We start from the raw sequence: 114,579 nt of genomic DNA on the forward strand, positions 1-114,579 counted from the left end.
GCGCTTGCTGTAGCCGTGCACGTCGGCGACCCGGACCCGGATCGCGCTGATCGGGGCGCTGAGCTGCGGGCTGGTGCCGCCTTTCAGCAGCTTCGGCACGCTGGCCAGGTTGGTCAGCAGCAGCGGCGGGGCGGAGAGATAGCCGGCCGGGTTGCCGCTCGGCTCCAACGGCTGCCCACCAAGGGCGGTACGGCTTCGGTCGTCGGCGCCCTCCGCCATCGGCGGCTCGTACGTCTCCAGCGGCACCTTGCCCAGATCACTGAACCCGGCCAGCTTCTGCGGGTCGAACGCGCCTACCGCCCGCCAGAATCGAAACGGTGTCAGGGCTCCGCCCTTCGCCAGCGAGAGCACGCGCAGCGAACGGCTCGGCGTGTCGCCGGACAGCCAGGGCAGGGGGAGTGGATTGAAATCCATCTCGTCCCCGTACACCTTCGGATCGATCGGCGGCAGGGCGCGGGCCTGGAGAGCGCCGTCGGGCCGGCGATCGTATTCCACCGCGCCGGCCTGCAGCACCGACTGGACCTGGCCGAAGCAGCAACCGGTCTCCGAGATCCCCTCGGCCAGCTGGGCCTCGAAGCCGTCGGTCAGCTCGGACCGGCTGGATCCCACCCGCACCCCCGTGGCCTGCCTCAGGGTCTGCTCGAGATCCTCGGCGGGGATCCCGGCGGCCCGCAGCCCGGGCAGGCGGGTCATGGTGGTCCGGAGCGCCCCGTCGAGGAACGGACGGCTGGTGGTCAGCACCGGGAGGGTCCGGTTGAGCGCCGTGCCTCGGGTGATCTCGGTGATCGTGTCGTCGGGCCGGAGCGCCCGCCCCTGCACCACCGCGCCGGTCAGCCCGACCAGGCGTTCCTCGGCGGCCGGGTCGATCGCCGCCAGCAGGAACGGCACGATCACCTGATGGGTGAGCACCAACCGGTCGGCGCTGGTCGTGAACCCTTCGCCGTCGGCGAGCACGCCGCTGCGAGCCTCGAACCGCCCGTCGGGCAGCAGCCGGACCGTGTCGACCTGCCACCTGTCCCGCTCGTTGAAGGACACGTTGTGGTTGGTCAGCTCGCCGAATTCTGGATCGCAGACCGGTGCCGTCCGGCCGTCCGGCAGCACCTCCCGCGGGACGAACCCGCAGATGCCCGACCACGGGTAGGAGCGGCCGTCGGAGTATTCGAGCGGCTGGTCGGGGTCGGGGATGACGTCCAGCCGCGGATAGATCACCGGCCGTTTCGTGACGTACACGTAACGGGGCTTGCCGGTGGCGGTGGAGAGCTCACGTTCGGCGACGAAGGTCGGGTCCACCCGGATCACCTGCCGCTCCAGCGACCGGTCGATCGCGTCGGTCGCGTCGAACCGGACGGGCACCGGGGTGGTCGAGTAGCCGAGCATCGCGATCGGGGCTGCCACGTCGACCCCGGTCACCGCCCTGACCTGCTCGTACTGCGCGGTGGTGATGCCGCCGAAGAGGCCGGAGAGGTAGTTGGGCCGGACCAGCCCGCGCTCGGCCTCCAGCGGGGTGCGCGTCCCCTTGGGACGGACCAGGATGTCGTACGCCGCGCGGGTGTCGCGCTCGACGGCACCAGTGACCTCGAGGCGGGAAGTGGTGGTGGCGCCGGTCAGGACGACGAATCCGGTGGTCGCCACCAGGACGCCGGCCAGCAGCGCCACCGACCGACCCGCACGGCCACGAAGCTGTCGCCAGATGAAAGCCAGCATTCGCGCCTCCCCGTGTGCTGCTGCCCACTCTGCGCGATACATTGTCACAATACAAGACCCGTTTCGGGCATGATTCTCCCCGCGTGAGGCGCTGATCGGAGGTGGACGGTGGCGATCCAGCACGCGGTCCTGGCCCTGCTCGCCGGTGGCCGCAGCTACGGCTACGAGCTGAAGGGCGCCTTCGAGGAGGCCGTCGGACCGCAGTGGGGCCCGCTCAACATCGGGCACCTCTACCAGATCCTGGAGCGGCTCTCCCGAGACGAGCTGGTGGTGGCGGAACGGCAGGCCCAGCCGGTCAAGCCCGACCGGGTGGTTTACGAGATCACCGCGGCCGGGCGGGCGGAGCTGGACCGCTGGCTCGCCGAGCCCAGCCCACGCAGCGGCGGGTTCCGGGACGACTTCTTCCTCAAGGTCACCGCGGCTGCGCGCTCCGGCTCGGCGGCGACCGTCCGGACGGTGCTCGGCAACCAGCGCGGCCACCTGCTGCGCGAGCTGCGCAATCTCGACGGGCTGCGACGGAAGGCCGCCGATCCGGTGGTCGGCCTGCTGCTCGCCGCGGCGGCCCGGCACGTCGAGGCCGACCTCGCGTTCGTCGACGACGCCGAGGCGGTGCTGCTCGCCGACGGTGGCGCCGGCCTCGGCGCGCTCGCGGCGGGCGCGCCGGGGACCGCCGCGTCGGCGGACCGCCCCGGGCCGGCGCGCGCCGCCGGCTGACCACCGCTCGCGGTGCCGGCTCGGCGGGTCAGGCTGTCGCCACCACCCGGCGCAGGAAGCGGTCGGCCAGGTCGACGACCTGGTCGCCGTCCAACTCCAGCCCCGGGGCCGCCACCGTCACCTCGGCCAGCGCCACGCCGGGCACCTCGGTGTCCCGCCAGCCGCCGACGAACCACGCCTTCTCCTCCTCGGCGAGGGCGAGGTTGGCGGCGTTGAGAGCGCCCGCCGAGTGCGGCAGCCAGAGCCGGAACTGATGGGTGTGCGGCGGCGCCGGGTACACCCGCGCGCCGGGCAGGGTGGCCAGGGCCGCGGCCACCAGTTGCGCGTGTGCCACGTAGCCGGCCAGGCGGGGCAGCTCGTGGCTCAGGCCGGCGAGCGCGGCCAGGGCGGCCGGCCACTGCTGGAACAGGTTCCCGCCGTAGCGGTGCCGCCAGGCGCGGGCGTAGCGGACCAGCTCCGCGTCGCCGGCCAGCGCCGCCCCGGAGTGGCCGCCGAGGGACTTGTAGAAGGAGACGTACGCGCTGTCGGCCAGCGCGGCGATCTCGGCCGGCGAATGCCCCAGGTGGACGGTCGACTCCCAGAGCCGGGCGCCGTCCAGGTGCACCCGGCTGCCCCGCTCCCGAGCCGCCCCGACTGTCGCGACCAGCTCGTCCCAGGTCGGCAGGACGAACCCGGCGTCCCGCAGCGGCAGCTCCAGGAGCAGGGTGCCGATCGGCTCGTCGAGCCCGGCGACCTCCTCCGCCGTCGGGTTGCGCGGCGCGTCGGTGGTCCGCACCGCCCGCAGGCCGCCGAGCAGGGCGTACGCGTCCCGCTCGTGCATCAGCGGGTGGCTGAGCGGGTGCAGGCCGACCCCGTCCCGCCCGGTCAGCTCGGCGCCGTACCGCATGGCGACCTGCTGGGCCATGGTGCCGGTGGGAAAGAAGACGGCGGCCTCGGTGCCGAGCAGCGCGGCGACCCGGCCCTCCAGTTCCTCGACCGTACCGCCCTCGCCGTAGAAGTCGGGCAGCAGGTCGTCGGTCGCGGCGGCCCGGATCGCCGCCAGCTGCTCGGCCACCGACGCCGGCCGGGCACCGGAGAGCACGGTGTCGCAGCCGCGCTGCGCGGTGACCCGACGGAGGCGGTCGGCGTACGGCTCGGTCATCCATCCTCCTTGAGCCGGCGCAGCCGGGCCACCGCCTCGGTAAGCACCTCGGGTCGCTTGCAGAACGCGAACCGGACCAGCCGCCGCCCCGCCTCCGCGTCGTCATAGAAGACCTGGGTCGGCACGGCCACCACGCCGCAACGCTCCGGCAGTGACCGGCAGAACTCCACCCCGTCCCGGCCGCCGAGCGGGGTGACGTCGGCGGTGACGAAGTACGTGCCTTCCGGGGCGAGCACGTCGAACCCCGCCTCGGCGAGCCCGACGACGAGCTGGTCCCGCCGCCGCTGCATGTCGGCCCGGAACTCGGCGAAGTACGCGTCCGGCAGGGCGAGCGCCACCGCGACGGCCGGTTGCAGCGGCCCGGCGTTGACGAAGGTGAGGAACTGCTTGACCCGCAGCACGGCGGAGACCAGCGGTGCGGGTCCGCTCACCCAGCCGACCTTCCAACCCGTGCAGGAGAAGGTCTTGCCGGCCGAGGAGATCCGCAACGTCCGCTCCCGCATGCCGGGGAGCGTCGCCAGCGGCACGTGCGCAGCGGCGGCGTCGGTGAACACCAGGTGCTCGTACACCTCGTCGGTGACCGCGTACGCGTCGTGCTCCCGGCACAGCTCGGAGACCAGGGCCAGCTCGTCGGCGGTGAAGACCTTGCCGGTCGGGTTGTGCGGAGAGTTCAGCAGCACCAGCCGGGTACGCGGCCCGAACGCGGCGCGCAGCTCGGCCGGGTCGACCGCGTACCGGCCGTCGGCGCCGGGACGTAGCGTGACGGGGCGGCGGACCGCGCCCGCCATGGCGATCGAGGCGGCGTACGAGTCGTAGTACGGCTCGAAGCAGACCACCTCGTCACCCGGCTCGCAGAGGGCGAGGATGCTGGCGGCGATCGCCTCGGTGGCGCCCGCGGTCACCACGATCTCGCCGTCCGGGTCGTACTCGAGGCCCCAGAACCGGCGCTGGTGGGCCGCGACGGCCGCGCGCAGCGCGGGGATCCCCGGGCCCGGCGGGTACTGGTTGTGCCCGGAGCGCAGCGCCTCGGCGGCCGCGGCGAGCATCTCCGGCGGTCCGTCGGTGTCGGGGAAGCCCTGGCCGAGGTTGACCGCCCCGGTGCGCACGGCCAGCGCGGACATCTCGGCGAAGATGGTGGTGCCGAACGGCCGCATCCGGGCCACCAGCGGATCGGTCGTCGTCACGCGGGCCAGCCTACGGCCCGCACGGAAGCGGCAAGACACCCAGCCGCCGCTCCTCTCAGGCGTCGGTGGGGCCTCCGCCGGCTGGCGGCTCGGGGGAGGGCGTTGCGTCGGGCATCAGTGGCAACTAACAGCTCGGTCCGTAGTCGTTTGTCTCCTGGACGAGGATCTTCCCGTCGACAATGATCCGGCAGGTGATCAGGCTGTCGTCCGGATAGACGGAGTGACGGGTCAACAAGATCAACCGGTCCGTCTCCTCAACGGTGAACTTCAGCTGCCAGGGGAGCTTCACCTGCTCCACCTGGATGAAGTCGCCGTTGGCGTCGTAGTACGTCACGTCCGCCGGGGTGGTGCCGGTCACCTCGTACACCACCTTGTGCCTTCCAGGCCCTTTCGAAGGGGTCGCGGCGGGACTCCGGGTGGGCTCGGCGGTGATCAGACCATTGTCGGCGGTGTCGTTATCGTCCGGTTCGTCGTACGGCTCGCTGGTCTCCGTCGGGTACCCGTAGCCCGGTTCGTCGTACGGCTCGCTGGTCACCACCGGGTCCCCGGAGAAGGCGGCGGGGAGCACGCTCAGGCCGACGCAGCCGCAGAAGGCGAGCACCAGGACTGCGGCCACGCCTACCACGACCGCCGGGATCCAGCCGCTGCTCGTCCGCGGCGGCGTCGACCCGGGGTACGCGTACGGCGGCGGGTAACCGGCCGGAGGCCAGGCCGGCGCGGGGTGCCCGGGCCAGGAGTGCCCGGGTGGCGGGTTGGCGCCCGGGGCCGGCACAACCGGGGGCGGGTCGCCGAACGGTGCTGCCGGGGGTGGCCCACCGAACGGCCCCGCCGGGGGCGGCCCACCGAGCGGTCCCGCAGGCCCGGCCGGGGAGGGGTGCCCGGCCGAGGCGGTGCCGGGCTCGACGGTGCTGCTCGGCCCGGTGGTGGTCTCGGGCTGTCCGGTGGTGGTGCCCGGCCCGCCGCTGGCACCCGGCACGTCGGCGGGCGTCCAGGGCGTCGGCGGCGCCCAGGGCGCCGGGGTGGCCAGCGGATCCGGTGGCATCCAGGGGGCGGACGTCGGGCCGGCCGGCGGCGCGGTGGGGTCGGTCGGGCTCCCGCCGGCCGGAGGATCGGGGATGGGCGTCGGCTCGGACATCAGCTCAGCTCGCAGGGGACGGGCGGCCACGACCGCGGGAGGGGCATGCCCGGGGTGGGGCGGCCACCGGACCAGGGCCCTCAATGTAAGGGACGGTGGCTCGGGCCCCGGTAGCGCTCCGGCCAGCCGGAGGTCACCCTGGGTGGTTTATTCGATCCGCGCCCTCTGTCCACCCGTTCGCTCAAATTCAGTGATCGTTTACCCGGCTTCCGAGCACACATCGTGAGCGAAACTGGGTTAGGCTGCGGACCATGTGCGGAATCGTGGGTTACGCCGGCGCGCGCCCGGCCCTTGGCATCGTGCTCGACGGACTGCGGCGGCTGGAGTACCGCGGCTACGACTCGGCCGGCGTGGCCATCGTCTGCGACGACGAGCTGCTGACCGAGAAGAAGGCCGGCAAGTTGGCCAATCTGGAGAAGGTCCTCGCCGAGCGGGCCGCCAGCGACCCGGAGTCCTGCGCCGCCAGCCCGATCGGCATCGGCGACGGCACCACCGGCATCGGCCACACCCGGTGGGCCACCCACGGTGGGCCGACCGACCGCAACGCCCATCCGCACCTGTCCCCCGACGGCCGGGTCGCGGTGATCCACAACGGCATCATCGAGAACTTCGCCCGGCTCCGGGCCGAGCTGGAGGACGACGGCGTCGAGTTCGCCAGCGACACCGACACGGAGTGCGCCGCGCACCTGCTCGCCCGGGCGATGGCCGGCCTGCGCGCGGCCGGCGAGGTCGACAGCCCGCAGCTGCTCGCCTCCGCGATGCGGTTGGTCTGCCAGCGGCTGGAGGGCGCCTTCACGCTGCTCGCCGTCGACGCCGGGATCCCTGGCGCGGTGGTCGGTGCCCGGCGCAACTCGCCCCTGGTGGTTGGCCGCGGGGACGGGGAGAACTACCTGGCCAGCGACGTCGCCGCCTTCATCGAACACACCCGCGACGCGGTCGAGCTGGGCCAGGACCAGATCGTCCTGATCACCCCGGACAACATCGAGATCACCGACTTCGCCGGCCAGCCCGCCACCGGCAAGGACTTCCACATCGACTGGGACTCCTCCGCCGCCGAGAAGGGCGGCTACGACTGGTTCATGCTCAAGGAGATCGAGGAGCAGCCGCAGGCCATCGCCGACACGCTGCTCGGCCGGCTCACCGAGACCGGTGAGATCGCCCTCGACGAGGTCCGCCTCAGCGAGCAGGACCTGCGCGACGTGGACAAGATCTTCATCGTCGCCTGCGGCACGGCGTACCACTCCGGCCTGGTCGCCAAATACGCCATCGAGCACTGGACCCGGATCCCCTGCGAGGTGGAGCTGGCCAGCGAGTTCCGCTATCGCGACCCGGTGCTGGACCGCTCCACGCTGATCGTGGTGATCTCGCAGTCCGGCGAGACCATGGACACCCTGATGGCCCTGCGCCATGCCAAGGAGCAGAAGGCGCGGGTGCTGGCCATCTGCAACACCAACGGCTCCACCATCCCGCGCGAGTCCGACGCCGTCCTCTACACCCACGGCGGCCCGGAGATCGCGGTCGCCTCGACCAAGGCGTTCCTCACCCAGCTCGTCGCCTGCTATCTGATCGGCCTGCACCTGGCTCAGGTGCGGGGAATCAAGTTCGCCGACGAGGTGGGTGCGGTCGTCGCCCAGCTGCAGGAGATGCCGGGCAAGCTGCGCGAGCTGCTCGACCGGATCGAGCCGGTCCGCGAGCTCGCCCGCGAGCTGAAGTCCGAGCCGACGGTGCTCTTCATCGGCCGGCACGTGGGCTACCCGGTGGCGCTGGAGGGCGCGCTGAAGCTCAAGGAGCTGGCGTACATGCACGCCGAGGGCTTCGCCGCCGGCGAGCTGAAGCACGGCCCGATCGCGCTGATCGACGAGGGCACCCCGGTGATCTGCATCGTGCCGTCGCCGATCGGCCGGGGCATGCTGCACGACAAGGTCGTCTCCAACATCCAGGAGGTACGGGCCCGGGGCGCCCGGACCATCGTGATCGCCGAGGAGGGCGACGAGGCCGTCGTCCGCTACGCCGACCACCTGATCTACGTGCCGCGTACGCCCACGCTGCTGGCTCCGCTGGTGACCACGGTGCCGCTGCAGGTGTTCGCCGCCGAGATCGCCGCCGCCCGCGGACACGATGTCGACCAGCCGCGCAACCTGGCCAAGTCGGTCACCGTCGAGTAGTCGATCTCGTCGTGGCCCCTCCGCCCCGCGGTGGAGGGGCCTCGACGGGGTCCGGGATCATCGACCCAGCACGATCCGGGCCATGCCGTCGAGTGCCGGATTGCCGGGTTCCCAGTAGCCGGTGTGGCCGTACCGGCCGCTGGGAAAGCGCCGGCCACCGAAGCCAGGGTCGCTCGGGTCCCGCCCGAACCACAGCTCGTGGTCGCGGCCGTCGAGCAGCGCCGCCGAGCCGAGTGGCGCCCCGGCCAGCACCGCCCGGCGAGCCAGCTCCTCCGGCGGCCGCGCCAGCCGGATCACGTCGTCCGGCGCGGTGCTGGCCCAGACCTGCCCCGGCGGAACGCCCAGCTCGCCCGCGTGCCGCACCCCCACGCCAGGGGAGCCGACGAAGACCAGCGCGTCGGCGCTCAGCCCGTGGTCGCGGGCGGCGGTGCCGACCACCACCGAGCCGTAGCTGTGGCCGAGCACGGTATGCCGGGCCGGCGGGCCCTCGTGCGAGGCGCGCAGCCCCTCCTGGAACCGGTGCAGCGCCGGCCCGGCATCCTCGGCCTGGCGGGCGCGGGCCGCCTCGGGCAGGAAGTCGGGCGCGTCGTAGTCCAGCCAGAGCACCGCTGCCGTCTCCTCGCCCGGACCGAGCGCCGCGCAGCGGTCCAGCACCCGGGCGGCCCGGCCCAGCTCGCCGGGAGCGTCGGCGAGGTCGGCGGTCATCCCCGGGACGTACGTCAGCACCGCCCCGGCCCGGTCCGGGTTGCCCAGCGCCACCACGGCGCGCCCGTCCCCGGCGGGATCGAGCCCGAGCAGGTACGCCCGGGGCGCCCCCGGCGCGGCCAGCCGCCCGCCCAGCGCGTCGAGGCCGCGCAGGGCCGCGTCGACGCGGGCCAGCCGGGCCAGCCGGGCAAGCTCGGCCGGCCCCGGGGGCAGCGGCCCCAGCAACCGCCGGCGCCGGGCGGCCAACTCCTCGCGTTGGCCGGCGAGCAGCAGCCGGTTGGCCTGGTCCCGGGCCGTCACCGGCACCCCGTCGAGGCAGCCGATCCGGGCCGGCTCGTGCCCGACCAGCCAGCGGCGCTCGGCGGGAGTGAGCCCGGCCCACCAGCGGCTGACCTCGGCCGGGCCGGCACCGGACGACGGCCGCCAGGCGGGTGGGACGCTCACCCAGCCGGTGACCGCCGCCGTCGTCAACCCGCCTAACCGGGCCGCGGCCTCCCGGTCCGCCGTGCCGGCCAGCTCCAGCGCGCCGCGTATCTCGGCCGCCACCTGGGTCAGGCCCGGTCCGAGCCGCTCGGTGGGGCGGGGGCGGGCCGGGTCGGGCCGCACCGCCCCCGCCCGGTCCACCAGCAGGCCGCCCGCGTCGGCGTGCGCCACCGCGGCGGCGAGCCGGGCCTTCGCCGCGCCCAGCCGGGTGGCGAACTCGGCGAGCACCTGGTCGACCTCGATCAGCGCGGGCAGCACGTCGGTCAGCGCGCCGCGGAGCGCGCCGACCCGTTCCCGGGCTGCAGCGGCGGCTGCACCGGACCAGCCGGGGCGCAGGGTGTCGACCCGGGTGTCCAGCCCGTCGGCCCGTCGCTGGACCGGGCCGGTGAGCCCGCGCCAGGCCGCGCCGGCCGCGAGCCAGGCACCCGGATCCGCACCCCAGAGCTGGCCGTAGCCGGCGGGCGGGGCCGCGGTGGGTCCGGCCGTCGTGCCGGCCGCACCCCGCCCGGCGCGGTCACTCACCGGGGCACCCCGGCCAGCCGTCGGGCGGCCCGCTCGTCCACCGCCTCGTAGCCTTCGGCGGCGGCACGGACCGCCTCGCCGGTGGCCGCCACCTGGGCGGCGAGCGCCCCGCACCAGCGGTGCGCCGCCGCCTCCAGCTCGGCGAGCGCCACCCCCGCCCGCCAGCCGTCGACCGGCGCGACCAGCCCTGGCGTGCCGGCCAGCGACCGGACCAGCCGGTACGCGTCGTCGCCCAGCTCCCGGGCGACCCCGCGCAGCAGCTCCGGCTCGACGGTGAACGGCTCCTCGGTCATCGGTGACTCCCCGGGCGGAACAGGCCGCGGACGGGTGACGCCGGCGGCGGACGGGCACCCGCCCCGACAGGCGGGCAGATCGGGCAACGGGGACGCTAGGTGGTCGGAGACCGCCGGCACCGGCCCTGTGGACAACCGGCGGTGGTCGTACCAGCGGGCTCTCCACAGGCGTTGTCCACCGCGCGCCCGGCGGTTAATCTGCGGCCGCGACCGCCGGTAGGGTGAGGTCCGTGATCGTGGCAGTCGGCATCGACGTCGTGCTGGTGGACCGGTTCGCCCGGGCCCTGGCGCGGACGCCGCTGCTCGCCGACCGCCTCTTCACCGAGGCCGAGCGCTGCACCCGCTCCGGCAACCCACGCGCGCCCGAGTCCCTGGCCGCCCGCTTCGCGGCCAAGGAGGCGGTGGCCAAGGCGCTCGGCGCGCCGGCCGGGCTGAGCTGGCACGACTGCGAGGTCGTGCCGGATCCGGACGGCCGGCCCTGGCTGACCGTCTCCGGCACGGTGGCCGACGCCGCAGCCGAACGCGGGATCAACCGCTGGCATTTGTCGCTGTCGCACGACGGCGGCATCGCCTCGGCGATGGTGGTCGCAGAACGGTGAGCTGACCGGGCGGGCCGCCCGGCGACGAACGGACGGGGTGGCATGAGACCGGTGTGGCGGGTCGCGGACGTACGCGCGGCGGAGGCGGGCCTGATGGCGACCCTCCCGCCGGGGACGCTGATGCAGCGGGCCGCCGCCGGCCTGGCCCGCCGCTGTGCGTTGCTGCTCGCCGAGCGGGGCGGCCTCTACGGCGCCCGGGTGCTGCTGCTGATCGGCTCCGGGGACAACGGCGGCGACACCCTGTACGCGGGCGCGCGGCTGGCCCGCCGCGGTGCGGCGGTGTCCGCCCTGCTGCTCACCCCCGGCCGGGCGCACGCCGAGGGGCTGGCCGCACTGCGGGCCGCCGGCGGGCGGCTGGTGGACCGGCCCCCGGCCCTGGTGGACCTGGTGCTCGACGGCATCGTCGGGATCGGCGGCACCGGTGGGCTGCGGGAGACCGCCGAGCAGCTCGCCGCGAGCCTGGCGGAGCGCTGCGGGCGGGACGGTGACCGCGCGACCGTGGTGGCGGTGGACGTGCCGAGCGGCGTCGCGGTGGACACCGGGCACGTACCACTCACCGCCGCCGGCCGCCCCTGTGCCGTGCGCGCCGACGTGACGGTCGCCTTCGGCGCCCTGAAGCCGGCCCTGGTGGTCGGCCCGGCCGCCGCGCTCGCCGGGCACGTGGAGCTGGTCGACATCGGGCTGGAGCCGTGGCTGCGCGGCACCCCCGGGTTGCGGGTCATCGAGTGGTCGGACGTCGTCGACTGGTGGCCCCGGCTCGGCCCGTCCTCGGAGAAGTACAGCCGCGGTGTGGTCGGGGTGGCCACCGGATCGGCCGCGTACCCGGGCGCGGGCGTGCTCTCGGTCGGCGGCGCGCTGGCCGGCCCGACCGGCATGGTCCGGTACGCGGGCGGCGCCCGCGCGGAGGTGCTGCACCAGCACCCGTCGGTGATCGCCACCGGCCGGGTCGCCGACGCCGGCCGGGTGCAGGCCTGGGTCTGCGGCTCGGGGCTGGGCACCGGCGAGGAGGCCGCCACCGAGCTGCGCGCGGTGCTCGCCGCGCCGGTGCCGGCGGTGCTCGACGCCGACGCGCTCACCCTGCTGGTCGACGGCGCGATGGCGGACCTGCTGCGGGGCCGGGACGCGCCGATCGTGGTGACCCCGCACGACCGGGAGTACGCCCGCCTCTGCGGGGAGACCCCGGGCGCGGACCGGGTGGCGGCCGCGCTGCGGCTGGCCGCCTGGATGAACGCGGTGGTGCTGCTCAAGGGGGACCGCACGATCATCGGCACCCCGAACGGCCGGGCGTACGTCAACCCGACCGGCACCCCGGTGCTGGCCACCGGGGGCACCGGCGACGTGCTGGCCGGGCTGCTCGGCTCGCTGCTCGCCGCCGGGCTGCCGGCCGAGCGGGCGGCCGCCGCGGCGGCGTACCTGCACGGGCTGGCCGGCCGCGAGGCGGCGGGTGGCGGCCCGGTGACCGCGCCCGACGTGGCGGCCGCGCTCCGCCCGGTGATCGCCCGCCTGGGCTGACTGCGGCGAGGTCGAGCCGTCAAGCCCGCCGCGGCTACTCCCGGCCGGGGAGATCACCGGCGGAAGTAGGCTTGGGGGCATGTGGCAGTCGGAGGTGCGCGTCAACCTGGACGCGATCCGGGACAACGTGGCTCAACTCAAGTCGGGCACCAGCGCCGAGCTGATGGCGGTGGTGAAGGCCGACGGATACGGCCACGGCATGGTCCCGGCCGCCCGCGCCGCGCTCGACGCCGGCGCGGACTGGCTCGGGGTCTGCACCCTCGACGAGGCGCTCGCCCTGCGCCAGGCGGGGATCACGGTGCCCGTGTTGGCCTGGCTGCTCGCCCCGGGGCTGCCGCTGCACGACGGCGTCGCGGTCGGCGTCGACCTGGGCTGTGCCAGCCTCACCCAGCTCGACGAGATGATCGAGGCGAGCCGCCGGGCGGACCGCCCGGCCCGGGTGCACCTGAAGATCGACACCGGCCTCTCGCGCGGCGGGGCGACCGTCGCCGACTGGCCCGCCCTGCTGGAGGCCGCCGCGAAGGCCCAGGTCGACGGCCTGATCGAGGTGGTCGGGGTGTGGAGCCATTTCGCGTACGCCGACTCGCCCGGCCACCCCACCATCGATCGGCAGCTCGCCGTCTTCCACGAGGGGCTGGCCATGGTCGAGAAGGCGGGGCTGCGCCCCCGCTACCGGCATCTGGCCAACTCGGCCGCCACGTTGACCCGCCCGGACGCCCACTTCGACCTGGTCCGTCCCGGCCTGGCGATCTACGGCCTCTCCCCGCTGGCCGGCGAGCAGTTCGGCCTGCGCCCGGCGATGACCGCCCGGGCCCGGGTGATGCTGACCAAGCGGGTCCCGGCCGGCACCGGCGTCTCCTACGGCCACACCTACCTCACCGAGCGGGAGGCCAACCTGGCCGTCGTCCCGCTCGGGTACGCCGACGGGGTGCCCCGGCACGCCTCGAGCGTCGGCCCGGTGCAGCTGGGCGGCAAGCGGCGGATCATCGCCGGCCGGGTCTGCATGGACCAGTTCGTGCTGGACTGCGGCGACGACGAGGTGGCGGCCGGGGACGTGGCGACGCTCTTCGGCAGCGGCGCGGAGGGCGAGCCCACCGCCGACGACTGGGCCGAGGCGGTCGGCACGATCAACTACGAGATCGTGACCCGGTTCGGCGGGGTCCGGGTGCCCCGCGTGTACGACGGTGAGCGGCCGTGAGTGGGCCGCGAACCGGGGTAGTGCCGTGAGCGCGAGGAGTGAGCCGGGTTTGCGAGCCCCGCAGTCGCGAGCAAAGGTAGTGCCGTGAGCCGGCGCTTCCGCGTTCCCCGGCCGCGTACCGCCGCCGGACGGGTCGCCGGAGTGCTCGGCGCCGCCGTCGGCGTCGCCGCGGCAGGGCTCGCCGCGGGCGTGGTGAGCGAGCGGGTCCTGATCCGCCGCCTCAAGGTCGACCCCGCCGACCGGTACGCCGACGAGCTCTTCGGTCAGCAGCGGTACGACGAGGCGTACCGGCTGGAGATGCCGGACGGCACCGACATCCACGTGGAGGTGGTCGAGCCGACCCGGCCGGTCGCCGGGCACCCGACCGTGGTGCTGGTGCACGGCTTCTGCCTGGACATGGGGACCTTCCACTTCCAGCGCGAGATGCTCGCCGCCCGGGGCGACTACCGGGTCGTCGCGTACGACCAGCCCGGGCACGGCCGCTCCGGGAGGCTGGAGACCGGCGAGTACGACCTGGCCACGCTGGGCCGGACCCTGCGCCGGGTGCTCGACGAGGTGGCGCCGGAGGGGCCGCTGGTGCTGGTCGGGCACTCGATGGGCGGTATGACGATCATGGCGCTGGCCGAGCTCTACCCGGAGCTGTTCGGCGAACGGGTGGTCGGCACGGTGCTGATGGCCACCTCGGGCGGCCTGCTCGCCGAGACCAAGCTGGTGGCGCCCGCGCTGCTCGGCCGGGTCGGCGCGCCGGTGCTCTACATGATGAGCAACGCCGCCCGGTACGGCGGCACAGTGATCGACAAGGCGCGCAAGTCCACCTCCAACGTCGCCTGGCTGCTGACCCGCCGGTACGGCTTCGGCACCGCGAAGCCCAGCCCGGCCCTGGTGTCGTACGTCGAGACGATGAACTCGCGGACCTCCGCCGACACGGTCACCCGCTACCTGCGCACGCTGGCCACCCACTCCCGGTTCCCGGCGCTGGCCGCGCTGGCCGGCACGCCGGTGCTGGTGATCGTGGGGGACAAGGACATGCTCACTCCGGTGACCCACTCCGAGGAGATCGTCCGCCGGCTTCCGCACGCCGAGTTCGTGAAGATCCACGACAGCGGGCACGTGGTGATGCTGGAGCACGCCGACGAAGTGAACGCGGCGCTGGAAGGCTTTCTTGAGGAACTCTGATCCTGGAGGCGCGTTGACCGTCGTGGTGGAGCTGAAGACGGTCGACGACACCCGCGAGTTCGGCCGCCGGCTGGCCCGGGTGCTGCACGCCGGTGACCTGCTGCTGCTCAGCGGCCCGCTGGGCGCCGGGAAGACCGCGCTGACCCAGGGCATCGGCGCCGGCCTCGGGGTACGCGGTGACATCACCTCGCCGACCTTCGTGATCGCCCGCGTGCACCGGCCGGACCCGGCGCGGGGCGGGCGGGTCACCCTGGTGCACGCCGACGCGTACCGGCTGGGGGACGCGGCCGACCCGCGTGCCGAGATCGACGACCTGGACCTGGACGCCTCGGTGGACGAGGCGGTGACCGTGGTCGAGTGGGGCGAGGGGATGGTCGAGCAGTTGGTCGACGCCCACCTGCGGGTCCGGATCGACCGGCGGGAGGACGACACCCGGGTGGTCGCGCTGGAGCCGATCGGCGGCGACTGGGCGGAGCGGCTGGCCGCCCTCGACTGACGGCTGTCGTACCCAGTGCCTACAGTGCCCCGGACCGATCAGACCCGCGAAAGGTTGCCGATGCCCGACGACGCCCCCACCCTCGACCTGCTGGCGCTGCTTCCCGACGCGTGGCGGACGGTGCTCACCCCGCACCTCGACCCGGCCCGCACCGCAGCACTCACCGAGTTCGTCGCCCGGGAGTACTCGAGCCGGACCGTCTTCCCGCCGGTCGAGGACCTGTTCTCCGCGTACCGGCTGTGCGGGCCGGCGGAGTGCCGGGTGCTGATTCTCGGGCAGGACCCGTACCACAAGGTGGGGCAGGCGCACGGGCTGAGTTTCAGCGTGCGCGAGGGGGTGACGGTCCCGCCGTCGCTGCGCAACGTCTTCAAGGAGTTGGGCGAGGACCTGGGGGTGCCGAAGCCGCGCAGCGGCAACCTGACCGGCTGGGCAACGCAGGGCGTGCTGCTGCTCAACTCGGTGCTCACCGTCCGGCAGGCCACCCCTGGCTCGCACGCGAAACAGGGGTGGGAGGAGTTCACCGACGCCACCATCCGCGCCCTGGACGCCCTCGACCAGCGGGTGGTCTTCCTGCTCTGGGGCGGGTACGCCCGCAAGAAGGCCGCCCTGGTCACCAATCCGCAGCACGTCGTGCTGGAGGCGGGCCACCCGAGCCCGATGAACCCGCACGGCTTCCTGGGCAGCCGCCCGTTCAGCGCGGCGAACAAGGCCCTGGTCGACGCCGGCCTGCCCACCATCGACTGGGAGCGCTCAGCCGGCTGACCCGGTCCTCGCCCCGCTCGATGCGAGCGACCCCGCCCTGGCTGAGCCCGGCCAGGTCGGCCAGCGCCAGCTGGGTCAGTTGTCGGCGCTCCCGCTCGTGCCGGACGGCGGTGGCGATCTGGCGGGCCAGGCGGCTCTCGGACATCAATGGATGATGACGAAGAGTCTTGAGCGATATGCCTCTCAGTCATATCTATGCCGCAGAGGCAAATCGCTCCCGGGTGATGTGCTTCCCGGCTGGCGTCACCGTCGGTAGCGAGGCGTCCCTGGGCACGGGAGGTGGCCCGGCCCGAATCGGCGGCGCGGGGCGGCGGCGGTGGGCTTCCGCCCGCCGTCCGACCCGGACAGGCCGTGACCGGCCGTGATCGGAGGGCGGCTAGGCTGGCATACCGTGCTCGTACTCGTGGTGGACTCCTCGACGCCCGCGGTGACCGCGGCCCTGATCGAGGTCTCGGCGGACGGTGTCGTGGCCCGCGCGCAGCGGTGCACGGTCGACGCCCGGGCGCACGGGGAGCTGCTCGCCCCGCAGGTCGACGCGGTGCTGGCCGACGCCGACGCCCGCCCCGGCGACCTGGCCGCGATCGTCGCGGGGCTCGGCCCGGGGCCGTTCACCGGGCTGCGGGTCGGCCTGGTGACCGCCGCCACGATGGGGCAGGTGCTGGCCATCCCCACGTACGGTGTCTGCTCGCTGGACGGCATCGGCCACCCGGTGGCCGCCGGCGAGCCGGTGCTGGTCGCCAGTGACGCGCGGCGCCGCGAGGTCTACTGGGCGGTCTACGACGGCGCCGGCCAGCGGATCGCCGGGCCGAACGTGGACAGCCCCGCGGTCGCCGCCGAGCGGGCCCGGGGCCTGGCCGTCACCGTCGCGGTCGGCGACGGTGCCCACCGGTACGCGGACGTCCTCGGCCTGCCGCTGCGGGCCGAGCCGCGCTACCCGGACGCGACCGCGCTGGCCCGTCTCGCCGCCGAGCGGATCCGCGCGGGCGCTCCGGGCGAGTCGCTCACCCCGCTCTACCTGCGTCGTCCGGACGCCGTCGCGGCAACCGGCCACAAGCCGGTCCTGCCGTGACCGGGGTACGGCTGGGCCGCTTCCGCTGGTGGCACATCGATCAGGTGCTGCCGATCGAGGCGGACCTCTTCGGCGTCGAGCAGTGGTCCCCGGCGATGTTCTGGAACGAGTTGGCCAACCGGCACTTCTACCTGGTCGCGACCGACGACCGCGACACAGTGCTCGGTTACGCCGGGCTGATGGTGGCGCCGCCCGACGAGGCCTGGGTGCAGAACATCGCGGTACGCCGGGACGCACAGCGCCGGGGGGTCGGCCGGGCGCTGCTGGAGGCGCTGCTCGCCGAGGCGGCCCGGCGCGGCACCCGCAGCACGCTGCTGGAGGTCGCGGCGGACAACGCCGCGGCGCAGCGGCTCTACGCGACGTACGGCTTCGAGCCGATCGGCGTGCGGCGCGGCTACTACCAACCGAGCAACACCGACGCGCTGGTCATGCAGCGCAACGAGGACTGACGAGCATGGCTGACGAACCACTGATCCTCGGCATCGAGACCTCCTGCGACGAGACCGGGGTCGGCATCGTCCGCGGGCACACCCTGCTCGCCGACGCGCTGGCTTCGAGCGTCGAGGAGCACGCCCGGTTCGGCGGCGTCGTGCCCGAGGTGGCCAGCCGCGCCCACCTGGAGGCCATCGTGCCGACCATGGACCGGGCGCTGAAGCAGGCGGGGGTGACGCTCGCGGACATCGACGCGATCGCGGTCACCTCCGGGCCCGGCCTGGCCGGCGCGCTGCTCGTCGGGGTCGCCGCAGCCAAGGGGTACGCCGTCGCCGCCGAGAAGCCGGTGTACGGGGTGAACCACCTCGCCGCGCACGTCGCCGTGGACACCCTGGAGCACGGTCCGCTGCCCGAGCCGGCGATCGCCCTGCTGGTCTCCGGCGGGCACTCGTCGCTGCTGCGCGTCGACGACCTGGCCCGGGGCGTCACCCCGCTCGGCGCCACCATCGACGACGCGGCCGGCGAGGCGTTCGACAAGGTGGCCCGCCTGCTCGGGCTGCCGTTCCCGGGTGGCCCGTGGATCGATCGGGAGGCGCGGGCCGGCGACCCGGAGGCGATCGCCTTCCCGCGCGGGCTGACCGCCGCCAAGGACCTGGTCGCCCACCGTTACGACTTCTCCTTCTCCGGTCTGAAGACCGCGGTGGCCCGCTGGGTGGAGGCCCGGCAGCGGGCCGGCGAGCCGGTCCCGGTGGCCGACGTGGCCGCGTCCTTCCAGGAGGCGGTCTGCGACGTACTGGTCGGCAAGGCCCTTGACGCCTGCCGGAGCAGCGGGATCGACACGCTGGTGATCGGCGGTGGGGTGGCGGCCAACTCGCGACTGCGGGCGATGGCCGAGCACCGGGCGGCCAAGCACCACATCCGGGTCCGTACGCCCCGCCCGAACCTGTGCACCGACAACGGCGCGATGGTGGCCGCGTTGGGCTCGCACCTGGTCGCCTCGGGCGTCGCGCCGAGCCGCCTCGACCTGCCCGCCGACTCGGCGATGCCGCTGACCGTGGTCAGCGTCTGACCGGGAGGGACCGACGTGATCGTCCGGATGTGGGAGGCGAAGGCCGAGACGTACGGTTTCGCCGACCTGATCACCTGGGTGTGCGAGACCGCGCTGCCCGACTTCGAGCACGACCCGCTGCACCTGTCCAGCGAGGTGTTCTCGTCCACCGACCACCGGCTGGTGGTGATCTCGAAGTGGCGGAGCAACCCGCGTGCCCTGCCGGATCCACCGCCGACGCTGGTCGCCCGTCCACCGCACTCCTGGGACTTCACCCAGGTCGACCGCTGACCCGGCACTGTCGGCGACCGGCGGGAATTGGTTGGCGGGGCCCGGTGCGGAGCACCTAGCGTCGGGGCGTCATGCGTTTCTCACCGGCCGGTGATCCCGGCACCCCCGACGCCCGGTCCGCCACCCGTTACCTGCTCTGGCTGGCCGGGCGACACCCGCTGATCTTCGGCGCCGGCCTCGCGCTCGGCGTCGTCTGGATGGTGACGCAGGCGCTGATGCCGGCCGTCGTCGGGCAGGCCGTCGACGCCGGCCTGGCCCACCGCGACCCGGACGCCCTGCTGCGCTGGGGGCTCGTGCTGCTCGGGCTGGGCGTTCTCCAGGCCACCGCCGGCATCCTCCGGCACCGCTTCGCGGTGCACAACTGGCTCGGCGCCGCGTACCGGACCGTGCAGGTCGCGGTGGACGCCACCAACCGGCTCGGCGCCGCACTGCCCCGCCGGGTCGCCGCGGGCGAGGTGGTCAGCATCGGTACGGCCGACATCGAGCACATCGGCGGTGCCATCGACATCACCGCCCGGGGCACCGGCTCGGTCGTGGCGATCGTCACCGTGGCGACGATCCTGCTCACCGCGTCCCTGCCGCTCGGGCTGGTCGTGGTGCTCGGCGTGCCGCTGCTGATGGGGCTGGTGGCGTTGCTGATCCGGCCGCTGCACCGGCAGCAGGCGGCGTACCGGGACTCGACCGGCCGGCTCACCGCGCGCGCTGCCGACATCGTCTCCGGGCTACGGGTGCTGCGCGGCGTGGGCGGGGAACCAGTGCTGGGCGCCCGCTACCGGGAGCAGTCCCAGGCGCTGCGCGCCGACGGCCTGCGGGTGGCCCGGGTGGAGTCGCTTCTCCAGGCGGCGCAGATCCTGCTGCCCGGCGTCTTCCTGGTGCTGGTGACCTGGCTGGGGGCCCGGTTCGCGCTGGCCGGCGAGATCAGCGCCGGTCAGCTCGTCGCGTTCTACGGCTACACCGCCTTCCTGGTCAGCCCGCTGCGCACCCTCACCGAGGCGGCCGACAAGCTGACCCGGGGGCACGTCGCCGCCCGCCGGGTGGTCCGGCTGCTCCGCCTCGCCCCGGAGTTCACCGACCCGGCCCGCCCGGTGCCGCTGCCCGACGGGCAGGGGAAGCTGGTGGACGTCCGGTCGGGGTTGGTGCTGCGGCCGGGCCAGCTGACCGCGCTGGCGGCCACCGACCCCGAGGACGCGGCCGAGATCGCCGACCGGCTCGGCCGCTACGTCGATGGGGACGTGACGCTGCACGACGTACCGCTGCGCGACGTGGCACTGGCGACGGTGCGCGAGCGGATCCTGGTGGTCGACAACGACGCACAACTCTTCAGCGGCCCGCTGCGGACGGAACTGGACCCGCACGACCGGGGCGACCGGGCGGCGGTCGAGGCGGCGCTGGTCGCGGCCGGCGCGACCGACATCGTCGAGGCGCTGCCCGACGGGCTGGACAGCCGGGTGGCCGAACGCGGCCGGGAGTACTCCGGCGGGCAGCGGCAGCGGCTCCGGCTGGCGCGGGCGCTGGTCGCCGACCCGGAGACGCTGATCCTGGTCGAGCCGACCAGCGCGGTGGACGCGCACACCGAGGCGCGGATCGCCGACCGGCTGGGTGCCGCGCGGGCCGGCCGGACCACGCTCGTCTGCACCACCAGTCCGCTGGTGCTCGGCCGCGCCGAGCACGTGGTGTTCGTGGAGGACGGCAAGGTGGTCGCGGAGGGCCGCCACGAGGAACTGCTCGCCGCCGAGCCGCGCTATGCGGCCACGGTGAGCCGAGAGGAGGACCGGTGAGCGCCGCCGCCCTGCCCGTCGCCGACGCCGGCCAGGTCCGCCGGTACGCCCGCGCCCTGGTCCGCCGGCATCCGCGCGGGCTGGCCGCCGTGCTCGGCCTGCACGCGCTCGCCGCGGCCGCGGGCCTGGTCGCGCCCCGGCTCCTCGGCGACCTGGTGGAGGGGATCTCGCGGGGCGTCGGCAGCGTCACCGTCGACCGGATCGCGCTGGCCATCGCCGGTTTCGTGGTCGCCCAGTCGGTGCTGGTCCGCCTCGCCCACCTGGCCTCGGCCCGGCTCGGCGAGCGGGTCCTCGCCGAGCTGCGCGAGGAGTTCGTCGAGCGGGTGCTCGCCCTGCCGCTGGCCACGGTGGAGCGCGCCGGCACCGGCGACCTGCTCACCCGCACCTCCCGGGACGTCGCCGCGCTGTCCCGGACGGTGCGGTTCGCCGTGCCGGAGACGCTGATCTCGGCGGTCACCGTGCTGCTGATCCTCGGCGCGTTGCTGCTGACCGGCCCGCTGCTGGTGCTGCCCGCGCTGCTCGCGGTCCCGGTGCTGGTCGCCGGCACCCGCTGGTACCTGCGCCGGGCGCCGGAGGGCTACCTGCGGGAGAACGCCGCGTACTCGGACATCACCGATGGCATCAGCGAGGTGGTGGAGGGGTCCCGGACCACGGAGGCGTTGCGCCAGCAGGCCCGCCGCCGGGCCCGCACCGACGCCGACATCCGCCGGTCGTACGCGGCCGAGCGGTACACCCTGTACCTGCGTACGGTCTTCTGGCCGGTGGCCGAGTTCGGGTACGTCGTACCGGTGGTGGCCACCCTGCTCATCGGTGGCTGGTTCCACCTCAAGGGCTGGGCCAGCCTCGGGCAGGTCACCGCCGCCACCCTCTACGCCCAGCAGCTGGTGGACCCGGTCGACCGGCTGCTCGCCTGGCTGGACGAGCTTCAGGTGGGCGGCGCCTCGCTGGCCCGGCTGCTCGGGGTGGCGGCCGAGCCCGCCGCCGATCCGGCCGACGCTCCGGCGGCACCCGCCGATCGGGGGCCGGTGCGGGGTGCCGGCCGGCTGGCCGCAAACGACGTCCGGTACGCGTACCGGACGGGGCATGACGTGCTGCACGGCGTGACGCTGGTGCCCCGGCCGGGCGAGAAGCTGGCCATGGTGGGTCCGTCCGGCGCGGGAAAGTCGACGCTGGGGCGGCTGCTGGCCGGGGTGCACCCGCCCCGCACCGGCTCGGTCACCGTGGACGGCCGTCCGCTCACCGGGCTGCCCCTGGCCGAGCTGCGGAGCCACGTGGCGCTGGTCAGCCAGGAGCACCACGTCTTCATCGGCACCCTGGCCGAGAACGTGGCGATGGTCCGGCCCGACGCGGAACCGGCCCAGGTACGCGCCGCGCTGGCCGCCGTCGACGCGTTGAGCTGGGCGGAGGCGCTGCCGGACGGGCTGGACACCCAGGTCGGGGCGGGCGCGCACCCGCTCTCGCCCGCCCAGGCGCAGCAGCTCGCGCTGGCCCGACTGGTGCTCGCCGACCCGCACACGCTGGTGCTGGACGAGGCCACCTCGCTGATCGACCCACGCGCCGCCCGGGCGCTGGAACGCTCCCTGGCCGCCGTGCTGGCCGGCCGGACGGTCGTCGCGATCGCGCACCGCCTCTTCTCCGCGCACGACGCCGACCGGGTGGCGGTGGTGGAGGACGGCCGGATCACCGAGCTGGGCCCGCACGACGAACTGGTCGCCGCCGACGGCTCGTACGCCGCCCTCTGGCGCTCCTGGCACGGCTGAGAAGGTCAGCCGACGTCGAGCGGGTCGGCGAGGAGGCGCTCGAAGGCCAGCTCGGCGGCCCCGATCAGTGCCGCGTCCTCGCCCAGCGTCGGGGTGCGCAGCCGCACGTGTTCCAGGCAGGCGGGCAACCCGTTGCAGTTGAGCCGGCTGCGGACCTGGGCGGCGGCGGCCAGGTAGAGGTCGCGCATGGTGCCGCCGAAGATGACCATCTCCGGGTTGAAGATGTTGACCAGGTTGGCCACGCCGAAGCCGAGCCAGTCACCGGCCTGCCGGACGGCGGCCTGGGCGCGGGCGTCACCCCGGTTGGCCGCGTCGTAGACGGCCAGCAGCGCGTCCGGACCCCGGGCGTCGGAGCGACCGGCGGCGCGGAGGAGGCCGTGCTCGCCGATCTCGGTCTCCCAGCAGCCCCGGCGGCCGCACTCGCAGCGGGCCCCGTCGCGGACCACCACCATGTGGCCGACCTCGCCGCTGTAGCCGCCGTGCCCGGTGAGCCGCCGGCCGCCGGCGATGATGCCGGCCCCGACACCGACGTCCCCGTACAGGTAGATGACGTTGTCGCAGCCGGCCGCGACGCCCCGGGCGTGCTCGGCGAAGGCGGCCACGTCCGCCACGTTGCCGACGGTGATCGGCACGTCGGTGCCCAGTTCGGCGGCGAGCGCCGCGCCGATCGGCTCGTCCACCCAGCCGGTGGTCGGGCTCAGCCGGACCAGGCCGTCCTCGCGGCGGACCATGCCGCAGACCGCGACCCCGGCACCGACGCAGATGGCGTCGGGCGGCACCGACTGGTGCATCTCCTTGACCGCGCCGGCCAGCAGCGGCGCGGCCTCCCCGGCGACCAGGTTCCGCGGCCGGTCCATCTCCCGGCGGTCGAGCACCGCACCGCCGAGCCCGACCCGGGCGGCCCGCAGCCGGTCCACCTCCACGCTGTACGCGTACGCGTAGATCCGGGCCGACTCGGGCCGGACGACCAGCGACGGTCGTCCGGCCCGACCGGTCTCCTTCGGCGTCCCCTCGCTGACCAGACCGGCGCCGGCCAGGTCGGCGGTCAGCGCGCCGATGGTGCTGCGGTTCAGCCCGAGGGCGGTGGTCAGCTCGGCGCGGCTGGTGGCGCCGTGCACGTGCACGTAACGCAGCAACGCACCCAGGTTCTGCCGTCGGATCTCGTCCTGGCTCGGTCCTGTGCGCATTGCCACTGCCATCTCCGTAAGCGGTTCAGCGGGTGCCGGTGGCGGCGGCCCGCCGCCGGGTCAGCGCGTCGATGGTGGCGGCCCCGAGCAGGACGATGCCGGTGACCACGTATTTGACGCCCGAGCTGTATCCCATCAGGCCCATCCCGTTGGCAATGACGGCGATCACCGCGCCGCCGAACACCGCGTCGAGTACCCGGCCCTTGCCGCCGAAGAGACTGGTGCCGCCGATGACGGCCGCCCCGACGGCGTAGAGCAGGACGCTGCTGCCACCGGTGTTGGGGTCGACCGAGTTGGCCCGGCTGGCCGCCACGATGCCGCCGACGGCCGCCATGCCGGAACAGATCACGAAGACCGAGATCCGGATCCGGTCGACGTTGATGCCGGCGCGGCGGGCCGCCTCCCGGTTGCCGCCGACGGCGTAGACGTGCCGGCCGTAGGTGGTGCGCTGGAGCACGAAGGTCCAGACGATCAGCAGTACCGCGATGATCGGCACCACGATCGGCATGCCCTTGAGCGAGGTGATCAGGACGTTGCGGCTGCGCTCCAGGTTGAGGATGAAGACCGCTATGCCGAGGACGAGAGCCAGCGTGCCGACCCGGGCGAAGACCACGGCGATCGGGTCGGTCAGCAGGCCGCGGGCGGAGCGCTGGCGGTGCCGGAGCAGCTGGGCCGCCGCGTAGCCGGCGACGCCGAGGGCGGCGAGCAGCCAGCCGACCGCCGGGGGGAGGTTCCGGTTGGCGATGGCCAGCAGCACGTCGTCCCGCACCGAGATGTTCGCGCCCTCCTTCATGAGCATCAGCGCGATGCCCTGGAAGGCGAGGAAGCCGGCGAGGGTCACCACGAAGGAGGGGATGCCGACCTTCGCCACCAGGAAGCCGAGGACCGTGCCGATGACCACGCCGGCGGCGACGGCGGCGAGCACCGCGAGCCACCAGGGGTAGCCGAACGTGGTCACCACGTTGGCCAGGACGGCGGCGCAGACCCCGCTGGCGTAGCCGGCGGAGAGGTCGATCTCGCCGAGCAGCAGGACGAAGACCAGCCCCATCGCGATCAGGATGATCGCCGCGCCCTGGGTGAACAGGTTGGCGAAGTTGCCGGCGGTGAGGAACGACGGCCGCGCGATCGAGAAGATGGCGGCGAGCACGACGAGCATGCCGACGGCGGGGAGCGCGCCGATGTCGCCACCGAGTACCCGGCGCCAGTAGTTGTGGAGGTGGCTGCCGACGGTGGGGGCCGGCGCGACGGCGGCCGGCCCTTCGTTCTTGACGGCGGTGCTGGTCATCGGACGGCTCCTGGGGTGGTGTCGGCGGGCTCGGCGCCGTTGCCGTTGCTGCCCGGGGCCGAATCGGCGGGGAGGCCGAGGCTGCCGGAGCGGCCGGCGGTGATCAGCTCGACCACCTGCGAGTGGGTGATGTCGGTGGTCTTCACCTGGGCGACCATCTGGCCGAGGTAGAGCGCGGCGATCCGGTCGGAGACGGCGAAGACGTCGTTCATGTTGTGCGAGATGAGTACCACCGCCAGGCCGTTGTCGGCCAGCCGGCGGACCAGCTCGAGCACCTGGGCCGTCTGCGCGACGCCGAGCGCGGCGGTCGGCTCGTCCAGGATGACCAGTTTGCTGTTCCAGAGCACCGCCTTGGCGATCGCCACGGTCTGGCGCTGACCGCCGGAGAGGCTGGAGACGTGCTGGCGCAGCGACCTCACGGTACGGACGCTGAGCCCGGCCAGGGTCTCCGCGGCCATCTGCTCCATGGTCGGCTCGTCGAGCACGATGCCGCTGCGCCTCTCCCGACCGAGGAACATGTTCTGCACGATGTCGAGGTTGTCGCAGAGCGCGAGGTCCTGGTAGACGACCTCGATGCCGAGCGCGGCGGCGTCCCGGGGGCCGTTGACGCTCACCGGCCGGCCGTCGAAGAGGAACTCGCCGGCATCCGTGGGGTAGATGCCGCTGATGCACTTGACCAGGGTCGACTTGCCGGCACCGTTGTCGCCGACCAGCGCGGTCACCTCACCGGCGTGGGCGGCGAAGGCGACATCGCGCAGCACCTGGACGGGACCGAAGCTCTTGTCGATCCCGCGTAGCTCCAGCAGAGGGGTTGCGGACACGGGGTTCTCCTTTGGGCGGAGGAGGGGAGGTCTCGGATCCCGTCCGGCGTGAACGCCGCCCGGCACGGGTGTCCCGTGCCGGGCGGCGCCGCCTGAAGCGGGGTAAGGAAGGTCAGCTGATGCCGGCGTCGCTGCAGAGCTTGGCGTACGCCCCGGCGCAGAGTTCCTCCTTGGTCACGTAGCCGTCGTCCACGACGTCCTTGACGTTGTCCTTGTAGATCGCCTTCGGGGTCAGCAGCACAGCCGGCACGTCCCGGCCACCCTCCGGGTCCTTGACGGTCTGGCCGGTGTCCTTCTTCTCGCCCTTGGCGAGCCCGATGGCCAGCGCGGAAGCGGCGTCGGCCTCCTGCTTGATCGCCTTGTAGACGGTCATGCACTGGTCGCCGGCGAGGATGTTCTGCAGCCCCTGGGCGGTGGCGTCCTGGCCGGTCACCGGGACTTTGCCGTTGAGCTTGTTCTTCTTCAGCACCGAGATGGCCGCGTTGCCGAGGCCGTCGTTGGCGGCGAGCACCCCGTCGATCTTGCCGCCGGCCTTGGTGAGCTGCTGCTCGAAGATCGTGGCGGCCTGGGCGTTGTCCCACTCCGGCACCGAGTCGTCGGCGGCCTGGGTGTACTCCTTCGAGTCGAACTTCGGCTTGAGCACCGAGTCGTACCCGTTCTTGAACAGCGTGGCGTTGTTGTCGGTCGGCGAGCCGTTGAGGTAGGCGATCGCCGGGTTCTTGGCGCCCTTGTCGGTCAGGCACTTGACGAGGCCCTCGCCCTGGAGCTTGCCGACCGCCTCGTTGTCGAAGCTGACGTAGTACTGCGCCGAGCCACCCAGGGTGAGCCGGTCGTAGTCGATGGTGGCGACACCCTGGGACTTGGCCTTGTCCAGCACGGCCTTGCCGGTGCCGGAGTCCAGGTTGACGATCATCAGGACGGTCACGCCGTTGGTGATCATCTGGTCGGCGATGGTCTGGAAGGCGGTCTTGTCGTTCTGGGCGTTCTGGATGTCGTACTCGACGCCGGCGGCCTTGAACGCCTCCTCCAGGTACTTGCGGTCCGCGGTCTCCCAGCGGGCGGAGGACTTGCTGTCCGGGAGGATCACGCCGATCTTCGACTTCTTGTCGGACGAGCCACCGGCCTGGTTGGAGCCGCCGTTGTCGCCACAGGCGGTCATGCTGCCGGCGGCCAGCAGGCCGACGGCGGCGAAGGTGAGGAAGCCCTTGCGCATGTGCACGGGTCCTTTCCGGGGTGGGGGAGTTCTGGTCGGTGTTTGTTGTGTCCGGCAACGTATTTCGTGCCGGAATGGGTGCGCAAGGCTGCCGAGGTCGGAAGTTTGTTGGCGGCGGTAACAATTCAGCAACGCCACTGTCACCCGGTCGGCGCCCTGCTGAGAGCGCTCCCCCGGGTGACCTCGGGAAACGCTGTCGATCGTCCCTGCCGGACGGTCAGCCGGCGGCGATCGGCGCGGTGACGGCGTCGGTCAGCGCGACCAGATCCGCCGGGGAGAGTTGCAGTTGCAGGCCCCGGCGACCCGCCGAGACGTAGACGGTCGGGTGGTCCAGCGCGGACGAGTCGACCACTGTGGGCAGCCGCCTGCGTTGGCCGAGGGGGCTGATTCCACCCCGGACGTAGCCGGTGGCCCGCTCGGCGACCGCCCGATCCGCCATGGTCGCCCGCTTGCCGCCGGCCGCCGCGGCGAGGGCCTTGAGGTCCAACTCCCCGGTCACCGGTACCACGGCCACGGTGAGCCCGCCGTCGACCTCGGTGACCAGCGACTTGAACACCCGCTCCGGCGGCACCCCGAGGGCTGCCGCGACCAGCGCGCCGTAGTTCGGCGCGTCCGGGGAGACGTCGTACGGGTGGGTGCTGTGCGTGATCTTCCGCTTCGCCAGCAGCGCCGTCGCCGGAGTGCCCTGTCCCGCCATGCCCGACAAGCTATCCCCGCCCCGGTCGGCAGGCGAGTCGAAATCCGTGCTCAGGCCGTTACCGGCCGGCAGATCAGCACGGTGGGCGCGCCGGCCACCCGGGTCAGCACCAGGCTGGCCGCCGTGTCGCCGGCCAGCTTCAGGTCCCGGCGCAGTTTCTCCGGCTCCAGCGCCGAGCCGCGCTTGAGGATCTCCACCCGGCCGACCCGCCGTTCCCGCAGCAGGGCGCGCAGCCGCTTCAGCGAGAACGGCAGCACGTCGGTGATCTCCAGGCAGCGGGCGTACGGCGGGCGGGTCGGGGTGTCCGAGTAGAGGTAGGCGATGGTCGGGTCGGCCAGGGTGGCGTCCAACTCGGCAGCCAGCTCGGCGAGCAGGTGCGCGCGGACCACCGCCGGGTCCGGGTCGTACAGGAACCGCCGTACCGGTCCGACCGGGGCGTCGGTGTCGCCGGCGCCGGTGAGCTGATGACAGGGGATCCCCGCTCCACCGGAGGCGCCGGTAAGGGCCCCTTGCTTCTCGCGCAGCAGGGTGGCTCGGCGAGGGATCTCGGCCAGTGCGCCGCACCAGAGCGCGGCCTCGACCAGGTCGCCGTCCACGCTGACCCACTCCGCCTCGGCACCCGCCGGGATCAGCGCGTGGTCCAGGCCGGGGGCCACCTTGACGACGGTGCGCGGCACCCGCTCGGCCAACCCGGTGACGAAGTCCCACGGGGGCGAGTAGGCGTTCGGGTCGAAGATCCGACGGCCGGTGCCGGCCGCCCGGCGTGCCGGGTCGCAGAAGACCGCCTCGACCCGGGTGACGTCGAACGCCGTCGCGTCCCCGCACTCCACGGTGAACAGTTCGGCCAGCCCGGCCGCCTCGGCGTTCGCGGCCGCCATCGCGGCGGTCACCGGGTCGGCCTCCACGCCGTGGACCCGGATGCCGGCGCGGGCGGCGGCGAGCGCGTCGGCGCCCAGGCCGCAGCCCAGGTCGGCGAGGGTGCGCACGCCGGCGGCGCGCAGCCGCGCGGCCCGCCGGTCGGCGACCACCCGGCGGGTGGCCTGCTCCAGCCCGGCGCGGGTGAGGAACATCGCACCGACCTCCGGCCCGAACTTGCCGCCCGCCCGGCGACGCAGCTCGGCCTGGGTGAGGGCGGCGGCGGCCAGCCCGGCCGAGAATCCCGCCGAGCGGAGCCGGGCCGCCGCGGCCAGCGGATCGCCGCCGGCGACCTCGGTGGCCGCCGCGAGCGCGTCCGTCCCCTCGGGGGTACGCAGAGCGGCGAGCTGGTCCAGATCCACCCGGCCATTGTCCCGGCAATGCGCGACGCGCCGGGCTGCGGGTTGGCACTCTCCTTGACGGAGTGCTAGCCGAGGAATAATCTGCGGTTAGCACTCTCGCCATGAGGGTGCCAACGCCCGGGCCCTGGTGCCCGGGAGTTGAACGCCAGGCGGACCGGCACCCGCGACGACGGCCCCGCCCGGTGGCATGTGGCAGATTGACGCCGGTCGGCTCGCCGTCCGGTAACGACACCAAGTACCCCAGGAGGGTATGCCCGTGACTACCGCGACCAAGGTTGCGATCAAGCCGCTCGAGGACCGGATCGTGGTCCAGGCGAACGAGGCTGAGACCACCACGGCGTCGGGCATCGTGATCCCCGACACCGCCAAGGAGAAGCCGCAGGAGGGCACTGTCCTCGCTGTCGGCCCGGGCCGGATCGACGACAAGGGCAACCGCGTGCCGATCGACGTGAAGGTCGGCGACACCGTCCTCTACTCGAAGTACGGCGGCACCGAGGTCAAGTACGCCGGCGAGGAGTACCTGGTGCTCTCCGCCCGCGACGTCCTCGCGGTCATCGAGAAGTAAGCAACCGATCAGTGTCGTTGCCCCGGTCCGGCTCGCCGGGCCGGGGCAACGTCGCTTCGAAGGGATACTGATGGCGAAGATCCTGAGCTTCTCGGACGACGCCCGACACCTGCTTGAGCACGGTGTCAACGCCCTCGCCGACGCGGTCAAGGTCACTCTCGGCCCGCGCGGGCGCAACGTCGTCCTGGACAAGAAATTCGGTGCGCCCACGATCACCAACGATGGCGTGACCATCGCCAAGGAGATCGAGCTCACCAACCCGTACGAGAACCTCGGCGCGCAGCTGGTCAAGGAGGTGGCGACCAAGACCAACGACGTCGCCGGCGACGGGACCACCACCGCGACCGTGCTGGCCCAGGCGATGGTCCGCGAGGGCCTGCGCAACGTGGCCGCCGGGGCCAACCCGACCGGCCTCAAGCGGGGCATCGACGCGGCGGCCGGCAAGGTCTCCGAGGCGCTGCTCGACCGGGCGGTCGAGGTTTCCGGCAGGGAGTCGATCGCGCACGTCGCGACGATCTCCGCGCAGGACGCCACGATCGGCGACCTGATCGCCGAGGCGATGGAGAAGGTCGGCCGCGACGGTGTCATCACCGTCGAGGAGGGCTCCGCGCTCATCACCGAGCTGGAGGTGACCGAGGGCCTGCAGTTCGACAAGGGCTTCATCTCGCCGAACTTCGTCACCGACGTGGAGGGGCAGGAGTCGGTCCTGGAGGACCCGTACATCCTGATCACCACGCAGAAGATCTCGGCCATCGAGGAGCTGCTGCCGCTGCTGGAGAAGGTCCTCCAGAACAACAAGCCGCTGCTGATCGTCGCCGAGGACGTCGAGGGCCAGGCGCTGTCCACGCTGGTGGTCAACGCGATCCGCAAGACCCTCAAGGTCTGCGCGGTCAAGGCCCCCGGCTTCGGTGACCGCCGCAAGGCGATGCTCCAGGACATGGCGATCCTCACCGGTGCCGAGCTGGTCGCCCCAGAGCTGGGCTACAAGCTCGACCAGGTCGGCCTGGAGGTGCTCGGCACCGCCCGCCGGGTGGTGGTCGACAAGGAGACCACCACCGTCGTCGACGGTGGCGGCCAGGCCGCCGAGGTCGCCGACCGGGTCGCCCAGATCCGCAAGGAGATCGAGGCCTCGGACTCCGAGTGGGACCGGGAGAAGCTGGCCGAGCGGCTGGCGAAGCTCTCCGGCGGCATCGCCGTGATCAAGGCGGGCGCGGCCACCGAGGTCGAGATGAAGGAGCGCAAGCACCGCATCGAGGACGCCATCGCCGCGACCAAGGCCGCGGTCGAGGAGGGCACGGTCCCGGGTGGCGGCGCCGCCCTGGCCCAGATCCTGCCGGTGCTCGATGACGACCTGGGCTTCACCGGCGACGAGAAGGTCGGCGTCTCGATCGTGCGCAAGTCGCTGGTCGAGCCGCTGCGCTGGATCGCCCAGAACGCCGGCCACGACGGCTACGTGGTGGTGCAGAAGGTCGCCGGCCAGGAGTGGGGCCACGGCCTCGACGCCGCGGTCGGCCAGTACGTCGATCTGGTCAAGTCCGGCATCATCGACCCGGTGAAGGTGACCCGCAACGCGGTCACCAACGCCGCCTCGATCGCCGGCCTGCTGCTCACCACCGAGAGCCTGGTGGTGGAGAAGCCGGAGAAGGCCGAGCCGGCCGCCGCCGGCGGGCACGGCCACGGTCACGGCCACCAGCACGGCCCGGGCTTCTGATCCCACGCCGTACGGCCTGAGTCAGGGCACACCGCGTCGGCGGTGTGCCCTGACCCGTATCTGCTTACGGAACGCTGACGTGGGTGGCCGCCGATCGGTCTGACCGAGAACACTGGTCGGCGTGCGCAGCATCTCGCGCGGGTCCGCCGCGCTGGCCGGGGTCACCGCCGCCGCCGTGGCGATCGGCGCGGCTGAACCGGTTGCCGTCCTCACCGGTCCCCGTTCGGCGCCGCTGATCGCCGTCGGCGGGCTCGTCGTCGACCTGGTGCCCGAGCCGCTCAAGCAGTTCGCCATCGCGCTCTTCGGCACGTACGACAAGGTCGCCCTGCTGGTCGGGACGGCGGTGCTGCTGGCCGCGTTCGCCGCGATGCTCGGCGTGCTGGCGGTCCGGCGGCTCTGGATCGGCCTGGCCGGCATCGCCGCGTTCGCCGCCCTCGGGGTGGGCGCCGCGCTGACCCGGGCCGGCGCGGACGCCGTCGACGCGCTGCCCTCGCTGGTCGGGGCCGGGCTGGCGGCGCTGGCGCTCTGGCTGCTGCTGGCCGGCCCGCTGTCCCCGGACCTCTGGGCCTGGACCCCGCCGTCCGCCGACCGGCCCGCTCCTGCTCCCGCCGCCCCGGCGACCCCGCCGGCCGGTGGTGGCCGGAACGGCCCGACGGCCGGTGGCGGTGGGGTGGCGACGGCCGACGGCGACGGGATCCCGGCACGCGCCCGGCAGGGGGCGCGGTCCGTGGCGGAGGTCGACCCGGACGGCCGCCGGCGGTTCCTGCGCGGCGTGGGCGCGCTGGCCGGCGCGGCGGCCGTGGCCGGGCTCGGCGGCCACTGGCTGGCCGGGCGGCGGAGCGTGTCGGTGGCCCGGCGGGCGGTCGTCCTACCCACCCCGTCCGCCGCCGCCCCGGCGGTGCCGGCCGGGGCGGATCTGTCGCTGGCCCAGCTCGCCCCCTACGTCACCCCGACGAGCGGCTTCTACCGGATCGACACGGCCCTGGTGGTGCCGCAGGTGGACCCGGCGACCTGGCGGCTGCGCATCCACGGCCGGGTCCGGAACCCGATCGAGCTGAGCTTCGCCGACCTGCTCGCCCGGCCGATGGTCGAGCGGTACGTGACCCTGGCCTGCGTCTCCAACGAGGTGGGCGGGGATCTGATCGGCAACGCGCGCTGGCTGGGCGTACCGATCGGGGAGCTGCTGGACGAGGCCGACCCGGAGGAGGGCGCGGACCAGGTGGTCGGGCGCTCGGTCGACGGCTGGACCTGCGGCACCCCGACGGCGGTGCTGCGGGACGGGCGGGACGCGTTGCTCGCGGTCGGGATGAACGGCGAGCCGCTGCCGGTCGAGCACGGCTTCCCGGTGCGCATGGTCGTCCCCGGGCTCTACGGCTACGTCTCGGCGTGCAAGTGGGTGACCGAGCTGGAGCTGACCAGCTTCGCCGACTTCGACGCGTACTGGGTGCCGCGCGGATGGGCGGCGCAGGGGCCGGTCAGGACGCAGTCCCGGATCGACACGCCCCGCCCGCGCAACCGGCTCACCGCCGGCCCGGTCATGGTCGCCGGGGTGGCCTGGGCGCAGCACCGGGGCATCCGCGAGGTCGAGGTACGCGTCGACGGTGGCCCGTGGCGGGCGGCGACGCTCGCGCCGACGGTCTCGGTGGACACCTGGGTGCAGTGGTCATGGCGCTGGGACGCCACCCCGGGTGAGCACACCCTCCAGGTGCGGGCCACCGACGCCGACGGCGTGACGCAGCCGGAGGAGCGCCGGCCGGTCGCGCCGGACGGTGCCACCGGCTGGCACACGGTACGGGTCACCGTCGGCTGATTCCGGCCGGGCACGCCGCGACGCCGCGCCCCGGGTTCGGGACGCGGCGCCGGGATGGTCGGTGGCGGCCGGTCAGGCGATCTTGCGCTGCGCCGGCACGGTGGACTTGTGCGGCCGGCCGAGCCGGGCCTCCAGCCGGGCCACGTCGACCCGGGCCTGCCGGCGGTCGGCCAGATCCTCCCAGCCGAGGGCGAGCAGCCGGAGCCGTTCCGACTCGCTGAACCCGCCCCAGACGCCGTACGGCTCGCGGACCGACAGGGCGTGCGCGGCGCACTCGGCCCGTACCGGGCAGGTCCGGCAGACAGCCTTGGCGCCGGACTCGCGGCGCAGGCGCGACGAGCCGCGCTCACCGTCCGGGTGGAAGAACTGCGCACTGTCCCGCCCCCGGCAGGCACCGAGCCGCTGCCAGTCCCAGAGGTCGACGATGGGTCCAGGCAGTCTACGTACGTTCGACATCAGCACCCCTCCTTCCGCGCGGCACCGCGGAGAAGCCTTCGTAGCCAGCTACCGGGCGGCGGTCCGCGGGGGACACCGATTCCGGCGTGACCCCTCGATACCCGGGCGTTCCCGCGCTCACACATCTGTGATCGAAAACCTCGGACAACTGGCGGCATATGCCCCATCTGCCGGAAAAGTTCGGATGATTGCCCGGAACCTCCACCCCGGCCGACCCCGCCGTGGTCTGCTCTGAGTCGGAGAGGAGACCACTGTGCGTAGCGTTCTAGTGTGCGTCCGGACACCACTCGCGGCCCAGCACCTGACCTCCGCGGCGGCGCGGCTCGGGCTGGCCGGCGCCGTCCGGACGGCAGTCTCCGATCCCGAGGTGATGCTGCGGCTCGCCGAGCGCCCGGTCGACGTGGTGCTCGCCGACACCGCCCTCACCCGGCCGGACAGCGCGGGCTTCGTCCGCCGGGTGCTCGCCCGCGCGCCCCAGGCCGCGGTGCTGCTGCTCGGCGCGGAGGAGTCGGAGGCGGCGGCGGCCACCATCAGCGCCGGCGCGCGGGGGCTCATCCAGGGCGCCGACCACGATCTGACCAGCGCGGTGGCCAAGGCTCTGCTGCTGCTCGCCGCCCCGGGGCGGCCGGCCCGGCACCGGGTGACCGACCCGGCCCGGGACGCCGCCGCGGTCGGTGGATCGGCCCGTTCGGCCGCGCCGGGGCGTACCCCGGCCGGGCCGGCGCCGGCCTGGTCGGCGGGCCCGCCGGAGGGTGCGCCCACGGTGGTCCCCGCGCAGCGCGGCGACGACCCGGCCGAACCGGCGGCCGGCGGCGAGCCGGAGCCGACCCCGGCGGGTGGCCCGCAACGCACCGGTGGCCGCAACGGGATCGGGCTGACCGAGCGGGAACTCCAGGTGCTGCTCGGCATGGCCGAGGGAAAGAGCAACGCGGAGATCGGGCGGGAGCTGTTCGTCTCCGAGGACACCGTCAAGACGCACGCCCGCCGACTCTTCCGCAAGCTGGGCGCCCGCGACCGGGCGCACGCCGTGGCGGCGGGCTTCCGCGCCGGCCTGGTCGCCTGAACCGGGCTGGCCCCGCCGGCCGTCCGCCCGAACCGGTCACTCCTCGGTGGGGGCGTCGTCCTCGGTGCCCTCGGTCAGGGTGTCGTGCACGCCGTCCGCGTATCCCCGGGCGTAGTCCCAGCTGACGTAGTGGTCCGGGTCGGGGTCGTACGCCGGCTCGTGCACACGCGGGCGGCCGGAGCTGAGCAGGTGGCGCAGGTTACCCCGGAGCAGGTCCCAGTCGAAGTAGTGCGGCTCGCGGCAGTCCTCGCACTCGATGACCAGCCCGCGCACGCCGATCGGCTGGAGCAGGGCCTGGTAGATCTCCAGGTCGGCGAGGTCCTCCAGGACGTCCTGCCGCTCGACCTCGGTCAGCGGGTCGAGCGGGTCGTCCTCGCGCGGGTCGTGCAGGCCGGCAGCCGGATCGGCCGGGTCGCCGTTGAACGGGTCGATGGGCTCGTCGTGCACCCCCTCACCGTAGACCCCGGCACACCGGAAAGTCCGCCCCTGGGGACACCCTGTGGCGCCGCCTACCCGGGCCCGGCGCTGCCAGGGTCGGCGCAGCGTAGTGGGTACGATGAAGCCACGCGCCGTCACTCCGGCGCTCGCCGGTGCCCCCGCGCGCCGCCTCGCTGAAGCCCGTCCGACCAGCTCAGGGGAGCAATCGTGGAGAATTCGCCCAGCACCGACCTTCCCGCCGGCGTCGACGGTGGCGAGCTGGCCGGTCACCTGCCCGAGCTGCCGGCCGGCTCGGCGCGGGTGGTGCCGCTCGGGCTGACCTTCGACGACGTGCTGCTCCAGCCGGGCGAGTCGGACGTCGTCCCCAGCCGGGTCAGCACCCGCACCAGGCTCACCCGCACCGTCGAGCTCAACATCCCGCTCCTCTCCAGCGCGATGGACACCGTCACCGAGGCGCGGATGGCGATCGCCATGGCCCGCCAGGGTGGCATCGGCGTGCTGCACCGCAACCTCTCGGTGGAGGACCAGGCGCTCCAGGTCGACCTGGTGAAGCGCTCCGAGTCCGGCATGATCACCAACCCGGTCACCGCCAGCCCGGACGACACCCTCCGCGAGGTCGACGAGCTCTGCGGCCGGTACCGGATCTCCGGCGTGCCGGTGGTCGACGGCCAGGGCCAGCTCGTCGGCATCGTCACCAACCGCGACATGCGCTTCGTCTCCGACCCGGCCACCCCGGTCCGCGACATCATGACCCGGACCCCGCTGATCACCGCCCCGGTGGGGGTGAGCAAGGACGACGCGCTCGACCTGCTGCGCCGGCACAAGGTGGAGAAGCTGCCGATCGTCGACGACTCGGGCAAGCTGCGCGGCCTGATCACGGTCAAGGACTTCACCAAGAGCGAGCAGTACCCGAACGCCACCAAGGACCCCGCCGGCCGGCTCCGGGTTGCCGCCGCGATCGGCGTGGGCGAGGACGCGTACAAGCGGGCCCGCACCCTGGTCGACGCCGGGGTGGACGTGCTGATTGTGGACACCGCGCACGGTCACCAACGGGCCGTGCTGGAGATGGTCGCCCGGCTCAAGAGGGACGTCGCCATCGACATCGTCGGCGGCAACGTCGCCACGTACGCCGGCGCGAAGGCGCTGGTCGACGCGGGCGCCGACGGCGTCAAGGTGGGCGTCGGCCCCGGCGCCATCTGCACCACGCGGATCGTGGCCGGGGTGGGCGTACCGCAGATCACGGCGATCATGGAGGCGGCGCGGGCGGCCCGGCCCGCCGGCGTGCCGGTCATCGGCGACGGCGGCATCCAGTACTCCGGCGACATCGCCAAGGCCCTGGTGGCCGGCGCGGACACCGTGATGCTCGGCGGCCTGCTGGCTGGCTGCGAGGAGAGCCCGGGCGAGCTGATCTTCATCAACGGCAAGCAGTACAAGGCCTACCGGGGGATGGGCTCGCTCGGCGCGATGCAGTCCCGCGGCCAGGCCAAGTCGTACTCCAAGGACCGCTACTTCCAGCAGGACGTGACCAGCGACGAGAAGCTGGTCCCGGAGGGCGTCGAGGGCCAGGTGCCCTACCGGGGCCCGCTGGCCCAGGTCGCCCACCAGCTCGTCGGCGGGCTGCGGCTGGCGATGGGGTACTCCGGCGCCGAGAGCATCCCCGAGCTGCACCGGCGCGGCCAGCTCATCCGGATCACCGCGGCCGGGCTCAAGGAGAGCCACCCGCACGACATCCAGATGACGGTCGAGGCGCCCAACTACCACACCCGCTGACCTTCACCCCCAAACCACCTGGAGTCCCCATGCGTGACGTGGTCGAGATCGGGCTGGGCAAGACCGCGCAGCGCGGCTACCACCTGGACGACATCGCCATCGTGCCGAGCCGCCGTACCCGGGACGTCGACGACGTCTCCACGGCGTGGCAGCTCGATGCGTACCAGTTCGGCATCCCCTGCGTCGGGCACCCGTCCGACGCGACGATGAGCCCCTCCTCGGCGGTGCGGCTCGGCCAGCTCGGTGGCCTCGGCGTGCTCAACGTCGAGGGCCTCTGGACCCGGTACGAGAACCCGACCAAGGTGTTGGAGGAGTTGGCCGGCCTGGACGAGGAGGCTCGGGCCACCAGGCGCCTCCAGGAGGTCTACGCGGAGCCGATCCGACCCGACCTGATCGCCGAGCGGGTCCGCGAGCTGCGGGCCGGCGGTGGCACGGTGGCCGTCCGGGTCTCCCCGCAGCACACCCTCGCCCTCGCTCCGGTGATCCTGGACGCCGGGGTGGACATCCTGGTCATCCAAGGCACTATCGTCTCCGCCGAGCACGTCTCCACCACCGACGAGCCGCTGAACCTCAAGGAGTTCATCGCCGACCTCGACCTGCCGGTCGTCGTCGGCGGCTGCACCGACTACAAGACCGCGTTGCACCTGATGCGCACCGGCGCGGCCGGCGTGATCGTCGGCGTCGGCGGCGACGGCTGGTCGACCACCGAGTCGGTGCTCGGCATCCGGGTGCCGATGGCCACCGCCATCGCCGACGCCGCCGCGGCCCGCCGTGACTACCTGGACGAGACCGGCGGCCGGTACGTGCACCTGATCGCCGACGGAGACATCCAGACCTCCGGTGACATCGCCAAGGCGCTCGGCTGTGGTGCCGACGCGGTGATGATCGGCGAGCCGCTCTCGCTCTGCGAGGAGGCTCCGGCCGGCGGTGCCTGGTGGCACTCGGCGGCCAGCCACCCGTCCCTGCCCCGGGGCGCGTTCGAGACGGCCGGCGAGCCGCTCGGCTCGATGGAGAAGCTGCTCTTCGGCCCGGCCGACGAGCCGGACGGCCAGCTCAACCTCTTCGGCGGCCTGCGCCGGGCGATGGCCAAGTGCGGCTACCGCGATCTCAAGGAGTTCCAGAAGGTCGGCCTGGTGCTCGACCGCTGAGCCGACGCGACCGACGGCCGGCGCGGGTGCGGATTCCGATCCCACCCGCGCCGGCCCGCGTCTAGGCTCGGCGAGTGACGCGCGGCCGCCGGTGGTACGCGGCGGCGCTGGCCGTCGCGCTGCTGGTCACGGGGTGCACTGACGACGACGGGCGGTTCCGGGCCGGGGCGGCCGATGTCGGTGACCCGTACGTGCCGGGGGCCGGCAACGGCGGCTACGACGTCGCCCACTACGCGCTGAAGGTCCGCTACGACCCCACCAGCGACCAGCTCAGCGGCGAGGCCACCGTCACCGCCACCGCCACCAGCGGGCTGTCCCGGTTCCACCTCGACCTGGCCGGCCTCACCGTCGACCGGGTACGCGTCGACGGCGCTCCGGCGAAATACCGGCGCGACGGCAACGAACTGGTGGTCACCCCGGCGCACGGCCTGCCGGCGGGAAAGCGGTTCACCGTCGAGGTGGCGTACGGCGGGGTGCCGCGGCCGCTGCCCGGCGGCGAGCTCGGCGACGGTGGCTTCCAGGCCACCGGAGACGGGGCGATCGCGCTCGGCCAGCCCGAGTCGGCGAGCACCTGGTTCCCGGTCAACGACCACCCCTCCGACAAGGCCACCTACGACGTCGAGATCACCGTGCCCGAGGGGCTCGCCGCGCTCGGCAACGGGGTGCCGAAGGGACAGGACAGCCAGGGTGGCTGGACCACCTGGCGCTGGGCGGAGGGGTCGCCGATGGCCAGCTACCTGACCACGCTGGTGATCGGGAACTACCGGGTCTCGACCGGCACGCACGCCGGGAAGCCCCTGGTCACCGCGGTCGCCGCCGAGCTGCCGGCGGACGGGCCGGCAGCCGCCTCGCTGGCGCGGACCGGCGAGATCGCCGATTTCCTGGCCGGCCACTTCGGGCCGTACCCGTTCGACGCGTACGGCGGGATCGCGGTCGCCGACCAGCGCATCCGGTACGCGTTGGAGACCCAGACGCGGCCGGTCTACGGGCCGGGCTTCTTCGCCGGCAACCGGCCGAACACGGAGGTGGTCGCGCACGAGCTGGCCCACCAGTGGTTCGGCGACAGCGTGTCGCTGGCCCGGTGGAGCGACATCTGGCTCAACGAGGGCTTCGCCACGTACGCGGAATGGCTCTGGAATGAGCACGACGGTGGCCGGAGCGTGGCGCGGGCCTTCGCCGACCGGTACGCGGTGATCGACTGGACGAAGCCGACGGTGGACCCCGGCCGGGCGGCGATGTTCGGCGACGCGGTCTACCAGCGCGGCGCGCTCGCCGTGCACGCGCTGCGCCGCGCGGTCGGCGACGAGACCTTCTTCCGCATCCTGCGCGGCTGGCTGGCCGAGCGGCGGGACGGCACCGCCACCACCGCGGACTTCGTCGGGTACGCCGAGCGGGTCGCCGGTCGGCCGCTGCGCCCGCTGTTCGACGCCTGGCTGGTCGGCGCCACCGCGCCCGCCCTGCCGTGACCCGGACGCCCGCCATGACGCGGATGTGATCGTCGATAGGTAGGCTCCGCGGGCGGAGCGGCCGGCCGGGGCCGCGACGGTCGTGCCCGAGGAGGGGTCGAGGCGATGACGCTGACGCGGCGGGGCGGACGACGACGGCTGGGGCTGCTGCTCTCCGGCACACTGCTGCTGGCCGGCTGCGGAGCGGCGGGCGCGGAGCGGACCGCGACGGCGACGGCGCAGCCCACGCCGAGCGCCGCGCGGAGCTTCGGGCCCGGCGCGGCCGGGGCCGGCGATCCCTACTTCCCGAGTTACGGCAACGGCGGCTACGACGTCGCCCACTACACCGTCAAGGTCCGCTACGACCCGGCCACGGACCGGCTCACCGGGACCACCACGCTGCGGGCCACCGCCACCATGGATCTCTCCGCGTTCAACCTGGACCTGGCCGGGCTGACGGTGCGCTCGGTGACCGTGAACGGGGCCCGGGCCACCCACGCTCGCGTCGACGACGAGCTGGTCGTCACCCCGGCCACCGGCCTCACCGCCGGCAACGGCTTCGTCGCCGAGATCCGGTACGACGGCGAGCCGGCCGCGCTGGACAACGACGTGCTCGGCACGGGCGGCTGGCTGCACACCTCGGACGGGGCGATCGCGCTCGGCCAGCCCGAGTCGGCGAGCACCTGGTTCCCGGTCAACGACCACCCCTCCGACAAGGCCACCTACGACTTCGAGATCACCGTGCCCAAGGGGCTCACCGCGATCAGCAACGGCGTCCCGAAGGGACGGACCACCCGGGGCAACTGGACCACCTGGGCGTGGTCCGAGGGCGCGCCGATGGCCAGCTACCTGACCACGGTGGTGATCGGGAAGTTCCGGGTGACCACCGGGGAGCACAACGGACGGCCGGTGTACAGCGCGGTCACCACGAAGGTGGCCGAGGGCGCCCCGGACCGGTCGATCGCCCGGACCACGGAGGTCGCCGACTACCTGGAGAGCGTCTTCGGGCCGTACCCGTTCGACGCGTACGGCGGGGTGGTGGTCGCCGACGAGCGGATCCGGTACGCGCTGGAGACGCAGACCCGTCCGGTCTACTCGGCCAGCTTCTTCCGGCAGGGCGACAACACCGGGGTGGTCGCCCACGAGCTGGCCCACCAGTGGTTCGGCGACAGCGTGGCGCTGCAGAAGTGGCAGGACATCTGGCTCAACGAGGGCCTGGCCACGTACGCGGAGTGGCTCTGGGCCGAGCACACCGGGACCTCCACCGTCGAGCACACCTTCGAGCAGAAGTACACCGGCGCGTCGGGGCAGGTCTGGCGTACGCCGCCGGGCAAGCCGGGGGTGGCGAACCTCTTCGGCGAATCGGTGTACGAGCGGGGCGGGATGACCGTGCACGCGCTGCGGGTGGCCGTCGGCGACACCGCCTTCTTCACCATCCTGCGGACCTGGGCGGCGGAGAACCAGAACGGCAACGCCACCACCGCCGAGTTCGTGGCTCTCGCCGAGCGGGTCTCGCACAAGAAGCTCGGCAAGCTCTTCGACGCCTGGCTCTACGGCACCGAGCGCCCGGCCGCGCCGAAGCCGCTCTGACTCAGGTCTTCACCCGCAGCTTCGGGTGCGCCGCGAGGAAGGCGTCGGCCGTGCCACCGCGTAGCGCCGCGAGGAACTGCCGGCCCACGGTCTGGAGCTGCTCGCCCCGGTAGGACCCGCCGCTGCCTACTCCCGCGCCGGGGAGCCCGACCAGGACGAAACCGTCCGCGGGCAGCCCGCCCAGGGCGTACGCGATGTCGACCAGCTGTCGCCCGCCGCCGACGTACACCAGGGTCTTGCCGAGGGCGCCGACGACCTGGTCGACCCGCGCCGGGTCCCCGGCCAGCCCCTGGTCGAGGATCTTCCGGGCCAGCGCCCGGATGAGCTGCTGCTGGTGGCGCTGCCGGGTGTAGTCCCCGCCGGCGGTGTAGCGCTGCCGGGCGTAGTCCAGCGCCTGCCAGCCGGTCAGGTGGCGGTCGCCCTTCTCGTAGACCATCTGTGGTCCGACGTAACCCCCGCCGGCCCTGTCCCGGTACTGCCCGTCGGGCTTCCGGTGGATCGACGCGACCCGCTGGTCCACGTAGAGGTCCACCCCGCCGAGGGCGTCGACCAGCTTGTCGAAGCCGCCGAAGGTGAGCACCGCCCCGGCGTCGATGCGCAGCCCCGTGTATTTGCTGACCGTGGTGCGCAGCAGCTCGTACCCCTGCGCGGTGCTCGGGTGTCCCTTGTCGCCGGGGACCCGGCTGCCGTAGCTCATCGCGTGGGTCAGCTTGGTCCGGCCGCCCGGGTAGCCGGACCTCGGGTAGGCCGGGATGTCCACCACCAGGTCGCGGGGGAGGGAGAAGAGGTACGCCCGGTTCAGCCCGGCCGGCACGTGCAGCACCAGGACCGCGTCGGCGTGCGGCTCCCAGCCCGGCACGCTGATCCGGGTGTCCACCCCGACCAGCAGCAGGTTGAGCGGGCCGGTGATGTCGGCGCCCGGTGGCGGGGTCGGGCTGGCCGGGGTCGGGGCGGGCGAGTCGGCGGACGCCGTCGGTGTCGCGGGCGCGGACGGACCGGCGACCGGGTCGGGGGACTGGCGGGAGAGCAGCCGGGCGGTCACCACCGCGCCGGCCGCGATCAGCAGCACGGACACCAGGGCGGCCACCCCCAACAGGTGGCGGCGTGTCGTCATCGTGGTCCCCTTCCCCCGTGTTCCTTCGACGCGCCAGGGGGCGTCCCGGGTTGCCGCCGGCGGGATTCCCGGTCGGTCGAGCGCTCTGCATGATCCGCGAAAAGCCGGCGCTGGCGCTATAGCTACCCGTCGGTAATGATGCCCTCATGCGGTACGACGTGGTCGTCGTCGGGTCCGGCTTCGGTGGCAGCGTCACCGCGCTCCGACTGGCGGAGAAGGGCTACACCGTCGGCGTCCTGGAGGCCGGCCGGCGCTTCGCCGACGACGAGTTCCCGCAGACCTCCTGGCGGGTCCGGCGCTTCCTGTGGGCCCCGAAGCTCGGCTGCTACGGCCTCCAGCGGATCACCCTGCTCCGCTCGGCCGACCGGAAGACCGGCGGTGGCGTCCTGGTGCTCTCCGGCGCCGGGGTGGGCGGCGGCTCCCTGGTCTACGCGAACACCCTCTACGAACCGCTCGACGCGTTCTACGCCGACCCGCAGTGGCGGGAGATCACCGACTGGCGGGCGGAGCTGGCCGGCCACTACGACCAGGCGAAGCGGATGCTCGGGGTCACCAGGTACCCGGTCGTCACCGGCGCGGACCGGGCGATGCGGGCGGTGGCCGAGCGGATGGGGGTGGGGCAGACGTTCCACGCCACGCCGGTCGGCGTGCACCTCGGCCGGCCGGGCGAGCGGGTGCCCGACCCGTACTTCGGCGGGGCCGGGCCGGACCGCACCGGGTGCAGCCACTGCGGCTCCTGCATGACCGGCTGCCGGTACGGCGCGAAGAACACCCTGGTCAAGAACTACCTCTGGCTGGCCGAGCGGCTGGGCGTCCAGGTGCACCCGCTGACCATGGTCACCGCGGTCCGGCCGGCCGCCGGCGGCGGGTACGAGGTGCACACCGAGCGCACCGGTGCCTGGCTGCACCGGCGCCGCCACGTGATCCACGCCGACCAGGTGGTCTTCGCGGCCGGGGCGCTGGGCACCCAGCGGCTGCTGCACGAGATGCGGGCCACCGGGGCGCTGCCCGGGCTCTCGCCCCGGCTGGGCGAGCTGACCCGCACCAACTCGGAGGCGATCCTCGGCGCCTCGGTCGGCCACCGGCAGGCCCGGCAGCGCGGGCTCGACTTCACCGAGGGGGTCGCGATCACCAGTTCGTTCCACCCGGACCCGCAGACCCACATCGAGCCGGTCCGGTACGGCCGGGGCTCGAACGCGATGGGGCTGCTCCAGTCGCTGCTGGTCGACGGCGGCCCGCACCGGGTCCGGCGCTGGCTGGGCGGCATCGTCCGACAGCCGCGGCTGGCGGCCCGGATGCTCTCCGTCCGCGGCTGGTCCGAGCGGACCGTGATCGCCCTGGTCATGCAGTCGGCCGACAACTCGCTCAGCACCCGGTTCCGGCGTGGCGTCCTCGGCCGGCGGCTGGTCACCGGCCCTGGGCACGGCGCGCCCAACCCGACCTGGATCCCGGCCGGCAACCAGGCGGTCCGGCTGCTCGCCGAGGAGATCGACGGTACGCCCGGCGGCGCGGTCACCGAGCCGTTCAACGTCCCGGTGACCGCGCACATCCTCGGTGGCGCGGTGATCGGCGCCACCCCGCAGAGCGGGGTGATCGACCCGTACCACCGGGTCTACGGGCATCCGGGGCTGCACGTGGTGGACGGCGCGGCGGTGTCGGCCAACCTCGGGGTCAACCCGTCGCTGACCATCACCGCGCAGGCGGAGCGGGCCCTGTCGTTCTGGCCGAACAAGGGCGAACAGGATCCCCGCCCAGCGCTCGGTCAGCCCTACCGGCGCCTCGCTCCGGTCCCGCCCCGGCAGCCCGCCGTCCCCGCCCACGCCCCCGCCGCACTGCGGTATGGAAGGGCACCCTCTTGACACCTCTCGTGGAGCAAGGCCCCGTGTTAACACACTCACGCCGGCACGCGGCCGTCCCGCGCCCGGTACGGGGGTGACTGTCGGTAGGCTTTCTGCACATGAGCACGCCTCGCCCCGTCCTCGTGGTGGACTTCGGAGCCCAGTACGCCCAGCTCATCGCCCGCCGCGTACGCGAGGCGAAGGTCTATTCGGAGATCGTCCCGCACTCCATGCCGGTGGCGGAGATGCTGGCGAAGAACCCGGCCGCGATCATCCTCTCCGGCGGCCCGTCCAGCGTCTACGCTCCGGGCGCCCCACAGATCGACGCCGGCATGTTCGACTCCGACGTCCCGGTCTTCGGCATCTGCTACGGCTTCCAGGCGATGGCCCAGGCGCTCGGCGGCACGGTGGCGAGGACCGGCAACCGGGAGTACGGCGGCACGCCGCTGCGCGCCCGTGCGGAGGCCGGCGTACTGCTCCGCGACCTGCCCGACGACCTGCCGGTCTGGATGAGCCACGGCGACTGCGTCACGGAGGCGCCGGCCGGCTTCACGGTCACCGCCGAGTCGGCGGGCGCGCCGGTCGCCGCCTTCGAGGACCTGGCCGGCCGCCGGGCCGGCGTGCAGTTCCACCCGGAGGTCGGACACACCGCGCACGGGCAGGAGATGCTCACCCGCTTCCTCCACGACATCGCCGGCATCGAGCCGACCTGGACGCCCGAGAACATCATCGACGAGCAGGTGGCCCGGATCCGCGAGCAGGTCGGCGACAAGGAGGTCATCTGCGGCCTGAGCGGCGGCGTCGACTCGGCGGTGGCCGCGGCGCTGGTGCACAAGGCCGTCGGTGACCAGCTCACCTGCGTCTTCGTCGACCACGGCCTGCTGCGCGCCGGTGAGGCCGAGCAGGTGGAGAAGGACTACGTCGCGGCCACCGGCATCAAGCTCAAGGTGGTCGACGCCCGCGAGCGGTTCCTCGGCGCGCTGGCCGGGGTGACCGATCCCGAGCAGAAGCGCAAGATCATCGGCCGGGAGTTCATCCGGGTCTTCGAGGCCGCCGCCCGGGAGATCGCCTCGCACGGCGACGTCGAGTTCCTGGTGCAGGGCACCCTCTACCCGGACGTGGTCGAGTCCGGCGGTGGCACCGGCACGGCCAACATCAAGAGCCACCACAACGTCGGCGGCCTGCCGGAGGACCTGAAGTTCGCCCTGGTCGAGCCGCTGCGCACGCTCTTCAAGGACGAGGTCCGCACGCTCGGCCTGCAGTTGGGGCTGCCCGAGGCGATGGTCTGGCGGCACCCGTTCCCCGGCCCGGGCCTGGCCATCCGGATCATCGGCGCGGTCGACGAGGAGCGGCTCGCCGTGCTCCGGAAGGCCGACCTGATCGCCCGGCAGGAGTTGAGCACCGCCGGCCTGGACCGGGGCGTCTGGCAGTTCCCGGTGGTGCTCCTGGCCGACGTGCGAAGTGTCGGGGTGCAGGGCGACGGGCGCAGCTACGGGCATCCCGTGGTGCTGCGCCCGGTCTCCAGCGAGGACGCGATGACCGCCGACTGGTCCCGGCTGCCCTACGAGGTGATCGCCCGGATCTCCACCCGGATCACCAACGAGGTCGCCGAGGTCAACCGGGTGGCCCTGGACGTGACCAGCAAGCCGCCGGGCACCATCGAGTGGGAGTGACCCGGGCTCAGGCCGCCGGCGGCTGAGGCGCCGGCCGGGGCGCCGGGTCCGGCATCGGTCCGGCCTGCGGGGTCGGCGGGGGCGCGCCCTGTGGCGCCGGCCCGGCCGGCGGGGTCGAGCCGGGCTGCGGTCCGGGCCCGCCCCAGGTGGGGGCGGTCGCCGGCGGGACCGGCGGCCAGCCGGGAGCGGTGCCCGCCGGGTGCGGCCAGGCGGGCGCGCCCGCCGGCTCCTCGGGCATCAGGAACCACATGATCGGGTACGCCAGCGCGGCAACCCCGCCGGTGAGCACGGTGGCGACGGCGAAGACGACCCGGACCAGGGTGGGGTCGACGGCGAAGTAGCGGCCGAGGCCGCTGGCGACCCCGGCCACCATGCGGTCGGTGGTCGGTCGCCGGAGCTGCTTGTACGGGGCGTGAGGGGCGTTCGGGAAGGTCATGCCCCAACGGTCGCGCGCCGGGCGGCGGGGGACCTCGGTGACCGCCCGGACTCCTACCCTGACCGGACCCTGAGGCGCCAGAAAAGAGTCAGGAATCTGACTCTTTTCGATGGCGGTAACCATAGCCGGGGAGAATTTCCTCCCGTGACCATCTCGCTGGAGCCGCTCCGACGGATCGCGGCATACGCAGTTTGTGCTGATTCAGACGGCCGAGTGTTGCTGGTCCGCGCATCGGAGCGCTCCGGCACTCCCGGCACCTGGTCCATCCCCGGAGGGGCGGTCGACCACGGTGAGGACCCCCACCACACCGTCGTGCGGGAGACCGCCGCCGAGACCGGCCTCTCGGTCGCCGTCTCCGGCCTCCAGGACGTGATCGCCGACATGCGGGCGCTGCCCGAGCGTGGCATCACCATCCACACCGACCGCCTGCTCTACACGGTCTCCGTGCGGGGCGGGACGCTCACCGAGCGGGTGGACCGGCCGACCGACCTGGCCCGCTGGTTCACCCTCGACGAGGCCCGGGAGCTGCCGCTGCGATCGTTCACCGCGCGCGCCCTGGGCCTGCGCGCCTCGGCCGCCGACGTGGTGCCGGAGGAGGTCCCGGAGTTCCCCTCGTTCTACGCGGTTCCCGGCCCCGACGGGCTGCACCGGGCGCAGCGCTTCGCCGCGTACGCGGTGGTGACCGATCCGGAGGAGCGGGTGCTGCTCACCCGGGTCTCCGACGGATACCCGGGCGCCGGCTGCTGGCACCTGCCCGGCGGCGGCACCGACTACGGCGAGCAGCCGGGCGCCGCGCTGATCCGCGAGCTGGTCGAGGAGACGGGGCAGACCGGGCGCCTGGTCGAGCTGCTCGGCGTCGCCAGCCACCGGGACGCCGCCTCGCTCGGCCCGGAGGGCTACCCGATCGACTGGCACGGCGTACGCGCCTTCTACCGGGTGGTGGTCGACCAGCCGGCCCCGCCGACCGTGGCCGACGTGGGCGGTTCCACCTGCGAGGCCCGCTGGTTCCGTCGGGAGGAGCTGGGCGCCCTCCCCACCGACCGGCTCACCGAGGTCACCGCCGAGGCCGTCCAGGCCGCCCAACTCATCTGACCCTCCCCTCCCGCCCCCGCCCGCGGGTCCTACCGGCGATCATGAAGATGGTGTCCGTCACGCCGCGTCGGCGGGCAACAGGCTCATGATCGAACGGATGCGTGGAGCGGCGAGTGGGAGGAGTGAGGGGCTTGGAGGAGCGGCGGCGGATCGGGGCGTACGGGGTGTGCCGGGACGGGGAGCGGGTGCTGCTCGTCCGAGGGTCCGAGCGTGCCGACTTCCCCGGCGTCTGGCAGCTGCCCGGCGGTGGTGTCGATCACGCCGAGCACCCCGAGGTCACGGTGGTACGCGAGTTCGCCGAGGAGACCGGGCTGACCGTCCGGGTGAGCGGACCGCGGGAGGCGGTCGCCGACGTGACCCGCTACCCGGACCTCGGCGTCGCCCTGCACACCGACCGGATCGTGTTCGACGTCGCACCCACCGGCGGAACGCTCCAGGACGAACCGGACGGCACCACCGACCTCGCCCGCTGGTGCACGCCCGGCGAGGCCCGGGACCTGCCGCTGCTGCCGTTCACCGCCGACGCGCTCGGCCTGCCCGTCGACCCGGTGCCCGAGCACACCGCCCGCGCGGACCGGGCGCCGTTCGGGCCGCCCCCCGTCGACCGCCGGCAGCGCTTCGCCGCGTACGGGCTGGTCAGCGACCCGGCTGGGCGGGTGCTGCTCACGATGATCGCCGAGGGGTACCCGGGAGCCGGAATGTGGCACCTGCCCGGCGGCGGCACCGATCACGGCGAGCAGCCGGCGGCCGGGCTGCTCCGGGAGTTGGTGGAGGAGGCCGGACAGCTCGGCCGGGTGGTCGACCTGCTGGCCGTCGACAACCTGCACAATCCCGCCGCGCTCGGCCCGGAGGGGCGGCCGCTGGACTGGCACGGCGTCCGGGTGATCTACCAGGTGCGGGTCGACGCCCCGACCGAGGCGGTGGTGACCGAACTCGCGGGCGGCTCCACCGCACGGGCCGCCTGGTTCGCCCCCGAGCAGGTCGGCGGCTTGACGATGACGGACGTGGCGGTCCGGGCAACCGGACGCCCGGGGAGGTGACGGGCTCTCACCCGGTCGGGGTGTGGCGCCCTCTAGTACAGTCGAAGTCGGGGTTGGCCGATGGAAATGGGCGATGACGCCCTGGATGGGAACAAGTGAGCGGTTCGCGCGGTTAAGGGAGTTATAAGTACCGCCGACAGCTATCGCCAACCCCCTGTCCCCTGTGCAATGGTGTACTCCGCAAACGGCCTGCCGGGCCAGAGAGGGTCCGGCACGAGACAGCCGGACGCCCGCCAGGTGGCGGTCAGCCGATCCGGTGATGGAGGAAACGTGCCGAGAGCCCCATGGCGCCGGCGTCGTACGACTGACAGTCCGCGCCCCGCTGGGCGTCGCTGGGCGGGCGGGTTGCGCCGCAGCAGCACGTTCGCCCGCCAGGTGCTGCTGGTCCGGGTGGGCCGCCGGGGCGCTGCGACGGCGACCGACCTGGTCACCCCCGACCACCGGTGGACCGACCGCCAGCGCCGTCGCTACGGCCGGTTCGACCCCGAGGTCGAGGCGGTGATGCCGGTCAGCCCGGCGCTCGCCCCCGCGGCGCCGGTCGACGAGGCGCCGGCGACGTCGATCCCGCTTCTGCCGGGTGAGCACACCGCCGCCCGCCGGGCCAAGTTCGCCCTGGTCAACGCCTGCACGCTGAGCAGCCTGATGCTCGGCATGCTGGCGATCTTCCTGGCCATGCGGGGCGAGGTCCGGGTCGCGGCAATCTGCCTGATCGCCTGCGTCGCGTTCGACGGCCTGGACGGCGCGTTGGCCCGCAGGCTCGGCGTGGCCAGCCCGTTCGGCGCCCAGATGGACTCGCTGGCCGACATGTGCTCGTTCGGCCTCGCCGCCCCGGTCGTGGTCTACGCCTCCCTGGCCGGCTCGGTTCGGCCGGCGGCCGCCGCCGTCGCCTGCGCCCTGGTCGCGGCCTGCGCCGCGATCCGGCTCGCCCGGTTCAACGTCTCGCCGAAGGACGGCCGGTTCTTCTGCGGTGTGCCGACCACCATGGCGGCGGCCGTGCTGGCCCTGACCGTGGCGATCGGGCTGCCGGTCCCCGGCCTGGTGATGGTCGCCGGGGTGGCGCTGCTCGCCTTCGCCATGGTCTCCAGCTTCCCGTACGCGAAGCTCGCCCGGCTGGTGAAACTGCCGCCGTGGCTCTGGCTGGCCCCGGTGCTCGGCGCGCTGGTCGACATCCGGCTCACCTTCGCCCTCGTGGTGGTGGGCTACCTGGTCAGTGGCCCGGTGCTCTGGCTGCGCCAGCGCCGGACCGCCTGACCCGTACCACCGAAAAGGGGCGCCGCGACGAGCGGCGCCCCTTTCGCGTCCCCGGGATCAGACCCAGCGGGCGATCACCGTCGAGCCGCCGACCACCTTGTCGCCCGGGCCGACCAGCGGTTCGGCCGCTTCCGCCGGCAGGTAGACGTCGGTCCGCGAGCCGAACCGGATCAGACCGAAGCGCTCACCCTTGGCCAGCAGCGCGCCGATCGGCGCCCGCTGCACGATCCGCCGGGCGATCAGGCCCGTACGCTGCGCGACCACCACCGTGCCGTGATCGGTGTCGAGCACCGTGTACGCCGCCACGTTGTGCTCGGCATCCGGCTTCATCGCGTTGACGAACCCGCCGTCCGCGACGAAGTAGTCGACCACCTTGCCGGGCACGGGAGCGCGGTTGACGTGCACGTCCAGCACGGAGAGGAAGACCGCGATCCGCAGCCATTCGCCCTCGCCGAAGCGCTCGTCGTGCAGCCGCTGCACCGAGAGGACCTGACCGTCCGCCGCGGCGACCACGGCAGCCGGGTCCTCCGGGACGTCTCGTTCGGGGTCGCGGAAGAACGCGGCCACCGGTGCGGCGGCCAGCGCGGGCAGCAGCCAGAGCTTCGACTTCGGCCGGGTCACCCGGGCCAGCGCGGCCAGGCCGAGGCTGATGCCGGCCGCCGCCACCCCGTTGGAGTCGATGTGCATGCTCCGGGTCAGCGGCACGCTCGACGGCCGGTACGCCGGCGACAGCTTGGCGGCCAGCGCGACGGCCGCCGGGGTGAAGCGGAGGTGGTGCACCCGTACCGGCGGGGAGTTGCGCAGCACCAGGTCGGTGCGGACACCGTGCAGCACGCCCTGCCGGTCCAGCTCGGCGCCGGCGCCCTCGGTGCGGAAGATCGGCGCGGCGACGCTCAGCACGGCGCCCTCGGTGAGGTACTTCGACAGCCCGTCGACGGCCACCCGGGCCTCGTCGGCGGTGCCGGTGAGCGGCTCGGCAGCGATGACCACCTCGGCGGCGTCCGCTTCGGCGAGGGTGTCGACCACCCGTACCCGGTCGGCGACCCAGCCGCCCTGGGCCGTCACGTGCTCGCGCAGTGCGGCCGCGGAGCAGCCCTCGGCCGGGACGACGGTGAGCCGGTCACCGGGGAGCAGCGCGTCGATCGCGGCGGCCAGCACCGCGGAGCCCGGAGTCGCGCCGACCAGCAGGCCGGCCTTCGGGTCGTTACGCCGGGCGAACTCGGTGACGAGGGTACGGGCGGCGCGCTCGCCGATGCGGACCGGACCGGACGGGCCGGGGGTGCGCTCGGCGGGGGACTCGGTCATGTCGGACGGGCTCCTGACGAGGTAGAGGCGGGACGCGGCGGGACCGCCACGGCGACCTGGCCGGCCGGGGCCGCGGACGGGGGCCCGGCGACCGGGAGCGCCGGCCGCGGCCGGGGCGGGACCGGCCGGCGGAGGCGGTACTCCGCCAGCCAGCATATGCGCCGCCGCCGGTGTCCCGCACCGTCGAGGTCAGCCCGCCGACCGCCCCTCTCGGCCGGTCTCGTCCCCGTCGGCACCCGGACCGCCGGCCGCGTTCCGCCCGGCCAGCCACTCCGGACCGTCGACGGCGGGCAGTTCGCGGGTCGCCGGTTCGGTTTCGCCGTCCCGGCCCGCCGCGTCGGTGGCCCACTCGTCGGTCGCCGGGGCGGTGGACGCACCGCTGGTGGGGGCGGCGTCCACGTAGGGCGCCGCGACGGTGGCCTCCGGCTCCGGGTGGACCGGCTCCCGGTCCGGGTGCCGGCCCGATCGCAGTGCCCCGACCAGACCCAGCAGCCCGATCAGGATGAGCGCGCCGGCCAGGAACCAGCCCACCGGGGGCAGGGTGAGCCCGAGGATCCGAGCGAGCAGCCACCAGACGGAGAGGGCCAGAAAGACCAGCCCGAAGGCGAACGACACGACATCTGTGCGATGGGCCTTCACCGGGTCACCTCCAGGTCTCCGGCGTTCACGTGGATGAGCAGTCGCAGGGTGCCGCCGCCGGGGCCGTCTGCTCCGAGGTCGGTGCCCTCCCGCTGGGGGCCGTTCAGCCCCCCGTACCGCTTGCCGAAGACGGTGGCGTCACCGGCGTTCACGTCGGCCACCGTGGTGACGTCGACATTCGGCGGTACGACCACCTTCACCTTGCCGAAGTTGACATCCACCGTGATTTCGGTGTCCTTCTTGTCGAAGTCGACCGCGCGGAGGTCGAGCAACGCGTCGCCGAAGGTGCTGTGGTAACGGACCGCCAGGTCCTGGTAGCTGGGCGGGGCCCAGGTGACGTTGCCGTCGATCCCGCGTACCCGGTCGTAGGACTCGGCGACGGTGGCGATGCCGAGCGCCGCCGCAGTGACCAGGCCGAGCGCGATCAGCCAGCGGGCCCGGCCGAACCAGGTGCCCACCAGCAGCCCGATCCCGATGGTGGCCAGCACCGCGGCGAAGTACCCCGCCGCCCCGACCGAAAAGACGTCCATCAGGTCGAGCATGGCCACCACGCCCAGCGCCAGGAAGATCAGTGAGAAGGTGACCGCGCCGAGCGCGGAGCGTTCCTTCGGCCGCTTCGGCACCGGCACCGGCGTCGGCGCGGGGGCCGGTGGCGTCGGCGGGTACGGCCCGGCGTACGGGCCGTGCGGCGCGAACGGCGGCCGGTAGCCGCCCGGCGGCAGCGGCGCGCCCACCGGCGACGGGGGCGGTACGGAAACCGGCTCCCCGAGCCGAGCGCCCCCGGTCGTCGGCGTACCCGGCCAGGTCGACTCGTTCCCTTGCCACTCGGCGGTCCGGGCACCCGGGACGGGGGCCGCGGGAGATCCGGGCCAGGCCGGCTGGAACGTGGTGTCCTCCGGGCCGGCCGGCACCTGCGTGGTGGTCTCCGCGTCCGCGGGGGCGGTGGGCAGCTGGGCGGTGGTCTCCGGTCCGGCCGGTGCTGAGGCAGCCGTACCCGCCGGGCCGCCCGAGGCCGGTCCGGCGCCGGCAGGTCCCGCCTCGGACCAGGACGCCCGCCCGGCCGGCCCGGGCGCCGGCCAGGCCGCCCCGGCCGACCCGCCGGGCCAGGCCGGGCCACCGGCAGGGAACGGCGTGGCGGTGGGCTGACCGGGCGCCGGCCAGGCCGCCGGCGGCACCGGACCCGGGGGCGGGCCAGCCGCGGCGGCGGACTGCCGTTCCGCCGGGCCGCGCTGGTCGCGGTTGAGCAGCAGCGCGCCGCCGATGAGGATCACCGCGCCGAGCAGGATCGCCCGGAACCCGTTGGTGACGACGTAGCCGAAGCCGACCGCGACCACGATGCTGAGCACGATCACGGTGACCGGGGACATGCTCGACCGGCCCCGGCCGAGCATCGACTCCACCGGGGAGGCGGTGTCGCCCTCGCCGGGAATGATCAGCCAGGCGGTGAGATAGACCAGGATGCCGATGCCCCCGAAGAAGCCCAGCACGGCGAGGAGCACCCGCCACAGCACCGGGTCGGTGTTGGTGGCCCGGCCGATGGCGGCGCAGACGCCGGCCAGGTAGCGGCCCTCCCGTGGGCGGACCAGGCCGTACCGGGAGGTGAAGCCGGCGGCGCCGGGCGGCGGGGCGTACCCGGAGGGTGGCGGGTCGAACGGCCCGGAACCGGCGTTGTGCGCGCCCCCCGGCAGGGGTGCGGCGGGGCCGGTCGGCGGGGGTGGCGGTGGCCCGTCCGGTGGCGCCGCCCCGGGCAGGGGCGGACGGGCAGCGTCCTCGGTCATGCCATCGATCCTGCTGCCCCGGCCGCCCGAGCGTCCTCAGGACCCGACCCTGAACCCACCCTGAGATCTCGGGGCCCCGGTTGTCGGGGGCGTCCCTGTGGCCGGGCACGGCCCGGCCGTGTGACGATCGGGACGGCGCCGGCCGCGGCCGGCACCGCCACCACCGTCCCACGCCCCCGGGAGCCTCCGATCAGCAGCACCGTGACACCGCACCCGCACCCGCACCGGCTCTACCGGGCCACCGAGCACCGGTTGGCCGCCGGGGTGGCCGCCGGCCTCGCCGAGCACCTCGGCATCTCGGTGCTCCGTGTCCGGATCGCCTTCATGGTGCTGCTCGGGCTGAACGGTCTCGGGCTGCTGCTGTATGCCGCGTTCTGGGCGGTCGTCCCGCCGCGCCCGGTCGACACCGCCGTCCGGCCGCCCCGCCGCGACCTCGCCCAGCTCCTGCCCTTCGTGGCGATCGGGCTGGGCGTGCTGCTGGTCCAGATGATGGCCTTCCATTCGGCCGGGGCCGCCGGCACCGCCGGCTGGCTGGTCGCCATCATCGCGGTCGGGGCCGGCGTGATCTGGCACCAGTCCGCGCCGGAGCGCCGCCAGCAGTGGAGCGGCTCGATGGCGGTGCCCTGGCTGGGCGCGGTGGTGGAGGAGAGCGACCGGCGCGCGTTCGTGCTCCGCTTCGTCGGCGGCGGGGTGCTCGTCGCCGTCGGCATCATCGGCGTGGCGGCGGTCTACTCGCCGGCGCAGAACTTCGACGCCGTGCTCAACGGCGTGATCTTCGCGCTGGTCGGACTGGCCGGCGTGGGCGTGGTGACGGGACCGGTGCTCTGGCGTACCTGGAACCAGCTGCGCTCGGAGCGCGAGGGGCGCATCCGGGAGCAGGAACGGGCCGAGCTGGCCGCGATGGTGCACGACCAGGTGCTGCACACCCTCGCCCTGATCCAGCGCAACGCCAGCGACATCAAGACCGTGCAGCGGCTGGCGCGTGGCCAGGAGCGGTCGCTGCGGAACTGGCTCTACAAGCCGACCGCCTCGCCGACCGAGCGCTTCGCCGCCGCGCTGGAGCAGGCCGCCGCCGAGGTGGAGGACACCTTCGCCATCACCGTCGAGGCGGTGGTAGTGGGCGATCGGGAGACCGACGAGCGGGTCGGCGCCCTGGTCGCCGCGGCCCGGGAGGCCCTGGTCAACGCCGCCCGACACGCCGAGGTTCGGACGGTGTCGCTCTACGCCGAGGTGGAGCCGGACCAGGTCAGCGTCTTCGTACGGGACCGGGGCAAGGGGTTCGACCCGGATACGGTGGAGGATCACCGGCACGGTGTCCGGGGCTCGATCATCGGGCGGATGAAGCGGCACGGCGGCCGGGCGGAGATCCGGTCCGGGCCGGGGGAAGGGACCGAAGTCCGGCTGATCCTGCCGATCAGCGGCTCCGGCTCAACGGCGGAAAGGGACAGGTGACCATGGTCGAGCAGGGACCGGTCGAGACAGCGGCGACCCGGGACGGGCGGCTGCGGGTGTTCCTCGTCGACGACCACGCCATGTTCCGGGCGGGCGTACGCGCCGAGCTCGGCGGGCACGTCGAGGTGGTGGGCGAGGCCAGCACGGTGGCGGAGGCGGTCAGCCGGATCGCGGCGACCCAGCCCGACGTGGTGCTGCTCGACGTGCACATGCCGGACGGCGGTGGCCGGGCGGTGCTGGAGGCGATGCGGCGTACCCACCCGCAGGTGCGGTTCCTGGCGTTGAGCGTCTCGGACGCGGCCGAGGACGTGATAGGGCTGATCCGAGCCGGCGCCCGAGGCTACGTCACCAAGACCATCTCGCCGGACGAGCTGACCGATGCGATCCGCCGGGTGGCCGACGGGGACGCGGTGTTCAGCCCCCGGCTGGCCGGGTTCGTGCTGGACGCGTTCGCGGCCCGGCCGGACGCGCCGGTCGCCGACCCCGAGCTGGACCAGCTCACCAACCGCGAGCGGGAGGTGCTCCGGCTGCTGGCCCGGGGGTACGCGTACAAGGAGATCGCCAAGGAGCTGTTCATCTCGATCAAGACGGTCGAGACGCACGTGTCCAACGTGCTGCGCAAGCTCCAGATGTCCAACCGGTACGAGCTGTCCCGCTGGGCGGCCGACCGCCGGCTGGTCTGACCGTTGCGTCCGGTGGGCGGCGAGTCCCTCGCCGTCCACCCGGCCGTGCGTACACCTGGTCCGCGTGACCGTTCCTGGTCACTCGGTGCGGAGCACGGTGAACGCTTCGGCGAGCCGGCCGGTGGGTAGCCCGCCGCCGGCGGCGATAGCGGTGAGCCGGTCGCGGACCCAGGCCGCCACGTCCAGGTCGGCGGTCTGCGAGTGGTGCGCCCGAATCGCGGCGATCTTCTGGTCGACCTGGTCGGTCACGTCGACGACGTGGTCCGGCGAGGGACCGCCCGCGTACCAGATCTCCCGCACCACCCAGGGTTCCAGCCCCTCGGCGAGCAGTTCCGGGAAGGCGAAGCGGTTGCGCGAGTCGGGGTAGACCGCGCAGGTGGTGGCCTCGCCGACGGCCAGGTGGTCGGGGTGGCTCGGCCCGGTGAGGTGCTCCCAGCGGCGCAGCGGGGAGCTGGTGACCACCCGGTCCGGCCGGAACCGGCGGATCGCCGTCGTGACCTGGCGGCGCAGCTCCGGGCTGGCGGTGAGGAGGCCGTCGGGGTGGCCGTCGAGGAAGTCGACCCGGCGTACGCCGACCGCGGCGGCCGCCGCCCGCTGCTCCGCCTCGCGCCGGGCCGCCATCTCCTCGCGCGGGGTGTCGTCGAACCCGCCGGATTCCCCCCGGGTGACTATCAGATACGCCACCTCGATACCCTCGTTCACCCAGCCGGCGATGGTGCCCGCACATCCGAAGTCGACATCGTCCGGATGGGCAAATACCGCCAGGGTTCGACGGACGTCGGGGAGCACCGGAGCGGAGGCGGGGAAGCTCACAGCGCCGAGCCTACGCGGGGTGCCGAGCCTGGCGTGACCGTGTCTTACCTGTTCAGAGCGGTACGACTGCGATCTTTTATGATCTTTTCTCAGGTATCGGCAACGCGGCGGCCAACTAACGGCTTGATAACGGCACCTTCACGGAATGGGCTGGTGGGTGTCACAGTGGCAAGCACCTCACCCCTGGTGTGAGGCACCTCGTCGGGCTCGCCGACCACACGCCGTCGCCATCTGGTGACTTCATGTGGTTGTCGGCCCTGCCCGGTGTCTTCGCCGCGGTGCGGTGCCCGGCGGATCGGTACCCCTGGGGGTGTCCCGATTTCCCCTGCGGTAAACCGGCGGCCTGTGGTTCGGGCCGGCGGTGGCGTCACCCCCCAAGACGTGCGTGAAACTCACGACGGAACCAGGTTAGAAAGAGGAGGCCCCTCGGAATGAGAGTCTCGAAGCGGGCGAGCGGCGCGCTCGCGGTGGGCGCGGCGTTCGCGCTCGTCGCGTCCGGCTGCTCCAGCGGCAACAACGACGGCGGCGACCCCGGCGCCACCAATGACGGTGCGATCATCATCGAGGGCACCCAGCCGGAGCGCCCGCTGGTTCCGGCGGACACCACCGAGACCGGTGGCGGCGCGATCATCGACTACATGTGGACCGGTCTGGTCGAGTACCCCAACAACGGTGGGGCGCCGCAGAACGCTCTGGCCGAGTCGATCGAGACGACCGACTCCAAGGTCTTCAAGATCAAGATCAAGCAGAACACCAAGTTCCACGACGGCACCACCGTCAAGGCCGAGAGCTTCGTCAAGGCCTGGAACTGGGCGGCGTACGGCCCGAACGGCGCGCAGAACGCCAGCTTCTTCTCCGACATTCAGGGCTTCGACGACGTCTACACCGAGGACCCGGACGGCCCGGACGGCCCGCAGAAGGCCCCGGAGCCGAAGGCCAAGGAGATGTCCGGCCTCAAGGTCGTCGACGACTGGAACTTCGAGGTCACGCTCAACGCGCCGACCGCCGTGTTCCCGACCAAGCTCGGCTACAGCGCCTTCGTGCCGCTGCCGGACGTCTTCTTCACCGAGACGCCGGAAGAGTTCGGCAAGAAGAAGCCGATCGGTAACGGCCCGGTCAAGTTCGTCTCGTGGCAGGACGACGTCGAGATCAAGCTCACCCGCTTCGACGACTACACCCTGCGCGACAAGATGAAGATCAAGGACGTCACCGTCAAGATCTACCAGGACGACACGGCCGCCTACAGCGACCTGGTCTCCGGCAACATCGACTTCCAGCAGCAGGTTCCGGTCTCCTCGCTGGCCGGTGACAAGTGGAAGACCGACCTGGGCGACCGGGCCATCGCTTCCACCACCCCGTCGACGGGCATCATCGCCTTCCCGATCTACGACAAGCGCTTCCAGGACCCGAAGCTGCGCGCCGCGATCTCGCACTCCATCAACCGGCAGGAGATCACCGACAAGATCTTCTTCGGTAACCGCAAGCCGGCCGACAGCTGGGCCAACCCGCTGACCCCGGGCGCCGAGCCGGGCAACTGCACCGCCTGCACGTTCGACGTGGACCTGGCCAAGAAGCTGCTCGCCGAGTCCAGCGGCTTCACGGGCAAGCTGAAGCTGTACTACAACGCCGACGCCAGCCACAAGGAGTGGATGGAGGCCGTCGCCCAGCAGATCAAGACCAACCTGGGCCTCGACGCGCAGGCCGTCGGCATGCCGACCTTCGCGGTCTTCCGGGCCCAGATCAACGCCCACAAGATGGACGGCGCCTACCGCGCCGGCTGGCAGCAGGACTACCCGGACGTCGAGAACTGGATCATGCCGCTCTACGTGACCGGTGGCTCCTCGAACGACGGTCTGTACAGCAACAAGACGGTTGACTCTCTCGCCAAGGAGGCCCTCGGGGCCCCCAGCCTCGAGGCGTCGCACGCGAAGTTCGCTGAGGCCGTCAAGCTCATCGACCAGGACGTTCCGTCGATGCCGATCTACTTCGGTGGCCAGCAGTCCGGCCACTCGCCGAAGATCAAGAAGCTGGAGCTGACCAACGTCGGCGAGCTCGACATCACCTCGGTCGAGCTCTGATCCGAACGGTCTGACCCCGGGTCGGGCTCGCCTACCGGTGAGCCCGACCCGGGGCCGTTCCGCGAGGGGGTGTACAACAGACCCCTTGCAACGTTGTCACCACCGTGTCGGCCGTCCGACGCGCCCCCTGTCTGGAGGACCACCCCATGGGCCGTTATCTCTTGAGACGGCTGCTGCAACTCGTCCCGGTGTTCATCGGCACGACGTTCCTGATCTACTGGCTCGTCTGGTCGGTGCCGGGCGACCCCTTCGCCGGCAAGTGCGGCGACCGCGGTTGCCCCGACAACTTCCGGGCGCTGATGACCGAGAAATACCATCTCGACCAGTCGATCTGGGTGCAGTACGCCAGCTACATGAAGAATCTTTTCCAGGGTGATTTCGGCGTCACGTTCGGTGGCCGGCCGATCAGCGACATCATCATGACGTCGTACCCCAACACCCTGAAGCTGGCGGTGGTCGCGCTCGCCATCGAGGCCGTCATCGGCCTCGGCGCGGGCGTCCTGACCGGTCTCCGGCGCAACGGCTTCCTGGACAACCTGGTCCTGGTCTCCACCCTCTTCCTGATCGCGCTGCCGGTCTTCGTCATCGGCTTCGTGCTCCAGTGGCTCCTCGGCGTCAAGTGGCACATCGTGAACCCGACCGTGTCCAACGAGATGCGGCTCAGCGAGCTGCTCCTGCCCGGCTTCGTGCTGGGTAGCGCCTCGATGGCGTACATCGCCCGGGTGGCGCGCACCAGCATCGCGGAGAACCGCCGCGCGGACTACGTCCGTACCGCCATCGCCAAGGGCCTGCCCATGCGCCGGGTGGTGGGCGTTCACCTGTTGCGCAACTCGCTGATTCCGGTCGTCACCCTGCTCGGCACCGACCTCGGCGCCCTGATGGGTGGTGCGATCGTCACCGAGGGCATCTTCGGCATCAACGGGATCGGCCGCCAGGTCCTCCGGTCCATCGTCACGAAGGAGAGCGCTACCGTTGTCTCCATCGTGGTGGTCCTGGTGCTCGTATATCTCCTGATGAACCTGCTGGTGGACCTGCTCTACGCCGCCCTGGACCCGAGGATCCGCTATGAGTGACCCGAGTACCGCGTCGATCGTCTCGACGCCGTCCGTGACCGCGCCGGCCGGAGCCGGCTCCGGCACGCCCGCCACCGCCGGCCTCCCGCAGAAGCACGAGAAGCCGCGCGGCCTGCTCGGCGACGCCTGGATCGACCTGCGCCGCAAGCCGCTGTTCTGGATCTCCGCGGTGTTCATCGTGCTGTTCGTGGTGATGGCCGCCTTCCCGTCGCTGTTCACCTCCGGCGACCCGGTCAACGGCGCCCTGTCCCGCAGCCGGGTCGAGCCGTCGTCGTCCGCCTGGTTCGGCTACGACGTGCAGGGCCGGGATGTCTTCGCCCGCACCATCTACGGTGCCCGCGCCTCGATCGTGGTGGCCCTGCTGTCCACCATGGGCACGCTGCTGATCGGCGGCGCGATGGGCATGATCGCCGGCTACCGCGGCGGCTGGGTGGACGCGTTGCTCTCTCGAGGCGCGGACATCTTCTTCGGCCTGCCCTTCGTGCTCGGCTCGATCGTCATCCTGACCACCTTCAACGGCTCGGGCACCGACAACAGCGAGTGGACGATCATGGGCCTGGTGATCATGTCCCTGACCGTACTGAGCTGGCCGGTCGTGATGCGGCTGATGCGCTCCTCGGTGCTGGCCACCAAGGAGGCCGACTACATCGTGGCGGCGCGGGCGCTGGGTGCCGGCACCGGCCGGATCATCCTCAAGCACCTGCTGCCCAACTGCCTCGCGCCGCTGCTGGTCTACGGCACGATCATGGTGGGCTCGTTCATCGGCGCCGAGGCCACGCTGTCCTTCCTGGGCATCGGTCTGAAGACCCCGGTGGTGTCCTGGGGCATCATGATCAGCGAGGCGCAGAACTACATCAGGGTCTCGCCGTTCCTGCTGTTCTTCCCCTCCGCGTTCCTCGTCACCGCCGTGCTGAGCTTCGTCATGCTCGGCGAGACGGTTCGCGAGGCCCTCGACCCGAAGCTCCGATAGGGGAACTGAGTTGTCCGACATTCTCGTGTCCGAGCAGTCCGCGCCGGGCGCCGGCGGTCGCCCCTCGGGCCGACTGCTCGAGGTCGACGACCTGCGGGTGGAGTTCCGCACCCGGGACGGCGTCGCCAAGGTCATCAACGGGGTGACGTACCACGTCGACGCGGGCGAGACCCTCGCCGTGCTCGGCGAGTCCGGCTCCGGCAAGAGCGTCACCGCGCAGACCATCATGGGCATCCTCGACACCCCGCCCGGCTTCGTCACCGGCGGCCAGGTCCGCTTCCACGGCAGGGACATGCTCAAGATGTCTGCCGAGCAGCGGCGGCGGATCCGTGGCGAGGGCATTGCGATGATCTTCCAGGACTCGCTCTCCGCCCTCAACCCGGTTTTCACCGTCGGCTTCCAGATCGCCGAGCAGTTCCGCGTCCGGCGTGGCATGAGCCGCTCGGACGCCAAGAAGCGCGCGATCGAGATGCTCGACCAGGTGAAGATCCCGAACGCCAAGGGCCGGTACAGCAACTACCCGCACCAGTTCTCGGGCGGTATGCGGCAGCGCGCCATGATCGCGATGTCGCTGGCGCTGGACCCTGAGGTGCTGATCGCCGACGAGCCGACCACGGCGCTGGACGTGACCGTGCAGGCCCAGATCATGGACCTGCTCGGCGAACTCCAGCGGGAGCGGCAGATGGGCATGATCCTGATCACCCACGACCTCGGCGTCGTCGCCGACGTCGCGGACCGGATCGCGGTCATGTACGCCGGCCGGATCGTCGAGGAAGCCGACGTGTACGACCTGTACGCCAAGCCGGCACACCCGTACACCCTCGGCCTGCTCAACTCGATTCCGCGGATGGACGAGAAGGGGCAGGAGCTCCGTACCATCAAGGGCCTCCCGCCGAACCTGATGAACATCCCGCAGGGCTGCGCGTTCAACCCGCGCTGCCCGATGGTGCAGCCGGTGTGCCGGGAGAGGATGCCGGCGCTGCTGCAGCTCGGCAGCGGCCGGGCCAGCGCCTGCCACTTCGCCAAGGAGCTCGTGAACCGTGACTGAGAACATCATCGAGGTCCGCGACCTGGTCAAGCACTACCCGGTCACCCGGGGCATCGTGTTCAAGAAGACCATCGGTCACGTCAAGGCGGTCGACGGCGTCTCCTTCGACCTGAAGGCAGGCGAGACCCTCGGCGTCGTGGGCGAGTCCGGCTGCGGCAAGTCGACGCTGGCCCGGGTCCTGATGAACCTGGAGCGGCCGACCGCCGGCCAGGTGCTCTACAAGGGCCAGGACATCTCCAAGCTCTCCGGGGGGGCGCTGCGGCGCCTGCGCCGGCAGATCCAGCTGGTGATGCAGGACCCTTACACCTCGCTCAACCCGCGGATGACGGTCGGTGACCTGGTCGGCGAGCCGTTCGAGATCCACCCCGAGGTGGCCCCGAAGCGGTCCCGCCGAAGCAAGGTCAAGGAACTGCTCGACCTGGTCGGCCTGAACCCGGAGCACATCAACCGGTACCCGCACCAGTTCTCCGGCGGCCAGCGGCAGCGCATCGGCATCGCCCGGGCGCTCGCCCTGCGGCCCGAGGTCATCGTCTGCGACGAGCCGGTGTCGGCCCTGGACGTGTCGATCCAGGCGCAGGTGATGAACCTGCTGGAGAAGCTCCAGGCCGAGTTCGGCCTGTCGTACGTCTTCATCGCCCACGACCTGTCGGTCGTGCGTCACCTCTCCGACCGGGTCGCCGTGATGTACCTGGGCAAGATGGTGGAGGTCGGCACCGAGGACGAGATCTACGAGCGGCCGACGCACCCGTACACCCAGGCGCTGCTGTCGGCGGTGCCGGTGCCGGACCCGACGGTGCGGTCGAACAAGGCGATCATCCGGCTCACCGGTGACGTCCCCTCCCCGGTGAGCCCGCCCTCGGGCTGCCGGTTCCGTACCCGGTGCTGGAAGGCGCAGGAAGTGTGCGCCCGGGAGGTGCCGGTGCTCCAGATCCGGCGGGGTTCGGACCACCCGAGCGCCTGCCACTTCGCGGAGCAGCGGGAGATCGTCGCGACCCACGAGGCGTGATCCGTCCGAACCGCCTGCTGGTGTCAGCACGACACCGGCAGGCGGTTCGTCGTATCCGGGCCCCGGTCGCGTCGGTACGTCCCCGCCGTCCGGTACGCCGACCTGGGCGTTCGCCCGGCGCCCGCCGCACCCCTCACAGGGGTCCGCGGCCGGCGCGCAGCAGCAGCAGCGCGAGCTGGGTGCCGTCCGCGCCGAGTGCCTGACGGAACCGCTCCAGGATCTCCCGCTCCCGGGAGAGCACGAGCCGGGTGCCACCGGAGGCCATCCGGGTGGCCCCGACCTCCTGGGACAGCGCGGCCCGCTCCTGCCAGAGCGCGATGATGGTGCGGTCGATCTCGTCGATCCGCTCCCGGATCGCCACGATCCGCTCGGCGGCCGCCGAGTCGTCGGTGCCGGTCCGGGACGCCGCGGCCCCGGCCGCGTTGGTGCCGTTCGGCCGGTTGTGCCCCGCCGGGCCGCCGCTGGACTCCGCCACGTCAGTCATCATCGTCGTACCTCTCCGGTCTCGGGCCGGGTGCCCGGATCCCGGAACGAAAACGCCCCGGGCTCCAGGAGCCCGGGGCGTTTCGCAGGTCTGTGATCAGGCGCGACCTACGGCTGCCGGACTCCCGGTGCCGTAGTAAAAGTAGGAGCGCTGATCGAACACGTCGTCGAGTATGCCGACCCGCGGGTGGGCCGCGCAAGGAAACCGCCAACAGGTGGGATGCGGCACCTCGGTGACGGCTTCGACTCGACGCGGCGACGCGGACGGGAAGTGTCCGGCCGGCGGCATAGACTCGCCCTGCGATGCATCCTCTCTTCGACATCCCCGCGTCCCCGCCCGCGCCGGAGTCCCGGCCGACCCCGCCGCACCGGCCCGGCGCCGGCGACGACTCCAGCTCGCCGCGCCGCGGCCTGGCGCCGTCGGCCCGGCGGGACCCCCAGGCCCTCCTCGACGGGCTGAACGGCCCGCAGCGCGACGCGGTCACCCACGCCGGTTCCCCCCTGCTGATCGTGGCCGGTGCCGGCTCCGGCAAGACCCGGGTGCTGACCAACCGGATCGCGTATCTGCTCGCCGCGCGGGACGTGCACCCCGGCGAGATCATCGCGATCACGTTCACCAACAAGGCCGCCGGCGAGATGAAGGACCGGGTGACCGCGCTGGTCGGCCCGCGCGCCCGGCTGATGTGGGTGTCGACCTTCCACTCGGCCTGCGTCCGCATCCTGCGCGCCGAGCACGAGCACGCCGGCCTCAAGTCCACCTTTTCGATCTACGACGCGGACGACTCCCGCCGGCTGATGCAGCTGGTCGCCCGGGAGCTGGACCTCGACCCGAAGCGCTACCCGGCGCGCGGGCTGGCGGCCCAGGTCTCCAACCTGAAGAACGAACTGGTCGACCCGGAGCAGTTCGCGGCCCGGGCCAAGGGGCCGAACGAGCGGGCCCTGGCCGAGGCGTACACGCTCTACCAGCGGCGGCTGCGCGAGGCGCACGCGCTGGACTTCGACGATCTGATCATGACAACGGTGCACCTGCTCCAGTCGCACCCGCACGTCGCGGAGAGCTACCGGCGTCGGTTCCGGCACGTCCTCGTCGACGAATACCAGGACACCAACCACGCCCAGTACGTGCTGATCAAGGAGCTGGTCTCCGGCACCGAGGGGATCGAGCCGGCGGAGCTGTGCGTGGTCGGTGACGCCGACCAGTCGATCTACGCGTTCCGGGGCGCGACGATCCGCAACATCCTGGAGTTCGAGCGCGACTTCACCGATGCCCGGACGATCCTGCTGGAGCAGAACTACCGCTCCACCCAGACCATCCTCAACGCCGCCAACGCGGTGATCGACCGGAACACCTCCCGCAAGCCCAAGCGGCTCTGGAGCGACGCGGGTGCCGGCGAACAGCTCGTCGGGTACGTGGCCGACACCGAACACGCCGAGGCGGACTGGGCCGCCCGCGAGATCGACCGGCTGGTCGACGAGGGTGACACCCGCCCGGGCGACGTGGCGGTCTTCTACCGCACCAACGCACAGTCCCGGGTCTTCGAGGAGGTGTTCATCCGGGTCGGCCTGCCGTACAAGGTGGTCGGCGGGGTGCGCTTCTACGAGCGCAAGGAGGTCCGCGACGCGCTGGCCTACCTGCGTGCGGTGGTCAACGACGACGACACGGTCAGCCTGCGTCGGATCCTCAACACCCCGCGCCGGGGCATCGGTGACCGGGCCGAGGCGTGCGTGGAGGCGCTCGCCAGCCGGGATCGGATCTCCTTCGGTGCGGCGCTGCGCCGGGCCAAGGACGCGCCCGGGATCTCCACCCGGGCCGCCAACGGCATCGCCGACTTCGTCGCGCTCCTCGACTCCGCGCGCGAGCTGGCCGCGACCGGCACCCCCGAGGAGGTCCTGGAGGCGGTGCTGACCCGCTCGGGTTACCTGACCGAGCTGGAGGAGAGCCTGGACCCGCAGGACGCCGGCCGGGTGGACAACCTCCAGGAGCTGGTCAGCGTCGCCCGCGAATACACCGAGCGGATCGAGGCGCTGGGGGAGGAGGGGGAGCGGGCCACCCTGGCCGGTTTCCTGGAGCAGGTGGCGCTGGTGGCCGATGCCGACCAGGTCCCCGCCGACGACCCCGAGCATCAGGGCGTGGTCACCCTGATGACGCTGCACACGGCGAAGGGCCTGGAGTTCCCGGTGGTCTTCCTGACCGGCCTGGAGGACGGCGTCTTCCCGCACCTGCGCTCGCTGGGCGACACCCGCGAGCTGGAGGAGGAGCGGCGACTGGCCTACGTGGGCATCACCCGGGCCCGGCAGCGCCTCTACCTGTCCCGGGCGGTCACCCGGTCGGCCTGGGGGCAGCCGGCCTACAACCCGCCGTCGCGGTTTCTGGAGGAGCTGCCGCCGGAGCTGGTCCGCTGGGAGCGCACCGAGGGGTCGTACACCTCGTGGGCCGGCGGTGGCGGCGGCGTGGGCGGTCGCGCGGATCGTGCGCCCGGCGGGCGTGGCGGCTTCACCGGGGGTACGCCCAAGGCGACCCAGCTGGCGAAGCGGCTCGGGGTGGACGCCAGCCGGCTGTCCACCGCCAGCGAGCTGAAGCAGGCGCCGAAGGTGGCGGTGGGGGACCGGGTCAACCACCAGCGCTACGGCCTCGGCCGGGTGCTGGCCGTCGAGGGGCACGGCCCGGGAGCCCGGGCCCAGATCGACTTCGGCGACCAGACCATGTGGCTGGTGCTCCGGCACGCCCCGATCGACAAGCTCTGAACGGCGAGGCCCGGCCCGGCTGGTGCCGGACCGGGCCTCTCCTCGTGCCGTGGCCGTCAGCAGGCCACGTTGATGCCCCGGGCGCGCAGGAACGGCGCCGGGTCGATCTGGTTCCACATCGCGCCCTTGTGCACCTCGAAGTGCAGGTGCGGACCGGTGGCGTCCCCGGTGGCACCCTCGTAGCCGATGATCTGGCCCGCGCTCACCTTGTCGCCGACGCTGACGATCAGGCGGCTCTGGTGCGCGTAGTGGGTCAGGTAGCCGTTGTGGTGGTCGATGAAGACCGAGTTGCCGTAGCCGTCGCCGGCGTTCCCGGCCTTGACCACCGTGCCCGCCGCGGCGGCGTGGATCGGGGTGCCATCGGGCATCGCGAAGTCGATGCCGGCGTGCAGGGTGCCCCACCGCTGCCCGTAGCAGGAGGTGATCTCGGCGCCGGCCATCGGGATGACCCAGGCGGGCTTCGGCTTGGTGGTCTTCGTCGGCTTGGGCTTGGGCTTGGCGGTGGCGGCCTTCGTCGGCTTCGGGCTCGCAGTGGTCGGGCTCGGCGACGGGCTGACCGGGGCGGCGGAGGGACTGACCGCGGCGGCGGAGGGGCTGACCGGGGTGGTCGTCTCGCGCGCGGAGCGGTCGGCGCGGGCGGCGGCCTCGGCGCGGGCCCGCGCATCGAGGTCGACGGCGGTCGGGGTCGGGGTGCCGCGGTCGGCGGTGGCGACCGAGACGCCGCCGAGGCCGAGGCCGACCAGGGCGACCGCGCCGATGACGAAGTATGTGGTGCGCCGACCCGTCGGCCTGCGCCGCCGGTGCCGGGCGGGGGCGTTCGGGGTGTTCTCGTTCTGGATGGAGCTGTCTTCCTGCACGGGGACCTTCATCAGTCGAGGGGGCACGTGACCTCGAAATACTGGTGTCGGCCCAGCCCGCGACGGGTGCCGGCTCCCGGGTGGCCGGCGGGTTCGGTGGTGACCGCTGTCCGGTTTCGCCCGGCTGGAGCAGTTTTATGGGGAAGACGATCATGGGTTGCTGTGTCGTCGCTCACACTCGCCGGTGTGATCCAGCAGACTTTGTCCACAGCGAAAACCGCCCGGATCGACTGATCCGGGCGGTCAATGGGCGATACGAAGCGTCAGGACGCGGCTACGTCGCTGTAGATTGCCTCGGTTTCCAGCTTGATGTCCACGTCGTGCTTCTGGAGCCACGGCACCGGGTCCAGCGGCTGCCCGTTGACATGGATCTCCAGGTGCAGGTGGGAGCCGTAGGCGTGGCCGGTGTTGCCGACCAGGCCGAGCTGTTCGCCCGCCTTGACCTGCTGGCCCTCCTTGACGCTGACCGCGGAGGATTGGCCGTAGATGGCCTCGCTACCGTCGGGGTGCTGGACGATCACGGCGTAGCCGTAGCCGCCGAACCAGCCGGCCTTGGTGACCTTGCCGTCGTGGATCGCGTGGTAGGGCGTGCCCTCCGCGGCGGCCAGGTCGATGCCGGTGTGCAGCTTGCCCCAACGCATGCCGTAGGGCGTGTTGAAGTCGTATCCGTGCAGGGGGAGGAGCCAGACGTCCTCCTCGGTGGCGGTCTTGCCGCCCGCGCGGCTGTCCCGCGAGGCGGGCTCCACCGTGTCGGCGCGAGCCGCCGCGTCCTGGCTGGTGATCGACGCCTGCTTGAGCTGGTCGAGGACCGACGGGTCGACACTCTTGGCGTCGGGGAGGGCGTTCGCGCCGAGGGCGACGAGGCCGGCTCCCACGAAAGCGGTCGTGACGACCGCGGCGTAGCGGCTCCGGGGAGGGGTGGGTACGCGGCGGCGACCGCGATATCTATCGGGCTCAGACGACAGGCGCTGGCGCACGCACACCCTCCGTTGTCGGGTTCCGATGCGACCGCCAGTTGCTCGGTGAAGCTCTGTCAAACATCCGGCGAGCGCGTCGTCACCCGTCCGTGGACCTGATGACAACCGTGGACACGTTAGCCAACCGCCACTCCTGTCACAAGCCGAACCGCCGAATTGGCGATTCGTTCTGTCCCTTTCCATCCGCTCTTGTCATGGCTCGTGCCGCCGGTCGGATGGCCCCGCAACCGTCCGTTCGTAGCGCACAGTGACCGTTCGGCGGAGGCGTGCGGCTTCCGGCGGGCGGGGGTGGGCGCTAAGAAGTCCCGGCCCGGATTTCCGGCCCCGGCCCGGCCGGGTTACCGTTCGTTCAGGTGACAGTGCCGTAGCCGGTGAAAGGTGTGCCCTGATGAGCTCTCGTATCCGGGTCGTCGTCGCGAAGCCCGGCCTGGACGGCCACGACCGGGGCGCGAAGGTCGTCGCGCGTGCCCTCCGGGACGCCGGCATGGAGGTCATCTACACGGGCCTGCACCAGACTCCGGAGCAGATCGTGGAGACCGCGATCCAGGAGGACGCCGACGCCGTCGGCCTCTCCGTGCTCTCCGGCGCGCACATGACCCTGTTCAAGCGGGTGCTGGAACTGCTTGCCGAGCGCGACGCGGCCGACATCGTGGTCTTCGGCGGCGGCATCATCCCGGACGCCGACATTCCCGAGCTGGAGCGGCTCGGCGTCGCGAAGATCTTCACGCCGGGTGCCACCACCCAGTCGATCGTGGAGTGGGTCCGGCAGAACGTCGCCCAGCCGGTCGGCTGACCGGCGTCGCCGGGCACGCTTCCTATTTGACTCCATTTCGCGCGAGTGGCGGTATCCCGACCTCGGGACACCGCCACTTCGCGTACAAGGAGTGGAAAGAATCAGGACAGGGGGAGGGGCCGGACGCACCCCTCACACGTCCGGCCCCTCTATGCACGATGCCCCGCCGCCACCCCTCGACCGACAGGGCATCGGCCGTCTCCCGTCATCGCGCCTGACCAGCGCTCCGACATCAGACTCAACGACGCCTCCACCGAGGGGTTACGCCTCTTTCCCAACATCCCCCGGACGGCTGAACCGTGGTCCCGGGTGCGGGATCTCGGCGCCGGGAACGGGCGGTTCACGGGACCGTGCGGCCGGGGCGAGGGTCGTATCGTGTGCCTGGCCCGTACCGCGTCCCGCGGTCGACGATCCCGCCGGGAGCTCGCCGTGACCCAGCCCGCCCACCCGCAGCCGGACCCCGCCGACGGATGGGCGCCGCCGCCGGGCCGGCCGGACGCCACCGCCGCCCCAGGCTGGGGGCAGGCCGCCCCGCAACCGGCCGCCGGCTGGCCCGCGCCACCGCAGGCGCCCGGCTGGTCCGGGCCGCCGCAGCAGCAGCAACCTGGCTGGTCCGGGCCGCCGCAGCCCGGTGCCGGCTGGCCCGCGCCACCACCGCACCAGCCCGGTGCCGGCTGGCCCGCGCCACCACCGCAGCAGCCCGGTGCGGGCTGGCCGGCGTATCCGGGCGGGGTCGGGCTGGCGCAGCTGCCGCCACCGTGGCAGCCGCCGGCCACCCGGACGGCGAAGCGGATCCCGGAGGACCTGCCGTTCGTGGCCCGGCCGAGCCTGCGCAAGCGGGCGCTGCCCTTCGGCCTGCTGATCCTGCTCTGCGGCCTGGTGATGGCCTGCCCGATCGGCATGGCCGTGTCGTCCGGCGAGGGCGATGCCGGAGTCCTGTTCGTCATCCCGGTGCTCATGCTGTTCGTCGCGCTGCCGGTGGGCCTCCAGTTCTGGCTGATCACCTCCGGCGGACCGGTGCTCGCGGTCGGACCGGCCGGGCTCTGGATCAAGACCCGGCCCACTCGTGGGCAGGCGATCTGGCTGCCCTGGGAGGCGATCGACCGGATCTACCTGCGGCGGTGGGCGCTGGAGAAGATGGTCTGCGTGAAGCCGCGTGACCCGCGTGCCGGCACCGGGCTGGGCGCCTTCACCGCACTGGACTCCGGCATGCAGCAGGCGTTCTTCGGCACCGGCTTCACCGCTACGGTCAATTTCGCCGACCGCTCCGAGGAGGAGATCATGCGGGCGGTGATCGGGTACGCGGCCGGCCGCTGCCGGGTGGGTTGACCCCGACGCGTCCCGGCGGCTGTGCATTACCGCACACCCCGCACCCGCTCGGTTGCCCCCGGCTCCCATCTCGTTAGGCTGCGGCAAATGGCCTGTCTCGTCTGATGACAGGCGTCAAACTGATTTCCAACGCTGGTGGCGGCGCGAGGGCGCGTCGCGGAGACGGGACGGGACGCGCAATCGTGGACCTGTACGAGTACCAGGGGCGGGACCTGTTCGAGCGGCACGGTTTGCCCGTGCTCGCCGGCGGCGTCGCCACTACCCCGGAGGAGGCCCGCGCGATCGCCGAACGCCTCGGCGGCCGGGTGGTCGTCAAGGCGCAGGTGAAGGTCGGTGGCCGCGGCAAGGCCGGCGGCGTGAAGCTGGCCGAGGGCCCGGAGGAGACGGTGGCCCGGGCCACTGACATCCTCGGGATGGACATCAAGGGTCACACCGTCCACAAGGTCATGATCACCGTGACCGCGGACGTGGCCGAGGAGTACTACTTCTCCTACCTGCTCGACCGGGCGAACCGCACCTTCCTCTGCATCGCCAGCGTCGCCGGCGGCATGGACATCGAGCAGGTCGCCGCGGAGACCCCGGAGAAGGTGGTCAAGGCCCCGATCGACGCCAACGTCGGCGTGGACGAGGCGAAGGCGCGCGAGATCGTGACCGCGGCCGGCTTCCCGGCCGAGGTGGCCGACCAGGTCGTCGACACCGCGGTGAAGCTCTGGCAGGCGTTCGTCGCCGAGGACGCCACGCTGGTCGAGGTGAACCCGCTGGCCAAGACCAAGGACGGCAAGCTGCTGCTGCTGGACGCCAAGGTCAGCCTGGACGAGAACGCCGCGTTCCGGCACCCGGACCACGAGGCCCTGGTCGACCAGGCGGCGGTGGACCCGCTGGAGCAGGCCGCCAAGGAGAAGGACCTCAACTACGTCAAGCTCGACGGCGAGGTCGGCATCATCGGCAACGGCGCGGGCCTGGTCATGTCCACCCTCGACGTGGTGGCGTACGCGGGCGAGCGGCACGGCGGCGTCAAGCCGGCCAACTTCCTCGACATCGGCGGCGGCGCGAGCGCCGCGGTGATGGCGAACGGCCTGGAGATCGTGCTCTCCGACCCGTCGGTCAAGAGCGTCTTCGTCAACGTCTTCGGCGGCATCACCGCCTGCGACGCGGTCGCCAACGGCATCGTGCAGGCGCTGGCCCTGCTGGAGCAGCGCGGCGAGCAGGTCACCAAGCCGCTCGTCGTCCGGCTCGACGGCAACAACGCGGAGGCCGGTCGGGCGATCCTCGACGACGCGAACAACCCGCTGATCGAGCGGGTCGACACCATGGACGGCGCGGCCGAGCGGGCCGCCGAGCTGGCGGCTGCGGGGGTCTGATCATGGCTATCTGGCTGACCAAGGACTCCAAGGTCATCGTGCAGGGGATGACCGGTTCCGAGGGTTCCAAGCACACCCGGCGGATGCTCGCCGCCGGCACCAACGTCGTCGGCGGCGTCAACCCGCGCAAGGCGGGCCAGACCGTCGACTTCGACGGCACCGAGCTGCCGGTCTTCGCCACCGTCGCGGACGCCATGAAGGAGACCGGGGCGGACGTCACGGTTATCTTCGTGCCGCCGCAGTTCACCAAGGCCGCGGCGATCGAGGCGATCGACGCCGGCATCGACCTGGCCGTGGTGATCACCGAGGGCGTGCCGGTGCACGACACCGCCGCGCTCTGGGCGTACAACGTGGCCAAGGGCGAGCGGACCCGGATCATCGGCCCGAACTGCCCGGGCATCGCCTCGCCGGGCGCCTCCAATGCCGGCATCATCCCGGCCGACATCACCGGCAGCGGCCGGATCGGCCTGGTCAGCAAGAGCGGCACGCTGACCTACCAGATGATGTACGAGCTGCGCGACATCGGCTTCTCGACCTGCGTCGGCATCGGCGGTGACCCGATCATCGGCACCACCCACATCGACGCCCTGGCCGCGTTCGAGGCGGACCCGGAGACCGACGCCATCGTGATGATCGGTGAGATCGGTGGCGACGCCGAGGAGCGGGCGGCCGAGTTCATCAAGGCCAACGTCACCAAGCCGGTGGTCGGCTACATCGCCGGCTTCACCGCCCCGCCCGGCAAGACCATGGGCCACGCCGGCGCGATCATCTCCGGCTCGGCGGGCACCGCCGAGGCGAAGAAGGCGGCGCTGGAGGCGGTCGGCGTGAAGGTCGGCAAGACCCCGACCGAGACCGCCAACCTGATGCGGGAGATCATGTCTGGCCGCTGAGCGGTCGCGTGACGTGCCGAGGGGGTCGACCGGATCCGGTCGACCCCCTCGGCGTCTCAGCGGTACCAGTACGGCGAGTAGTAGTGACCGCGGGTCCGGATGATCGCGCTGGCGATGATGTTGATGACGCCGAACGCGATCCCCAGCCAGCCGAGCAGCTGTGACCGCCCGAACCGCCGCGCGTTCCGGATCGACAGGTAACCGAAGACGATGCCCAGGATGCCGTAGCACAGCAGGCCGAAGACGATCCCCAGGACGCCCCAGAGGATCGTCCGGTCCCGGCCGGCGGCCGGGCGCGGTGGCGGCGGCGGGTACGGAGCGTTCACGGCATCCTCCGAGCGGTCGGTGCCACGACATGAATTCGCGTCCTGGGCCGAGGCTAGACCGGATCGGGGCCGCCGGCCGGTGGATCACGCAACTCGCCGGGGCCCCGGGGCGGTATCGGACTGCCGCCGCCCGCCCGACATGCCAGAGTAGAACCGATGTCACCCGTCACCCCTGACCAGCCCCGCCGTCCCGCCGCCGACGTCGCCGACGCCCGGCCGACCGGCCGCGCCCGGCCGGCCCCGCGGGTGCCCGCGCCCCGGTCGGGGGAGGCGCCGCGTAGCCGAGCCCCGCTGCCCGTCGCCGCCGGGGTGGCGGCCGGCTGGGCCGCCGTGACGTCCTGGCTGCCGGTCACCGTCGTGCTCGGCCTGGCCCAGCTCAGCGAGGATGCCGGCTCGCTGCCCGGCGCGCTGCGTGCCGGGCTCGCCGGCTGGCTGCTCGGCCACCGGGTGCCGCTGGAGACCCCGACCGGGCCGCTCGGCCTGGCGCCGCTCGCCCTGACCGCGCTCGTCGTCTGGCGGCTCATCCGGGCCGGCGTGCACGTCAGCCGGGCCGTCGGCGCCCGCGGTGGTCGCTCGCCCCGGCAGGCGCTGACCGTCGCGGTCGCCGTCGGCATCGGGTACGCGCTGCTCGGCGCCCTCGCCGCGGTCGTGGTCAGCGCCGGCGGCCTGCGGGTGTCCCCGGTCCGGGCCGGGCTGACCTTCGCGATCTTCGGCGCGCTCGCCGCCCTGGCCGGCGCGGTGCGTACCACCGGCGTGTCGGTGCTGTTGGCGAGGCGGTCCCCGGCGGCGCTGCGGGACGGGCTGCGCACCGGGCTGGTCGCCGGGCTGCTGCTGATCGGCGCGGGGGCCGGGGCGGCTGGTCTGTCCGTGGCGACCGGCGGTGGGGACGCGGCCGACATGATCGGGGCGTACCGGACCGGGGTGGCCGGTCAGGCGGGCGTCACCCTGGTCAGCCTCGCGTACGCCCCGAACGCCACCATCTGGTCGGCCAGTTACCTGCTCGGTCCCGGCTTCGCCGTCGGCACCGACACGGCCGTGCGGACCAGCGAGGTGTCCGTCGGCGCGCTGCCGGCCGTACCGCTGCTGGCCGGGCTGCCGCGCGGCCCGGTCGACGGGCTCGGCGCGGGGCTGCTCGCGGTGCCGGTGCTGGTGGGGATGGCCGCCGGTTGGCTGCTGGCCCGGCGGCTGCTGCGGATCGCCGCCGAGGAGCGGGCGCGGGTCGGCTGGCCGGCGCTGCTCGTGCCGGCGGCGTTCGCCGGCCCGGTCGCGGGGGCGCTGCTCGGCGTGGCCGCCGTGATCTCCGGGGGGCCGCTCGGCGGAGGCCGGCTGGCCGAGATCGGCCCGGTGTGGTGGCAGGTGGCCGGGGTGGCCACGGCGGTCGTCGCCGCCGGCGCACTGCTCGGAGCCGCCGCCACCAGGTCCCTCACCGGCAGGGCCACTACGGACGGCCGGGGGCGGACGCGGGCCGAAACGGCGCGGGGCGCCCCGGATGCTCCGGGGCGCCCCTGAGGTAGTGGTGGATCAGGGGGCGGTCGGGAAGTTGAAGGTGCCCGCCAGGCTCAGGATGAACACCAGGAGGCCCAGGCCGGCACCGACGGCACCGCAGATCAGGCCGGTCTTCGCCTGGCTGTCGTTGTTGGCCAGCCCCTGCGCGGCCTTCTGCCGGCCCAGGTAGCCGGTGACGACGCCGGCGATGCCGACCAGGACGCCGATCCACGCGCAGCAGGCCAGCGGGATCGACGCGATACCGAGGATCATCGACACCAGGCCCAGCGTGTTCTGCTGGCCCTGCGGCTGCGGGTAGCCGGCGTTCGGGTACGTCGGCGCGCCGTACGGCTGCTGCTGCGCGTACGGGTCCTGGTACGGCTGCTGCCCGTACGGCTGCCCCGAGGCCGGCTGGCCGTACGGCTGGCCGGAGGTCGGCTGCTGGCCGTACTGCGGCGCCTGCGGCTGGCCGTACGGGTCCGGCTGCTGCCCGTAGGGCTGGCCGGAGGTGGGCTGCTGACCGTACTGCGGTGCCGCGGGCGGCTGGGCGTACGGGTCCTGGTACTGCGGGTTGGTCGGGTCCTGCTGGGGCTGCTGCTGGCCGTACGGGTCCTGACCGGGGTAACCGGGCTGCATTGCAGGTGCTCCTCAAACTGGGGGGTCGACGGTCCAAGGTCGGTTGCTGCCGCTCATCATTCCGCCCAGCACCGGGACGCCGCCGTACACGGGCCCGGGACCAAGGTCACGATGCCGACGCCGGGCGGCGCGTACGCCAGGCACCGGCGACGGCAGCGTATCGTGCCGGGGCCACCGGAGATCACCCGCGACGGCGCCGCCCAAGCAGTGGACGACCCGACCTGCCCGATAGGGTGGCCGGGTGACCGAGCCCGCGTCCGTCGCCCGCCTCGTCGTCCTCGTCTCCGGCTCCGGCAGCAACCTCCAGGCGCTGCTGGATGCCACCGCCGACCCTGCCTACGGGGCGCGGGTGGTCGCCGTGGGCGCCGACCGGGACGGGATCGCCGGCCTGGACCGGGCCGCCGCGGTCGGGGTGCCGACCTTTGTGGAGCGGCTGAAGGACCATCCGACGCGCGAGGACTGGGACGCGGCGCTCACCGCCCGCGTCGCCGAGCACGAGCCGGACCTGGTGATCAGCGCCGGGTTCCTGAAGCTGGTCGGCCCGCGGTTCCTGGCCGCCGTCGGCGATCGCTACCTGAACACTCACAACACCCTCCTGCCGGCGTTCCCCGGCATCCACGGCCCCCGGGACGCCCTCGCCTACGGCGTGAAGGTCACCGGGGCCACCCTGTTCTTCGTCGACGCCGGGATGGACACCGGCCCGATCGTCGCCCAGGTCGCCGTGCCGGTGCGGGACGACGACGACGAGGAGACGCTCACCGAGCGCATCAAGGAGGCCGAGCGGCGCCAGCTCGTCGAGCAGGTCGGTCGGCTGGTCCGCGAAGGTTGGACGATCACCGGCAGAAAGGTCACCGTTCCGTGAGTGCCAATGAGGACGCGCGCCGCCCGATCCGACGGGCGCTGGTCAGCGTCTACGACAAGACCGGCCTGGTCGAGCTGGCCCGGGCCCTGCACCAGGCCGGGGTGGAACTCGTCTCGACCGGCAGCACCGCGTCGACGATCTCGGGCGCGGGTGTGCCGGTGACCCCGGTCGAGCAGGTGACCGGCTTCCCGGAGATTCTCGACGGCCGGGTGAAGACCCTGCACCCGAAGATTCACGGCGGCCTCCTCGCCGACCTGCGCAAGGACGCGCACGCCGCCCAGCTCGCCGAGCACGGCATCGCCGGCATCGACCTGCTGGTCTCCAACCTCTACCCGTTCCAGGCCACGGTCGCCTCGGGCGCGAGCCAGGACGAGTGCGTCGAGCAGATCGACATCGGCGGTCCGGCGATGGTCCGGGCGGCGGCCAAGAACCACGCCTCGGTCGCCGTGGTGACCGACCCGGCGGCGTACCCGGCGCTGCTGGCCGCGCTCGCCGAGGGCGGCTTCACGCTCGCCGAGCGCCGGGCGCTCGCCGCCCGGGCGTTCGCCGACATCGCCGAGTACGACGTGGCCGTCGCCGAGTGGTTCGCGGCCTCCCTGGCCCCGGCCGCCGACGGGTGGCCGGAGTTCGCCGGCCTGGCCCTGCGCCGGCAGGCGGTGCTGCGCTACGGCGAGAACCCGCACCAGGCGGCGGCCCTCTACGCCGATCCGGCCAGCCCGGCGGGCCTGGCCCAGGCGGAGCAGTTGCACGGCAAGGAGATGTCGTACAACAACTACGTCGACGCCGACGCCGCCTGGCGGGCCGCGAACGACTTCCCGACCGAGCCGGCGGTGGCGATCATCAAGCACGCCAACCCGTGCGGCATCGCCACCGGCGCGGACGCCGCCGAGGCGCACCGCAAGGCGCACGCCTGCGACCCGGTGTCCGCGTACGGCGGGGTGATCGCGGTGAACCGGACGGTCTCCGTCGAGCTGGCCCGGCAGGTTGCGGAGATCTTCACCGAGGTCCTGGTGGCGCCGGGCTTCGAGCCCGGCGCCGTCGAGATCCTCCAGGGCAAGAAGAACATCCGGCTGCTGCGCGCCCCGGAGTTCAACCCGCTGCCGGCGGAGTGGCGGCAGGTCACCGGCGGTGTGCTGGTGCAGATGCGGGACCGGATCGACGCCGAGGGCGACGACCCGGCGAACTGGCGGCTGGCCACCGGCGATGCCGCCGACGAGACGACCCTGCGCGACCTCGTGTTCGCCTGGCGGGCGGTGCGCGCGGTGAAGAGCAACGCGATCCTGCTGGCGAAGGACGGCGCCACCGTCGGCGTCGGGATGGGCCAGGTCAACCGGGTCGACTCGGCGCAGCTCGCGGTGCGCCGGGCCGGCGCCGACCGGGCCCGCGGGTCGGTCTGCGCCTCGGATGCCTTCTTCCCGTTCGCCGACGGCCCGAGGATCCTCATCGAGGCCGGGGTCCGGGCGATCGTCCAGCCGGGTGGCTCGATCCGCGACGAGGAGACCATCGCCGCCTGCAAGGAGGCCGGCGTGACCATGTACCTCACCGGCACCCGGCACTTCTTCCACTGACCGGCGCGTGCGACGGGGGCGCGGCCGACCGGCCGCGCCCCCGTCGCACGTGGTGGGCCTCCACTGGGGAGCGCTGTCGCCTCCGCCGATCGACCAGCCGAAGTGCGACCGCCGTGCCGTTGCCCGCCGGCGAAGGTTGTTGCTAGCGTGGGTGCCGGCAGTAAGGGATCGAATTCTTCCGTTCTCCTCGCGGCCAGCTCCCACCCGCGGCCGTCGCGCCGCTCGTTGGAGCTGCTTCCCCTCGTATCGGCAGGGTTGCCCATGCGCGTGCTCGATCGGTTGACCGCCGTCGCCGTCGCGCTCGCGTTCGTCCTGGTCGGTCTGGGCGCGCCCGCCCGCGGGGAGGCCCTTGAGCCCGGCGCGGTGGTCACCGCCGCGCACCGGCCGATCATCCACGACGCGTCGCCCGTTCCTCATCCGGACGGACGGCCCGTCAACGCTCCGGTCGCCCTGCCGGACCGTCCCGCCCCTCCCCCCGGCGACCCCCGAGCGGTGGTGGCGCGCCTCGCGCACCCCGGCGCTGCGTCGGACGCGCGGACGGAACTCTCCGGTGGGAGCTGTGGTGACCACCGCGCCGGCGTCGTTCTCACTGACGGGCCGGACGATCTCCTTCTGGCCGCGCCCGTGCGTGCCGGCGGCAGGCCCGATCGCGTCGTCGCCGCGACCCGTTACCGGCAGCCGGTCCTACCGCTGCCGCCGCGCGGCACCCTGCCCGCCCGGGCCCCGCCGGCCGTCGCCTGATCCCGCCCCGCGGCACCCGCCTGGCGGTACGACGGGGTACGAGGGTCGACTCCGGACGGGTTCCGTCCGATCACGACAGCGCCGTGGCCGCCGTCTGCCGCCATGGTTTCCCTCCCCGGGCCACTCCGTTCGGGGCGCCTTGAATCCTGGAGGATTCACATGTCCAAGTCCCGCTGGCGCAAGCCGGCGACAATCGCGGGCGCGCTGGTGCTGGCCGCCGCGCTCGGTGGCGTCGTCGCCACCAATCACGAGGTGCGGGAGAAGCTCGGTCTGGCCGACGAGCCCGGCGCCAACATGCCCTGGCATCCCAGGGAGTTCATGGAGATGGCGGCCGGCGAGTCGTCCGAGGAGGCCGGCGAGGAGGCCTTCGAGGCCCGCACCATCGCCGAGCAGTTCGCCCAGGCCCGGTACGCCCCCGGAATCGTCTCGCCGGGCGCGTACTCCAACGCGCTGAGCCAGCTCAACGGGCTGGCCGTCACCAAGGGCAGCTGGCGCGAGGTCACCAGGATCAAATATGACGGTGACGACCCGCGCTACCGCGACTACGCGTCCAACTCATCCGGCGGTGCCGGCCTGGTCACCGGCCGGATCACGGGCCTGGCCGCGGACAACGGCGGTTACGTCTACGCGGCCGGCGCGGACGGCGGCGTGTGGCGTTCCTCGACCGGCGGCGGGAGCTGGACGCCGATCGCGGACGCGCTGCCCACCCTGTCCAGCGGCGACCTCGTGCTCGCCGCCGACGGTTCCCTCTGGTACGCCACCGGCGAGGCGAACACCGGCGCCACCTCGTACGTCGGCGCCGGCGTCTACCGGCTGGCCGGCCCGAAGACCGGGAAGTTCGCCGGGACCGACCGGGTCGGGGGGACCGAGCTGGAGAGCACGGTCGTCAACAAGCTGCGCTTCTTCGACGGCAAGGTCTGGGCCGCCACCAACCGGGGCCTCTTCTCGCACCCGATGAGCAGCACCTCCGGCGCATGGAAGCTGGAGTTCACGCCGAACCCGAGCTACCTGCCGGGCGGGGCGGACGCGGGCACCGCGAACGCCGCGTACAAGAACATCGTCAACGACGTCGCGGGCGACCCGCACAACCCGAAGCACGTGGTGGTCGCCTCGGCCTGGCGCTCCGGCGACACGTACAACGGCTTCTACGAGACCGCCGACTACACCGCGGGCGGCTGGACGAAGGTCAACCCGACCGGGGCCATGCCGGCCGACGACATCGGCTACGTCACGTTCGCCTTCTCCGCCGACGGCGGCAAGCTGTACGCGATCAACCAGTCGCCGCGGCTGCTCAACAAGCCGGCCGGCAACGTGAACAGCTACCTGGACGGCATCTACGTCTCCAACACCGGCAATCCCGCCGGCCCGTGGAACATGATCGCCAACTCGTCGAAGCTGGGCAATTCCGGGTCGGCGCTCAAGCAGGCCGTCGGCGGCAAGGGCTACGGACCGGGCATCCAGGCCTGGTACAACCAGTTCCTCACGGTCGACCCGGCCAACCCGAACCACCTCTGGGCGGGGCTGGAGGAGGTCTACGAGACGACCGATGCCGGCGCCACCTGGAAGACCGTCGGTCCGTACTGGAACTTCAACTTCTCCTGCTGGAACATCTACGACGCGCAGAACACCTGCGACAAGACCACCCACTCCGACCAGCACTCCGTGGCGGTCGGCAACGGCTTCGTCTACGTCGGCAACGACGGTGGTGTCTACCGGCGGCCGATCAACGGCAGGACCGACAAGGCTGGGCACGCCACCGACTGGCAGAGCCTCAACGACGGCACCATCGACGCCCTGCAGTACTACTCGGTCTCGGTGGGCAGGGACCCGGCCCGGGCGGGCACCGTGGTCTCCGGCGGTCTCCAGGACAACGGGGTCTCGGTGCTGCGCGCCGGCGACACCGTGATGGGCTCGAATTTCGGCGGTGACGGTGGCGACTCGCTGGCCGACCCGGCCAACGGCTGCCGGCAGGTCCAGGAATACACCAACCTGGCCATGCGGGTGACCGAGAACTGCAACGAGAACCCTGGCCCGGGCACGGAGGCGACCTCCACCTCGCGGGACATCCAGCCGTACACCTCCCGGCCGGGTGACGAGCCGGCCCGGTTCATCGCGCCGTTCGCGCCGGACGACCACGACGCGAACATCTGGGTCGCCGGCGGCCAGCGCGTCTGGGTGAACACCAAGGGCTACGCGATCCGGAACGGCAAGGGCTGGACGAACGTCTTCGACCTGGGCGCCGGCCACACCGCCACCGCGGTCGCCGTCGCCGGCGGGACGGCGTACGTCAGCTGGTGCGGGCCGTGCAACAACGCCGGGTTCGCCCGGGGCGTCGCGGTCGGCAAGGTCGACGACCCGTCGAGCTGGCACCAGCTGACCCTGCCCGGCGACTTCCCGAACCGGTTCGTGCAGGGCGTCGGGATCGACCCGGCGAACGCCGCGCACGCCTTCCTCGCGATCAACGGGTTCTCCCGCCGGTTCACCGAGGGGCCGGGTGCCGGCTACGGCCACGTCTTCGAGACCACCGACTCGGGTGCGACCTGGAAGGACGTCTCGGCGAACCTGCCGGACGTGCCGGCCAGCTCGATCAAGGAGTTGGCCAACGGTGGGCTGGTGCTCGCCACCGACCTGGCCACGTTCTACCGCGCGCCCGGCGCCACCAACTGGCAGCGGCTCGGCACCGGGCTGCCGCTGACCGTCGGCATGGACGTCGAGTACAACGCGGTCGACAACTCGGTCTACGTCGCGACCCACGGCCGCGGCATCTGGGCGTTCAACCTCGCCCAGCTCTGACGGGCCGGCGGTCCGACTCGGGACCCGCGCGGACCGGACCGCCGGCCGGACACCGGAGGCCCCGCCCCCTTCCTCCGGGGCGGGGCCTCCGCGTGCGACGGTCGTCGTTCGTCGGACCGTACGGGGACGTCGGGTCAGCCGGTGGGGCGTACCTCGGCGAAGTGGCAGGCCGAGGGGTGCGGGTCCGCCGCGCGGAGCACCGCGTGCGGCTCCCGGGTGGCGCAGATGTCCTGCGCCTTCCAGCAGCGGGTGCGGAACCGGCAGCCCGACGGCGGGTCGGCCGGGCTCGGCACGTCGCCGGTGAGCCGGATGATGCTCCGGTTGTCCCGCGCGTCCGGGTCGGGCACCGGCACCGCCGAGAGCAGCGCCTGGGTGTACGGGTGAGTGGCTCGCTCGTAGATCTCCTGCTCGGTGCCGATCTCGACGATCTTGCCCAGGTACATCACCGCGACCCGGTCCGAGATGTGCCGGACCACCGACAGGTCGTGCGCGATGAAGATGTACGACAGCCCGAACTCGTCCTGGAGCTGCTCCAGCAGGTTGATCACCTGGGCCTGGATGGACACGTCGAGGGCCGACACCGGCTCGTCGCAGACGATGATCTCGGGCCGCAGGGCGAGCGCCCGGGCGATGCCGATGCGCTGCCGCTGGCCGCCGGAGAACTGGTGCGGGTAGCGGTTGACGTGCTCGGGGTTGAGCCCGACCACGTCCAGCAGCTCCTGCACCCGCCGCCGCTTGCTGCCCTTCGGCGCCGCCTCCGGGTGGATGTCGAACGGCTCGCCGATGATGTCGCCGACCGTCATCCGTGGGTTCAGCGAGGTGTACGGGTCCTGCATCACCATCTGCATGTTGCGGCGCAGCCGGCGCAGCTCCGCCCCGGAGGCCTTGAACAGGTCCTTCCCCTCCAGGCTGGCCCGGCCGGCGGTCGGCTTCTCCAGCCGCATGAGCAGCCGGGCCAGGGTGGACTTGCCGCAGCCGGACTCACCGACCACGCCGAGCGTCTCGCCGCGGCGCAGCTCGAAGCTGACCCCGTCGACCGCCTTGACCGCGCCGACCTGCTTCTTGAAGAGCACGCCCTGGGTGATCGGGAAGTGCTTGACCAGGTTGTCGACGGAGAGGACGGTCTCGCCGCGGACCTTGGTCGGGCTAGCGGTCGCTGTCATCACGAACCTCCTGGGCGAAGTGGCACGCGCTGGTCCGGCCGTTGCCGAGGACCAGGTCCCGCGGCACCTGGTCCACGCAGACCTGCTGGGCGCGCGGGCACCGCGGGTGGAACGGGCAGCCGGAGGGGATGTTCAGCAGGTTCGGCGGCAGCCCCTTGATCGTGGAGAGCGCCTGGCCCCGGACGTCCAGCCGTGGGATCGACTCCAGCAGCCCCTTGGTGTACGGGTGGGCCGGCGTCCGGTACAGCGAGCGCACGTCGGCCCGCTCGACGATCCGGCCCGCGTACATGACGGCGATCCGGTCCGCGACGCCGGCGACCACGCCGAGGTCGTGGGTGATCAGGATCATCGCCATGTCGAGGTCGCGGCGCAGGTCGGCCAGCAGGTCCATGATCTGGGCCTGCACGGTGACGTCCAGCGCCGTGGTCGGCTCGTCGGCGATGAGCACCTTCGGGTTCAGGGCGAGCGCCATCGCGATCATGACGCGCTGCCGCATGCCGCCGGAGAACTGGTGCGGGTAGTCGCCGAGCCGCTTGGCGGCGGCCGGGATCTTGACCAGGTCCATCAGCTCGACGGCCCGCCGGCGGGCGTCGGCGCGGGACATCCCCTCGCGCTGGCGCAGCGTCTCGCCGATCTGCCAGCCCACCGGGAAGACCGGGTTCAGCGCGGAGAGGGCGTCCTGGAAGATCATCGCGATCTCCTTGCCCCGCACCTGCCGGCGCTGCTCCTCCGACTGGGTCAGCAGGTCCCGGCCCTGGTAGAGGATCTGGCCGGAGCGGATGTGCGCCGGTGGGGTGTCGAGGATGCCCATGATCGCCTGCGCGGTCACCGACTTCCCGGAGCCGGACTCGCCGAGCACGGCCAGGGTCTCGCCCGGGTCGAGGTGGTACGACACCCCGTTGATCACCCTGGCCACGCCCTCGTGGGTGCGGAACTCGATGTGCAGGTCCCGTACCTCGAGCAGGTGGCCGCGTGGCGGGGTGGTGGGGGCCGGCGTGAACCGGACAGCGGACTGGGTCATGAGCGTCACCGCAGCTTCGGGTCGAAGGCGTCGCGGATCGCGTCGCCCAACATGATGAAGGCGAGCACGGTCAGCGCGAGGAAGGCGGAGGGTACGAGCAGCGGGGTCGCCGACTCCCGCATGTGCACCCGGCCGGCGTCGATGTCGATGCCCCAGGAGATGGTCGGGGCCTTGAGACCGATGCCGAGGAAGCTCAGCGTCGCCTCGGCGGCGATGAACGAGCCGAGCGCGATGGTGAGCACCACGATCGCCGGGGCGAGCGCGTTCGGCAGGATGTGCCGGAACATGATCCGGCCGTTGCCGGCGCCGAGCATCCGGGCCGCGGCGACGTAGTCCTGCTCCTTGGCGGTGATCACCGAGGAACGGACCACCCGGGCCGCAGTGGTCCAGCCCAGCGCCGCCAGCACGAAGATCACGGCGGCGATCCGGATCGTGGAGCCGTCGCTGTGGACCCGCTTGAGCAGCACGATCGCGGCGAGCAGCAGCGGGATGCCGAGCACGATGTCGATCACGCGGGAGAGCACCGCGTCGACCCAACCGCCGAAGTAGCCGGCGAACATCCCGACGACCAGCGCGATGAGGCCGGTGAACAGCGCGGAGAGTGCGCCGACCAGCAGCGAGGCGCGCGCCCCGTAGACCGCCCGGGAGTACGTGTCGCAGCCCTGGAAGTCGTAACCGAAGATGGCCCCGCCGGACGGCCCGGCGTGCTGCCGGGAGAGCAGGCACTCGCGCGGGTCGTTGGCGGCGAACAGCGACGGGACGGCGGCCATCGCGGCGACCAGCACGACCAGGGCCAGGCTGATCCAGAAGATCGGGTTGCGGCGCAGGTCACGCCAGGCGTCCCCGGCCAGGCTGCGCGGCTTCTGCTGCGCGCCGGCGGCGACTCCGGGTCGCGCGGCCTGGTTCTCGGTGGCCGCCACGGTTTCGATGTCACTCATAGCGGATCCTCGGGTCGAGTACGGCGTACAGGACGTCCACCACCAGGTTGGAGACGAGGTAGACCACGACCAGCACGCTGACGATGCCCACCACCAGCGGGCCGTCCTCCGTGCGAATGCCGCGGAACAGGTTGAAGCCGACACCGGGGATGTTGAAGACGCCCTCGGTGATGATCGCGCCGCTCATCAGGTTGCCCAGCTCGACGCCGAGGAAGGTGACCACCGGGATGAGCGAGTTGCGCAGCACGTGCACGCTGACGATCCGCCGCTTGACCAGGCCCTTCGAGCGGGCGGTGCGGACGTAGTCGGCGCGCAGGTTCTCTGCCACCGAGGTACGGGTCAGCCGCAGCGCGGTGGCCAGCGAGAGCGAGCCGAGCACGATGCCGGGAAGCAGCAGCGCGTACAGGCTCGGCTCGGCGCCGGCGGTCGGCGGGAAGAGCTGCCACTTCACGCCGAGGAGGTACTGGGCCAGCGGGGCGAGCACGATGGTCGGGATGCCGAGCACCAGCAGGGTGAGCACCAGCGTCGAGTTGTCGAAGATGCTGGCGCGCCGGATGCCGGCGATCACCCCGGCGGTGACCCCGAAGACGACGGTCACGGCCATCGCGATGAGCGCGAGCTTGACGGTGACCGGCCACGCGGTGGCGAGGATGTCGCCGATCTGGCGGCCGGTCAGCGACTGCCCCAGGTCACCCTGGAGCAGGTTCTTGAGGTAGTCGAAGTAGCGGTAGAAGAAGCCGCCGACGCCGGTGGCGTCGAGGTGGTACTTCTCGGTCAGGTATGCCCGCTGGGCCGCGGTGACGGGGCGTTCCCCCGCGAGCGCCTGGATGGGGTCGCCCTGGCCGGCGAACATCAGCGCGTAGACGATCAGCGTGGTCCCGAAGAACGCGAGAACCATCTGGAGCAGTCGCCGCAGAATGAAGCGGAACATACTGTCAAAGTCTCTCTAAAAGGGGCGAAGGGTACGCCGTACCGTGGGTCGGGCCGCCCGGGGTGGGTGGCCCGACCCGTCGTACGGGGTGTTACTTGACGGCCTCGATCTTCAGCAGGTTGACCCGGTCGAAGAGGTCGACCTCGACGTTCTTGACCTTGGTCGAGTGGCCGAAGTTGTTCTGGCCGTACCGGAGCGGGATCACCGGCATGTCCTTGGCCAGGAGGTCCTCCGCCGCCTGGTACTTCTTGATCGCCTCGTCCTGCGTCGGGGCGCTGGAACCCTCGGCGAGCAGCTTGTCGAACTCCTTGTTGCTGTAGCCGTAGTAGTTCGACGAGCCGTTGGTGCTGTACAGCGGGCCGAGGTAGTTCTCCATGGACGGGTAGTCCATGACCCAGCCCATCCGGAACAGGCCGACCGGCTGCTTCTGCTTGAGCTTGGTCAGCAGGTCCGCGAACTTCGGCTCGGCGGTGCCGACGCAGTCCACGCCCAGGTTGGCCTTGAGCTGGTTGCAGGTGGCGTCGATCCAGTCCTTGTGGCCGCCGTCGCCGTTGTAGGACAACTCGATCTTCTTCGGGCCGCCCGCGGCCTCGTACAGCGCCTTGGCCTTGGCCGGGTCGAATTCACCGGCGGCGCCGATGGTGTTCTCCCGGTAGCCGGCGACGACCGGCGAGACGAACGAGCGGGCCGGCTGCTGCGAGCCCTTGAAGATCGACTTGGTGATCTCGTCCCGGTCGATCGCCATCGAGATGGCCTTGCGCACGTCGGGGTTGCTGAATTCCTTCTGGAAGGTCGGGAAGGCCAGCACCTGGAGCGAGGAGGCCGGGCTCTGCTGGTACCGGTCGCCGAGGTCGGCGGCAGCGGTCGACAGGTTCTCGGTCGGGATCGTCTTGATCACGTCGAGGTTGTCGGAGAGCACGTCCGCGTAGGCGGCGGTCAGCTGCTGGTAGATCCGGAACTCGACGCCGCCCACCTTCGGCTTCTCGCCGGGGAAGGCGTCATAGCGGGTCACCTCGACCTTGGCGTCGTGCTGCCAGGCGCCCTTCATCTGGAACGGGCCCTGGCCGATCGGGGCCTGCTCGTAGCTCTCGGCGAGCACGCCCGGGGCGGAGAAGGCGGCCTTGGGCAGCGGGTAGAAGGCCGTGTAGCCGAGCATGGACTTGAAGTCGACGTACGGCTGGGAGAGCGTCACGGTGAAGGTCAGATCGTCGACCTTCTTCAGCCCGCTCAGCGTGTTGGCCTTCGGCTTCTCGCCCTGGAGGTCCTCGTAGCCGGCGACCTTCTCGAAGAAGTAGCTGGAGTTCTGGCCGTTGGGGGCGTACGCGCCGTAGTTCCAGGCGTCGATGTAGTTGTCGGCCGTGACCTTCTCGCCGTTGTGGAAGGTGTAGCCGGGCTTCAGCTTGATCGTCCAGACCTTGTTGTCCGACGACGTCACCGACTCGGCCGCCACCTCGTGCGGCTTGTTCGCCTGGTCGTAGTCGACCAGCGGGCTGAACAGGGCGGACAGCACCTGCGAGCCGCTCGTCTCATTGGTGTTGGTCGGCACCAGGTGCTGCGGCTCGGCGATCTCGATCCGCACGGCCGCGTTGGGGTCGCTCTTGCCGCCGCTGCCACCGCCCGTGCCGCAGGCCACCAGGCCCAGGGTCACCGCGAGCGGGAGAGCGGTCCAGGCGGCGAGCCTACGAACACGCATTGGAGTCTCCTCATCTCCTCACGCTGCGCAGTCAAGCCCGGCGCTGGGTAACGCTGCGCAACGATCGGCAACGGTAGGTCGTCGCGGGCCGGTTCGGCAACGAGAGCGTTGCGAAGCAATAACGGAGCGGGGACCCCGGCTTGGGCGGCAGGCTGGACCTCTGCTATGGGGAATGTGGGAACAGAGCTGCTCAATGCCGCTTTTGGCGGTGTCGGCTCGCGCCCGGGGCGCACTCTCGACGCCTTCGCGTGCTTCCCCGCCGGTGGTCCGCTGCGCCCCGGTTGATCATCGGGTGTCCGTCTCAATATGTGGCGCGATCCACAGCCCGTAACGGTGGGTGACGAATCCCACGTAACAGACCGTCACCGTTGGCCGTCATCGGCCGGTGTTGTCGTGCGCCGTGAGACGATCCAGGCGTGACGGCGACGATCCTGGATGGCAAGGCGACCGCGACGGAGATCAAGGACGAGCTGCGGACCCGGGTCAAGGCGCTGGCGGAGCGCGGCCTGACCCCGGGGCTCGGCACGGTTCTGGTCGGCGCCGACCCCGGCTCCCAGGCGTACGTCAACGGCAAGCACCGCGACTGCGCTGAGGTGGGCATCGCCTCGATCCGCCGTGAGCTGCCCGCCGACGCCACCCAGGAGCAGCTGGACGGGGTCCTCGCCGAGCTGAACGCCGACCCGGCCTGCCACGGCTACATCGTCCAGCTCCCGCTCCCCGGCCACCTGGACACCCAGCGCGCGCTGGAGATGATCGACCCGGCCAAGGACGCCGACGGCCTGCACCCGGTCAACCTGGGCCGGCTGGTGCTCGGCTACGACGCCCCGTTGCCCTGCACCCCGCGCGGCATCGTCGAGCTGCTCCGCCGGCACGACGTGGCGCTGCGCGGCGCCGAGGTCGCGGTGGTCGGGCGGGGCAACACCGTCGGCCGGCCACTCGGCCTGCTGCTCACCCGCCGCAGCGAGAACGCCACCGTGACGCTCTGCCACACCGGCACGCTGGACCTGGCCGCGCACACCCGCGCAGCCGACATCGTCATCGTGGCCGCCGGCGTGCCGGGGCTGCTCACCGCCGACATGGTCACGCCGGGCGCGACCGTGGTCGATGTCGGCATCACCCGGGTGATCGGGGCCGACGGCAAGGGCCGCTACACCGGCGACGTCGCCCCCGAGGTGGCCGAGGTGGCCGGCAAGCTGGTGCCGATGCCGGGCGGCGTCGGCCCGATGACCCGGGCCATGCTCCTGACCAACGTGGTGGAACGCGCCGAGCGGCGGGAGTGACCCCCCAAGCACGTCATAACCGTCCGCCCCTGGCCCGATCAGTGCCAGGATGGCTGATACGGTCCGGAAAACCGACTGGTAGCAGGGAGTGGGACGACCATGGGTAAGAAGGTCACTGTCGTCGGGGCCGGCTTCTACGGCTCCACCACCGCGCAGCGCCTGGCCGAGTACGACGTCTTCGACACCGTCGTGATCACCGACATCGTGGAGGGCAAGCCGGCGGGTCTCGCGCTGGACCTCAACCAGTCGCGCGCGGTCGAGGGCTTCGAGACCAAGGTCGTCGGCGTCACCACCGGCTCCAGCGGCGAGGGCTACGAGGCCATCGAGGGCTCGGACGTCGTCGTCATCACCGCCGGTCTGCCCCGCAAGCCGGGCATGAGCCGGATGGACCTGCTGGAGACCAACGCCAAGATCGTCCGTCAGGTCTCCGAGAACGTCGCCAAGTACGCCCCGAACGCCGTCGTCATCGTGGTCTCCAACCCGCTCGACGAGATGACCGCGCTGGCCCAGATCGCCACCCAGTTCCCGCGCAACCGGGTGCTCGGCCAGGCCGGCATGCTGGACACCGCCCGGTTCACCAACTTCGTCGCCGAGGCGCTGAACGTGCCGGTGAAGTCGGTGAAGACCCTGACCCTGGGCTCGCACGGCGACACCATGGTCCCGGTCCCGTCGAAGAGCACCGTCGACGGCAAGCCGCTGCGTGAGGTCATGCCGGCCGAGCAGATCGAGGAGCTGGTCGTCAAGACCCGCAACGGGGGTGCCGAGGTCGTCGCGCTGCTGAAGACCGGCTCCGCGTACTACGCCCCGTCGGCCGCCGCCGCCCGGATGGCCAAGGCCGTGGCCGAGGACTCCGGCGAGGTCATGCCGGTCTGCGCCTGGGTCGACGGCGAGTACGGCATCTCCGGCGTCTACCTGGGCGTCGAGGCCGCGATCGGCGCCGAGGGCGTCAAGCGGGTCGTCGAGACCGACCTGGACGCCGACGAGCTGGCCAGCCTCAAGGAGGCCGCCGAGGCCGTCCGCGCCAAGCAGGCCGACGTCGCCAACATGTGACACCGTGACACCCGCGCGAAGGGCGGGCCGGCACACGCCGGTCCGCCCTTCGACGTCTCCGCTCCCGCCCGCCGCTCGGCCCGGTCAAGAAGCCTTCGTCAGGAATCGCCTTCGTCGGGACGCAGATCTCTTGATCAACGCGATGCGGGCGGGGGGAGGCGGGTGAAGGGGGCGCCGAGATGGGGGGTGGCGAGGGTGGCGTTGTGGGTGGTCAGCTCGGTGAGCAGCCGTACGCGGGAGACGCGGGCCTCGGCCGGGTCCTCCTCGTGGGCGTACGCCAGCTCCGGGTCGACCAGCTGCACGGTGTGCACCAGCAGGTCGCCGGTGACCAGGAGGCGGTCGTCGCCGGAGTCGACCAGCACCGACTGGTGACCCGGGGTGTGCCCGGGCGTGCTGAGCAGGCGTACCCCCGGGGCGAGGTCGGTGTCGCCGTCGACGACCCGGAGCTGGCCGGCGGCGCGCAACGGCCCGACCAGCCGGGCCGGCAGGTCGGGGTGGAACAGCTCCAGCGCCGCCAGCTCGGCCCGCTGCACCAGGTGCTCCGCGTTCGGGAACCAGGGTGTGTCGACCACCGCCCAGCCGACGTGGTCGCTGTGCAGGTGGGTGAGGACCACGGTCCGGACGTCCGCCGGGTCGATGCCGGCGGCGGCCAGTTCCTCGGGCAGCCGGCCGGGCACCGGCGCCCAGCTCGCCGCGGGGGAGTCGGCCGGGCCGACTCCGGCGTCGACAAGGGTCACCGGCCCGTCCCCGGTACGCAGCGCGAAGCAGCGGAACGGCAGCCACCAGCGGCCGTCCGGGGTGACCGCGTCCGGGTCCCGCCGGTCGGCCTCCCGCCACTGCGCCGGGGTGGCGTCGGGGAAGGCCTCCTCGCGTGGCTGGAAGAACGGGCCTGCCGCGTCGACGAGGGCGGTGACCGTGATAGACCCGACCGTGTGAGTGACCGACATCCGGGAAGGATGTCAACCGCGGCCCGTCCCGGGCCACCCCGTTTCTCATGGGGTGAGGCCGGCTGGGGAGCCCCGGTCAGTTTCCAGTACGCTCGTACTGCTTGAGCATGTGTCCCCCGAGAGGAGCGCCGGCCGATGGCGAAGATCAAGGTAAACAACCCGGTCGTGGAAATCGACGGCGACGAGATGACCCGGATCATCTGGAAGCAGATCCGGGAGCAGCTGATCCTGCCCTACCTCGACGTCGACCTGCACTACTACGACCTGTCGATTCAGCACCGTGACGCCACCGACGACCAGGTCACGGTCGACGCCGCCAACGCCATCAAGGAGCACGGCGTCGGCGTCAAGTGCGCCACCATCACCCCGGACGAGGCCCGGGTGGAGGAGTTCGGCCTGAAGAAGATGTGGCGGTCGCCGAACGGCACCATCCGCAACATCCTCGGCGGCGTCGTCTTCCGCGAGCCGATCATCATGTCGAACGTGCCGCGGCTCGTCCCGGGCTGGACCAAGCCGATCATCATCGGCCGGCACGCGCACGGCGACCAGTACAAGGCCACCGACTTCGTCGTCCCCGGTCCGGGCACGGTGACCATCACCTACGCCCCGGCCGACGGCGGCGCCCCGATGGAGATGCAGGTCGCCAACTTCCCCGGCGGCGGCGTCGCCATGGGCATGTACAACTTCGACGAGTCGATCCGGGACTTCGCCCGCGCCTCGATGCGCTACGGCCTGGACCGCGGCTACCCGGTCTACCTGTCGACCAAGAACACCATCCTCAAGGCGTACGACGGCCGGTTCAAGGACATCTTCGCCGAGGTGTTCGAGAACGAGTTCAAGTCGGAGTTCGAGGCCGCCGGCATCACCTACGAGCACCGGCTGATCGACGACATGGTCGCCGCCGCGCTCAAGTGGGAGGGCGGCTTCGTCTGGGCCTGCAAGAACTACGACGGTGACGTGCAGTCCGACACCGTCGCCCAGGGCTTCGGGTCGCTCGGCCTGATGACCTCCGTGCTGATGACCCCGGACGGCCGCACCGTCGAGGCCGAGGCCGCGCACGGCACCGTCACCCGGCACTACCGGCAGTGGCAGAAGGGCGAGAAGACCTCGACCAACCCGATCGCCTCGATCTACGCCTGGACCCGGGGCCTGGCCCACCGGGGCAAGCTGGACGGCACCCCGGCGGTCACCGAGTTCGCCAACACCCTGGAGCAGGTCATCGTCTCCACCGTCGAAGGTGGCCAGATGACCAAGGACCTGTCGCTGCTCATCTCGCGCGACGCCCCGTGGCTGACCACCGACGAGTTCATGAACGCGCTCGACGAGAACCTGGCCCGCAAGCTCGCCGCCTGATTCCGACCCACCCGACGAGCCCGCCGGCCCCCGTGCCGGCGGGCTCCGTCATGCCCGGCCGGGGTGGTGGCGTCGCGGTCGCGTCACCGTAGGTGATGCGGCTCGTTGAGCAGGGCGGACAGGATGCCAGTCCCGTCCAGGAAGGTTGACCACGGTCGCCTCGCGGCGTGAGTGCCGATCAGCCAGCCTTCCCGGCTGTCGCGCACAGCCAGCCGTCCCTTCCCTTGCGGGGGGCCCTGTCCCGGGCCCCCCGCGCCCTGTTGTGCGGCCCTGCTCCGGGTTGCGGCCCGGTCATACCGCCGGCGTGGACCAGGAGCCCTTCCGGTCACGCGGCGCGGAGCAGTTCGGCGGCACGCTCCGGGGCGATGTCGTTGATGAACACGCCCACGGCCGACTCGGAGCCGGCCAGGTATTTCAGCTTGTCCGGAGCCCGCCGGATGCTGAACAGCTGCAGGTGCAGATGCCCCAACTCGCGGTCGACCCGCACCGGGGCCTGGTGCCAGGCCGCGATGTACGGCATCGGCAGGTCGAACAGCCCGTCGAAGCGGCGCAGCACGTCGAGGTAGAGCGGTCCGAAGGCGGCCCGCTCGGCGTCGTCCAGCGCCGGGATGTCCGGCACCGGCCGGTGCGGGGCCACGTGCACCTCGAACGGCCACCGGGCCGCTGCCGGCACGTACGCCGTCCAGTGCGCGTTGCTCGCCACCACCCGGTCCCCGGCGGCGCGCTCGGCGGCGAGCACGTCCGCGTACAGGTTGCCGCCGGTGCGCTCGGCGTGCCGGCGGGCGGCGGCGAGCATGGTGCGGGTCCGGGGCGTCACGAAGGGGTACGCGTAGATCTGCCCGTGCGGGTGGTGCAACGTCACCCCGATCTCGACGCCCCGGTTCTCGAACGGGAAGACCTGCTCCACCTCGGGCAGCCCGCCGAGGGCGGTGGTCCGGTCGGCGAGCGCGTCCAGCACGGTCCGTACCCGGCGCGGGGAGAGGCTGGCGAACGAGGCGTGGTGGTCGTCGGTGAAGCAGACCACCTCGCACCGGCCCTGCCCGGGGCGTACGGGGGTGAACGGGGTGATCCGGGCCGGCTCATCGGCCACCCGCTGGCTCAACGACGGGAAGCGGTTCTCGAAGACAGCCACGTCGTAGTCGGGGGCCGGGATCTCGCTGAGCCGGCCGTCCCGGGACGGGCAGAGCGGGCACTGGTCGGCCGGGGGGAGGAAGGTCCGGGTCTGCCGGTGCACCGCCACCGCCACCCACTCGTCGGTCAGCGGGTCGTACCGGAGCTGGGAGGCCTGCGGCGGCGGGGGCAGCTCCCGGCGGTCCGGCTGGTCGCGGACCGCGTCGGCCCGCTCGTCGAAGTAGATCAATTCGCGGCCGTCGGCAAGCTCGATCCGGGTACGCCTCACTCCGCCCCCTCCGTGCCCGGCGCGACCACCAGCTCGCCCACCCGGTCCTCGAGCACCCGTCGCGCGTCCGGCGCCAACCGGTCGTCGGTGACCAGCACGTCCGCGGCGTCCAGGCCGACGATCGAGGAGATGCCGACCGTGCCCCACTTGGTGTGGTCGGCGAGCACCACCAGCCGATCCGCGGCCGCCACCAGTGCCCGGTTCGTGTCTGCCTCCATCAGGTTCGGCGTGGTGAACCCGGCGCGCTCGCTGATCCCGTGCACGCCAAGGAAGAGCAGGTCCAGGTGGAGGGTCGCGACCGCCGCCACGGCCAGCGGGCCGACCAGCGCGTCCGAGGGGGTGCGCACCCCGCCGGTGAGCACCACGGTCTGGTCCGGCCGGCCGCCGACGTGCAGGATCTCGGCCACCGGCAGCGAGTTCGTCACCACGGTCAGCCCCGGCACGTCGACCAGGCGGCGGGCCAGCTCGGCGGTGGTCGTGCCGGCGGACAGGGCGATCGCCGAGCCGGGGCGGACCAGTTGCGCGGCCCGATCGGCGATGGCCGCCTTCTCCGCGGGCTGTCGGACCGACTTGGCGCGGAAGCCGGGCTCGTCGGTCGAACCGGGGCCGGCCAGGGTCGCCCCGCCGTGCACCTTGGCGAGCAGGCCCCGCTCGTTCAGTGCCTCCAGGTCGCGCCGGATCGTCATGTCGGAGACGCCGAACTGGGCGGCCAGCTCGGTGACCCGTACGCCCCCGGCGGCGCGGACCCGTTCCAGGATGGCCGCCTGCCGCTGCCGAGCCAGCATCCGTCGTCACCTCCGGCTCCCGCGACCACGTGCCCACGCGGTCGAACGCGTTTCAACAAAGACGAACACTAGCGCGCAGCTGGGTACGACGGAAGCGAGGGGTGCGGGACGGAAACCGCCGCCGCCCGGACGACGGACGGCGGGATCAGGCGGACTGGAGGCGGGTTTCCACCCAGCCGGTCTCGGTCAGGTGGTCCATCACCCGCTGGACCGCCTCCTCGACGGTCATGTCCGTGGTGTCCACCACCAGGTCGGCGTCGGTCGGCTCCTCGTACGGGTCGTCGATGCCGGTCATCCCGGTGATCAGGCCGGCCCGGGCTCGGGCGTACAGGCCCTTGCGGTCGCGCTGTTCGCAGACCGCCAACGGGGTCGCGACGTGGACCAGCAGGAAGCCGGCCCCGGCGGCGTGCGCCATCTCCCGGGCGGTGGCCCGGGCGGCCGCGTACGGGGCGATCGGGCAGCAGATGCCGACCCCCCGGTGCCGGGCGATCTCGGCGGCCACCCAACCGATCCGGCGTACGTTGGCGTCCCGGTCGGCCTTGCTGAAGCCCAGCCCGGCGGAGAGCTCCCGCCGCACCACATCCCCGTCGAGCAGGGTGATGCTGCGGTCGCCGCCCTCGCGCAGCAGGTCGGCCAGCCCTCGGGCGATGGTCGACTTGCCGGACCCGGACAGGCCGGTCAGGAAGACCACCAGGCCGCGGTGCCGGCGCGGCGGACGGGCCCGGGCCAGCTCCTTGGCGACGGCCGGTGGGGTGTGCCATTCGGGCAGCGGGAAGCCCCGGTCCAGCAGGTCGTCGATCTCCTCCTGGCTGAGCGCCAGCCGCCGGTTGCGCGGCGGGATGTCCTCGCGCCAGCGCCACTGCCCGTCCCGGTTGTCGTACGCCAGCTCCCGGGGCACCAGCACCCGGAGGCCGGCGCCGGAGAGCATCCCCTCGGTCGAGAGCAGGTGGGTCACCCCGTAGGCGGCGGCGACCCGGGCCCGGAGCAGGGCGTCGCTGATCTCGTCCCGCCGCTTGACCAGCGGCACCACCACGAGGGTGGCCGGGGGCATCCGGTCCCGGGCGGCGAACACACTGCGGACCAGCGCCTCGGACGGCAGCCCGCGGGCCCCGTCATCACCGACCGGGATCATCACCAGCAGGTGCGCGCCCAGGGTGCGGGCGGCGTGCGCGATCTGCGCGAGCTGGGGCCGGTGCAGCGGACGGTCGGCGAAGACGCCGAGCACCCGGCCCGGGGGCAGCAGCCCCGTGACCTCGTCGGGGCTGCGCCGCAGCCGCTGGAACGGCCCGCGGCCGCCGTCACCCAGCCGGCGCACCGCGCCGCCGACACCCATCATGCCCTCGCGGACCGGCCAGAGGTCGGTCACGTCCATCGCGGCCACCGGGGCGCCCTCGCCGTCGGTGAGCACCAGCGCCCGGCGCAGCGGGTCGTCCAGTTCCAGCCCGACGGTGAGCGACGCCGGCACCTGCAGGGTCACCGGAACCGGCCACGGCGTGCCGTCGGCGAGCTGGCCGCGCCGGCCCAGCGCGGCCAGGTCGGCGCGGGTCATGAAGCCGGTCAGCGGGGCGTACGCCCCGGTCAGCAGCAGCTCCAGGTCGGCCAGCTCGCCGGTGCGAGGCGCGTACGCCGGCGCGTCCCGCAGCACGTCCTCGGGCAGCACCCACCCGTTGCTCATCGAACCCCCAACTCACCGGCCGGCACACAGTTTCTCAGCCCACCGCCGTCCGGTCGAGAGCGCCACTCCACCTCCCGGCCACCGCCGTCGGGGCGGTTGCCGCCGGTGGTGGTCCCTCGGCGGTGGGAATTGGGGCCGCGCTGAACGACCTGGTCAAGCGTACGCATCTAATCGGGCGTTGGTCGGCGCGGCGGACAGACCGGCCGGGTCCGTCCGCCGGCTCGCCCCGGTCGCCACCGTCCGGGCGGAATCAGGGGTAACCCCGAGCGTTTCCCGATGCCCAAAGCGGCGTCCGCTTTCTACGCTGGGCGTCGTGACACTGATCGCGACCGAGTCGCTGACCAAGACGTACGGAGGTAGGGTCACCGCGCTGGCCGACCTCACGGTGTCGGTCGAGCCGGGGATCATCGGTCTGGTCGGCGCGAACGGCGCCGGCAAGTCCACGCTGATCAAGATATTGCTGGGCCTGCTCGCGCCGACCAGTGGCCGGGTCTCCGTGCTCGGCCTCGACCCCACCACCGACCCGGCGGCGGTCCGCGCCCGGGTCGGCTACATGCCCGAGCACGACGCCCTCCCACCCGATCTCTCCGCCGCTGAGCTGGTCACCCACCTGGGTCGGATCAGCGGCCTGCCGCGTACGGTCGCCCGGGAACGGGCCTCCGAGGCGCTGCGCCACGTCGGCCTCCACGAGGAACGCCACCGTGCGGTCGGCGGCTACTCCACCGGCATGAAGCAGCGGGTGAAGCTCGCCCAGGCGCTGGTGCACGATCCCGACCTGCTGCTGCTCGACGAGCCGACCAACGGCCTCGACCCGGCCGGCCGGGACGCCATGCTCGCCCTGATCCACCGGATCGGCACCGAGTTCGGCATCTCCGTCGTGGTCTGCTCCCACCTGCTCGGCGAGGTGGAGCGGATCTGCGACACGCTGGTCGCCATCGACGGGGGCCGGCTGCTCCGCGCCGACCGGGTCGCCGCGATGACCTCCGCCACCGACGTGCTCGCCGTCGAGGTGAGCGAGGGTACGGACGACCTGGCCGCCCGGCTCGCCGCGCTCGACCTGCCGGTGTCCCGGGAGGGGCGGCTGCTGCTCGTCCCGCTCGCCGACGACGCCACCTACGACCTGATCCTCGGCGCGGTCGCCGAGCTGGACCTGCCGCTGCACCGGCTGGACCAGCGGCGGCACCGGGTGGCCGAACTCTTCGCCACGAGGGAGCCCAGCAATGCCTGAGCCGACCGGCGTCATCCACGACATCGGATACCAGCGTTACACCGGCCCCCGGCTGGGTCGCCGGCACGTCTTCGGCGCGCTCTACCTGCACGGGCTGCGGACCGCGTTCGGCCTGGGCCGATCCGCCAAGGCGAAGATCTTTCCCTGGCTGGTGGTCGGCATCGTGGTGATCGTCGCCGCCGGGCTGACCGCGGTACGCACCCAGACCGGCCAGACCGTCATGACGTACGCCCAGTTCGCCGACGCGATGAGCTGGCTGGTCATCTTCTTCGTGGCGGTGGTCGGGCCGGAGCTGGTCTCCCGCGACCTGCGCAGCGGCGTGCTGCCGCTCTACTTCTCCCGGCCGCTGCCCCGGGGCGACTACGCGCTGGCCAAGCTCGGCGCGCTGGTCACCGCGCTCTGGCTGCTGCTCGGCGCGCCGCAGCTGGTGATGTTCCTCGGCGCCGCGTTCACCACCGACAACGGGATGCGCGGGGTCTGGGACGAACTGCTCGACCTGCTTCCCGGCCTGCTCTACGCGGCGCTGTGGGCGGTGGTCTTCGCCTCGGTGGCGCTGCTCATCGCCTCGCTCACCGGCAAGCGGGCGTTCGCCGCGGGCGGCATCGTGGCCGCCTTCCTGATGACCACCCCGATCGTCGGCACCCTGTCGATCATGCCGTCCCGGACGGTCAACGAGCTGGCGATGCTCGCCTCTCCGTCCACCCTGGTCCAGGGCGTGGGCCTGTACACCCTGGGCGACCTGCTGGCGCCCGGCGCGGCGGCGGAGCAGATGATCGGCAAGTTCGGGCCGGTCTACCTGGCCGCGGCCGGGCTGCTGGTGGCCGGCTGCGTCACCCTCCTGCTGCTGCGATACCGGAAGGTGGCCGCCCGATGACCACGATCAGCGCGCAGGCGCCGGCCCCGACCTCGGCCGCGTCCACCCTCGACCTCGCCGGCGTCTCCCGCTGGTATGGCAACGTGGTCGCGGTCAACGACGTCACCATGCGGCTCGGGCCCGGGGTGACCGGCCTGCTCGGGCCGAACGGCGCCGGCAAGACCACCCTGCTGCACATGATGGCCGGGTTCCTCGCTCCGTCCCGGGGCGCGGTCACCCTCGACGGGGAGCCGACCTGGCGCAATCCGGGCGCCTACCGGCGGCTCGGCCTGGTCAGCGAGCGGGAGGCGGTGCACAGCTTCCTCAGCGCGTACGAGTTCGTGCTGGCCAGCGCGAAGCTGCACCGGCTGCCCGACCCGGAGGCGGCGGCCCGGCGGGCCATCGCGCTGGTCGAGATGGAGGGCGCGCAGGACCGGCGGATCGGCACCTACTCCAAGGGCATGCGGCAGCGCACCCGGGTGGCCGCCGCGTTGGTCCACGACCCGCAGGTGCTGCTGCTCGACGAGCCGTTCAACGGGATGGACCCGCGCCAGCGGCTGCACATGATGGCCCTGCTGCACCGCCTCGGCGACGCCGGCCGGACCATCCTGTTCAGCTCGCACATCCTGGAGGAGGTCGAGCAGGTCTCCGGCACCGTCCAGGTGATGGTCGCCGGCCGGCTGGCCGCCTCCGGCGACTACCGGACCATCCGCCGGCTGATGACCAACCGGCCGCACGTCTTCGCGGTCCGGTCCACCGACGACCGGGCGCTGGCCGTCGCGCTGATCGCCGAGCCGTCGGTCACCGGGGTGGAGCTGGGCCGGGGCGGGCTCACCGTCCGGGCCGGCGACTACGGCGCCTTCACCCGGGCGCTGCCGAAGATCGCGCTGGCCCGGGGCATCCGGGTCCGGGCGCTGACGCCCGAGGACGAATCGCTGGAGAGCGTGTTCTCCTACCTGGTGGGGAGCTGACCCATGTCGACCGTTTCCTGGATCACCGCGCGCGGGCTCTTCGGCCGGCGCCGGTTCCTGCTGCTGCTCCCGCTGCCCGCGCTGCTGCTGGTGCTCGCGATCGTCTCCCGCGCACTGGGCGTCGACCCGAGCCAGTGGGGGCCGCCGGTGCTGGTCGGGCTCGGGCTGGCCGTGGTGCTGCCGGTGGTCGCCCTGATCGTCGGCACCGGCGTGCTCGGTGCCGAGATCGACGACGGCACGGTGGTGCACATCCTCACCAAGCCGTTGCCGCGCTGGCAGATCGTGCTGCCGAAGCTCGCGGTGGCGACCGGGGTCAGTGCGGCGACCGTCGCCGTCCCGCTCTACGTCGCGGGCGTGCTCGCCGACTCGGTACGCCTCGGACTGGCGCTCGCCGCCGCGTCGGCGCTGGGCGCGCTGGCGTACTCGGCGCTGTTCCTGGCGCTCAGCCTGCTGACCCGGCGGCCCGTGCTGCTCGGGCTGGTCTACGTGCTGATCTGGGAGGGGCTGCTCGGCCGGTTCGTGGACGGCACCAAGGTGCTCTCCGTCCAGCAGTGGGTGATCGCCCTCGCCGACCGGATGGCCCCCACCGAGCTGCTCGGCACCACGGTCTCCGTCCCGGTCGCGGCGGTCCTGACCGCCCTGGTGGCGGTCGGCTCCACCGTGCTTGCCATCGACCGCCTCCGCTCCTTCTCGGTCGCCGGCGAAACCAGCTGACCGCGCGGGCCGATAGTCGGCCGCGCGGCAGGGTTGGGGCTCGTCCTCGCCCGTCCGGCGGGCAGCCCCGGGCGTGTCGCGCGGGCAGGCAGGATCCATCACGAGTGATATGACTGTGAGGCATATTTATGCCTCACAGTCATGTCACTCAAAGCCATCCTCGTCCGCCTCGGCCGTTACGCTGCGTGGCTGCCGCTCGCGCCGTCCCGGCTCGCATCAGAAGGCGCAGACGATGACGAGTTCGGGAGTGCGGTCGGGGAGCAGGTCGAGCTTGGCGATCCGGCCCGCCGCCCGGACGTCGTCGGCGATCAGGGTGAGCTGGTCGAGCAGGGCCGCCGGGCCGAGCGCCTCGGCCAGCGGCACGTCCGCCTTCATCGACAGCTTCCGCTCGGACTTGGCCCGGCGCACCTGGCCCAGCGCGTTGGCGGCCAGCCGCAGCAGCTCCGGGTCACCCGGCCCCTGCACGGCCCGGCCCACCTCGTACGTGGTGGGCCAGGGGGCGTGGTGCACCGAGCCGTACCGCCACCAGGACCAGACCTCCTCGGTGACGAAGGGCAGCACCGGGGCGAACAGCCGCAACTGCACCGAGAGCGCGGTGGCCAGGGCCGCCCGGGCCGAGTCGCCCCCCGCCCCCGGGCTGTAGGCGCGCTCCTTCACCAGCTCGATGTAGTCGTCGCAGAACCGCCAGAAGAACGCCTCGGTCGCCATCAGGGCGGCGGTGTGGTCGTACCCGTCGAAGGCGGCCGTCGCCGCCCCGACCACGCCGGAGAGTTCGGCGAGCATGGCGGTGTCCAGCGGCTCGGTCGCCGGCGCGCGCAACGCGTCCGAGGCGCCCAGCCCGAGGGCGAACTTCGAGGCGTTGAGCAGCTTGGTGGCGAGCCGGCGCCCCACCTTGATCTGCGCCGGGTCGAACGCCAGGTCCATCCCCGGCTTGCCGCTCGCCGCCCAGTAGCGGACCGCGTCCGCGCCGTGCTGCTCGAGCAGGGCCATCGGGGTGACCACGTTCCCCTTGGACTTGGACATCTTCTTCCGGTCCGGGTCGAGGATCCAGCCCGAGAGCACCGCGTCCCGCCAGGGCAGCACGCCGTGCTCCAGGTGGGACCGGACCACCGTGGCGAAGAGCCAGGTGCGGATGATCTCCTGCCCCTGCGGGCGCAGGTCCATCGGGAAGACCCGGCCGAACAGGTCCGGGTCGGTCTCCCAACCGCCGACGATCTGTGGGGTCAGCGACGAGGTGGCCCAGGTGTCCAGCACGTCCGGGTCGCCGACGAAGCCGCCCGGCTGCCCGCGCTGCGCCTCCTCGTAGCCGGGCGGCGGCTCGCTGGACGGGTCGACCGGGAGCATCGACTCGGCCGGTGTGAGAGGGTGGGACCAGTCCGGCTCGCCAGCGTCGTCGAGCCGGTACCACACCGGCACCGGCACCCCGAAGAAGCGTTGGCGACTGACCAGCCAGTCCCCGGTCAGGCCGCCCACCCAGTGCTCGTACCGGTGCCGCATGTGCTCCGGCACCCAGCGCAGCTCCCGGCCCCGGGCCAGCAGCTCGTCGCGCAGCCCGACGTCCCGGCCGCCGTTGCGCAGGTACCACTGCCGGGTCGAGACGATCTCCAGTGGGCGGTCGCCGCGCTCGTAGAACTTCACCGGATGGGTGATCGGGCGCGGCTCGCCCACCAGGTCACCCGCGTCGGCCAGCAGCTCGACCACGGTCCGCCGGGCGCCGTTCACGGTCTGGCCGGCGAGCGCGGCGTAGGGCTCCGCGGGCACGCCCGCCGGCGGCTCGGGCAGCAGCCGTCCGTCCCGGCCGATCACCACCCGGGTGTCGAGCTGGAGCTCCCGCCACCAGGTCACGTCGGTCAGGTCGCCGAACGTGCAGACCATCGCGATGCCCGTGCCCTTGTCCGGGTCCGCCAGCGGGTGCGCGCGCACCGGCACCGCCACCCCGAAGACCGGGGTGCGCACCGTGGAGCCGACCAGGTCGGCGTACCGCTCGTCGTCGGGATGGCAGACCAGCGCCACGCAGGCCGGCAGCAGCTCGGGCCGGGTGGTGTCGATCAACACCTCGCGCCCGGCCGGCCCGTGGAACCGCAGCCGGTGGTACGCGCCGGGCCGCTCCCGGTCCTCCAGCTCGGCCTGCGCTACGGCGGTGGCGAATCCGACGTGCCAGAGCGTCGGCGCCTCCGCCTGGTAGGCCTCGCCCCGGGCCAGGTTGCGCAGGAACGCCCGCTGACTGGTTGCCCGGGCCAGCCGCCCGATCGTGGTGTAGGTCAGCGACCAGTCCACCGACAGCCCGAGCCGCCGCCACAGCGCCTCGAAGACCTGCTCGTCCTCCGCGGTCAGCAGCTCGCACAGCTCGATGAAGTTGGGCCGGGAGATCGGGATCGGGTTCTTTCGGGCCGTCTCGCTCACCGGCGTGGCCGGCGGCCGCCAGTCCGGGTCGTACGGCAGGGCCGGGTCGGGGCGCACCCCGTACACGTTCTGCACCCGCCGCTCGGTGGGCAGGCCGTTGTCGTCCCAGCCCATCGGGTAGAAGACCGTCCGGCCGCGCATCCGCTGGAACCGGGCCACGGTGTCGGTGTGCGTGTAGGAGAAGACGTGCCCCATGTGCAGCTCGCCGGATACGGTCGGCGGCGGCGTGTCGATCGCGTACACGTCCGAGCGCTGCTTGCTGCGGTCGAACGCGTACGTGCCGTCCTGCTGCCAGCGGCGCGCCCAGGTCTCCTCGATGCCGTCCAGGGTCGGACGCTCGGGAACGCCGGCGCGGGCCGTCCTCGCCGTATCGGTCATCAGCTGATGGTAGGTAGCCGACCCGGGTGACTCCACGACTTTCGGTGCCGTGCCGGCCACCGACCGAAGCCGGGCACGGGACAGCGGGTCGGTGCGTCGTGTGGCAGCATCTGCCCGTCCACGGACGCGGGGGAGGCAGACCATGGGCGAGATCGCGCGGACGCCGGCGGCGGGCGCGTCCACAGTGGTCGGCGCGGTGGCGGCGGTCACCGTCGGGGCGTTCTTCGGCGTACGCGGGCTCGCGCTGGCCGGGCAGTTCGCCGTCACCGACCTGACGCAGGGCATCCCGCTCGGGGCACCAGGGTCCAGCGTCCCGCTGGTCGCCCTGGCCGGCGGCCTGCTGCTCGCCGTCGTGGTGGCCGGCGCCGCCGCGCTCACCCGGCTGCCCGGCTGGCCGATCGCCACGGCCGGCGTGCTGGTGGCGTACCTGGCCGGGGAGCTGGCCTTCGACGGCGTCGTCGGCCTGGTGCCCCAGCAGCCGCCCTCGGCCGGGCAGGTGCTGGTCGTCCTCGCCACCGCCCTCGGCGCGGGTCTGGCGCTCGGCGGGGCGCTGCTGGCGACCGGTCAGCTCGCCCGGCCGCTCCGGTGGCCGGTCGCCGCCGGCCTCGCCGTGGGTCTGGTGCTGCACTCCGGGGTCGCCGATCTGGTCCGCCTCGCCGTCGGGGAGGGCTACGCGATCCGCGGCCACGCCTGGCCGACGCAGGTCGGCGTGACCGTGCTGGCCACCGTCGTCGCCGCGGTCCTGGCCCAGCGGCGGGGGACCGGCATGGCACCGCCCGCCCGGCGACCACGGATCGGCCCGCTCGTCGCGGCCGCCGTCGCGGCCGTGGTCACGCTCGGTGGGCTGGCGTTCCGCTGGTGGGTGGTCGAGGCGTTCCGGGTCAGCCAGGACGGCCTGGTCGGGCCGCGCCGGGAGCAGTTCGTGGAGTCGTTCGCGTACTTCTCCACGGTTGCCGTCGCCACCGCGGCCGGGCTGGTCCTGCTCGGGTACGCGTACCGGATCGGCCGGGCGGTGGCCGCCCGGTGGGTGGTGCTCGGCGTGGCCGCCGGCCCGCTCGTGCTCTTCGGCGTCCGGCTGGACTTCGTCACGGCCCGGCCACAGGCCTACCTCGTCGTGCTGGTCGGGCTGGCGGCGGTCGTGGCCGGGGCCGCGCTGGCCCGGTTCGCGCCACGGCTGCTGCCGTGGGACGCGGCCGGCCTGCTGCTGGCCGCGCTGGCCCTGCCGCTCGCCTCACCCGTGATCCGTGCCGAGCTGCCCGCGACCGGGCAGGTCCCACCGGTGCTGGCCGCCCTGGGGCTCGGTCTGGCCTTCGGCTTCGGCCTGGTCCTCGCCGCGGCCGCACCGACTACGAGCGGAGCGGCCGGCGGGGAGGCTTCCGCCCCGGCGGCGACCGAGGAGGAGCCGAGCTGGCGGGTCGGCGTGCTGGCCCTCGGCCCGGCCGCAATGGTGCTCTCCGCGGTCGCGCTGGGCCCGGCCCTGGTGCGTGCCCAGATCTACGGCCCGGTCGGCGGTCCGCCGGTGACCGTCCCGGTCTTCGCCGGGGTGGGCGCACTGATCCTGCTGCTGCTCTTCGGCTTCGGCCGGGCGGTGCACCGGGTCCGGCGCGACCTGCGCGCCGAGGCGGCGCTGGTCGCCCACCCGCAGTCAGGCGAGGAGCCGCGCGCCGACTGACGGCCGACCCGACGGTCAGATCAGCGAGTCGCGCCACTGGCGGTGCAGGGCGGCGTACCGGCCACCGGCGGCGGCCAGCTCGGCCGGGGGCCCGTCCTCCACGATCCGGCCCCCGTCGAGCACCAGCACCCGGTCGGCGATCTCCACGGTGGAGAGCCGGTGCGCGATCACCAGCGCGGTGCGGTCCCGCAGGATGCTGCCGACCGCCCGCTGCACCAGTCGCTCGGTCGGTACGTCCAGCGACGAGGTCGCCTCGTCCAGGATCAGCACCCGCGGGTCGGCCAGGAACGCCCGGGCGAACGCGACGAGCTGCCGCTGCCCGGCGGAGAGCCGCCCGCCGCGGCGGCGCACCTCGGTGGCGTACCCGTCGGGGAGCGCGGCGATGAAGTCGTGCGCGCCGATGGCCCGGGCGGCCGCCTCCACGGCCGCGTCGTCGGCGTCCGGGCGGCCGAACCGGATGTTCTCCGCCACCGAGCCGCTGAACAGGTGGTTCTCCTGGGTCACCAGCACGATCGCCCGGCGCAGCTCGGCGTCGGAGAGGTCCCGCAGGTCGACCCCGTCCAGGCGGACCGTGCCTGCGGCCGGGTCGTGGAACCGGGCGAGCAGCTTGGCGATGGTGGACTTGCCCGCGCCGGTCGGCCCGATCAGGGCGACGGTCTGCCCGGCCGGCACGGTCAGCCCCAGGTCGACCAGGATCGGCGCCTCCGGCCGGTAGCCGAAGGAGACCGACCGGAAGACCACGTCGCCCCGCCCCGGGCCGGCGGGCAGCGGCACGGGTCGGGCCGGCTCGGCCACGGCCGGCCGCTCGTCGAGCACCCCGGCCAGCTTCTCCAGCGCGGCCGTGGCCGACTGCAACGCGTTGTAGAACTGGCTGAGCTCCTCCATCGGCTCGAAGAACCGGCGCAGGTAGAGGAGGAACGCGGCGAGCACCCCGACCTCGGTCCGGCCGCCCAGCACCCGCCAGCCGCCGTAGCCGAGCACGACTGCCACGGTCAGGTTGCCGATCATCCGGATGCCCGGCGAGTAGACCGCGATCAGCCGGAACGCGTCCAGGCTGGCCTGCCGGTAGTCGTCGTTCACCGCGGCGAAGATGCGCTGGTTGCGCGGCTCCCGCCGGTATGCCTGCACGGCCCGGATGCCGCGCAGCGACTCGACGAAGTGCACGATGACCAGCGCCACCGCCTCCCGGGTGCGTCGGTACGCCCCGGCGGAGGCGCGGGCGAACCACCGGGACAGCCAGAACAGGAACGGGAAGGCGAGCAGCGTGACGGCGGCCAGCGGCAGGTCGAGCCAGAGCAGGATGCCGGCCACCGACAGCACCGACAGCGCGGCCATCACCAGCTTGTCGATGCCGCCGTCGACCAGTTCGGCGATCGACTCCACGTCACTGGTCAGCCGGGACACCATCCGGCCCGAGGTGTAGCGCTCGTGGAAGCCGACGTCGAGACGGAGGAAGTGGCCGTACACCCGTTGGCGGAGGTCGAGCAGGACGGCCTGGCCGATCCGGGCGGCGAGGGTGAGGAAGCCGCGCCGGGCCGCGTACCCGGTGCCGGCGGTGACGGCGAAGGCGACGGCGACGGCGACCAGCGGGCCCGGGTGGCCGGCCCGCAGCGGTGCGATGCACCGGTCGATGCCGATCATCACCAGGTACGGCCCGGCCATCGCGGCGGCGTTCTGGGCCAGCAGCAGCGCCACCGCCAGCCCGAGCCGGCCGCGGTGGGGGCGTAGCAGTTCGCCGAGCAACGCGCGGCTGCGGGCCCGGAGCCGGGCCACCGCCTCCGGTGCGTTGTCCTCGGCCCGGCTGCGGTCGGCGTCGGGATCGGTGGCCCGTCCGCGCCACCGGGAAAAGTCGACGTCCTCGTCGCGCCCGCCGAGGTCGACGTCGTCGGGCCGGCGGGACCGGTCGAGATCCGGAGCAGCGCGGGGCCGGGGCACGCGGGGTCGGTCGGCGGCTCCGCTCATGCCGCCACCTCGCTTCGCTCGGCGGCGGCATGAGGCACCAGGGCGCTGCACTGATGATTCGCTCGCTGACGCTCGCTCATGAGCGCACCAGGCCGGCAGCGCGCCGCTCCGGCTCGGCGGAGAGCACCGCCCGGTACGCCGGCACCCCGGCCAGCAGCTCGCGATGGGTGCCGACGGCGACGATCCGCCCGCCGTCGAGCAGGGCCACCCGGTCGGCGAGCGCTACGGTGGACGGGCGGTGCACCACCAGCAGGGCGGTGGTGTCCCGGAGCACCCGCCGCAACGCGGCCTCGACCAGTGCCTCGGTGTGCACGTCGAGGGCGGAGAGCGGGTCGTCGAGGACGAGCAGCGCGGGCCGGCCGAGCACCGCGCGCGCCAGCGCCAGCCGTTGCCGCTGTCCGCCGGACAGGGACAGCCCCTGTTCGCCGACCCGGGTGGCCAGCCCCCACGGCAGGTCGTACGCGAACTCCGCCTGGGCCAGCGCGAGCGCGGCCCGTACCTCGTCTTCGCCGGCGTCCGGTCGGCCCAGGGTGAGGTTCTCCCAGACCGACATGGAGAACAGGGTCGGCTCCTCGAAGGCCATCCCGACCAGCCGGCGCAGCGAGCCGAGCCGCAGGTCCCGCAGGTCGTGCCCGTCCAGGGTGATCCGGCCGCCGGTCACCTCGTGCAGCCGGGGGACCAGCGAGAGCAGCGTGCTCTTGCCGCAGCCGGTGGCCCCGACGAGGGCCAACGTCTCGCCGGGCTCGACGGTCAGCTCGACCTCGTGCAGCACCGGTGCGGCCGTACCGGGGTAGCGGAACGTCACCCGCTCGAAGCGCAGCCGGCCGCGCACCTCCACGCGGTCCAACACTCGGGCGTGCGGGGCGTCCACGATGGTCGGCGGAGTGTCCAGCACCTCCTGGATCCGGTCGGCGGCGGTCGCCGCCTCCTGCCCGTTCGCGATGATCCAGCCGAGCGACTGCACCGGCCAGATCAGCATGAGCTGGAGGCTGACGAAGGCGACCAGCTCGCCGATGGTGAGCACACCGCGGGCGACGGCCGCGGCCCCCGCCACCAGCACCACCCCCAGGGTCAGGTTGGGGACCAGGTCGAACAGCGCCGAGGTGCGGGCCAGTAGCCGCGCCTTGCCGATGCCGGTGTCGTGCAACCGGCGGGCGTTGCCGGCGAACTTGGCGGCAAGCTCCGGGCCCCGCCCGTACGCCCGCAGGGTGCGCAGCCCCTGTGCGGTCTCCTCGACCAGCGTGGCCACGTCGCCCTGCTGGTCCTGCATCCGTCGTGACGCCGCGTGGTAGTGGCGGGCGAACCGGCGGCTGATCAGGAACAACGGCACCGCGCTGGCCGCCACCAGCAGCCCGAGCCACGGGTGCAGCCGGATCAGCAGCACCACCACGGCGGCGTAGGTGACCAGGTTGAGCACCAGGAAGAGCAGGCCGAAGGAGAGGAACCGGCGGATCATCGACAGGTCGCTGGTGATCCGGGAGAGAAGCTGGCCGGACTGCCAGCGGTCGTGGCAGCCGGCCGGGAGGCGTTGCAGGTGGGCGTAGACGTCGGCGCGGATCGCCGCCTCCATGCCGACGGAGGAGGAGGACTGGGTCCACCGCCGGACGAAGATCAGCACCGCCTCGGCCACGCCGAGCAGGAGGGCGAGGGTGCCGAGCCGGACCAGCCCGCCCACCTCGTGCCGGGCCACCGGCCCGTCCACCACCCGCTGCACCAACAGGGGCACGGACAGGCTCGCCGCCGTGGCGGCTAGGGCGGCGAGCAGCAGCCAGGCGAACTCGGCCGCGTACGGCCGCAGGTAGGGTCGCAGCCGCCAGAGGTTGCGCAGCGGATGCGGACGCGGGGCGTGACGCCCCGCAGGATTGCCGTCGCTCTGCGCAGGCACTACCTGACGGTAGCGGCAACTGGGAGCGGTGCCGGTGTCAGCTTGCGGGCAACCGTCCCTCATGACCGAGAAGCCACTTCTTCACGTCCAGGCCCCAGCGGTAGCCGCCGAGTGTGCCGTCGGTGCGCAGCACCCGGTGACACGGGACGAAGAGGGCCGCGGCGTTGCGGGCGCAGGCCGCCGCGGCGGCGCGTACCGCGGCCGGCCGCCCGGCCAACCCGGCGAAACCGGTGTACGTCACCGGCTCGCCCGGCTTCACGTCCCGCAGCACCTGCCACGCGTGCGCGAGGAAGTCGCCGCCGGTGTGCTGCTCCACCGGGATCGCGTCGATCGCGGTCAGGTCACCGTCCAGGTAGGCGCGTACCGCGACGGTGACCGGGCCCAGGTCGGCCCGGTCCCGCAGATCGCCGCGCAGGCCCGGGTGGATCAGCGGGACCAGGCGCGCCGGTTCGGCGGTGAAGCCGGCCGCGCGTACCGCCCCGTCGGGTCCGGTGAGGACGCTCAGCGGGCCGGCGGGGGTGTCGATGAGGGTGCTGTCCAGTGTCGTCATGCCGCTCTCCAGAGTCGGATCACCGCGTACGACCGCCAGGGGCGCCAGCGGTCCGCGTACGCGTCGAGGGTCTTCGGGTCGTCGGGCTGGCCGAGCGCCGCGGCGCCCCGGCGTACGCCCAGGTCGGTGGGGAGGAAGACGTCGGGGTCGCCGAGCGCCCGCATGGCCACGTAGCCGGCGGTCCACGGCCCGATCCCGGGCAGCGCGGTGAGTCGCCGGACCGCCTCCTCCCGGTCCCCGCCAGGATCAAGGTCGAGCGAGCCGTCCGCGACGGCCCTTGCCACCGCCCGAATCGTCTCCCGCCGCGCCCCCGGCATCCGAAACGCCGAGTCATCCACCGCGAGCACCTCCTCGGCACTGGCGAATGCCCGCAACCCCGCCCCCGGCTCGTGCTGATCAAAGGGTTCGCCGGCCGTTTCCTCGACCGGAGCCTCTTGATCAATATCGGGGCGGGTGGCGGCCGACAGGAGGTGGGTGAGGGTGGTGCGGGCGGACCTGAGGGAGATCTGCTGGGTGGTGATCGCGCGGACGGCCATCTCGAAGCCGTCCACCGCGTGGGGGAGGCGGACGCCCGGTTCCGCGCGGACCGCCGGGGCGAGCGTGGGGTCCCGGGCCAGGTCGGCGTCGACCGCGACCGGGTCGGCGTCGAGGTCGAGCAGGCGCCGACAGCGGGCCACCGCGGGTGCCAGGTCGCGCATGTCGGCCAGGCGCAGCGTGGTGGCCACGTGCCCGTCGGCCGGGGTCAGCGCGACCGTGCCGGCACCGTGCGGCAGGCGCAGCCCGCGGTGGTACGTCCCGTCGCGCACCTCCTCGACGCCCGGCAGGGCCCGCAGGGCGAGGAAGTCCAGCAACGCCGCCGCGTGCAACGGCGGCCGGTACGCCAGCCGCAGCGTGATCGTGCCCGCCCCGCCGGCCGCCGGGCGCCGGCCCCGGGTGATGCGCAGCTCGGACGGCGTCGTCCCGTACACCTCGCGGACGGTGTCGTTGAACTGCCGGACGCTGCCGAAGCCGGCGGCGAACGCGATCTCGGCCATGCCGAGCCCGGTGGTCTCGACGAGAATCCGCGCGGTCTGGGCGCGCTGGGCCCGGGCCAGGGCGAGCGGCCCGGCGCCCAGCTCGGCGCGGAGCATCCGGTGCAGGTGCCGCTCGGTGTAGCCGAGCCGGGCCGCCAGCCCCGGTACGCCGGCCCGGTCGACGACCCCGTCCGCGATCAGGCGCATCGCCCGCCCGACCACGTCCGCCCGGGCGTCCCACTCGGGTGAGCCGGGGGCGGCGTCGGGGCGGCAGCGGCGACAGGCCCGCAGGCCGGCGCCCTGCGCGGCGGCGGCGGACGGGAAGAACCGGACGTTCTGCCGCTTTGGCGTCGTCGCCGGACAGGACGGCCGGCAGTAGATCCCCGTCGACGTCACGCCGGTGTAGAACCAGCCGTCGAAGCGCTGGTCACGGCTGTCGACAGCGCGGTAGCACCGCTCGAAGTCCAACTCCACATACCGATCCTGCCTCGCAGGTCCAGCCTTCGGCTGGCGGGAATCGGACGTGGCCGTACGGCTGGCCACGAACTCGGCCAGCCGGGCCCGGTCGTCCTCGTCCACGCGCCCTCCGCTCTTTCTCGGTCACCGATACAGACGCTCCAGCTCAGGCCCGCTATCCCTGATGCGGCAACGGATTCCGGGGCGGAAAGTGTCGGTCGCGGCCGGTACGGTCCCGGCACCAACTCAAGAAGAGGTGCGGGGGTATGGCGAGCGTGGCCGGGCGAGGTGCCCGCTGATGCGGTCGGGGCGGATACGACTGGACCGCGCGGTGGTGCAGGGCTTCTACGACCGGATGCGGGTGGTGGCGCCAGCCGCGTACGGCGCGATCGAACGGGACCGGGTCGGCGATCCGGGGCAGGTCTTCGCCGAGACCGCCTGTGGCCGGCTCGCCGGCTCGCTCGACGCGGCGGGGCTGCGCGCGCTCGGCATGTGGGCGCACCACTGGTGCATGCGCTTCTACGACGACGACACCCGGGTCGGCCTGCGGCTGGTCCGGGAGATCGCCGGCCGGGCCGGGCTGGGCTGGACCGTCGACGAGGTGCGCTGGCTGCTCGACCAGTCGTACGCGGCCGACCCGGCCGCCGCCCACCGGTTCACCCTGCCGCTCGCCGCGGCGGCCGGGCTGCCGCCCGGCGTGCTGCCCGAATGGGGCGACGGGGTGCCGGAGTGGCCGCGGCTGCTGGCCGGCTGACCGGCGAGCTGGCCGAGCACCATCGCGGCCACCGCCACGCCGAAGCCGACGAGCTGGGTCGGGCTGAGCGCCTGCCCCAGCCCCAGCCAGCCGAGCGAGGCGGCGGTCAACGGGCTGAGCGCGCCCAGCACCGACACCCGGGTGACCGGCAGCCGCGCCGCGCCGCGGAACCACAGGGCGTACGCGAGCGCGGTGCCGATCAGGCTGAGCCAGGCGTACCCGAGCAGGGCGGGCCCGTCCGGTGCGGGCGGCGCACCCTCGACGGCGGCGGCGACCGGCACGATCATCAGGCCGCCCGCGACGAGCTGCCAGCTCGTCGCGGCGAGCGTGCCCACCCCGGCCGGCCGCCCCCAGCGGCGGGTGAGCACCAGCCCGGCGGCCATCGCGGCGGTGCCGGCGAGCCCGGCGGCGACGCCCAGCGGGTCGAGGCCGGCGCCGGGCCGCAGCACCACCAGGGCGACGCCCAGCGGTGCGGTGAGCGCGGCGAGCAGCGCCGGCCGGCCGGGCCGTTCGCCGAGGACGGCCACGGTGAGCGCGGCGACCAGCAGAGGCTGGGCGGCGCCCAGCACGGCCGCGGTGCCCCCGGGCAGCCGGTAGGCGGCGACGAAGAGCAGTGGGAAGAACGCGCCGATGTTGAGCGCGCCGAGCGCGGCGGCCCGCCACCACCACCCGCCGGACGGGCGCCGACGGGTCAGGGCGAGCAGCAACAGCCCGGCCGGCAGGGCCCGGTACGCGCCGGACCAGAGCGGCCGGTCGGCCGGCAGCAGCTCGGCGGTGACCAGGTAGGTGGTGCCCCAGACGGCCGGGGCGGCGGCGGTGAGCGCGACATCGGTCCAGCGGCGGTGCATGGCGGCCCTCTTTTCTCGCTGCTAAGTAGCTTAGTGCTAAGCTAATCAGTGTCGAGTGAAAGGGGAAGCGCGAGGTGCGACACAATCCCCACGTGACAGCGGACGACGTGGACGTGATCGTCGAGCAGTGGCGCCGGGAGCGGGCCGGCATGCGGCCCGAGCCGATGGCGGTCTTCGGGCGGATCTACCGCCTGGCCCGGATCGTGGGGGACGCCCAGGAGAAGGTCTACGCCGGCTGGGGGCTCGGGCGGGGCGAGTTCGACGTGCTCGCCGCGCTGCGCCGCTCCGGCGAGCCGTACACGCTGGCGCCGAAGGCACTGAGCTCGTCGCTGATGCTGACCTCGGGCGGGATGACCGGGCGGCTGGACCGGCTGGAGCGGGCCGGGTTGGTCCGCCGATCGCCGGACCCGGACGACCGGCGGGGCCTGCGGGTCACCCTGACCGACGTCGGCCGTCGCGTCGTCGAGGAGGCCGCCGACGCCGGCCTCGCGGTGCAGCGGCGCCTCCTCGACGCGCTGCCGCCCGCCGACCAGCAACGCCTCGGCGACCTGCTCCGCGCGCTGCTGGCCGCCGCCGAGACGGATCGCTGACCGGGCCGGGCCGCGGGCCCGGCGGCCGGTGGCGCAGGATGATCACTGATCGCAGGCCACCGAGGGGGAGGACCACATGCCCGCTGCCGAACCGACCATCGTCGCCACCAGCACCGGCTTCGCCAGCCGGCGCTGCGGCCCGTACGACGCGCAGCCCGGACCGGTCTTCGAGCTGATGGCCGAAATGGCGCAGGCCGGCGACGCGCCGAAGGTCTGCTACCTGAACCAGGCCGTCGGTGACCAACCCACCTCATTCACCGTGTTCTACGGCGCGTTCGCCGGCACCCGGTTCCGCCCGTCCCACCTGGCGCTGTTCCCGATGCCCAACGTCGAGGACATCCGGGCCCACCTGCTCTCCCAGGACCTGATCTGGGTCGGCGGCGGCAGCGTCGCCAACCTCTGCGCGGTGTGGCGGGCGCACGGCCTGCAGGACATCCTGCACGAGTGCTGGCAGGCCGGCGTGGTGCTGGGCGGCGTCTCCGCCGGGTCGATCTGCTGGCACCTCGGGGGTGCCACCGACAGCTTCGGCCCGACCCTGCGGCCCTTCACCCAAGGCCTGGGCTGGCTCCCGTACGGCAACGGGGTGCACTACGACGGTGAGGAGCAGCGCCGGCCGCTGATGCACAAGCTGGTCGGCGACGGCACGCTGCCGACCAGCTACTGCACCGACGACGGGGTCGGGCTGGTCTACCGGGGCACTCGGCTGGTCGAGGCGGTGGCGGACCGGGAGGGCGTCGCCGCCTACGAGGTGACCCGCGCCGCGGACGGCAGTGTCCAGGAGACCCGGATCGAACCCCGGCTGCTGACCGCTCAGTCCTCCTGAGCCCGGCGCCGGCGCACGGCGTCGAACACCTGGGCCAGCTCGGCCGCGTCCTCCCCGGCGTGGTGGGTGTGCGGCACGTCCGTCAGGCCGAGATGGTCCTTGATGGTGTCCTTGCGGGTGTCCCGCCACTCCACCCCGGTCAGCCCCATCCAGTAGCTGCGCAGGTCGACGCCGGAGCCGGTGGCGCCGAACGGGCTGTGCCCGACGAACCGGACGAAGTACCAGTGCACGAACATGCCGTCCCAGACGGCCGGGGCGGCCAGGAACACCGGCCGGCCGATCCGGCGCAGCCCGTTCACCCACGTCGCGGCGGCCCGCATCGCCTCCACGGCGGTGGGGGCCTCGCGGAGCAGCCGGTCCCGGTCCAGCCCGGAGACGGCCAGCGCGGCCGGGACGAAGTCGTCCGAGATCGGACGCAGCTCCGTGTAGAAGGACAGCTCGGGGCGGCCCGCCACGGCCATGCCCAGCGAGATCATGCTGTACGGCCCGGGGATCGGCCCGTCCGCCTCCACGTCCACGGCGACGTACAGCTCGGGCAGCCGCTCGCTCACCAGCGGAGGCTAACAGCGCGCCCGCCATGGCCGTGGTCCCTTTTCGCGCCGGCGGCGGGCCTGCCTGTCCGGGGCGCGCGGCGAACCGCGTAAGCTGGCTCGTCGTGAGTCTCACCATCGGCATCGTCGGCCTGCCCAACGTCGGCAAGAGCACCCTGTTCAACGCGCTGACCAAGAACGACGTGCTCGCCGCGAACTACCCGTTCGCCACCATCGAGCCGAACGTCGGCGTGGTCGGGCTCCCCGACGAGCGGCTGACCAAGCTCGCCGAGATCTTCGCCTCGCAGAAGGTGCTGCCGGCGCCGGTCTCGTTCGTCGACATCGCCGGCCTGGTCCGGGGCGCCTCCAAGGGGCAGGGCCGGGGCAACGCGTTCCTGGCGAACATCCGCGACGCCTCGGCGATCTGCCAGGTGGTGCGCGCCTTCTCCGACCCGAACGTGGTGCACGTCGACGGCAAGGTCTCCCCGGCCGACGACATCGAGACGATCAACACCGAGCTGATCCTGGCCGACCTCCAGACCCTCGAGAAGGCGCTGCCCCGGCTGGAGAAGGAGGCCAAGCTCCGCAAGGACCGGGCCGCCGCGGTCGAGGCCGCCAAGAAGGCCGTCGACGTCCTGGACAGCGGCACCACCCTGTACGCGGGCGCCGCCGCCGCCAAGATCGAGCTGGAGCACCTGCGCGAGCTGCACCTGCTCACCACCAAGCCGTTCCTCTACGTCTTCAACGTCGACGAGGCCGAGCTGGGCAACGCCGAGTTCCTCGATGAGCTGCGCGCCCTGGTCGCCCCGGCCGAGGCGGTGTTCATGGACGCCAAGATCGAGTCCGAGCTGGTGGACCTGCCCGAGGAGGAGGCCCGCGAGCTGCTGGAGTCGATCGGGCAGTCCGAGCCCGGCCTGGACCAGCTCGTCCGGGTCGGCTTCCGTACGCTCGGGCTCCAGACGTACCTGACGGCCGGCCCCAAGGAGGCGCGGGCCTGGACTGTCCCGGTCGGCGCGACCGCGCCGGAGGCCGCGGGAGTCATCCACAGCGACTTCCAGCGCGGCTTCATCAAGGCCGAGGTGGTCTCCTACGCCGACCTGGTCGGGGCCGGATCGATGGCGGCGGCCAAGGCCGCCGGCAAGGTCCGGATCGAGGGCAAGGAGTACGTCATGCAGGACGGCGACGTCGTGGAGTTCCGCTTCAACGTCTGAATCCGGCCTGTTCCTGCAGGTCAGGAGACTGTTCCCTTGCTCTGGGGCCCACCAGGGGCACAACCCCCACTCTGGTGAGGGTAGCTGGCAGGCAGTTGAGTTTCCTGCGACTGGCCGCGTGACGGGTTCTTCAGACGGAGGGGTCAGGGCTGCCCGAGGAGCGGGTAGGCGTTCTCGATTGCCGACCGGGCTGTGAGCATCGCTGGGATGTCGGACTGGTCGAGGCCGGTGACGGCGAACGTCAGGCGGTTCCCGATGCCGGGATTGTCGTCAAGCTCTCCGGTGACGGACAGCGAGCCGTTCGGCCGGCAGGCCACGGTCAGTGAGATCCATTGTTCAATTGAGGTGAGCACTGCTTCGCCGCGCAGTTGCTGGTTGATCAGCTCTAGCCCGTGTCGGAAGGTCTGTAGCTCATCGACACGTAGCCCGGCGGCGAGCTGTGCTGAGAAGCCGCCCACGTGGGCCGAGATCGGGCTGATCAGCCAGTTGCCGTCCCAGTAGTCGCTGCTGCCGGGGTGCATTCTTCCCATTACGCGGACCGTCAGATGGTCGTCGCTGGGGCGTCCGATGACCAATTCGTGGGGTTCGGCCACGCCGGTGATCATGCCATCCCTTCCCGGGTGGGCGCGTCTGCCTGGGGGGTTCGGGTTTGCGGACCTTGAACCGGGCGATGGGCTTGGTGGTGGTGGTGCGGGGCACTTCGGTGAGGAGCTGGTCGCTGTCGTGGACGCAGACGGTGGTGTCGGCGGCTTCGACGGTAAGGGTTGCTCCGGCGTGACCCGCCGAGCGGCGGTGACGGTGGCCTCACCTGCGCAACCATTCGCTCGGATGCGATGCTGCGTGCGCCCCTTGTCTCGCCTGATGGAGGCCCATATGGACGTGGCCTGGACCGCGACCGATCCTGAGAGTGGCGACCGGGCCTCCACGGAGAGCCGGTCTGACGCCGAAGGGTTCATGTCCCGGCTCCATCACCTTTTGCGCGCCGGAGAGGGATACACGGAGGTACGCCGCGTCAAGGCGGACTTCCCCCTCTTGACGTTGTCGTTCAGGGGGCACTACGCGGTCATGCACCTGTTTGAGTCGGCAGACGACTGCCGCCTTCTTCGTGGGGATGCAGGGCTGCCCGCGACGAGAACGATCGAAGTCCCGGTGCTCAGCGACGACTGCACATTCTCGGGTGACTTCGTTTCAAGCGTGACCAGGGCAACGGCGGCGATCGCAGCCTTCATTGACGGCGCTCCAGCCGAACGACTCGGAGACTGGGTTCGGCTCTGAGCCCCGCGCAGTGTCGCCAGCACCGCTCGATCAGTACGGCGCTTGTGCTGCGATTAGCGCAACCCCGCCTCGCGGCTTAGGGGTTCAAGCCTCAGCCTCATTTGAGTCCGTGCCCGATCCGTGCCCGACACAACGGTCAACATCGGCCAGCGGAGGTCCGTCGCAGAGCTTGGCCGAGTCGCTCATGCTTCACCGACCAGCGGGCATCAGGCCCGGGGGCCGCGATTCAACCCGATTCCCAAGCTGACAGTGCGCTCAGGCGGGTCCGCGGCTGTCGGCCCCTGCGGGCTCCCAGAGCTGGACGACGTTGCCCTCTGGATCTCGTAGGCTGGCGAACCTGCCGTTCGGGTATTCCTCGGGGTCCACCTCGACGTCGATACCCGCATCCCGCAGCTGGGTGACCATCGCGTCCAGGTCGACGACGCGGAAGTTGAGCGACCAGGAGTGCTC

Annotated in this window: 98 protein-coding genes and 3 pseudogenes (1 of these 101 only partly in view); 57 read left to right on the plus strand and 44 right to left on the minus strand. The window is 72.9% G+C overall.

Going from position 1 to position 114,579, the window contains the following annotated elements:
- Nucleotides 1-1,704: pseudogene (locus ACNAVT_RS07765) on the minus strand (ABC transporter permease); the annotation flags it as partial.
- A gap of 108 nt (nt 1,705-1,812) precedes the next feature.
- Here ACNAVT_RS07765 and ACNAVT_RS07770 point away from each other — a divergent pair.
- Nucleotides 1,813-2,418: a PadR family transcriptional regulator gene (locus ACNAVT_RS07770; RefSeq protein ID WP_416294202.1), complete on the plus strand. Its 606-nt coding sequence runs from the start codon at nt 1,813-1,815 to the stop codon at nt 2,416-2,418.
- 28 nt (nt 2,419-2,446) lie between these two features.
- On the opposite strand, the gene ACNAVT_RS07775 is transcribed toward ACNAVT_RS07770, so the two are convergent.
- From ACNAVT_RS07775 to ACNAVT_RS07785, 3 genes are all read right to left on the minus strand, one after another.
- Entirely contained in the window at nt 2,447-3,559 is a 1,113-nt protein-coding gene (locus ACNAVT_RS07775; protein WP_416294203.1) for a threonine aldolase family protein, read from the minus strand.
- Nucleotides 3,556-4,743 carry a pyridoxal phosphate-dependent aminotransferase gene (locus ACNAVT_RS07780; RefSeq protein ID WP_416294205.1) on the minus strand — a complete coding sequence of 396 codons (1,188 nt, stop codon included), beginning with the start codon at nt 4,741-4,743 and terminating at the stop codon, nt 3,556-3,558. Before ACNAVT_RS07780 ends, ACNAVT_RS07775 begins: the two co-directional genes overlap by 4 nt.
- A gap of 124 nt (nt 4,744-4,867) precedes the next feature.
- The gene (locus tag ACNAVT_RS07785) at nt 4,868-5,878 is read right to left on the minus strand and encodes an MmpS family transport accessory protein (protein ID WP_416294207.1); all 1,011 of its coding nucleotides are present in this window, start codon (nt 5,876-5,878) and stop codon (nt 4,868-4,870) included.
- 251 nt (nt 5,879-6,129) lie between these two features.
- Here ACNAVT_RS07785 and glmS point away from each other — a divergent pair, with 251 nt between their 5' ends.
- Entirely contained in the window at nt 6,130-8,043 is a 1,914-nt protein-coding gene (glmS, locus tag ACNAVT_RS07790; RefSeq protein WP_416294209.1) for a glutamine--fructose-6-phosphate transaminase (isomerizing), read from the plus strand.
- A gap of 57 nt (nt 8,044-8,100) precedes the next feature.
- On the opposite strand, the gene ACNAVT_RS07795 is transcribed toward glmS, so the two are convergent.
- Nucleotides 8,101-9,753: an alpha/beta hydrolase gene (locus tag ACNAVT_RS07795; protein ID WP_416294210.1), complete on the minus strand. Its 1,653-nt coding sequence runs from the start codon at nt 9,751-9,753 to the stop codon at nt 8,101-8,103.
- Nucleotides 9,750-10,046 (minus strand): hypothetical protein, encoded by a 297-nt coding sequence (locus ACNAVT_RS07800; RefSeq protein ID WP_416294212.1) that lies wholly within the window; start codon nt 10,044-10,046, stop codon nt 9,750-9,752. The genes ACNAVT_RS07795 and ACNAVT_RS07800 overlap by 4 nt, the downstream gene beginning before the upstream one ends.
- A gap of 230 nt (nt 10,047-10,276) precedes the next feature.
- On the opposite strand from ACNAVT_RS07800, the gene ACNAVT_RS07805 reads away from it, so the two are divergent.
- From ACNAVT_RS07805 to ung, 6 genes are all read left to right on the plus strand, one after another.
- Nucleotides 10,277-10,645 carry a holo-ACP synthase gene (locus ACNAVT_RS07805; RefSeq protein WP_416294214.1) on the plus strand — a complete coding sequence of 123 codons (369 nt, stop codon included), beginning with the start codon at nt 10,277-10,279 and terminating at the stop codon, nt 10,643-10,645.
- Between the two features lie 42 nt (nt 10,646-10,687).
- A complete protein-coding gene (locus ACNAVT_RS07810) occupies nt 10,688-12,157 on the plus strand; it encodes an NAD(P)H-hydrate dehydratase (RefSeq protein WP_416294216.1) in 1,470 nt (489 codons plus the stop codon).
- 79 nt (nt 12,158-12,236) lie between these two features.
- Complete coding sequence (gene alr / locus ACNAVT_RS07815; RefSeq protein ID WP_416294218.1) at nt 12,237-13,355, plus strand: alanine racemase; 1,119 nt, start codon at nt 12,237-12,239, stop codon at nt 13,353-13,355.
- 84 nt (nt 13,356-13,439) lie between these two features.
- The gene (locus tag ACNAVT_RS07820; RefSeq protein WP_416294220.1) at nt 13,440-14,531 is read left to right on the plus strand and encodes an alpha/beta fold hydrolase; all 1,092 of its coding nucleotides are present in this window, start codon (nt 13,440-13,442) and stop codon (nt 14,529-14,531) included.
- 13 nt (nt 14,532-14,544) lie between these two features.
- The gene (tsaE, locus tag ACNAVT_RS07825) at nt 14,545-15,027 is read left to right on the plus strand and encodes a tRNA (adenosine(37)-N6)-threonylcarbamoyltransferase complex ATPase subunit type 1 TsaE (protein ID WP_416294222.1); all 483 of its coding nucleotides are present in this window, start codon (nt 14,545-14,547) and stop codon (nt 15,025-15,027) included.
- 60 nt (nt 15,028-15,087) lie between these two features.
- Nucleotides 15,088-15,789, plus strand: a complete 702-nt coding sequence (ung, locus tag ACNAVT_RS07830; protein WP_416294224.1) for a uracil-DNA glycosylase — start codon at nt 15,088-15,090, stop codon at nt 15,787-15,789.
- Here ung and ACNAVT_RS07835 read toward each other — a convergent pair.
- On the minus strand, nt 15,719-15,934 hold the full coding sequence (locus tag ACNAVT_RS07835; RefSeq protein ID WP_416294226.1) for a helix-turn-helix domain-containing protein: 216 nt from the start codon (nt 15,932-15,934) through the stop codon (nt 15,719-15,721). The two genes, ung and ACNAVT_RS07835, sit on opposite strands and share 71 nt — an antisense overlap.
- A 246-nt stretch (nt 15,935-16,180) precedes the next feature.
- On the opposite strand from ACNAVT_RS07835, the gene tsaB reads away from it, so the two are divergent.
- From tsaB to ACNAVT_RS07865, 6 genes are all read left to right on the plus strand, one after another.
- Nucleotides 16,181-16,858 (plus strand): tRNA (adenosine(37)-N6)-threonylcarbamoyltransferase complex dimerization subunit type 1 TsaB, encoded by a 678-nt coding sequence (tsaB, locus tag ACNAVT_RS07840; RefSeq protein ID WP_416294228.1) that lies wholly within the window; start codon nt 16,181-16,183, stop codon nt 16,856-16,858.
- Complete coding sequence (rimI, locus tag ACNAVT_RS07845) at nt 16,855-17,307, plus strand: ribosomal protein S18-alanine N-acetyltransferase (protein ID WP_416294230.1); 453 nt, start codon at nt 16,855-16,857, stop codon at nt 17,305-17,307. The genes tsaB and rimI overlap by 4 nt, the downstream gene beginning before the upstream one ends.
- Before the next feature lie 5 nt (nt 17,308-17,312).
- Complete coding sequence (gene tsaD, locus ACNAVT_RS07850; RefSeq protein WP_416294232.1) at nt 17,313-18,359, plus strand: tRNA (adenosine(37)-N6)-threonylcarbamoyltransferase complex transferase subunit TsaD; 1,047 nt, start codon at nt 17,313-17,315, stop codon at nt 18,357-18,359.
- A gap of 15 nt (nt 18,360-18,374) precedes the next feature.
- Nucleotides 18,375-18,629, plus strand: a complete 255-nt coding sequence (locus ACNAVT_RS07855) for a hypothetical protein (RefSeq protein WP_416294234.1) — start codon at nt 18,375-18,377, stop codon at nt 18,627-18,629.
- 71 nt (nt 18,630-18,700) lie between these two features.
- Entirely contained in the window at nt 18,701-20,407 is a 1,707-nt protein-coding gene (locus ACNAVT_RS07860) for an ABC transporter ATP-binding protein (RefSeq protein ID WP_416294236.1), read from the plus strand.
- The gene (locus ACNAVT_RS07865) at nt 20,404-22,167 is read left to right on the plus strand and encodes an ABC transporter ATP-binding protein (RefSeq protein ID WP_416294238.1); all 1,764 of its coding nucleotides are present in this window, start codon (nt 20,404-20,406) and stop codon (nt 22,165-22,167) included. Before ACNAVT_RS07860 ends, ACNAVT_RS07865 begins: the two co-directional genes overlap by 4 nt.
- A gap of 5 nt (nt 22,168-22,172) precedes the next feature.
- Here the strand turns inward: ACNAVT_RS07865 and ACNAVT_RS07870 are convergent, their stop codons facing one another.
- The 6 genes from ACNAVT_RS07870 to ACNAVT_RS07895 form a co-directional block, all read right to left on the minus strand.
- Nucleotides 22,173-23,354 carry an ROK family protein gene (locus tag ACNAVT_RS07870; protein WP_416294689.1) on the minus strand — a complete coding sequence of 394 codons (1,182 nt, stop codon included), beginning with the start codon at nt 23,352-23,354 and terminating at the stop codon, nt 22,173-22,175.
- 25 nt (nt 23,355-23,379) lie between these two features.
- Nucleotides 23,380-24,639, minus strand: a complete 1,260-nt coding sequence (locus ACNAVT_RS07875) for a sugar ABC transporter permease (RefSeq protein WP_416294239.1) — start codon at nt 24,637-24,639, stop codon at nt 23,380-23,382.
- Nucleotides 24,636-25,460, minus strand: a complete 825-nt coding sequence (locus ACNAVT_RS07880; RefSeq protein WP_416294241.1) for an ATP-binding cassette domain-containing protein — start codon at nt 25,458-25,460, stop codon at nt 24,636-24,638. The genes ACNAVT_RS07875 and ACNAVT_RS07880 overlap by 4 nt, the downstream gene beginning before the upstream one ends.
- A 112-nt stretch (nt 25,461-25,572) precedes the next feature.
- A complete protein-coding gene (locus tag ACNAVT_RS07885; protein WP_416294243.1) occupies nt 25,573-26,673 on the minus strand; it encodes a sugar ABC transporter substrate-binding protein in 1,101 nt (366 codons plus the stop codon).
- A 217-nt stretch (nt 26,674-26,890) separates the two neighbouring features.
- Nucleotides 26,891-27,370, minus strand: a complete 480-nt coding sequence (ybaK, locus tag ACNAVT_RS07890; RefSeq protein ID WP_416294244.1) for a Cys-tRNA(Pro) deacylase — start codon at nt 27,368-27,370, stop codon at nt 26,891-26,893.
- Between the two features lie 50 nt (nt 27,371-27,420).
- Complete coding sequence (locus tag ACNAVT_RS07895) at nt 27,421-28,647, minus strand: THUMP-like domain-containing protein (RefSeq protein ID WP_416294245.1); 1,227 nt, start codon at nt 28,645-28,647, stop codon at nt 27,421-27,423.
- Between the two features lie 250 nt (nt 28,648-28,897).
- Between ACNAVT_RS07895 and groES the strand changes: the two genes are divergently transcribed.
- The 3 genes from groES (at nt 28,898) to ACNAVT_RS07910 (ending at nt 32,733) form a co-directional block, all read left to right on the plus strand.
- Complete coding sequence (gene groES, locus ACNAVT_RS07900) at nt 28,898-29,212, plus strand: co-chaperone GroES (protein WP_018222648.1); 315 nt, start codon at nt 28,898-28,900, stop codon at nt 29,210-29,212.
- A gap of 70 nt (nt 29,213-29,282) precedes the next feature.
- On the plus strand, nt 29,283-30,923 hold the full coding sequence (gene groL, locus ACNAVT_RS07905; RefSeq protein ID WP_416294246.1) for a chaperonin GroEL: 1,641 nt from the start codon (nt 29,283-29,285) through the stop codon (nt 30,921-30,923).
- A gap of 121 nt (nt 30,924-31,044) precedes the next feature.
- Nucleotides 31,045-32,733, plus strand: a complete 1,689-nt coding sequence (locus ACNAVT_RS07910; protein WP_416294248.1) for a molybdopterin-dependent oxidoreductase — start codon at nt 31,045-31,047, stop codon at nt 32,731-32,733.
- A gap of 72 nt (nt 32,734-32,805) precedes the next feature.
- Here ACNAVT_RS07910 and ACNAVT_RS07915 read toward each other — a convergent pair whose 3' ends face one another.
- Entirely contained in the window at nt 32,806-33,189 is a 384-nt protein-coding gene (locus tag ACNAVT_RS07915; protein ID WP_416294249.1) for a WhiB family transcriptional regulator, read from the minus strand.
- 253 nt (nt 33,190-33,442) lie between these two features.
- Here ACNAVT_RS07915 and ACNAVT_RS07920 point away from each other — a divergent pair, with 253 nt between their 5' ends.
- Nucleotides 33,443-34,252: a LuxR C-terminal-related transcriptional regulator gene (locus ACNAVT_RS07920; protein ID WP_416294251.1), complete on the plus strand. Its 810-nt coding sequence runs from the start codon at nt 33,443-33,445 to the stop codon at nt 34,250-34,252.
- A 36-nt stretch (nt 34,253-34,288) separates the two neighbouring features.
- On the opposite strand, the gene ACNAVT_RS07925 is transcribed toward ACNAVT_RS07920, so the two are convergent.
- Complete coding sequence (locus ACNAVT_RS07925) at nt 34,289-34,699, minus strand: DUF5319 domain-containing protein (protein ID WP_416294252.1); 411 nt, start codon at nt 34,697-34,699, stop codon at nt 34,289-34,291.
- Nucleotides 34,700-34,897: 198 nt separating this feature from the next.
- Here ACNAVT_RS07925 and guaB point away from each other — a divergent pair, with 198 nt between their 5' ends.
- The 4 genes from guaB to ACNAVT_RS07945 all read left to right on the plus strand — a co-directional run bounded on the left by guaB (nt 34,898) and on the right by ACNAVT_RS07945 (nt 40,643).
- Nucleotides 34,898-36,460, plus strand: coding sequence for an IMP dehydrogenase (guaB, locus tag ACNAVT_RS07930; RefSeq protein ID WP_416294254.1), 1,563 nt, complete (start codon nt 34,898-34,900; stop codon nt 36,458-36,460).
- Nucleotides 36,461-36,489: 29 nt separating this feature from the next.
- Nucleotides 36,490-37,608, plus strand: a complete 1,119-nt coding sequence (locus ACNAVT_RS07935; protein WP_416294256.1) for a GuaB3 family IMP dehydrogenase-related protein — start codon at nt 36,490-36,492, stop codon at nt 37,606-37,608.
- 74 nt (nt 37,609-37,682) lie between these two features.
- Nucleotides 37,683-39,074, plus strand: a complete 1,392-nt coding sequence (locus ACNAVT_RS07940; protein WP_416294258.1) for a M1 family metallopeptidase — start codon at nt 37,683-37,685, stop codon at nt 39,072-39,074.
- Between the two features lie 105 nt (nt 39,075-39,179).
- A complete protein-coding gene (locus tag ACNAVT_RS07945) occupies nt 39,180-40,643 on the plus strand; it encodes a M1 family metallopeptidase (RefSeq protein WP_416294260.1) in 1,464 nt (487 codons plus the stop codon).
- A 1-nt stretch (nt 40,644) separates the two neighbouring features.
- On the opposite strand, the gene ACNAVT_RS07950 is transcribed toward ACNAVT_RS07945, so the two are convergent.
- Entirely contained in the window at nt 40,645-41,757 is a 1,113-nt protein-coding gene (locus tag ACNAVT_RS07950) for an LCP family protein (RefSeq protein ID WP_416294261.1), read from the minus strand.
- A 146-nt stretch (nt 41,758-41,903) separates the two neighbouring features.
- Here ACNAVT_RS07950 and ACNAVT_RS07955 point away from each other — a divergent pair, with 146 nt between their 5' ends.
- Entirely contained in the window at nt 41,904-43,616 is a 1,713-nt protein-coding gene (locus ACNAVT_RS07955; RefSeq protein WP_416294262.1) for an FAD-dependent oxidoreductase, read from the plus strand.
- Between the two features lie 98 nt (nt 43,617-43,714).
- Nucleotides 43,715-45,268, plus strand: a complete 1,554-nt coding sequence (gene guaA, locus ACNAVT_RS07960) for a glutamine-hydrolyzing GMP synthase (RefSeq protein WP_416294264.1) — start codon at nt 43,715-43,717, stop codon at nt 45,266-45,268.
- Between the two features lie 7 nt (nt 45,269-45,275).
- Here the strand turns inward: guaA and ACNAVT_RS07965 are convergent, their stop codons facing one another.
- Nucleotides 45,276-45,704 carry a PspC domain-containing protein gene (locus tag ACNAVT_RS07965; RefSeq protein WP_416294266.1) on the minus strand — a complete coding sequence of 143 codons (429 nt, stop codon included), beginning with the start codon at nt 45,702-45,704 and terminating at the stop codon, nt 45,276-45,278.
- A 144-nt stretch (nt 45,705-45,848) separates the two neighbouring features.
- On the opposite strand from ACNAVT_RS07965, the gene ACNAVT_RS07970 reads away from it, so the two are divergent.
- The 3 genes from ACNAVT_RS07970 (at nt 45,849) to ACNAVT_RS07980 (ending at nt 49,087) form a co-directional block, all read left to right on the plus strand.
- Nucleotides 45,849-46,796: an NUDIX hydrolase gene (locus tag ACNAVT_RS07970; protein ID WP_416294268.1), complete on the plus strand. Its 948-nt coding sequence runs from the start codon at nt 45,849-45,851 to the stop codon at nt 46,794-46,796.
- A gap of 131 nt (nt 46,797-46,927) precedes the next feature.
- Nucleotides 46,928-47,836: an NUDIX domain-containing protein gene (locus ACNAVT_RS07975; protein ID WP_416294269.1), complete on the plus strand. Its 909-nt coding sequence runs from the start codon at nt 46,928-46,930 to the stop codon at nt 47,834-47,836.
- Nucleotides 47,837-48,181: 345 nt separating this feature from the next.
- Nucleotides 48,182-49,087, plus strand: coding sequence for a CDP-alcohol phosphatidyltransferase family protein (locus tag ACNAVT_RS07980; RefSeq protein ID WP_416294271.1), 906 nt, complete (start codon nt 48,182-48,184; stop codon nt 49,085-49,087).
- Nucleotides 49,088-49,144: 57 nt separating this feature from the next.
- Here ACNAVT_RS07980 and ACNAVT_RS07985 read toward each other — a convergent pair whose 3' ends face one another.
- The 3 genes and pseudogenes from ACNAVT_RS07985 to ACNAVT_RS07995 form a co-directional block, all read right to left on the minus strand.
- Nucleotides 49,145-50,392, minus strand: coding sequence for a phosphatidylserine decarboxylase (locus ACNAVT_RS07985; RefSeq protein ID WP_416294273.1), 1,248 nt, complete (start codon nt 50,390-50,392; stop codon nt 49,145-49,147).
- 375 nt (nt 50,393-50,767) lie between these two features.
- A pseudogene (locus tag ACNAVT_RS07990) lies at nt 50,768-51,031 on the minus strand (hypothetical protein); the annotation flags it as partial.
- On the minus strand, nt 51,028-52,809 hold the full coding sequence (locus tag ACNAVT_RS07995) for a PspC domain-containing protein (RefSeq protein ID WP_416294275.1): 1,782 nt from the start codon (nt 52,807-52,809) through the stop codon (nt 51,028-51,030). The pseudogene ACNAVT_RS07990 and the gene ACNAVT_RS07995, both read right to left, overlap by 4 nt.
- Nucleotides 52,810-53,010: 201 nt before the next feature.
- On the opposite strand from ACNAVT_RS07995, the gene ACNAVT_RS08000 reads away from it, so the two are divergent.
- Together ACNAVT_RS08000 and ACNAVT_RS08005 are read left to right on the plus strand one after the other, a co-directional pair.
- Nucleotides 53,011-54,261, plus strand: a complete 1,251-nt coding sequence (locus ACNAVT_RS08000) for a PspC domain-containing protein (protein ID WP_416294691.1) — start codon at nt 53,011-53,013, stop codon at nt 54,259-54,261.
- 2 nt (nt 54,262-54,263) lie between these two features.
- Nucleotides 54,264-54,944 (plus strand): response regulator, encoded by a 681-nt coding sequence (locus ACNAVT_RS08005; RefSeq protein WP_416294276.1) that lies wholly within the window; start codon nt 54,264-54,266, stop codon nt 54,942-54,944.
- Nucleotides 54,945-55,022: 78 nt separating this feature from the next.
- Here ACNAVT_RS08005 and ACNAVT_RS08010 read toward each other — a convergent pair whose 3' ends face one another.
- Nucleotides 55,023-55,757: a PIG-L deacetylase family protein gene (locus ACNAVT_RS08010; protein WP_416294278.1), complete on the minus strand. Its 735-nt coding sequence runs from the start codon at nt 55,755-55,757 to the stop codon at nt 55,023-55,025.
- Between the two features lie 431 nt (nt 55,758-56,188).
- Between ACNAVT_RS08010 and ACNAVT_RS08015 the strand changes: the two genes are divergently transcribed.
- The 5 genes from ACNAVT_RS08015 (at nt 56,189) to ACNAVT_RS08035 (ending at nt 61,932) form a co-directional block, all read left to right on the plus strand.
- The gene (locus ACNAVT_RS08015; RefSeq protein ID WP_416294280.1) at nt 56,189-57,835 is read left to right on the plus strand and encodes a peptide ABC transporter substrate-binding protein; all 1,647 of its coding nucleotides are present in this window, start codon (nt 56,189-56,191) and stop codon (nt 57,833-57,835) included.
- A gap of 146 nt (nt 57,836-57,981) precedes the next feature.
- Nucleotides 57,982-58,908 carry an ABC transporter permease gene (locus tag ACNAVT_RS08020; protein WP_416294282.1) on the plus strand — a complete coding sequence of 309 codons (927 nt, stop codon included), beginning with the start codon at nt 57,982-57,984 and terminating at the stop codon, nt 58,906-58,908.
- The gene (locus tag ACNAVT_RS08025) at nt 58,901-59,878 is read left to right on the plus strand and encodes an ABC transporter permease (protein WP_416294284.1); all 978 of its coding nucleotides are present in this window, start codon (nt 58,901-58,903) and stop codon (nt 59,876-59,878) included. Before ACNAVT_RS08020 ends, ACNAVT_RS08025 begins: the two co-directional genes overlap by 8 nt.
- Before the next feature lie 25 nt (nt 59,879-59,903).
- The gene (locus ACNAVT_RS08030; RefSeq protein WP_416294693.1) at nt 59,904-60,926 is read left to right on the plus strand and encodes an ABC transporter ATP-binding protein; all 1,023 of its coding nucleotides are present in this window, start codon (nt 59,904-59,906) and stop codon (nt 60,924-60,926) included.
- Nucleotides 60,919-61,932: an ABC transporter ATP-binding protein gene (locus ACNAVT_RS08035; RefSeq protein WP_416294286.1), complete on the plus strand. Its 1,014-nt coding sequence runs from the start codon at nt 60,919-60,921 to the stop codon at nt 61,930-61,932. Before ACNAVT_RS08030 ends, ACNAVT_RS08035 begins: the two co-directional genes overlap by 8 nt.
- A gap of 133 nt (nt 61,933-62,065) precedes the next feature.
- Here ACNAVT_RS08035 and ACNAVT_RS08040 read toward each other — a convergent pair whose 3' ends face one another.
- Nucleotides 62,066-62,419 carry a chorismate mutase gene (locus ACNAVT_RS08040; protein WP_416294288.1) on the minus strand — a complete coding sequence of 118 codons (354 nt, stop codon included), beginning with the start codon at nt 62,417-62,419 and terminating at the stop codon, nt 62,066-62,068.
- Nucleotides 62,420-62,718: 299 nt separating this feature from the next.
- On the opposite strand from ACNAVT_RS08040, the gene pcrA reads away from it, so the two are divergent.
- Nucleotides 62,719-65,160: a DNA helicase PcrA gene (gene pcrA, locus ACNAVT_RS08045; protein ID WP_416294290.1), complete on the plus strand. Its 2,442-nt coding sequence runs from the start codon at nt 62,719-62,721 to the stop codon at nt 65,158-65,160.
- 56 nt (nt 65,161-65,216) lie between these two features.
- On the opposite strand, the gene ACNAVT_RS08050 is transcribed toward pcrA, so the two are convergent.
- Entirely contained in the window at nt 65,217-66,029 is an 813-nt protein-coding gene (locus tag ACNAVT_RS08050; protein WP_416294292.1) for a M23 family metallopeptidase, read from the minus strand.
- A 251-nt stretch (nt 66,030-66,280) separates the two neighbouring features.
- A complete protein-coding gene (locus tag ACNAVT_RS08055; protein ID WP_416294293.1) occupies nt 66,281-66,994 on the minus strand; it encodes a M23 family metallopeptidase in 714 nt (237 codons plus the stop codon).
- A gap of 388 nt (nt 66,995-67,382) precedes the next feature.
- Between ACNAVT_RS08055 and ACNAVT_RS08060 the strand changes: the two genes are divergently transcribed.
- From ACNAVT_RS08060 to sucD, 4 genes are all read left to right on the plus strand, one after another.
- Entirely contained in the window at nt 67,383-67,787 is a 405-nt protein-coding gene (locus tag ACNAVT_RS08060) for a cobalamin B12-binding domain-containing protein (protein ID WP_416294294.1), read from the plus strand.
- Between the two features lie 429 nt (nt 67,788-68,216).
- Entirely contained in the window at nt 68,217-69,116 is a 900-nt protein-coding gene (locus ACNAVT_RS08065) for a hypothetical protein (RefSeq protein ID WP_416294296.1), read from the plus strand.
- A gap of 182 nt (nt 69,117-69,298) precedes the next feature.
- Complete coding sequence (sucC, locus tag ACNAVT_RS08070) at nt 69,299-70,477, plus strand: ADP-forming succinate--CoA ligase subunit beta (protein ID WP_416294298.1); 1,179 nt, start codon at nt 69,299-69,301, stop codon at nt 70,475-70,477.
- Nucleotides 70,478-70,479: 2 nt separating this feature from the next.
- Entirely contained in the window at nt 70,480-71,367 is an 888-nt protein-coding gene (gene sucD / locus ACNAVT_RS08075; RefSeq protein ID WP_416294300.1) for a succinate--CoA ligase subunit alpha, read from the plus strand.
- Nucleotides 71,368-71,423: 56 nt separating this feature from the next.
- Here sucD and ACNAVT_RS08080 read toward each other — a convergent pair whose 3' ends face one another.
- Nucleotides 71,424-71,693, minus strand: a complete 270-nt coding sequence (locus tag ACNAVT_RS08080) for a DUF4190 domain-containing protein (protein ID WP_416294302.1) — start codon at nt 71,691-71,693, stop codon at nt 71,424-71,426.
- 156 nt (nt 71,694-71,849) lie between these two features.
- Here ACNAVT_RS08080 and ACNAVT_RS08085 point away from each other — a divergent pair, with 156 nt between their 5' ends.
- Nucleotides 71,850-73,202: a DUF6350 family protein gene (locus ACNAVT_RS08085; protein WP_416294303.1), complete on the plus strand. Its 1,353-nt coding sequence runs from the start codon at nt 71,850-71,852 to the stop codon at nt 73,200-73,202.
- Between the two features lie 12 nt (nt 73,203-73,214).
- Here the strand turns inward: ACNAVT_RS08085 and ACNAVT_RS08090 are convergent, their stop codons facing one another.
- Nucleotides 73,215-73,814, minus strand: a complete 600-nt coding sequence (locus tag ACNAVT_RS08090; protein ID WP_416294304.1) for a hypothetical protein — start codon at nt 73,812-73,814, stop codon at nt 73,215-73,217.
- Nucleotides 73,815-74,055: 241 nt separating this feature from the next.
- Between ACNAVT_RS08090 and purN the strand changes: the two genes are divergently transcribed.
- From purN to ACNAVT_RS08110, 4 genes are all read left to right on the plus strand, one after another.
- Complete coding sequence (purN, locus tag ACNAVT_RS08095) at nt 74,056-74,676, plus strand: phosphoribosylglycinamide formyltransferase (protein WP_416294306.1); 621 nt, start codon at nt 74,056-74,058, stop codon at nt 74,674-74,676.
- Entirely contained in the window at nt 74,673-76,244 is a 1,572-nt protein-coding gene (purH, locus tag ACNAVT_RS08100) for a bifunctional phosphoribosylaminoimidazolecarboxamide formyltransferase/IMP cyclohydrolase (protein WP_416294308.1), read from the plus strand. The genes purN and purH overlap by 4 nt, the downstream gene beginning before the upstream one ends.
- A gap of 261 nt (nt 76,245-76,505) precedes the next feature.
- Entirely contained in the window at nt 76,506-76,985 is a 480-nt protein-coding gene (locus tag ACNAVT_RS08105; RefSeq protein ID WP_416294310.1) for a hypothetical protein, read from the plus strand.
- A gap of 159 nt (nt 76,986-77,144) precedes the next feature.
- Nucleotides 77,145-79,778 (plus strand): glycosyl hydrolase, encoded by a 2,634-nt coding sequence (locus ACNAVT_RS08110; RefSeq protein WP_416294312.1) that lies wholly within the window; start codon nt 77,145-77,147, stop codon nt 79,776-79,778.
- Between the two features lie 134 nt (nt 79,779-79,912).
- On the opposite strand, the gene ACNAVT_RS08115 is transcribed toward ACNAVT_RS08110, so the two are convergent.
- The 5 genes from ACNAVT_RS08115 to ACNAVT_RS08135 form a co-directional block, all read right to left on the minus strand.
- Entirely contained in the window at nt 79,913-80,941 is a 1,029-nt protein-coding gene (locus ACNAVT_RS08115) for an ABC transporter ATP-binding protein (RefSeq protein ID WP_416294314.1), read from the minus strand.
- A complete protein-coding gene (locus ACNAVT_RS08120) occupies nt 80,925-81,962 on the minus strand; it encodes an ABC transporter ATP-binding protein (protein ID WP_416294316.1) in 1,038 nt (345 codons plus the stop codon). Before ACNAVT_RS08120 ends, ACNAVT_RS08115 begins: the two co-directional genes overlap by 17 nt.
- Before the next feature lie 5 nt (nt 81,963-81,967).
- Nucleotides 81,968-82,900 carry an ABC transporter permease gene (locus tag ACNAVT_RS08125; RefSeq protein WP_416294318.1) on the minus strand — a complete coding sequence of 311 codons (933 nt, stop codon included), beginning with the start codon at nt 82,898-82,900 and terminating at the stop codon, nt 81,968-81,970.
- The gene (locus ACNAVT_RS08130) at nt 82,893-83,831 is read right to left on the minus strand and encodes an ABC transporter permease (RefSeq protein ID WP_416294319.1); all 939 of its coding nucleotides are present in this window, start codon (nt 83,829-83,831) and stop codon (nt 82,893-82,895) included. Before ACNAVT_RS08130 ends, ACNAVT_RS08125 begins: the two co-directional genes overlap by 8 nt.
- A 91-nt stretch (nt 83,832-83,922) precedes the next feature.
- Nucleotides 83,923-85,524 (minus strand): peptide ABC transporter substrate-binding protein, encoded by a 1,602-nt coding sequence (locus ACNAVT_RS08135; RefSeq protein WP_416294320.1) that lies wholly within the window; start codon nt 85,522-85,524, stop codon nt 83,923-83,925.
- Between the two features lie 416 nt (nt 85,525-85,940).
- Here ACNAVT_RS08135 and ACNAVT_RS08140 point away from each other — a divergent pair, with 416 nt between their 5' ends.
- Entirely contained in the window at nt 85,941-86,804 is an 864-nt protein-coding gene (locus ACNAVT_RS08140) for a bifunctional methylenetetrahydrofolate dehydrogenase/methenyltetrahydrofolate cyclohydrolase (protein WP_416294321.1), read from the plus strand.
- 99 nt (nt 86,805-86,903) lie between these two features.
- The gene (locus tag ACNAVT_RS08145; RefSeq protein WP_416294323.1) at nt 86,904-87,854 is read left to right on the plus strand and encodes a malate dehydrogenase; all 951 of its coding nucleotides are present in this window, start codon (nt 86,904-86,906) and stop codon (nt 87,852-87,854) included.
- A gap of 134 nt (nt 87,855-87,988) precedes the next feature.
- On the opposite strand, the gene ACNAVT_RS08150 is transcribed toward ACNAVT_RS08145, so the two are convergent.
- Nucleotides 87,989-88,801: an MBL fold metallo-hydrolase gene (locus ACNAVT_RS08150; RefSeq protein WP_416294325.1), complete on the minus strand. Its 813-nt coding sequence runs from the start codon at nt 88,799-88,801 to the stop codon at nt 87,989-87,991.
- Between the two features lie 135 nt (nt 88,802-88,936).
- Between ACNAVT_RS08150 and ACNAVT_RS08155 the strand changes: the two genes are divergently transcribed.
- Nucleotides 88,937-90,154, plus strand: a complete 1,218-nt coding sequence (locus ACNAVT_RS08155; RefSeq protein ID WP_416294327.1) for an NADP-dependent isocitrate dehydrogenase — start codon at nt 88,937-88,939, stop codon at nt 90,152-90,154.
- Between the two features lie 325 nt (nt 90,155-90,479).
- Here the strand turns inward: ACNAVT_RS08155 and galT are convergent, their stop codons facing one another.
- The 3 genes from galT to cysC form a co-directional block, all read right to left on the minus strand.
- Nucleotides 90,480-91,553 carry a galactose-1-phosphate uridylyltransferase gene (galT, locus tag ACNAVT_RS08160; protein WP_416294328.1) on the minus strand — a complete coding sequence of 358 codons (1,074 nt, stop codon included), beginning with the start codon at nt 91,551-91,553 and terminating at the stop codon, nt 90,480-90,482.
- Nucleotides 91,550-92,338, minus strand: a complete 789-nt coding sequence (locus tag ACNAVT_RS08165) for a DeoR/GlpR family DNA-binding transcription regulator (RefSeq protein ID WP_416294330.1) — start codon at nt 92,336-92,338, stop codon at nt 91,550-91,552. Before ACNAVT_RS08165 ends, galT begins: the two co-directional genes overlap by 4 nt.
- A gap of 145 nt (nt 92,339-92,483) precedes the next feature.
- Nucleotides 92,484-94,013, minus strand: a complete 1,530-nt coding sequence (cysC, locus tag ACNAVT_RS08170; protein WP_416294332.1) for an adenylyl-sulfate kinase — start codon at nt 94,011-94,013, stop codon at nt 92,484-92,486.
- A gap of 313 nt (nt 94,014-94,326) precedes the next feature.
- Here cysC and ACNAVT_RS08175 point away from each other — a divergent pair, with 313 nt between their 5' ends.
- The 4 genes from ACNAVT_RS08175 to ACNAVT_RS08190 are packed head-to-tail and all read left to right on the plus strand — an operon-like array spanning nt 94,327 to nt 97,779.
- Nucleotides 94,327-95,241 carry an ABC transporter ATP-binding protein gene (locus tag ACNAVT_RS08175; protein ID WP_416294334.1) on the plus strand — a complete coding sequence of 305 codons (915 nt, stop codon included), beginning with the start codon at nt 94,327-94,329 and terminating at the stop codon, nt 95,239-95,241.
- Nucleotides 95,234-96,115 (plus strand): ABC transporter permease, encoded by an 882-nt coding sequence (locus ACNAVT_RS08180; RefSeq protein ID WP_416294336.1) that lies wholly within the window; start codon nt 95,234-95,236, stop codon nt 96,113-96,115. The genes ACNAVT_RS08175 and ACNAVT_RS08180 overlap by 8 nt, the downstream gene beginning before the upstream one ends.
- Nucleotides 96,112-97,065, plus strand: coding sequence for an ABC transporter ATP-binding protein (locus ACNAVT_RS08185; protein ID WP_416294338.1), 954 nt, complete (start codon nt 96,112-96,114; stop codon nt 97,063-97,065). Before ACNAVT_RS08180 ends, ACNAVT_RS08185 begins: the two co-directional genes overlap by 4 nt.
- A 3-nt stretch (nt 97,066-97,068) precedes the next feature.
- Nucleotides 97,069-97,779: an ABC transporter permease gene (locus tag ACNAVT_RS08190; RefSeq protein ID WP_416294340.1), complete on the plus strand. Its 711-nt coding sequence runs from the start codon at nt 97,069-97,071 to the stop codon at nt 97,777-97,779.
- Nucleotides 97,780-97,995: 216 nt separating this feature from the next.
- Here ACNAVT_RS08190 and valS read toward each other — a convergent pair whose 3' ends face one another.
- Nucleotides 97,996-100,560, minus strand: coding sequence for a valine--tRNA ligase (gene valS, locus ACNAVT_RS08195; RefSeq protein ID WP_416294342.1), 2,565 nt, complete (start codon nt 100,558-100,560; stop codon nt 97,996-97,998).
- Between the two features lie 142 nt (nt 100,561-100,702).
- Here valS and ACNAVT_RS08200 point away from each other — a divergent pair, with 142 nt between their 5' ends.
- Nucleotides 100,703-102,232 carry a hypothetical protein gene (locus tag ACNAVT_RS08200; protein ID WP_416294344.1) on the plus strand — a complete coding sequence of 510 codons (1,530 nt, stop codon included), beginning with the start codon at nt 100,703-100,705 and terminating at the stop codon, nt 102,230-102,232.
- Between the two features lie 15 nt (nt 102,233-102,247).
- On the opposite strand, the gene ACNAVT_RS08205 is transcribed toward ACNAVT_RS08200, so the two are convergent.
- From ACNAVT_RS08205 to ACNAVT_RS08220, 4 genes are all read right to left on the minus strand, one after another.
- The gene (locus ACNAVT_RS08205) at nt 102,248-104,194 is read right to left on the minus strand and encodes an ABC transporter ATP-binding protein (RefSeq protein ID WP_416294346.1); all 1,947 of its coding nucleotides are present in this window, start codon (nt 104,192-104,194) and stop codon (nt 102,248-102,250) included.
- A 76-nt stretch (nt 104,195-104,270) separates the two neighbouring features.
- Nucleotides 104,271-106,079 (minus strand): ABC transporter ATP-binding protein, encoded by a 1,809-nt coding sequence (locus ACNAVT_RS08210; protein WP_416294347.1) that lies wholly within the window; start codon nt 106,077-106,079, stop codon nt 104,271-104,273.
- Nucleotides 106,080-106,116: 37 nt separating this feature from the next.
- A complete protein-coding gene (locus ACNAVT_RS08215; protein WP_416294349.1) occupies nt 106,117-106,629 on the minus strand; it encodes a methylated-DNA--[protein]-cysteine S-methyltransferase in 513 nt (170 codons plus the stop codon).
- Nucleotides 106,626-108,116, minus strand: coding sequence for an AlkA N-terminal domain-containing protein (locus ACNAVT_RS08220; protein ID WP_416294695.1), 1,491 nt, complete (start codon nt 108,114-108,116; stop codon nt 106,626-106,628). The genes ACNAVT_RS08215 and ACNAVT_RS08220 overlap by 4 nt, the downstream gene beginning before the upstream one ends.
- Before the next feature lie 280 nt (nt 108,117-108,396).
- On the opposite strand from ACNAVT_RS08220, the gene ACNAVT_RS08225 reads away from it, so the two are divergent.
- Entirely contained in the window at nt 108,397-108,852 is a 456-nt protein-coding gene (locus tag ACNAVT_RS08225; protein ID WP_416294350.1) for a hypothetical protein, read from the plus strand.
- A gap of 74 nt (nt 108,853-108,926) precedes the next feature.
- On the opposite strand, the pseudogene ACNAVT_RS08230 reads toward ACNAVT_RS08225, so the two are convergent.
- Nucleotides 108,927-109,700, minus strand: a pseudogene (locus ACNAVT_RS08230) (EamA family transporter); the annotation flags it as partial.
- Nucleotides 109,701-109,792: 92 nt separating this feature from the next.
- Here ACNAVT_RS08230 and ACNAVT_RS08235 point away from each other — a divergent pair.
- Nucleotides 109,793-110,290, plus strand: coding sequence for a MarR family winged helix-turn-helix transcriptional regulator (locus tag ACNAVT_RS08235; protein WP_416294352.1), 498 nt, complete (start codon nt 109,793-109,795; stop codon nt 110,288-110,290).
- Between the two features lie 76 nt (nt 110,291-110,366).
- Nucleotides 110,367-111,113, plus strand: coding sequence for a Type 1 glutamine amidotransferase-like domain-containing protein (locus ACNAVT_RS08240; RefSeq protein WP_416294353.1), 747 nt, complete (start codon nt 110,367-110,369; stop codon nt 111,111-111,113).
- Here the strand turns inward: ACNAVT_RS08240 and ACNAVT_RS08245 are convergent.
- Complete coding sequence (locus ACNAVT_RS08245) at nt 111,101-111,664, minus strand: exonuclease (RefSeq protein ID WP_416294354.1); 564 nt, start codon at nt 111,662-111,664, stop codon at nt 111,101-111,103. The genes ACNAVT_RS08240 and ACNAVT_RS08245 overlap by 13 nt on opposite strands.
- A gap of 104 nt (nt 111,665-111,768) precedes the next feature.
- Between ACNAVT_RS08245 and ychF the strand changes: the two genes are divergently transcribed.
- A complete protein-coding gene (gene ychF, locus ACNAVT_RS08250; RefSeq protein ID WP_416294355.1) occupies nt 111,769-112,854 on the plus strand; it encodes a redox-regulated ATPase YchF in 1,086 nt (361 codons plus the stop codon).
- A 143-nt stretch (nt 112,855-112,997) separates the two neighbouring features.
- Here the strand turns inward: ychF and ACNAVT_RS08255 are convergent, their stop codons facing one another.
- Nucleotides 112,998-113,459 carry a hypothetical protein gene (locus tag ACNAVT_RS08255; RefSeq protein ID WP_416294357.1) on the minus strand — a complete coding sequence of 154 codons (462 nt, stop codon included), beginning with the start codon at nt 113,457-113,459 and terminating at the stop codon, nt 112,998-113,000.
- 268 nt (nt 113,460-113,727) lie between these two features.
- Here ACNAVT_RS08255 and ACNAVT_RS08260 point away from each other — a divergent pair, with 268 nt between their 5' ends.
- Entirely contained in the window at nt 113,728-114,129 is a 402-nt protein-coding gene (locus tag ACNAVT_RS08260; RefSeq protein ID WP_416294359.1) for a hypothetical protein, read from the plus strand.
- Between the two features lie 255 nt (nt 114,130-114,384).
- On the opposite strand, the gene ACNAVT_RS08265 is transcribed toward ACNAVT_RS08260, so the two are convergent.
- Nucleotides 114,385-114,579, minus strand: the 3' portion of a protein-coding gene (locus ACNAVT_RS08265; RefSeq protein WP_416294360.1) for a VOC family protein. 192 nt of this gene lie beyond the right edge of the window; the window shows 195 of its 387 coding nt (coding positions 193-387); its start codon lies beyond the right edge, outside the window — the gene reads right to left on this strand; it ends in the stop codon at nt 114,385-114,387.

The sequence above is a fragment of the Micromonospora sp. SL4-19 genome (assembly GCF_047921475.1).
Lineage (GTDB): Bacteria > Actinomycetota > Actinomycetes > Mycobacteriales > Micromonosporaceae > Micromonospora.

Coding starts and splice junctions, on each gene's coding strand:
- ACNAVT_RS07775 (WP_416294203.1), bottom strand. CDS start 3,559: ATGACCGAGCCGTACGCCGACCGCCTCCGTCGGGTCACCGCGCAGCGC.
- ACNAVT_RS07785 (WP_416294207.1), bottom strand. CDS start 5,878: ATGTCCGAGCCGACGCCCATCCCCGATCCTCCGGCCGGCGGGAGCCCG.
- glmS (WP_416294209.1), top strand. CDS start 6,130: ATGTGCGGAATCGTGGGTTACGCCGGCGCGCGCCCGGCCCTTGGCATC.
- ACNAVT_RS07800 (WP_416294212.1), bottom strand. CDS start 10,046: ATGACCGAGGAGCCGTTCACCGTCGAGCCGGAGCTGCTGCGCGGGGTC.
- ACNAVT_RS07810 (WP_416294216.1), top strand. CDS start 10,688: ATGAGACCGGTGTGGCGGGTCGCGGACGTACGCGCGGCGGAGGCGGGC.
- alr (WP_416294218.1), top strand. CDS start 12,237: ATGTGGCAGTCGGAGGTGCGCGTCAACCTGGACGCGATCCGGGACAAC.
- ung (WP_416294224.1), top strand. CDS start 15,088: ATGCCCGACGACGCCCCCACCCTCGACCTGCTGGCGCTGCTTCCCGAC.
- ACNAVT_RS07835 (WP_416294226.1), bottom strand. CDS start 15,934: ATGTCCGAGAGCCGCCTGGCCCGCCAGATCGCCACCGCCGTCCGGCAC.
- tsaD (WP_416294232.1), top strand. CDS start 17,313: ATGGCTGACGAACCACTGATCCTCGGCATCGAGACCTCCTGCGACGAG.
- ACNAVT_RS07860 (WP_416294236.1), top strand. CDS start 18,701: ATGCGTTTCTCACCGGCCGGTGATCCCGGCACCCCCGACGCCCGGTCC.
- ACNAVT_RS07870 (WP_416294689.1), bottom strand. CDS start 23,354: ATGCGCACAGGACCGAGCCAGGACGAGATCCGACGGCAGAACCTGGGT.
- ACNAVT_RS07875 (WP_416294239.1), bottom strand. CDS start 24,639: ATGACCAGCACCGCCGTCAAGAACGAAGGGCCGGCCGCCGTCGCGCCG.
- ACNAVT_RS07885 (WP_416294243.1), bottom strand. CDS start 26,673: ATGCGCAAGGGCTTCCTCACCTTCGCCGCCGTCGGCCTGCTGGCCGCC.
- ybaK (WP_416294244.1), bottom strand. CDS start 27,370: ATGGCGGGACAGGGCACTCCGGCGACGGCGCTGCTGGCGAAGCGGAAG.
- groES (WP_018222648.1), top strand. CDS start 28,898: ATGCCCGTGACTACCGCGACCAAGGTTGCGATCAAGCCGCTCGAGGAC.
- groL (WP_416294246.1), top strand. CDS start 29,283: ATGGCGAAGATCCTGAGCTTCTCGGACGACGCCCGACACCTGCTTGAG.
- ACNAVT_RS07915 (WP_416294249.1), bottom strand. CDS start 33,189: ATGTCGAACGTACGTAGACTGCCTGGACCCATCGTCGACCTCTGGGAC.
- ACNAVT_RS07935 (WP_416294256.1), top strand. CDS start 36,490: ATGCGTGACGTGGTCGAGATCGGGCTGGGCAAGACCGCGCAGCGCGGC.
- ACNAVT_RS07945 (WP_416294260.1), top strand. CDS start 39,180: ATGACGCTGACGCGGCGGGGCGGACGACGACGGCTGGGGCTGCTGCTC.
- ACNAVT_RS07950 (WP_416294261.1), bottom strand. CDS start 41,757: ATGACGACACGCCGCCACCTGTTGGGGGTGGCCGCCCTGGTGTCCGTG.
- ACNAVT_RS07955 (WP_416294262.1), top strand. CDS start 41,904: ATGCGGTACGACGTGGTCGTCGTCGGGTCCGGCTTCGGTGGCAGCGTC.
- guaA (WP_416294264.1), top strand. CDS start 43,715: ATGAGCACGCCTCGCCCCGTCCTCGTGGTGGACTTCGGAGCCCAGTAC.
- ACNAVT_RS07965 (WP_416294266.1), bottom strand. CDS start 45,704: ATGACCTTCCCGAACGCCCCTCACGCCCCGTACAAGCAGCTCCGGCGA.
- ACNAVT_RS07985 (WP_416294273.1), bottom strand. CDS start 50,392: ATGACCGAGTCCCCCGCCGAGCGCACCCCCGGCCCGTCCGGTCCGGTC.
- ACNAVT_RS07995 (WP_416294275.1), bottom strand. CDS start 52,809: ATGACCGAGGACGCTGCCCGTCCGCCCCTGCCCGGGGCGGCGCCACCG.
- ACNAVT_RS08005 (WP_416294276.1), top strand. CDS start 54,264: ATGGTCGAGCAGGGACCGGTCGAGACAGCGGCGACCCGGGACGGGCGG.
- ACNAVT_RS08015 (WP_416294280.1), top strand. CDS start 56,189: ATGAGAGTCTCGAAGCGGGCGAGCGGCGCGCTCGCGGTGGGCGCGGCG.
- ACNAVT_RS08020 (WP_416294282.1), top strand. CDS start 57,982: ATGGGCCGTTATCTCTTGAGACGGCTGCTGCAACTCGTCCCGGTGTTC.
- ACNAVT_RS08025 (WP_416294284.1), top strand. CDS start 58,901: ATGAGTGACCCGAGTACCGCGTCGATCGTCTCGACGCCGTCCGTGACC.
- ACNAVT_RS08040 (WP_416294288.1), bottom strand. CDS start 62,419: ATGATGACTGACGTGGCGGAGTCCAGCGGCGGCCCGGCGGGGCACAAC.
- pcrA (WP_416294290.1), top strand. CDS start 62,719: ATGCATCCTCTCTTCGACATCCCCGCGTCCCCGCCCGCGCCGGAGTCC.
- ACNAVT_RS08050 (WP_416294292.1), bottom strand. CDS start 66,029: ATGAAGGTCCCCGTGCAGGAAGACAGCTCCATCCAGAACGAGAACACC.
- ACNAVT_RS08060 (WP_416294294.1), top strand. CDS start 67,383: ATGAGCTCTCGTATCCGGGTCGTCGTCGCGAAGCCCGGCCTGGACGGC.
- sucD (WP_416294300.1), top strand. CDS start 70,480: ATGGCTATCTGGCTGACCAAGGACTCCAAGGTCATCGTGCAGGGGATG.
- ACNAVT_RS08085 (WP_416294303.1), top strand. CDS start 71,850: ATGTCACCCGTCACCCCTGACCAGCCCCGCCGTCCCGCCGCCGACGTC.
- ACNAVT_RS08090 (WP_416294304.1), bottom strand. CDS start 73,814: ATGCAGCCCGGTTACCCCGGTCAGGACCCGTACGGCCAGCAGCAGCCC.
- ACNAVT_RS08105 (WP_416294310.1), top strand. CDS start 76,506: ATGCGCGTGCTCGATCGGTTGACCGCCGTCGCCGTCGCGCTCGCGTTC.
- ACNAVT_RS08110 (WP_416294312.1), top strand. CDS start 77,145: ATGTCCAAGTCCCGCTGGCGCAAGCCGGCGACAATCGCGGGCGCGCTG.
- ACNAVT_RS08115 (WP_416294314.1), bottom strand. CDS start 80,941: ATGACAGCGACCGCTAGCCCGACCAAGGTCCGCGGCGAGACCGTCCTC.
- ACNAVT_RS08120 (WP_416294316.1), bottom strand. CDS start 81,962: ATGACCCAGTCCGCTGTCCGGTTCACGCCGGCCCCCACCACCCCGCCA.
- ACNAVT_RS08125 (WP_416294318.1), bottom strand. CDS start 82,900: ATGAGTGACATCGAAACCGTGGCGGCCACCGAGAACCAGGCCGCGCGA.
- ACNAVT_RS08130 (WP_416294319.1), bottom strand. CDS start 83,831: ATGTTCCGCTTCATTCTGCGGCGACTGCTCCAGATGGTTCTCGCGTTC.
- ACNAVT_RS08135 (WP_416294320.1), bottom strand. CDS start 85,524: ATGCGTGTTCGTAGGCTCGCCGCCTGGACCGCTCTCCCGCTCGCGGTG.
- ACNAVT_RS08145 (WP_416294323.1), top strand. CDS start 86,904: ATGGGTAAGAAGGTCACTGTCGTCGGGGCCGGCTTCTACGGCTCCACC.
- ACNAVT_RS08150 (WP_416294325.1), bottom strand. CDS start 88,801: ATGTCGGTCACTCACACGGTCGGGTCTATCACGGTCACCGCCCTCGTC.
- ACNAVT_RS08155 (WP_416294327.1), top strand. CDS start 88,937: ATGGCGAAGATCAAGGTAAACAACCCGGTCGTGGAAATCGACGGCGAC.
- ACNAVT_RS08165 (WP_416294330.1), bottom strand. CDS start 92,338: ATGCTGGCTCGGCAGCGGCAGGCGGCCATCCTGGAACGGGTCCGCGCC.
- cysC (WP_416294332.1), bottom strand. CDS start 94,013: ATGAGCAACGGGTGGGTGCTGCCCGAGGACGTGCTGCGGGACGCGCCG.
- ACNAVT_RS08180 (WP_416294336.1), top strand. CDS start 95,234: ATGCCTGAGCCGACCGGCGTCATCCACGACATCGGATACCAGCGTTAC.
- ACNAVT_RS08185 (WP_416294338.1), top strand. CDS start 96,112: ATGACCACGATCAGCGCGCAGGCGCCGGCCCCGACCTCGGCCGCGTCC.
- ACNAVT_RS08190 (WP_416294340.1), top strand. CDS start 97,069: ATGTCGACCGTTTCCTGGATCACCGCGCGCGGGCTCTTCGGCCGGCGC.
- valS (WP_416294342.1), bottom strand. CDS start 100,560: ATGACCGATACGGCGAGGACGGCCCGCGCCGGCGTTCCCGAGCGTCCG.
- ACNAVT_RS08200 (WP_416294344.1), top strand. CDS start 100,703: ATGGGCGAGATCGCGCGGACGCCGGCGGCGGGCGCGTCCACAGTGGTC.
- ACNAVT_RS08205 (WP_416294346.1), bottom strand. CDS start 104,194: ATGAGCGGAGCCGCCGACCGACCCCGCGTGCCCCGGCCCCGCGCTGCT.
- ACNAVT_RS08215 (WP_416294349.1), bottom strand. CDS start 106,629: ATGACGACACTGGACAGCACCCTCATCGACACCCCCGCCGGCCCGCTG.
- ACNAVT_RS08225 (WP_416294350.1), top strand. CDS start 108,397: ATGCGGTCGGGGCGGATACGACTGGACCGCGCGGTGGTGCAGGGCTTC.
- ACNAVT_RS08240 (WP_416294353.1), top strand. CDS start 110,367: ATGCCCGCTGCCGAACCGACCATCGTCGCCACCAGCACCGGCTTCGCC.
- ACNAVT_RS08255 (WP_416294357.1), bottom strand. CDS start 113,459: ATGATCACCGGCGTGGCCGAACCCCACGAATTGGTCATCGGACGCCCC.
- ACNAVT_RS08260 (WP_416294359.1), top strand. CDS start 113,728: ATGGACGTGGCCTGGACCGCGACCGATCCTGAGAGTGGCGACCGGGCC.